Origin of the sequence: Streptomyces viridiviolaceus, from assembly GCF_014650995.1 — a bacterium.
Lineage (GTDB): Bacteria > Actinomycetota > Actinomycetes > Streptomycetales > Streptomycetaceae > Streptomyces > Streptomyces viridiviolaceus.
The window spans coordinates 230,198-345,540 of the sequence record NZ_BMWA01000001.1 but is presented as its reverse complement, the minus strand read 5'-3'; the positions used below and the strand labels follow the sequence as shown (position 1 = coordinate 345,540).

General features: G+C 72.6%; 104 protein-coding genes and 1 pseudogene (2 of these 105 running past the window's edge). 70 read left to right on the top strand and 35 right to left on the bottom strand.

Going from position 1 to position 115,343, the window contains the following annotated elements; translation table 11 throughout:
* The 12 genes from IE260_RS01380 to IE260_RS01325 all read left to right on the top strand — a co-directional run.
* Positions 1–551, top strand: partial view of an activator-dependent family glycosyltransferase gene (locus tag IE260_RS01380; protein WP_189868542.1) — the 3' end only. Its footprint begins 730 nt before the window's first position; the window shows 551 of its 1,281 coding nt (coding positions 731–1,281); its start codon lies beyond the left edge, outside the window; it ends in the stop codon at positions 549–551.
* Positions 552–648: 97 nt separating this feature from the next.
* Positions 649–1,638 (top strand): dTDP-glucose 4,6-dehydratase, encoded by a 990-nt coding sequence (gene rfbB / locus IE260_RS01375; protein ID WP_189868541.1) that lies wholly within the window; start codon positions 649–651, stop codon positions 1,636–1,638.
* A 68-nt stretch (positions 1,639–1,706) separates the two neighbouring features.
* Positions 1,707–2,696 (top strand): ATP-binding cassette domain-containing protein, encoded by a 990-nt coding sequence (locus tag IE260_RS01370; RefSeq protein WP_189868540.1) that lies wholly within the window; start codon positions 1,707–1,709, stop codon positions 2,694–2,696.
* Complete coding sequence (locus IE260_RS01365; protein WP_189868539.1) at positions 2,693–3,523, top strand: ABC transporter permease; 831 nt, start codon at positions 2,693–2,695, stop codon at positions 3,521–3,523. Before IE260_RS01370 ends, IE260_RS01365 begins: the two co-directional genes overlap by 4 nt.
* Before the next feature lie 174 nt (positions 3,524–3,697).
* Entirely contained in the window at positions 3,698–4,180 is a 483-nt protein-coding gene (locus IE260_RS01360; RefSeq protein WP_189868538.1) for a glutathione peroxidase, read from the top strand.
* A gap of 35 nt (positions 4,181–4,215) precedes the next feature.
* Positions 4,216–6,501 (top strand): ATP-binding cassette domain-containing protein, encoded by a 2,286-nt coding sequence (locus tag IE260_RS01355; protein ID WP_189868537.1) that lies wholly within the window; start codon positions 4,216–4,218, stop codon positions 6,499–6,501.
* A gap of 133 nt (positions 6,502–6,634) precedes the next feature.
* Positions 6,635–7,468 carry a M55 family metallopeptidase gene (locus tag IE260_RS01350; RefSeq protein ID WP_189868536.1) on the top strand — a complete coding sequence of 278 codons (834 nt, stop codon included), beginning with the start codon at positions 6,635–6,637 and terminating at the stop codon, positions 7,466–7,468.
* Positions 7,461–8,783: a M20/M25/M40 family metallo-hydrolase gene (locus IE260_RS01345; RefSeq protein WP_189868535.1), complete on the top strand. Its 1,323-nt coding sequence runs from the start codon at positions 7,461–7,463 to the stop codon at positions 8,781–8,783. Before IE260_RS01350 ends, IE260_RS01345 begins: the two co-directional genes overlap by 8 nt.
* A 4-nt stretch (positions 8,784–8,787) precedes the next feature.
* Complete coding sequence (locus IE260_RS01340; RefSeq protein WP_189868534.1) at positions 8,788–10,752, top strand: S9 family peptidase; 1,965 nt, start codon at positions 8,788–8,790, stop codon at positions 10,750–10,752.
* Positions 10,749–11,672, top strand: a complete 924-nt coding sequence (locus IE260_RS01335) for a S66 peptidase family protein (protein WP_189868533.1) — start codon at positions 10,749–10,751, stop codon at positions 11,670–11,672. Before IE260_RS01340 ends, IE260_RS01335 begins: the two co-directional genes overlap by 4 nt.
* A gap of 70 nt (positions 11,673–11,742) precedes the next feature.
* A complete protein-coding gene (locus IE260_RS01330; protein ID WP_189868532.1) occupies positions 11,743–13,605 on the top strand; it encodes a CocE/NonD family hydrolase in 1,863 nt (620 codons plus the stop codon).
* Between the two features lie 29 nt (positions 13,606–13,634).
* A complete protein-coding gene (locus tag IE260_RS01325) occupies positions 13,635–14,186 on the top strand; it encodes a GNAT family N-acetyltransferase (protein ID WP_189868531.1) in 552 nt (183 codons plus the stop codon).
* Here IE260_RS01325 and IE260_RS01320 read toward each other — a convergent pair.
* Positions 14,158–14,505 (bottom strand): DUF6204 family protein, encoded by a 348-nt coding sequence (locus IE260_RS01320; RefSeq protein WP_189868530.1) that lies wholly within the window; start codon positions 14,503–14,505, stop codon positions 14,158–14,160. The genes IE260_RS01325 and IE260_RS01320 overlap by 29 nt on opposite strands.
* Positions 14,506–14,670: 165 nt before the next feature.
* Here IE260_RS01320 and IE260_RS01315 point away from each other — a divergent pair, with 165 nt between their 5' ends.
* Positions 14,671–16,620 carry a DUF5107 domain-containing protein gene (locus tag IE260_RS01315; RefSeq protein WP_189868529.1) on the top strand — a complete coding sequence of 650 codons (1,950 nt, stop codon included), beginning with the start codon at positions 14,671–14,673 and terminating at the stop codon, positions 16,618–16,620.
* An 18-nt stretch (positions 16,621–16,638) separates the two neighbouring features.
* Here IE260_RS01315 and IE260_RS01310 read toward each other — a convergent pair whose 3' ends face one another.
* The gene (locus tag IE260_RS01310; RefSeq protein ID WP_189868528.1) at positions 16,639–16,986 is read right to left on the bottom strand and encodes a VOC family protein; all 348 of its coding nucleotides are present in this window, start codon (positions 16,984–16,986) and stop codon (positions 16,639–16,641) included.
* 69 nt (positions 16,987–17,055) lie between these two features.
* Between IE260_RS01310 and IE260_RS01305 the strand changes: the two genes are divergently transcribed.
* Entirely contained in the window at positions 17,056–17,598 is a 543-nt protein-coding gene (locus IE260_RS01305) for a phage holin family protein (protein WP_189868527.1), read from the top strand.
* 59 nt (positions 17,599–17,657) lie between these two features.
* On the opposite strand, the gene IE260_RS01300 is transcribed toward IE260_RS01305, so the two are convergent.
* Positions 17,658–18,620, bottom strand: coding sequence for an LLM class F420-dependent oxidoreductase (locus tag IE260_RS01300; protein ID WP_189868526.1), 963 nt, complete (start codon positions 18,618–18,620; stop codon positions 17,658–17,660).
* 177 nt (positions 18,621–18,797) lie between these two features.
* Between IE260_RS01300 and IE260_RS01295 the strand changes: the two genes are divergently transcribed.
* The 13 genes from IE260_RS01295 (at position 18,798) to IE260_RS01235 (ending at position 29,157) form a co-directional block, all read left to right on the top strand.
* Complete coding sequence (locus tag IE260_RS01295; protein WP_189868525.1) at positions 18,798–20,957, top strand: FAD-dependent oxidoreductase; 2,160 nt, start codon at positions 18,798–18,800, stop codon at positions 20,955–20,957.
* A complete protein-coding gene (locus tag IE260_RS01290) occupies positions 20,954–22,801 on the top strand; it encodes a transketolase (protein WP_189868524.1) in 1,848 nt (615 codons plus the stop codon). The genes IE260_RS01295 and IE260_RS01290 overlap by 4 nt, the downstream gene beginning before the upstream one ends.
* A complete protein-coding gene (ligD, locus tag IE260_RS01285; RefSeq protein WP_189868523.1) occupies positions 22,798–23,730 on the top strand; it encodes a non-homologous end-joining DNA ligase in 933 nt (310 codons plus the stop codon). Before IE260_RS01290 ends, ligD begins: the two co-directional genes overlap by 4 nt.
* Before the next feature lie 86 nt (positions 23,731–23,816).
* Positions 23,817–24,227: a gas vesicle protein GvpO gene (locus IE260_RS01280; RefSeq protein WP_189868522.1), complete on the top strand. Its 411-nt coding sequence runs from the start codon at positions 23,817–23,819 to the stop codon at positions 24,225–24,227.
* 46 nt (positions 24,228–24,273) lie between these two features.
* Positions 24,274–24,705: a gas vesicle structural protein GvpA gene (locus IE260_RS01275; protein ID WP_189868521.1), complete on the top strand. Its 432-nt coding sequence runs from the start codon at positions 24,274–24,276 to the stop codon at positions 24,703–24,705.
* Positions 24,702–25,475 carry a GvpL/GvpF family gas vesicle protein gene (locus tag IE260_RS01270; RefSeq protein ID WP_189868520.1) on the top strand — a complete coding sequence of 258 codons (774 nt, stop codon included), beginning with the start codon at positions 24,702–24,704 and terminating at the stop codon, positions 25,473–25,475. The genes IE260_RS01275 and IE260_RS01270 overlap by 4 nt, the downstream gene beginning before the upstream one ends.
* Positions 25,476–25,480: 5 nt before the next feature.
* Positions 25,481–25,744, top strand: a complete 264-nt coding sequence (locus IE260_RS01265; protein WP_189868519.1) for a gas vesicle protein GvpG — start codon at positions 25,481–25,483, stop codon at positions 25,742–25,744.
* A complete protein-coding gene (locus IE260_RS01260) occupies positions 25,741–26,469 on the top strand; it encodes a DNA primase (protein WP_189868518.1) in 729 nt (242 codons plus the stop codon). Before IE260_RS01265 ends, IE260_RS01260 begins: the two co-directional genes overlap by 4 nt.
* The gene (locus IE260_RS01255) at positions 26,466–27,578 is read left to right on the top strand and encodes an SRPBCC family protein (protein WP_189868517.1); all 1,113 of its coding nucleotides are present in this window, start codon (positions 26,466–26,468) and stop codon (positions 27,576–27,578) included. The genes IE260_RS01260 and IE260_RS01255 overlap by 4 nt, the downstream gene beginning before the upstream one ends.
* Positions 27,575–27,901: a gas vesicle protein gene (locus IE260_RS01250; RefSeq protein ID WP_189868516.1), complete on the top strand. Its 327-nt coding sequence runs from the start codon at positions 27,575–27,577 to the stop codon at positions 27,899–27,901. Before IE260_RS01255 ends, IE260_RS01250 begins: the two co-directional genes overlap by 4 nt.
* A complete protein-coding gene (locus IE260_RS01245; RefSeq protein ID WP_189868515.1) occupies positions 27,898–28,692 on the top strand; it encodes a GvpL/GvpF family gas vesicle protein in 795 nt (264 codons plus the stop codon). The genes IE260_RS01250 and IE260_RS01245 overlap by 4 nt, the downstream gene beginning before the upstream one ends.
* Positions 28,689–28,871: a gas vesicle protein gene (locus tag IE260_RS01240; protein WP_189868514.1), complete on the top strand. Its 183-nt coding sequence runs from the start codon at positions 28,689–28,691 to the stop codon at positions 28,869–28,871. Before IE260_RS01245 ends, IE260_RS01240 begins: the two co-directional genes overlap by 4 nt.
* Position 28,872: 1 nt before the next feature.
* The gene (locus IE260_RS01235; protein ID WP_189868513.1) at positions 28,873–29,157 is read left to right on the top strand and encodes a gas vesicle protein K; all 285 of its coding nucleotides are present in this window, start codon (positions 28,873–28,875) and stop codon (positions 29,155–29,157) included.
* Between the two features lie 19 nt (positions 29,158–29,176).
* On the opposite strand, the gene IE260_RS01230 is transcribed toward IE260_RS01235, so the two are convergent.
* The 3 genes from IE260_RS01230 to IE260_RS01220 all read right to left on the bottom strand — a co-directional run bounded on the left by IE260_RS01230 (position 29,177) and on the right by IE260_RS01220 (position 31,890).
* Positions 29,177–29,347, bottom strand: coding sequence for a hydrophobic protein (locus tag IE260_RS01230; protein WP_189868512.1), 171 nt, complete (start codon positions 29,345–29,347; stop codon positions 29,177–29,179).
* 53 nt (positions 29,348–29,400) lie between these two features.
* A complete protein-coding gene (locus IE260_RS01225; protein ID WP_189868511.1) occupies positions 29,401–30,228 on the bottom strand; it encodes a class I SAM-dependent methyltransferase in 828 nt (275 codons plus the stop codon).
* Positions 30,229–30,372: 144 nt separating this feature from the next.
* Positions 30,373–31,890, bottom strand: coding sequence for a bifunctional phosphatase PAP2/diacylglycerol kinase family protein (locus tag IE260_RS01220; RefSeq protein ID WP_189868510.1), 1,518 nt, complete (start codon positions 31,888–31,890; stop codon positions 30,373–30,375).
* 134 nt (positions 31,891–32,024) lie between these two features.
* Here IE260_RS01220 and IE260_RS01215 point away from each other — a divergent pair, with 134 nt between their 5' ends.
* Positions 32,025–33,644: an ATP-binding cassette domain-containing protein gene (locus IE260_RS01215; protein WP_189868509.1), complete on the top strand. Its 1,620-nt coding sequence runs from the start codon at positions 32,025–32,027 to the stop codon at positions 33,642–33,644.
* A 389-nt stretch (positions 33,645–34,033) separates the two neighbouring features.
* Here IE260_RS01215 and IE260_RS01210 read toward each other — a convergent pair whose 3' ends face one another.
* Entirely contained in the window at positions 34,034–35,155 is a 1,122-nt protein-coding gene (locus IE260_RS01210; protein ID WP_189868696.1) for a baeRF2 domain-containing protein, read from the bottom strand.
* Between the two features lie 60 nt (positions 35,156–35,215).
* Here IE260_RS01210 and IE260_RS01205 point away from each other — a divergent pair, with 60 nt between their 5' ends.
* Positions 35,216–35,494 carry a DUF6158 family protein gene (locus IE260_RS01205; protein ID WP_189868508.1) on the top strand — a complete coding sequence of 93 codons (279 nt, stop codon included), beginning with the start codon at positions 35,216–35,218 and terminating at the stop codon, positions 35,492–35,494.
* A gap of 82 nt (positions 35,495–35,576) precedes the next feature.
* Here IE260_RS01205 and IE260_RS01200 read toward each other — a convergent pair whose 3' ends face one another.
* The 3 genes from IE260_RS01200 to IE260_RS01190 all read right to left on the bottom strand — a co-directional run bounded on the left by IE260_RS01200 (position 35,577) and on the right by IE260_RS01190 (position 37,084).
* Entirely contained in the window at positions 35,577–36,119 is a 543-nt protein-coding gene (locus tag IE260_RS01200) for a type 1 glutamine amidotransferase domain-containing protein (protein ID WP_189868507.1), read from the bottom strand.
* A gap of 87 nt (positions 36,120–36,206) precedes the next feature.
* Positions 36,207–36,638 carry a CBS domain-containing protein gene (locus IE260_RS01195; protein ID WP_189868695.1) on the bottom strand — a complete coding sequence of 144 codons (432 nt, stop codon included), beginning with the start codon at positions 36,636–36,638 and terminating at the stop codon, positions 36,207–36,209.
* Positions 36,639–36,673: 35 nt separating this feature from the next.
* Positions 36,674–37,084, bottom strand: coding sequence for a DUF2795 domain-containing protein (locus IE260_RS01190; protein WP_189868506.1), 411 nt, complete (start codon positions 37,082–37,084; stop codon positions 36,674–36,676).
* Between the two features lie 377 nt (positions 37,085–37,461).
* Between IE260_RS01190 and IE260_RS01185 the strand changes: the two genes are divergently transcribed.
* From IE260_RS01185 to IE260_RS01175, 3 genes are all read left to right on the top strand, one after another.
* Complete coding sequence (locus IE260_RS01185; protein WP_189868505.1) at positions 37,462–39,861, top strand: ATP-binding cassette domain-containing protein; 2,400 nt, start codon at positions 37,462–37,464, stop codon at positions 39,859–39,861.
* A gap of 81 nt (positions 39,862–39,942) precedes the next feature.
* Entirely contained in the window at positions 39,943–40,359 is a 417-nt protein-coding gene (locus tag IE260_RS01180; protein WP_229880293.1) for a helix-turn-helix domain-containing protein, read from the top strand.
* Positions 40,360–40,369: 10 nt separating this feature from the next.
* Complete coding sequence (locus tag IE260_RS01175; protein WP_189868503.1) at positions 40,370–40,786, top strand: VOC family protein; 417 nt, start codon at positions 40,370–40,372, stop codon at positions 40,784–40,786.
* An 83-nt stretch (positions 40,787–40,869) separates the two neighbouring features.
* Here IE260_RS01175 and IE260_RS01170 read toward each other — a convergent pair whose 3' ends face one another.
* Complete coding sequence (locus IE260_RS01170) at positions 40,870–42,675, bottom strand: thiamine pyrophosphate-requiring protein (RefSeq protein ID WP_189868502.1); 1,806 nt, start codon at positions 42,673–42,675, stop codon at positions 40,870–40,872.
* 356 nt (positions 42,676–43,031) lie between these two features.
* Between IE260_RS01170 and IE260_RS01165 the strand changes: the two genes are divergently transcribed.
* The 4 genes from IE260_RS01165 to IE260_RS01150 all read left to right on the top strand — a co-directional run bounded on the left by IE260_RS01165 (position 43,032) and on the right by IE260_RS01150 (position 47,466).
* Positions 43,032–43,826: an RNA polymerase sigma factor SigF gene (locus tag IE260_RS01165; RefSeq protein ID WP_189868501.1), complete on the top strand. Its 795-nt coding sequence runs from the start codon at positions 43,032–43,034 to the stop codon at positions 43,824–43,826.
* Positions 43,827–43,986: 160 nt separating this feature from the next.
* Entirely contained in the window at positions 43,987–44,970 is a 984-nt protein-coding gene (locus tag IE260_RS01160; RefSeq protein WP_189868713.1) for a hypothetical protein, read from the top strand.
* A 193-nt stretch (positions 44,971–45,163) separates the two neighbouring features.
* Positions 45,164–46,408 (top strand): aminotransferase class I/II-fold pyridoxal phosphate-dependent enzyme, encoded by a 1,245-nt coding sequence (locus IE260_RS01155; RefSeq protein WP_189868500.1) that lies wholly within the window; start codon positions 45,164–45,166, stop codon positions 46,406–46,408.
* Positions 46,405–47,466 (top strand): MBL fold metallo-hydrolase, encoded by a 1,062-nt coding sequence (locus IE260_RS01150; protein ID WP_189868499.1) that lies wholly within the window; start codon positions 46,405–46,407, stop codon positions 47,464–47,466. Before IE260_RS01155 ends, IE260_RS01150 begins: the two co-directional genes overlap by 4 nt.
* A gap of 503 nt (positions 47,467–47,969) precedes the next feature.
* Here the strand turns inward: IE260_RS01150 and IE260_RS01145 are convergent.
* Both IE260_RS01145 and IE260_RS01140 read right to left on the bottom strand, forming a co-directional pair.
* Entirely contained in the window at positions 47,970–48,596 is a 627-nt protein-coding gene (locus IE260_RS01145; RefSeq protein ID WP_189868498.1) for a DedA family protein, read from the bottom strand.
* The gene (locus IE260_RS01140) at positions 48,593–49,366 is read right to left on the bottom strand and encodes an MBL fold metallo-hydrolase (protein WP_189868497.1); all 774 of its coding nucleotides are present in this window, start codon (positions 49,364–49,366) and stop codon (positions 48,593–48,595) included. Before IE260_RS01140 ends, IE260_RS01145 begins: the two co-directional genes overlap by 4 nt.
* An 83-nt stretch (positions 49,367–49,449) precedes the next feature.
* Here IE260_RS01140 and IE260_RS01135 point away from each other — a divergent pair, with 83 nt between their 5' ends.
* The 6 genes from IE260_RS01135 (at position 49,450) to dnaK (ending at position 56,697) form a co-directional block, all read left to right on the top strand.
* Positions 49,450–49,851, top strand: coding sequence for a hypothetical protein (locus IE260_RS01135; protein WP_189868496.1), 402 nt, complete (start codon positions 49,450–49,452; stop codon positions 49,849–49,851).
* A gap of 191 nt (positions 49,852–50,042) precedes the next feature.
* A complete protein-coding gene (locus IE260_RS01130; RefSeq protein ID WP_268254909.1) occupies positions 50,043–52,166 on the top strand; it encodes an alkaline phosphatase family protein in 2,124 nt (707 codons plus the stop codon).
* An 84-nt stretch (positions 52,167–52,250) separates the two neighbouring features.
* Positions 52,251–53,681, top strand: a complete 1,431-nt coding sequence (locus tag IE260_RS01125; RefSeq protein ID WP_189868494.1) for an amino acid permease — start codon at positions 52,251–52,253, stop codon at positions 53,679–53,681.
* Between the two features lie 73 nt (positions 53,682–53,754).
* Entirely contained in the window at positions 53,755–54,177 is a 423-nt protein-coding gene (locus tag IE260_RS01120; protein WP_308434629.1) for an AAA family ATPase, read from the top strand.
* A gap of 87 nt (positions 54,178–54,264) precedes the next feature.
* Positions 54,265–54,690 (top strand): OsmC family protein, encoded by a 426-nt coding sequence (locus tag IE260_RS01115; protein WP_189868493.1) that lies wholly within the window; start codon positions 54,265–54,267, stop codon positions 54,688–54,690.
* Between the two features lie 123 nt (positions 54,691–54,813).
* Positions 54,814–56,697, top strand: coding sequence for a molecular chaperone DnaK (gene dnaK / locus IE260_RS01110; protein WP_189868492.1), 1,884 nt, complete (start codon positions 54,814–54,816; stop codon positions 56,695–56,697).
* 7 nt (positions 56,698–56,704) lie between these two features.
* On the opposite strand, the pseudogene IE260_RS01105 reads toward dnaK, so the two are convergent.
* From IE260_RS01105 to IE260_RS01085, 5 genes and pseudogenes are all read right to left on the bottom strand, one after another.
* Positions 56,705–57,172 (bottom strand): annotated as a pseudogene (locus IE260_RS01105) (respiratory nitrate reductase subunit gamma).
* Complete coding sequence (gene narJ / locus IE260_RS01100) at positions 57,169–57,666, bottom strand: nitrate reductase molybdenum cofactor assembly chaperone (protein WP_189868491.1); 498 nt, start codon at positions 57,664–57,666, stop codon at positions 57,169–57,171. The pseudogene IE260_RS01105 and the gene narJ overlap by 4 nt, the downstream one beginning before the upstream one ends.
* A complete protein-coding gene (locus IE260_RS01095; protein ID WP_373303298.1) occupies positions 57,666–58,607 on the bottom strand; it encodes a nitrate reductase subunit beta in 942 nt (313 codons plus the stop codon). The genes narJ and IE260_RS01095 overlap by 1 nt, the downstream gene beginning before the upstream one ends.
* A gap of 233 nt (positions 58,608–58,840) precedes the next feature.
* Positions 58,841–59,656 (bottom strand): SAM-dependent methyltransferase, encoded by an 816-nt coding sequence (locus tag IE260_RS01090; RefSeq protein ID WP_189868490.1) that lies wholly within the window; start codon positions 59,654–59,656, stop codon positions 58,841–58,843.
* A 46-nt stretch (positions 59,657–59,702) separates the two neighbouring features.
* Complete coding sequence (locus IE260_RS01085; protein WP_189868489.1) at positions 59,703–60,566, bottom strand: Sco1979 family transcriptional regulator; 864 nt, start codon at positions 60,564–60,566, stop codon at positions 59,703–59,705.
* 216 nt (positions 60,567–60,782) lie between these two features.
* Here IE260_RS01085 and IE260_RS01080 point away from each other — a divergent pair, with 216 nt between their 5' ends.
* Entirely contained in the window at positions 60,783–61,208 is a 426-nt protein-coding gene (locus IE260_RS01080; protein WP_189868488.1) for a hypothetical protein, read from the top strand.
* Here IE260_RS01080 and IE260_RS01075 read toward each other — a convergent pair.
* The gene (locus IE260_RS01075; protein ID WP_189868487.1) at positions 61,190–62,005 is read right to left on the bottom strand and encodes a helix-turn-helix domain-containing protein; all 816 of its coding nucleotides are present in this window, start codon (positions 62,003–62,005) and stop codon (positions 61,190–61,192) included. The genes IE260_RS01080 and IE260_RS01075 overlap by 19 nt on opposite strands.
* 136 nt (positions 62,006–62,141) lie before the next feature.
* Between IE260_RS01075 and IE260_RS01070 the strand changes: the two genes are divergently transcribed.
* On the top strand, positions 62,142–62,447 hold the full coding sequence (locus IE260_RS01070) for a 4a-hydroxytetrahydrobiopterin dehydratase (protein WP_189868486.1): 306 nt from the start codon (positions 62,142–62,144) through the stop codon (positions 62,445–62,447).
* A gap of 5 nt (positions 62,448–62,452) precedes the next feature.
* A complete protein-coding gene (locus IE260_RS01065; RefSeq protein ID WP_189868485.1) occupies positions 62,453–63,193 on the top strand; it encodes a class I SAM-dependent methyltransferase in 741 nt (246 codons plus the stop codon).
* Between the two features lie 218 nt (positions 63,194–63,411).
* Here the strand turns inward: IE260_RS01065 and IE260_RS01060 are convergent, their stop codons facing one another.
* A complete protein-coding gene (locus IE260_RS01060; protein WP_189868484.1) occupies positions 63,412–63,657 on the bottom strand; it encodes a hypothetical protein in 246 nt (81 codons plus the stop codon).
* Between the two features lie 324 nt (positions 63,658–63,981).
* On the opposite strand from IE260_RS01060, the gene IE260_RS01055 reads away from it, so the two are divergent.
* On the top strand, positions 63,982–64,884 hold the full coding sequence (locus IE260_RS01055; protein ID WP_189868483.1) for a class I SAM-dependent methyltransferase: 903 nt from the start codon (positions 63,982–63,984) through the stop codon (positions 64,882–64,884).
* A gap of 85 nt (positions 64,885–64,969) precedes the next feature.
* Here IE260_RS01055 and IE260_RS01050 read toward each other — a convergent pair whose 3' ends face one another.
* From IE260_RS01050 to IE260_RS01040, 3 genes are all read right to left on the bottom strand, one after another.
* Positions 64,970–65,806, bottom strand: a complete 837-nt coding sequence (locus IE260_RS01050) for an aldo/keto reductase (RefSeq protein WP_308434628.1) — start codon at positions 65,804–65,806, stop codon at positions 64,970–64,972.
* An 83-nt stretch (positions 65,807–65,889) separates the two neighbouring features.
* Positions 65,890–67,716 (bottom strand): AMP-dependent synthetase/ligase, encoded by a 1,827-nt coding sequence (locus IE260_RS01045; RefSeq protein WP_189868482.1) that lies wholly within the window; start codon positions 67,714–67,716, stop codon positions 65,890–65,892.
* Positions 67,717–68,005: 289 nt separating this feature from the next.
* Positions 68,006–68,887 (bottom strand): LysR substrate-binding domain-containing protein, encoded by an 882-nt coding sequence (locus IE260_RS01040; RefSeq protein WP_189868481.1) that lies wholly within the window; start codon positions 68,885–68,887, stop codon positions 68,006–68,008.
* A 162-nt stretch (positions 68,888–69,049) separates the two neighbouring features.
* Here IE260_RS01040 and IE260_RS01035 point away from each other — a divergent pair, with 162 nt between their 5' ends.
* Positions 69,050–70,069: a bile acid:sodium symporter family protein gene (locus IE260_RS01035; RefSeq protein WP_189868693.1), complete on the top strand. Its 1,020-nt coding sequence runs from the start codon at positions 69,050–69,052 to the stop codon at positions 70,067–70,069.
* Here IE260_RS01035 and IE260_RS01030 read toward each other — a convergent pair.
* The 3 genes from IE260_RS01030 to IE260_RS01020 form a co-directional block, all read right to left on the bottom strand.
* Positions 69,999–71,231: a DUF5005 domain-containing protein gene (locus IE260_RS01030; protein WP_189868480.1), complete on the bottom strand. Its 1,233-nt coding sequence runs from the start codon at positions 71,229–71,231 to the stop codon at positions 69,999–70,001. The genes IE260_RS01035 and IE260_RS01030 overlap by 71 nt on opposite strands.
* A gap of 11 nt (positions 71,232–71,242) precedes the next feature.
* Positions 71,243–73,135 (bottom strand): sialidase family protein, encoded by a 1,893-nt coding sequence (locus IE260_RS01025; RefSeq protein ID WP_189868479.1) that lies wholly within the window; start codon positions 73,133–73,135, stop codon positions 71,243–71,245.
* 112 nt (positions 73,136–73,247) lie between these two features.
* Positions 73,248–74,162, bottom strand: coding sequence for a quinone oxidoreductase family protein (locus IE260_RS01020; RefSeq protein WP_189868478.1), 915 nt, complete (start codon positions 74,160–74,162; stop codon positions 73,248–73,250).
* 88 nt (positions 74,163–74,250) lie between these two features.
* On the opposite strand from IE260_RS01020, the gene IE260_RS01015 reads away from it, so the two are divergent.
* Complete coding sequence (locus IE260_RS01015; protein WP_189868477.1) at positions 74,251–74,688, top strand: MarR family winged helix-turn-helix transcriptional regulator; 438 nt, start codon at positions 74,251–74,253, stop codon at positions 74,686–74,688.
* Between the two features lie 94 nt (positions 74,689–74,782).
* Here IE260_RS01015 and fdhD read toward each other — a convergent pair whose 3' ends face one another.
* From fdhD to IE260_RS00990, 5 genes are read right to left on the bottom strand one after another with little or no spacing between them, the layout of a single operon-like run.
* On the bottom strand, positions 74,783–75,631 hold the full coding sequence (fdhD, locus tag IE260_RS01010; protein ID WP_189868476.1) for a formate dehydrogenase accessory sulfurtransferase FdhD: 849 nt from the start codon (positions 75,629–75,631) through the stop codon (positions 74,783–74,785).
* A gap of 20 nt (positions 75,632–75,651) precedes the next feature.
* Positions 75,652–76,512: a 2Fe-2S iron-sulfur cluster-binding protein gene (locus IE260_RS01005; RefSeq protein WP_189868475.1), complete on the bottom strand. Its 861-nt coding sequence runs from the start codon at positions 76,510–76,512 to the stop codon at positions 75,652–75,654.
* A complete protein-coding gene (locus IE260_RS01000) occupies positions 76,509–78,452 on the bottom strand; it encodes an NAD(P)H-dependent oxidoreductase subunit E (RefSeq protein WP_189868474.1) in 1,944 nt (647 codons plus the stop codon). Before IE260_RS01000 ends, IE260_RS01005 begins: the two co-directional genes overlap by 4 nt.
* A gap of 6 nt (positions 78,453–78,458) precedes the next feature.
* Positions 78,459–80,384: a molybdopterin oxidoreductase family protein gene (locus IE260_RS00995; RefSeq protein ID WP_189868473.1), complete on the bottom strand. Its 1,926-nt coding sequence runs from the start codon at positions 80,382–80,384 to the stop codon at positions 78,459–78,461.
* A complete protein-coding gene (locus IE260_RS00990) occupies positions 80,381–81,352 on the bottom strand; it encodes a 2-dehydropantoate 2-reductase (protein WP_189868472.1) in 972 nt (323 codons plus the stop codon). Before IE260_RS00990 ends, IE260_RS00995 begins: the two co-directional genes overlap by 4 nt.
* 176 nt (positions 81,353–81,528) lie before the next feature.
* Here IE260_RS00990 and IE260_RS00985 point away from each other — a divergent pair, with 176 nt between their 5' ends.
* From IE260_RS00985 to IE260_RS00895, 19 genes are all read left to right on the top strand, one after another.
* Entirely contained in the window at positions 81,529–82,866 is a 1,338-nt protein-coding gene (locus IE260_RS00985; protein WP_189868471.1) for an OFA family MFS transporter, read from the top strand.
* Positions 82,835–82,978, top strand: a complete 144-nt coding sequence (locus IE260_RS00980; protein ID WP_189868470.1) for an MFS transporter small subunit — start codon at positions 82,835–82,837, stop codon at positions 82,976–82,978. The genes IE260_RS00985 and IE260_RS00980 overlap by 32 nt, the downstream gene beginning before the upstream one ends.
* Positions 82,979–83,145: 167 nt before the next feature.
* A complete protein-coding gene (locus IE260_RS00975; RefSeq protein ID WP_189868469.1) occupies positions 83,146–84,093 on the top strand; it encodes a beta-ketoacyl-ACP synthase III in 948 nt (315 codons plus the stop codon).
* Between the two features lie 178 nt (positions 84,094–84,271).
* Entirely contained in the window at positions 84,272–84,949 is a 678-nt protein-coding gene (locus IE260_RS00970) for a GntR family transcriptional regulator (RefSeq protein WP_189868468.1), read from the top strand.
* Positions 84,950–85,387: 438 nt separating this feature from the next.
* Positions 85,388–86,569: an ROK family transcriptional regulator gene (locus IE260_RS00965; protein ID WP_189868467.1), complete on the top strand. Its 1,182-nt coding sequence runs from the start codon at positions 85,388–85,390 to the stop codon at positions 86,567–86,569.
* Between the two features lie 137 nt (positions 86,570–86,706).
* Entirely contained in the window at positions 86,707–88,224 is a 1,518-nt protein-coding gene (locus tag IE260_RS00960; RefSeq protein ID WP_189868466.1) for a sugar ABC transporter ATP-binding protein, read from the top strand.
* Complete coding sequence (locus tag IE260_RS00955) at positions 88,221–89,240, top strand: ABC transporter permease (RefSeq protein ID WP_189868465.1); 1,020 nt, start codon at positions 88,221–88,223, stop codon at positions 89,238–89,240. The genes IE260_RS00960 and IE260_RS00955 overlap by 4 nt, the downstream gene beginning before the upstream one ends.
* Positions 89,241–89,257: 17 nt before the next feature.
* On the top strand, positions 89,258–90,301 hold the full coding sequence (locus IE260_RS00950; RefSeq protein ID WP_189868464.1) for a substrate-binding domain-containing protein: 1,044 nt from the start codon (positions 89,258–89,260) through the stop codon (positions 90,299–90,301).
* An 82-nt stretch (positions 90,302–90,383) separates the two neighbouring features.
* Positions 90,384–91,643, top strand: a complete 1,260-nt coding sequence (locus tag IE260_RS00945) for a Gfo/Idh/MocA family protein (RefSeq protein WP_189868463.1) — start codon at positions 90,384–90,386, stop codon at positions 91,641–91,643.
* 16 nt (positions 91,644–91,659) lie between these two features.
* Positions 91,660–92,658, top strand: coding sequence for a sugar phosphate isomerase/epimerase family protein (locus tag IE260_RS00940; RefSeq protein WP_189868462.1), 999 nt, complete (start codon positions 91,660–91,662; stop codon positions 92,656–92,658).
* Positions 92,659–92,922: 264 nt separating this feature from the next.
* Positions 92,923–96,645, top strand: coding sequence for a ThuA domain-containing protein (locus IE260_RS00935; RefSeq protein WP_189868461.1), 3,723 nt, complete (start codon positions 92,923–92,925; stop codon positions 96,643–96,645).
* 112 nt (positions 96,646–96,757) lie between these two features.
* Positions 96,758–97,933: an inositol-3-phosphate synthase gene (locus IE260_RS00930; RefSeq protein ID WP_189868460.1), complete on the top strand. Its 1,176-nt coding sequence runs from the start codon at positions 96,758–96,760 to the stop codon at positions 97,931–97,933.
* A complete protein-coding gene (locus tag IE260_RS00925) occupies positions 97,930–99,003 on the top strand; it encodes an SCO3242 family prenyltransferase (RefSeq protein ID WP_189868459.1) in 1,074 nt (357 codons plus the stop codon). Before IE260_RS00930 ends, IE260_RS00925 begins: the two co-directional genes overlap by 4 nt.
* A gap of 245 nt (positions 99,004–99,248) precedes the next feature.
* Entirely contained in the window at positions 99,249–100,175 is a 927-nt protein-coding gene (locus IE260_RS00920) for a sugar phosphate isomerase/epimerase family protein (protein WP_189868692.1), read from the top strand.
* A 13-nt stretch (positions 100,176–100,188) separates the two neighbouring features.
* Complete coding sequence (locus tag IE260_RS00915; RefSeq protein WP_189868458.1) at positions 100,189–100,917, top strand: EboA domain-containing protein; 729 nt, start codon at positions 100,189–100,191, stop codon at positions 100,915–100,917.
* Complete coding sequence (locus tag IE260_RS00910; protein WP_189868457.1) at positions 100,917–101,765, top strand: TatD family hydrolase; 849 nt, start codon at positions 100,917–100,919, stop codon at positions 101,763–101,765. Before IE260_RS00915 ends, IE260_RS00910 begins: the two co-directional genes overlap by 1 nt.
* Before the next feature lie 3 nt (positions 101,766–101,768).
* Entirely contained in the window at positions 101,769–102,938 is a 1,170-nt protein-coding gene (eboE, locus tag IE260_RS00905) for a metabolite traffic protein EboE (protein WP_189868456.1), read from the top strand.
* A complete protein-coding gene (locus IE260_RS00900; protein ID WP_189868455.1) occupies positions 102,935–104,323 on the top strand; it encodes an alkaline phosphatase family protein in 1,389 nt (462 codons plus the stop codon). The genes eboE and IE260_RS00900 overlap by 4 nt, the downstream gene beginning before the upstream one ends.
* A gap of 115 nt (positions 104,324–104,438) precedes the next feature.
* The gene (locus tag IE260_RS00895) at positions 104,439–105,641 is read left to right on the top strand and encodes a sugar phosphate isomerase/epimerase family protein (RefSeq protein WP_189868454.1); all 1,203 of its coding nucleotides are present in this window, start codon (positions 104,439–104,441) and stop codon (positions 105,639–105,641) included.
* Between the two features lie 79 nt (positions 105,642–105,720).
* Here the strand turns inward: IE260_RS00895 and IE260_RS00890 are convergent, their stop codons facing one another.
* From IE260_RS00890 to IE260_RS00875, 4 genes are all read right to left on the bottom strand, one after another.
* Positions 105,721–107,100: an OFA family MFS transporter gene (locus IE260_RS00890; RefSeq protein ID WP_189868453.1), complete on the bottom strand. Its 1,380-nt coding sequence runs from the start codon at positions 107,098–107,100 to the stop codon at positions 105,721–105,723.
* Between the two features lie 123 nt (positions 107,101–107,223).
* Entirely contained in the window at positions 107,224–109,368 is a 2,145-nt protein-coding gene (locus tag IE260_RS00885; RefSeq protein WP_189868452.1) for an acetate--CoA ligase family protein, read from the bottom strand.
* A 4-nt stretch (positions 109,369–109,372) separates the two neighbouring features.
* Positions 109,373–110,614, bottom strand: a complete 1,242-nt coding sequence (gene frc, locus IE260_RS00880; protein ID WP_189868451.1) for a formyl-CoA transferase — start codon at positions 110,612–110,614, stop codon at positions 109,373–109,375.
* Positions 110,615–110,625: 11 nt separating this feature from the next.
* Positions 110,626–112,311, bottom strand: a complete 1,686-nt coding sequence (locus IE260_RS00875; protein ID WP_189868450.1) for a thiamine pyrophosphate-binding protein — start codon at positions 112,309–112,311, stop codon at positions 110,626–110,628.
* Positions 112,312–112,454: 143 nt separating this feature from the next.
* Here IE260_RS00875 and sucC point away from each other — a divergent pair, with 143 nt between their 5' ends.
* The 3 genes in view from sucC to IE260_RS00860 are tightly spaced (at most 50 nt apart) and all read left to right on the top strand, a layout consistent with a single transcriptional unit that may run on beyond the window.
* Entirely contained in the window at positions 112,455–113,582 is a 1,128-nt protein-coding gene (sucC, locus tag IE260_RS00870) for an ADP-forming succinate--CoA ligase subunit beta (protein WP_189868449.1), read from the top strand.
* 13 nt (positions 113,583–113,595) lie between these two features.
* Positions 113,596–114,480: a succinate--CoA ligase subunit alpha gene (gene sucD / locus IE260_RS00865; RefSeq protein WP_189868448.1), complete on the top strand. Its 885-nt coding sequence runs from the start codon at positions 113,596–113,598 to the stop codon at positions 114,478–114,480.
* A gap of 50 nt (positions 114,481–114,530) precedes the next feature.
* Positions 114,531–115,343 carry the 5' portion of an aldehyde dehydrogenase family protein gene (locus IE260_RS00860; RefSeq protein ID WP_189868447.1) on the top strand. 729 nt of this gene lie beyond the right edge of the window, so only the first 813 of its 1,542 coding nucleotides appear in the window; the start codon lies at positions 114,531–114,533; its stop codon lies beyond the right edge, outside the window.

The window sequence follows — 115,343 nt, the reverse complement described above, 5'->3', positions numbered from 1 at the left end:
GGCCCCCGCGGCGTCGCCGGGTCTGCCTCACCCTCGGCCTCACGATCAGGGACACCGAGTTCCCCAACGCGGTGGACGTCGACGAGGTGTTCGCGTCCCTGGCCGAGCTGGACGTCGAGGTGGTGGCGACCCTGAGCGAGAAGGAACTCGCGCAGGTGTCCCGAGTGCCCGACAACACCCGGGTGGTCGACCACGTGGCCCTGCTGGCCCTGCTGCCGAGCTGCTCGGCGATCGTGCACCACGGCGGGGCGGGCACGTTCGCGACCGCCACCGCGTACGGGGTGCCGCAGGTCGCGCTCGGCTGGATGTGGGACGCCATCTACCGGGCGCAGCGGATCGAGGAACTGGGCGCGGGTCTGCATCTGCACTCCGAGGGGCTGAGCGTGGAAGTCCTGCGCGACAAGCTCGTCCGGGTCCTCGACGAGCCCGGCTTCCGGGCCGGCGCGCAGCGGCTGCGCAGGGCCGTGCTCTCGACGCCGGCACCCAACGAAGTGGTCCCGGTGATCGAAAAACTGACGGCACGTCACCGATCGGGGACGGTCGCCCGCTGACCGGCCGGGGCCGGCTCGGGGGAGCGGGCGGCCGTGCCCGCTCCCGCCGCGGCCGGAGCGGACTTCCGATCGGACTCACGAGCAGAGGGGAAGAGGCGTGAACATCCTGGTGACCGGTGCCGCCGGGTTCATCGGCTCGCACTTCGTGCGCACGTTGCTGGACGGCGGTTATCCCGGGCACGAGGGCGACCGGGTGACCGTCCTGGACAAGCTCACCTACGCGGGGACGCTGGCCAACCTGCCCCCGCACCACGCCCGGCTGGACTTCGTGCAGGGCGACATCTGCGACGCGGAGCTGCTGGAGAAGGTCTTCCCGGGGCACGACGCGGTGGTGCACTTCGCCGCCGAGTCGCACGTGGACCGCTCGGTCGAGGGCGCCGAGGCGTTCGTGCGCACGAACGTCCTCGGCACCCAGGCACTGCTCGAGGCGGCGCTGCGCCATGACGTCGGGGTGTTCGTGCAGGTCTCCACGGACGAGACGTACGGGTCGATCGACGAGGGGCGCTGGAACGAGGACGAGCCGCTGCTGCCCAACTCCCCGTACGCGGCCTCCAAGGCGGCGGCCGACCTGATCGCCCGCTCCTACTGGCGCACCCACGGGCTGGACGTGCGCATCACCCGGTGCGCCAACAACTACGGCCCCGGCCAGCATCCGGAGAAGCTGATCCCGCTGTTCGTGACCCGGCTCCTGGACGGCGAGCCGGTCCCGCTGTACGGGGACGGCGCGAACCTCCGGGAGTGGCTGCACGTCGACGACCACTGTCACGCGGTGCGGCTGGTCCTGGACGGCGGCCGGGCGGGCGAGGTCTACAACGTCGGCGGGGGGACCCATCTGTCGAACAGGGAGATGACGGGGCGTCTGCTGGCGCTGTGCGGGCGGGACTGGGACCTCGTGCGGCACGTGGCCGACCGCAAGGGGCACGACTTCCGGTACGCGGTCGACGACGGCAAGATCCGCCGCGAACTGGGCTACGCGCCGCGCTGGTCGCTGGAGGACGGGCTGCGGGAGACCGTCGCCTGGTACGCCACCCACCGCGACCACTGGGAGCCGCGGGAGGACCGGGAGGCCGGGTCTACTAAAACTTGAATATCCTGAGCGCTCTGCCCTATGCTCGCCGGGTACCCAAATTTGAGCACCCGAAAGAAGGGGCGGGCATGGGCGGCGCCGATATGGCGATCCAGACCGAAGCTCTGAAGAAGAAATACGGCGACAAGGAGGCACTCTCCGGACTCGATCTCCAGGTACCGCGAGGCGTCGTCTACGGGCTCCTCGGCCCGAACGGCGCAGGGAAGACCACCGCGGTCCGCATCCTCTCCACCCTCCTGAAGCACCACGGGGGAACCGCCCGGGTGGCCGGCTACGACGTCGCCCGCCAGTCGGCCCAGGTCCGCTACAGCATCGGACTCCTCGGGCAGCACGCAGCCGTGGACGAGGACCTCAGCGGGCGCCAGAACCTGGTGATGTTCGGGCGCCTGTACCACATCGGCAAGCGCAACGCCCAGCGCCGGGCCGACGAACTCCTGGAGCGCTTCGGCCTCACCGAGGCCGCCGGGCAGCCGGCGAAGCAGTACTCGGGCGGCATGCGGCGGCGCCTCGACCTGGCCGCCAGCCTCATCCTGGCGCCCTCCGTGCTCTTCCTCGACGAGCCCACCACCGGACTCGACCCCCGGGGCCGCAACGACGTCTGGGAGTCCGTGCGCGGACTGGTCGGCGAGGGCCGCACCGTCCTGCTGACCACCCAGTACCTCGAGGAGGCCGACCAGCTCGCCGACACCATCTCCCTCATCGACGAGGGCAGGGTCGTCCAGACCGGTAGCCCCGACCAGCTCAAGAACAAGATCGGCGGCGACCGGATCGACGTCGTACTGCGCCGGCCGCAGGACCTCGGCCCCGCGACCCGCATGATCTCCACGCTCATCGGCGCCGAGCCGGAGACCGACGCCGACAACCGCCGGATCAGCGTCGTCGTCGAGGACCGGGTGGCCGCCCTCACCGCCGTCGCCCGCTCGCTCAGCGACGCCGGCCTGGAGGCCGAGGACATCGCCCTGCGGCGGCCCACCCTCGACGAGGTGTTCCTGAGCCTGACCGGAAACCGCACGGCCACGTCCGCCGAGCCGAGCGCGAAGGAGGTCGCCTCCTCATGAGCGCGATCATCGCCCCCGAAGTGCCCACCAACCCCCTCGCCAAGCTCGGCTGGATCCTCGCGGACTCCTGGACCCTCACCCTGCGCGGACTCTCCCACTGGGCCCGCAACCCCACCCAGATCCTGGCCGGCCTCGCCTTCCCGATCCTGATGGTGCTCCTCTTCGGTGGCATCTTCGGCAGCGGCATGCAGGTCGAGGGCGGCGGGGACTACATGGACTTCCTGATGCCCGGCATGTTCGTCATGTCGATGGCCTTCGGCATCGGCGAGACCATGGCCGGAGTCACCGCCGACGCCTCCAAGGGCGTCACCGACCGGTTCCGCTCCATGCCCATGTCCGCCGCCTCCGTCGTCATCGGGCAGAGCATCGTCAACATGCTCTACAGCACCGTCGTCCTGATGATCCTCATGGGATGCGGCGCCATCGCCGGCTGGGAGTGGACGGGCAGCTTCGGCGAGGCGGTCGGCGCCTTCGGGCTCCTGCTGCTGCTCCGCTTCGCGCTGCTGTGGGTCGGCATCTACCTCGGCCTGGTCATCAGCACCCCGGAGGCCGCCTCCGCGGTGTACACCCTGCTCTTCCCGCTCGGCATCGTCGCCAACACCTTCGCCTCCCCGGAGATGATGCCGGGCTGGCTCGCGGCCATCGCCGAGTGGAATCCGCTGTCGTCGACCGCCCACGCCATCCGTGAGCTGTTCGGCAACCCCGGGGTCGGCGGCACGTCGTGGATCGCGGAGCACGCGATGCTCATGTCCTTCGTGTGGCCGCTCGCGATCTTCCTTGTCTTCTTCCCGCTGGCCGTCCGCAAGTACCGGGCCCTGAGCCGGTAGCCGCACCGCCCCTCGGACCGGGGTGTGAGCCGGTTCCTCCCCCGCATCGGCTCACACCCCACTTCGTCGCGCCCGCACCGTCCGTGGCGCCCCGTCAATCCGTCGAGCCCCGCACGAGGACCCTCCTACGTGATCTCGAGTCCGTCCCTGCCGCGCGGACCTAGCGTGCACGCCATGACCGTCTTCGACATCGCCCTCGCGGAACTCGACGGCCGCCCCGGTGCCCTCGCCCGGCACCGCGGACGGACCCTTCTCATCGTCAACGTCGCCTCGCAGTGCGCCCTCGCCGGCCAGTACGAAGGGCTCGACCGGCTCGCCCGGCAGCACCGTGAGGACGGCCTCGTCGTCCTCGGCGTGCCCTGCAACCAGTTCGGCGAGCAGGAGCCGGGCACCCCCGAGGAGATCGCCGGGTTCTGCTCCGCGCGGCGGATCTCCTTCCCGCTCACGGAGAAGATCGCCGTCAACGGCGCGGACCGACACCCCCTCTACGCGGCACTGACCCCCTTCGCCGACGCCGACGGCCACACCGGCGACGTGCGCTGGAACTTCGAGAAGTTCCTCGTGTCGTCCGCAGGCGAACCCGTGGCGCGCTTCGGCCCCCAAGTCGATCCCGAGGACCCGGAACTGCTGCGCACCGTCCGCGCGCGGCTCGGGTGAGCCCAACGAGTCGAGCAATGCAGAGAGGATGATCTGTGAACCAGACGCCGGCCAGCGTCATCGACGACGGCATCCATGTCGTCGGCGCCCGAGAGAACAACCTCAAGGACGTCTCCCTCGTCATTCCCAAGAACCGGATCACGGTCTTCGTGGGCGTCTCCGGATCCGGGAAGTCCTCCCTGGTGTTCGACACCGTCGCCGTGGAGGCGCAGCGGCAGCTCAACGCCACCTTCCCCTGGAACATCCGGCACGACCTGCCCAAGTTCGAACGGCCGCACGTGGACGCCGTCACCCGGCTGACCACGCCGGTGGTCGTCGACCAGCGCCCCCTCGGCGGCAACGCCCGCTCCACCGTCGGCACGGTCACCGACGTCTACACCGTGATGCGCGTGCTCTTCGCCAACCACGGCAACGACGGACTCGGGCAGACCTGGCTCTACTCCTTCAACGACCCCAAGGGCATGTGCCCGGAGTGCGAGGGCCTCGGCCGGGCCCGGCGGCCCTGCCCCGAGCTGATGACCGACCCCGACAAGTCCATCGCCGAGGGAGCCATCCTCCTGCCCGGCTACACGGTGGGCAGCGCCAACTGGCAGTTCTACGCCAACTACGCACACCTCGACGCCGACAAGAGGCTCGCCGACTACACGCCCGAGGAGATGCACACCCTGCTGCACGGCAGCACGGGGACCGTGGAGGTGACCTACCCCAACGGGAACGTCCTGGCGCTGAAGTACGAGGGCCTGGTGGACAGCTTCGTGCGCCGCCACCTCAAGCGGGACTCGGCCGGCATGAGCAAGGCGGCCCGCGACAAGGCGGCCGAGTTCTTCACCGAGGGCGTCTGCCCCACCTGCGAGGGCGCCCGCCTCAACCAGAAGGCGCTCGCCACGAGGATCGACGGCCGCAACATCGCCGACTGGTGCCAGTTGCAGGTCAGCGACCTCATCTCGGTCGTCACAGCGCTCCAGGAACGGCTCGACACCCCGCTCGTCACCACCATCCGCGAGACCCTGGAGCAGATCGAGGCCATCGGACTCGGCTACCTCACACTCGACCGGTCGACCTCCTCCCTCTCCGGCGGCGAGGGCCAGCGGCTCAAGCTCGTCAACCACCTCGGCAGCGAACTGACCGGCCTGACCTACATCTTCGACGAGCCCAGCGTCGGCCTGCACCCCCGGGACGTCAGCCGGCTCAACGACCTCCTGCGCGCGCTGCGCGACAAGGGCAACACCGTCCTCGTCGTCGAGCACGACCCCGACGTCATGGCCGTCGCCGACCACGTCGTCGAGATCGGCCCGCGGGCCGGTGTGCACGGCGGCACGATCGTCTTCGAGGGCGGCTACGACGAACTCCGCGCGGCCGACACCCTCACCGGGCAAGGTCTGCGGCGCACCGGCGGGATCAAGGAGAACCCACGCCCGTTCGAGCGGACGCTGCCGATCCGGAACGCGACGGTGCACAACCTGAAGGACGTCTCCACCGAGATCCCGGTCGGCGTCCTGACCGCCGTCACCGGCGTCGCCGGCGCCGGCAAGAGCTCCCTGATCGCCCACGCCCTGCGCAGCCGGCACCCCGGTGCCGTCTTCGTCGACCAGTCGCCCATCCCGCGCTCCTCGCGCTCCACCCCCGCCAGCTACCTGAAGCTGATGGACCCGATCCGCAAGCTCTTCGCCAAGGCGAGCGGCGAGGACCCCAGCCTGTTCAGCTTCAACTCCAAGGGCGCCTGCGACGAGTGCGAGGGCCGCGGCCTGCTCATCACCGAGGTCGCCTACATGGACCCGGTCACCACGCACTGCGAGGTCTGCGAGGGCCGCCGCTTCAAGGAAACGGTGCTCCAGCACCGGGTGGGCGGCAAGAACATCGCGGACGTGCTGGAGATGTCCGCCGAGGAGGCCGCGGGCTACTTCCCCTACGGACCGCTGCGCACCAAGGCCGGGGCGCTCATCGAGACCGGCATCGGCTACCTCGGCCTCGGCCAGTCGCTCGCCACCCTCTCCGGCGGCGAACGGCAGCGGCTCAAGCTCGCCGACCGGCTCGCCGGCTCGGGCACCGTCTACATCCTCGACGAGCCCACCACGGGCCTGCACCTGTCCGACATCGACAACCTCGTCGGCCTGCTGAACCGGATCGTCGACCGGGGCAACACCGTGGTGGTCATCGAGCACGACCTGGCCGTGATCTCCCAGGCGGACTGGGTCGTCGACCTCGGGCCCGAGGGCGGCAACCACGGCGGCGAGATCGTGTTCACCGGTACCCCGGCCGACCTCGCGCGGGCACGGAACTCCCACACCGGCGAGCACCTGCGCATCATGCTCGGCCGATAGCGTCCCGCCGGCCGGTCCGCCCTCCTGCGGCGGGCCGGCCCACGGGCCGTTCCCCGGTCCCGTCCTCCGGGCGCGCGACCGGCTGCGTCCTCGTCCTGGCCGCGTACCGCGCCGACGCGTAACGTGACGCCCTATGAAGATCCTCATCAGCGCCGACATGGAAGGCGCCACCGGTGTCACCTGGCCGGCCGACGTGTTGCCGGGGACGCCGCAGTGGGAGCGCTGCCGGTCGATGTTCACCTCGGACGTCAACGCCGCGGTGCTGGGCTTCTTCGACGGCGGCGCCGACGAGGTGCTCGTCAACGAGGCCCATTGGACCATGCGGAACCTGCTGCTGGAGCGGCTCGACGAGCGGGCGCAGATGCTCACCGGACGGCACAAGGCGCTGTCCATGGTGGAGGGCGTGCAGCACGGGGACGTCGACGGCATCGCCTTCATCGGCTACCACGCGGGGGCCGGCATGGAGGGCGTCCTCGCGCACACCTACCTCGCCAACCAGATCACGGGTGTCTGGCTGAACGACGTACGGGCCAGCGAGGGGCTGCTCAACGCGCACGTCGTCGCCGAGTACGGGGTGCCGGTCGTGCTGGTCACCGGCGACGACGTGGCCTGCGAGGACGCGCTCGGCTACGCGCCCGAGGCGCTGAAGGTCGCGGTCAAGGACCATGTCTCGCGGTACGCCGCGGTGTGCCGGACACCGGCGAGGACCGCCTCCGACATCCGGGCGGCGGCCAAGGAGGCCGCGGCACTCGCGGTGCGTCAGGAGCCGGTGAGCGGCGGACCGTTCACCGTCGCGGTGGAGTTCGACGCCGAGCACCTGGCGGCGGCCTCCACCGTCGTGCCGGGTGTCGCCCGCATCGGCGAGCGGAAAGTGGCGTACACCCACGAGACCATGTTCGAGGCGATCCGTACCTTCAAGGCGGTCACCACGATCGCCTCGGCCGCGGTGGAGGAGCAGTATGGCTGAGCAGCCCGGGAGCACGGACGCGCAGGCGCTGGAGGAGGTCGTCCGGTTCACCTCCGACCTCATCCGCATCGACACCACGAACCGCGGCGGCGGTGACTGCCGGGAACGCCCGGCCGCCGAGTACGCCGCCGCGCTGCTCGCGGAGGCCGGATGCGAGCCCACGCTGCTGGAGCGCACCGAGGGCCGGACCAACGTCGTCGCCCGCATCGCGGGCACCGACCCGTCCGCCGACGCGCTGCTGGTGCACGGTCACCTCGACGTGGTGCCCGCCGAGGCCGCCGACTGGAGCGTGCACCCGTTCTCCGGGGAGGTCCGCGACGGCGTCGTCTGGGGCCGCGGCGCGGTCGACATGAAGAACATGGACGCGATGATCCTCGCGGTCGTGCGCGCCTGGGCCCGAGGGGGCGTACGGCCCCGCCGGGACGTGGTGATCGCGTTCACCGCGGACGAGGAGGCCAGCGCCGAGGACGGCTCCGGCTTCCTCGCCGACCGGCACGCCGCGCTGTTCGAGGGCTGCACCGAGGGCGTCAGCGAGTCGGGGGCGTTCACCTTCCACGACGGCGGCGGCCGGCAGATCTACCCGATCGCCGCCGGCGAGCGCGGCACCGGCTGGCTCAGGCTCACCGCGCGCGGGCGGGCCGGGCACGGCTCCAAGGTGAACCGGGAGAACGCGGTCACGCGGCTCGCCGCCGCCATCACCCGGATCGGCGACCACCAGTGGCCGCTGCGGCTGACCCCGACCGTGCGGGCGGCCCTCACCGAACTCGCCGCCGTGTACGGCATCGACACCGACCTGCGCGACGTCGACGCGCTGCTCGACAAGCTCGGCCCCGCCGCGAAGCTCGTCGAGGCCACCGTCCGCAACAGCGCCAACCCGACGATGCTGGACGCCGGCTACAAGATCAACGTCATTCCGGGCGAGGCCGTCGCCCACGTGGACGGGCGCTTCCTGCCGGGCACCGAGGAGGAGTTCCGCGGCACCCTCGACCGGCTCACCGGGCCGGACGTGCACTGGGAGTTCGAGCACCGCGAGGTCGCCCTCCAGGCGCCGGTGGACTCGCCGACGTACGCCCGGATGCGTGCCGCCGTCGAGGAGTTCGCCCCGGAGGGGCACGTGGTGCCGTACTGCATGTCCGGCGGCACGGACGCCAAGCAGTTCTCGCGGCTCGGCATCACCGGCTACGGCTTCGCGCCGCTGAAGCTGCCGGAGGGCTTCGACTACCAGGCCCTCTTCCACGGCGTCGACGAACGCGTCCCCGTCGAGGCGCTGCACTTCGGGGTGCGCGTCCTCGACCGGTTCCTGCGCACGGCCTAGAGGAGTGGGGGAGACAGTGCGGACCCTGGCGTACGGATCGTGGCCCTCGCCCGTCGACGCGGCGCTCGCCGCCGCGCACGACGGCCGCCCCGAGGACGTGGGCTTCGTCGGCGACGAGGTGTGGTGGACCGCGCCCCGGCCCACCGAGGGCGGGCGGCGCACCCTGGTGCGGCGGCACCCCGACGGCAGGGAGGAGCCGGTGCTGCCCCCGCCGTGGAACGTGCGCAGCCGCGTCATCGAGTACGGCGGCCGGCCCTGGGCCGTGCTCATGACCGGCACCGGCCCGCTGGTGCTCTTCGTGAACTTCGCCGACCAGCGGCTCTACGCGTACCGGCCGGGCGGCGAACCGCAACCGCTGACCCCCGTCTCCCCGGTGGGCGGCGGGCTGCGCTGGGCGGAGCCGCAGCCGCGCCCCGAACGCGGCGAGGTGTGGTGCGTCCTGGAGGAGTTCACCGGCGACGGCCCCACCGACGTGCGCCGGGTCCTTGCGGCGGTGCCGCTGGACGGCTCGGCCGCCGACGACCGGGACGCGGTGCGCGAACTCACCGACGACCGGCACCGGTTCGTCACCGGCCCCCGCGTCTCACCGGACGGGCGGCACGCGGCCTGGCTCGCCTGGGACCACCCGCGCATGCCCTGGGACGGCACCGAGCTGCTCGTCGCCGGGATCGGCCCCGACGGCGCCTTCCAGGAGGCACGGACCGTCGCGGGCGGGCCGCAGGAGTCGATCGCCCAGGTCGACTGGGCCCCGGACGGTGCCCTGCTGTACGCCTCCGACCGCACGGGCTGGTGGAACCTCTACCGCGACGGCAGTGCGCTGTGCCCCCGTCAGGAGGAGTTCGGCGGGCCGTTGTGGAAGCTCGGCCTGCGCTGGTTCGCGCCGCTGGACAGCGGCCTGATCGCCGTCCTGCACGGCCGCGGCGCCGCCGGTCTCGGGATACTGGACCCCGAGACCGGCGAGGTCGTCGACGCGGCCGGCCCCTGGACCGAGTTCGCGCCCACCCTGGCGGCGCACGGCGAGCGGGTGGTGGCCGTCGGGGCCGGCCCGCGCAGCGCCTACGAGGTGGTGGAGCTGGACGCCGCCACCGGCCGCGCACGGGTGATCGGCGCCCCGCACGAGGACGCCGTCGACCCCGCCTACTACCCCCGCCCGCGGATCCGCACCTTCACCGGCCCCGACGGCCGTGAGATCCACGCCCACGTCTACCCGCCGCACCACCCGGACTGCACCGCCCCCGGTGACGAACTGCCGCCGTACGTCGTCTGGGCGCACGGCGGACCCACCAGCCGGTCGCCCCTGGTGCTGGACCTGGAGATCGCCTACTTCACCTCGCGCGGCATCGGCGTCGCGGAGGTCAACTACGGCGGCTCCACCGGGCACGGCCGGGAGTACCGCAACCGGCTGCGCGAACAGTGGGGGGTGGTCGACGTCGAGGACTGCGCGGCCGTCGCCCTCGCCCTCGCGGACGAAGGCACCGCCGACCGGGGCAGGCTCGCCGTACGGGGCGGCAGCGCGGGCGGCTGGACCGCGGCCGCGTCGCTGGCCACGACCGACGTCTACGCCTGCGGCACGGTCATCTACCCGATCCTCGACCTGACCGGCTGGGGCACGGGGGAGACCCACGACTTCGAGTCGCGGTACCTGGAGACCCTGATCGGGCCGTACGCCGACGTGCCCGGCCGGTACGCGGAGCGGTCGCCCACCGAGCACGCCGACCGGGTGACCGTGCCCTTCCTGCTGCTCCAGGGCCTGGACGACGTCATCTGCCCGCCCGTGCAGTGCGAGCGGTTCCTCGCCCGCATGGCGGGCAGGGGCGTGCCGCACGCGTACATCGCCTTCGAGGGCGAGGGTCACGGGTTCCGACGTGCCGAGACCATGGTGCGTGCCCTGGAGGCCGAACTGTCCCTCTACGCACAGGTGTTCGGGCTGAACGTGCCCGGCGTCCCGAACCTGGAGCTGACGAAGTGAAGTCCCTGCTGCGGCCGCACCGACTGGCTCCCGGCGCCCGCGTGGCCGTCGTCGCGCCCAGCGGGCCGGTGCCCGAGGAGCGGCTGCAGGCCGGGCTGGACGTGCTGCGCGGCTGGGACCTCGACCCGGTCGTGGCCCCCCACGTGCTGGACCGGCACAGCACGTTCGACTACCTCGCGGGCGCGGACGCCGACCGGGCCGCCGATCTCCAGGGTGCCTGGTGCGACCCGTCCGTGGACGCCGTGCTGTGCGCCCGCGGCGGGTACGGCGCCCAGCGCATGGCCGACCTGCTCGACTGGGAGGCGATGCGCGCGGCCGGCCCGAAGGTGTTCGTCGGCTTCAGCGACGTCACGGCGCTGCACGAGGCGTTCGCGACGAGGCTGGGCCTGGTGACCCTGCACGGGCCGATGGCGGCCGGGGCCGACTTCATCAAGAACGCCCGGGCGCAGGACCACCTCAAGGCCACGCTGTTCGTCCCGGAGACCGTCCGCACGATCGTCTCCGGCGGCACGCCCCTGGTCCCGGGCCGGGCGCGGGGCGTCACGCTCGGCGGCTGCCTGACCCTGCTCGCCGCCGAGCTGGGCACTCCGCGCGCCCGCCACTGCGCGCGCGGCGGGCTGCTGTGCCTGGAGGACGTGGGGGAGGAGACCTACCGGCTGGACCGCTCCGTGACCCAACTGCTTCGGGCCGGCTGGCTGGACGGGGTCCGCGGGGTGCTGCTCGGGTCCTGGGAGGAGTGCGAGCCGTACGAGCGCGTGCGCCCGCTGCTCGTCGACCGGCTGGGCGGCCTCGGTGTGCCGGTCGTCGAGGACTTCGGCTTCGGGCATTGCGAGGGCGCGCTGACCATACCCTTCGGGGTCACGGCGGAACTGGACGCCGGCGCGGGCACGCTGACGCTGGACCAACCGGCGCTGCGCTGACGCCCTTTTCGCTGACCGTCCGTCAAACACCCGTCACGGTGATTGACCCACGCCTGACACGTGTCACACGATGACATCCGGCCAGTACCTACTGGCCGGTAAGTCGGGTTGTCCTCAGGTAGTCCTCAGTGTGGAGGTCTCTGTGCCCCGTCGTGCCCACCGCCGTCTCCGCAGATCCCGCGCCGCCTGTGCGCTCACCCTCGGCGCCGCCCTCACCGTCCCCCTCGGCCTCACCACCCCCGCCGCCGCGGCCGGCCAGTACACCGTCACGCCGCTGAAGCTCACGGTCCGCGCGGGCGAGCGCACCTGCACGATCGACGCCGACCTGTACCGGCCGGCGGGCGTGGACGCAAGCCGCCCGGCCCCCGCCGTGCTCACCACCAACGGCTTCGGCGGCAGCAAGTCCGACGGCCGGACCGACGCCATCGGCAGGGCCTTCGCCCAGCGCGGCTACGTCTCGCTGGCCTACTCGGGGCTCGGGTTCGGCAGGTCCGGCTGCCTGATCTCCCTCGACGACCCCGGCGTCGACGGAGCCGCCGCCTCCCAGCTGATCGACTTCCTCGGCGGCAAACGGGCCGCCGACGACGGCACCACCGCCGACTTCGTCACCCTCGACCGGGCGGGCGACCCGCGCGTCGGCATGATCGGAGGGTCCTACGGGGGCGCCGTCCAGCTGGCCACGGCCGCCGTCGACCACCGCGTCGACGCGCTCGTGCCCATGATCACCTGGAACGACCTGGCCTACTCCCTCGCCCCGAACAACACCGTCGGCGCCGCCGACGTCCCCGGTGCCTTCAAATGGCAGTGGACCAACGGCTTCTACCTCATCGGCGAGGGCCAGCCGCTGCTCGCGCCGAGCCTCGACCCGTCCCGCATCAACACCATCGACTGCCTGCACTTCGTCAGCCGGGCGTGCCAGACCGTCCGCACGCTCAACTCCGGCCGCTACCCGGCGGACCGGACCGCCGACCTGCTCGACTACGCGCGCGGCGTCTCCCCGGTGTCGTACCTGAACCGCGTCGAGGCGCCGACCCTGCTGGTGCAGGGCCAGGCCGACACCCTCTTCAACCTCAACGAGGCGACCGCGACGTACAAGGCGCTCCGGGCCCGGGGCACCCCCACCAAGATGATCTGGCAGTCCTGGGGCCACAGCGGCGGCCTCACCGACCCGGCGTCCGGCGAACTGAACCTCGCCCAGGGCAACCTGGAGAGCGCCTACGTCGGCAGGCGCATCCTCGCCTGGTTCGACCGCCACCTCCACAAGAAGGACGTCGACACCGGCCCGGCCTTCGCCTACCACCGCGACTGGATCACCGACCCGCAAGCCACCTACGCCACCGCCGACCGCCTCCCCGCGGCCGGCCACGACCTGTACCTGTCCGGCGACGGCGAACTCGTCGACGACCGCGCCGAGGTGGCCCGCGGCAGCCGCACCTACACCAACTGGCCGGTCCCCACCAGCCACTCCGAGAGCTCCCTCGCCGGCATCCTCGGACTGCCGGACCCGGCGCCGTACGACACCAAGGGCACCTACCTGGCCTGGACCAGTGACCCGCTGGAGAGCGACCTCGACGTGGTCGGCGCGCCCCGGGCCACGCTGAAGGTCGTCTCACCGGCGGCCGAGCGGACCCAGGACTCCGGCGACGCCGCCGACAAGCTGGTGCTCTTCGCCAAGCTGTACGACGTCGCCCCCGACGGCAGGCAGACGCTGGTGCACCGGCTCGTCGCGCCGGTCCGTGTCCCCGACGTCACGAAACCGTTCACCGTCACCCTGCCCGGGATCGTGCACCGCTACGAGGAGGGGCACCGGCTGCGGTTCGTGATCGCGGCGAGCGACGGGGCGTACCTCGGCAACCGCGGGATCAAACCGGTGACCGTGGTCAGCGCCCCCGGGGACACCGGGGTGCTCCGGTTGCCGGTGACCGGAGGATGAGCCACCTGGGCCCGTCGTAGGCTGGCGGGATGCCGCACACCGCGTCCCGCCACCTCGCCGAAGGCCCCCGCGTGGGCATACGGCACTTCACGTACGCCGACGGTGACGAGTTCACCGCCCGCGCCCGGGAGAGCAAAAACCTGCACCACCCGTGGCTCTTCCCACCGGACAGCACCGCCGCCTACACCGCGTACGCCGGCCGGCTGATCGAGGACCCGACCAAGGCCGGGTTCCTGGTGTGCGAGCTGGACGGCGGAGGCATCGCCGGATTCATCAACATCAACAACATCGTCCAGGGCGGCTTCCTCAGCGGCGCCCTCGGATACGGCGCCTTCGCCCACGCGGCGGGCCGCGGGCTGATGCGCGAGGGGCTGGACCTCGTCGTGCGGTACGCGTTCGGCCCGATGCGGCTGCACCGGCTGGAGATCAACGTGCAGCCCGGCAACGCGGCCTCCATCGCGCTGGCCCGCGCCTGCGGCTTCCACCTGGAGGGCTTCTCGCCGAGGATGCTCTACATCGACGGCGCCTGGCGCGACCACCAGCGCTGGGCCATCACCGCCGAGACCGTGACTTCCGGTTGATCTTCATGGTGTCCAGGTCCGTGACGGTCGACCTGAGATCCCGGAACCCGTAGCCGAGCGCCCGCAACGCCGTCTCGGCCCGGTCCTCGGCGAGCGCCCCCGCCATCTCCTCGCCGTCCGCCGCGTCCGACACCACGACGTACCGCATCGAGAAGTGCTTGAGCGGCGACGCCTCGTACGACAGCGAGCCCTCCTCGGTGAACCGCATGCTCGCCATCCCGTGGTCGGCGGCCTCGGCGAGCAGCCGGGCGCGGGCCTCTTCCGTCAGGCCCTCCCAGGTGCCCCGGACGATCACCCGATAGGTGTGCTGCTCGCTCACGTACGCTCCACTCCTTCGTCTCCGGGCCGCCGCCGCAGCCGAAGGCCCGACTGTACGTCGCCGAGGCCGGACCGCGCCCGGAATATCGCCGCCCGGCCGACCGCGGCGATCCCGGCCGGTCCCGCCCCTGTTCAGCTCGCCGGCGAGCGGCTTCCATGGGGAAGCGTGACGACGATCCGACACGAGGTACTGACCCTGCCCGCCGCCGCGCCGGGCCCCGACAACCCGCTGCCGCCGCTGCGCCCCCTGGACGAGGCCCACCGCATCGACGACCGGGACCGGGCCGCCCTGCCGCGGGACATGGCCCGGCAGGTCGACTACGAGCCGCTGCGCAGCCTGCTGCCGGTGCGGGTCCGGGACGGGTACGACCGGTCGCGGACACCGCGCGAGGTCGACGCCCTCGTCATCGAGAACGACCGGCTGAAGGCCACCGTCCTGCCCGGCCTCGGCGGCCGGATCGCCTCCCTGCACCACAAGCCGACCGGACGTGAACTCCTCTACGTCAACCCGGTGTTCCAGCCCGCCAACTTCGCCCTCAACGGCGCCTGGTACTCCGGCGGCATCGAATGGAACATCGGCGCCACCGGCCACACGACCCTGTCCTGCTCACCCCTGCACGCGGCCCGCGTCCCGGCCCCCGACGGCGGGGAGATGCTGCGCCTGTGGGAGTGGGAGAGGCTGCGCGACCTGCCCTTCCAGGTCGACCTGTGGCTGCCGGACGGCTCGGACTTCCTCCACGTCGGCGTCCGGATCCGCAACCCGCACGAGCGCCCTGTGCCCACCTACTGGTGGTCCAACATCGCCGTGCCCGAGGAGCGCCGCGTCCTCGCCCCCGCCGACGAGGCCTGGCACTTCGGCTACGAGCGCCGGCTGCGCCGGGTGCCCGTGCCGCGACACGCGGGCGCCGACCGGACGTACCCGCTGAACAGCACGTACGCCGCCGACTACTTCTACGAGCTGCCCGAAGGCCGCCGCCGCTGGATCGCCGCACTCGACGAGCACGGGCACGGACTGGTGCAGACGTCGACCGACGCGCTGCGCGGCCGGAAGCTGTTCGTCTGGGGCACGGGACCCGGCGGGCGGCGCTGGCAGGAGTGGCTCACCGAGCCCGGCACCGGCGGCTACTGCGAGATCCAGGCCGGACTCGTCCGCACCCAGCTGGAGCACGTCCGGCTGGAGGCGGAGAGCGAGGTGTCCTGGCTGGAGGCGTACGGACCGCTGGAGGCGAGCCCCGAGGGCGAGTGGCACACCGTGCTGCGCGAGGCGGAGGCCCGGCTGGAGACCGCCCTGCCCAGGGCTGCCGTCGACGCGGCCCACGACGCCTGGAAGCCGTACGCCGACACCGAACCCGTCGGGATCCTCGCCGCCGGCTCGGGGTGGGGCGCCCTCGAAGTGCTGCGCACCGGCTGGAAACTGCCCGGCACACCCTTCGGCGAGGACACCGTCGGTGACGCCCAGGCACCCTGGCTCCATCTGCTGCGCGCCGGATCCTTCCCGGACGCCCGGAGGGCGGAGCCGTACGACGAGACGCTGGTCGCCCCGCCATGGCGGGACATGCTGGAGACCGCGCCCGCCACACCCGTCACCGAGTACCACCTCGGCATCGCCCAGTGGCACGCCGGCGACCGGGCACAGGCGGTGCGCAGCTGGGAACGGGGCCTGCGGTCCGCCCCGGCCGGCTGGCCGTTGCTGCGCTGCCTCGCCGTGGCCGACCAGGAGGACGGTCACCACGAGCGGGCCGCCGACCGGTACGCCGAGGCCTTCGACGACCTGTGCGAGCGGCGCGGGGACGACGAGCGGTGGACGGAGCTCTCGGCCGCGCTCGGCCGCGAGGCCGTCCAGGCGCTGCTGGCTGCGGGACGCCCGGCCGACGCCCGTTCCGTGTGGGAGCGGTTGACTCCCGGGACCCGCGCCCGGGGCAGGTTCCGGCTGCTCGAGATCGGTCTGCTGCTCGCCGAGGGACGCGGCGAGCAGGCGCGGGCGGTGTTCGACGACGGCTTCGAGGTCGCCGACCTCAGGGAGGGGGAGGAGGCCATCGGGCGGCTGTGGGCCCGCCTCGGCCCCGAACCGCTGCCCGCCCGGCTCGACTTCAGGATGCGGCCGGACGGGAGCTGACCCCGCCCGGCCGGAAGGTCACGCGCGCCGGTCCACGTACTCGTACACCACGCCGTCCGGGTGCCGGGCGATCAGGTTGCGTCCCGCGGGCGTCGGTACGGGGCCCGCGATGATGTCGGCACCCAGTTCACCGAGGACGCGGTGGGCCTCGTCGACGTCCGCGACGGCGATCGTCGCGGCGACCTTGCGCAGCAGTTCCAACTGGGACTCCGGTCCGCTCATCAGCAAGAAGCAGCCGACGGCGGCGACTTGGACACCACCGCGTTCGAAGCGGAGGGCCCGGCCGCCGGCGACGCCCTCGTAGAAGGGGATCGCCTTGTCCAGATCGTCGACGTAGACGCGCAGTGTCGCTCCCAGAATGTCCATGCGCAGGAGCCTAGTTGGCGCCGCGGGGGCCCGGCTCATGGAAGGCCCGCTCGCGGGTACCCGGGAGGCATGGACCGCTTGGATCATCTGGAACATCTGGACAAGCATCTGGTCGACGAACTGGCCCAGGTGGCACGCGAGACCGTCCGCGACGAACTGCGCGAACAGACCCGCAAGCAGCGCCGTACGGCCGTGCTGTACGCCGCGTCCGGCGCCGCCGCCCTCTACGCGGGCGCGGCCGTCGCACTCGCCGTGGGCCTGGCCCTCGCCATCGGCCTGCCGGACTGGGCCGCCGCGCTGATCACCGCCGCCGTCCTGGCGGTCGTGGCCCACCTGCTGCGCGGTGCCGCCCGGCCCTCCGGGACCCGGACGGGGTCCGCGCACGACCCGGCGCTCGCCGCCGGTCACGGGCACCCCGTCGGCGGCACGGCGCCGGGCGCGCCGCCGAGCGGGCTCGGCATGCCCTACCCGCCCATGCCGCCCGTGGCACCCGGTGGCGCCGGCGGGGCGACCGGCGCCCCGGGTGCGGGCACGCCGGCGCCGGGCGGCACCGGACCGGCGGCGCCGCGCCAGGACGACATCGACCCCGAGGCCCCGCACGGCCGCGCCTGAGCGGCCGGAGGCGGCGGTGGGCCCCCGGACGCCCGTCCGGGGGCCCACCGCCGCGCGGGTCAGGTGCCCTGCTGGAGCTGCGGCAGCACCTTCGTACGGTAGAAGTCGAAGAAGCCGCGGAGGTCGGGGCCGATCTGGTTGACGTAGATCCGGTCGAACCCGGCGTCGGCGAACTGCTTCAGCTCGGCGACGTGTTCGTCGGCGTCGTCGCCGCACACCCGGTTCTGCCGCACCATGTCCTCGGTGACCAGCGTCTGCACCTGCTCGAAGTGCTTGGGCGAGGGCAGCACCTGGCCCAGCTCGCCGGGCAGCAGCTCGTTCGGCCACAGCCGGTGCACCGTCCGCACGGCCTCGTCCCGGTCGGTGTCGAAGCAGACCTTGGTGCCGCCGCTGACCGGTTTGGCGCCGCCTCCGCCCTTGCGGTACTGCTCCACCATCGACGTGTCCGGCGTCATCGTGATGTAGCCGTCGCCCACCCGGGCCGCCAGCTTGGTCGCCGCCGGTCCGAAGCCGGAGACGTCGATCGGGACGGGCTCGTCCGGGACGGTGTACAGGCGGGCGTTCTCCACCGTGTAGTGCGTGCCGTGGTGGTTGACCTCCTCGCCGGTGAACAGCCGGCGCATCACGAGGATGGCCTCCTCCAGCATCTCCAGTCGCACGTGCGCGGGCGGCCAGGCGTCTCCGAGGATGTGTTCGTTGAGCGCTTCACCGGTGCCGACGCCGAGCCGGAAGCGGCCCCCGGTCATCACCGCGCTGGTCGCCGCCGCCTGCGCCACCACCGCCGGGTGGACGCGCACCGTCGGGCAGGTCACCGCCGTCTCGACGGGCAGGGACACGGCCTCGGACAGCGCGCCGATCACCGACCACACGAACGGGCTCTGGCCCTGCTCGTCGTTCCAGGGGTGGAAGTGGTCCGAGATCCACAGCGCCTGGAACCCGGCCTGCTCGGCCATCCGCGCCTGCTCGATGAGCTCGGCGGGACCGTACTGCTCGCAGGAGAGGAAATAGCCGTACTCGGGCATGGGCGTGCCTCCGGGACGTGGGGGGTGGTCCCGGGCCGAGTACCCGGGCGCCCGGCGGGAAACCGGCGGCGCGGGGGGGCGCGGCGGACGTCCGGGTGCCCCCGGCCGGACGTTTGGGCGCCCCGGCCAAGGGGACGCGGAAGGCTCACGAGGTACGCGACAGCCCGGAGGCGAACCGTGAGCCGACCCCGCATCGTGATCGTCGGTGCCGGCTTCGCCGGGTACCGGACGGCCCGCACCCTGTCCCGGCTCACCCGGCACCAGGCCGACATCACCCTGCTCAACCCGACCGACTACTTCCTGTACCTGCCCCTGCTGCCCCAGGTCGCCGCCGGAGTGCTGGAGCCGCGCCGGGTCACCGTCTCCCTGTCGGGCACCCTGCCGCGGGTGCGGCTGGTGCTGGGCGAGGCCGACGGCATCGACCTCGACCGGCACACCGTGCACTACACCGGCCCCGAGGGCGGTGAGGGCACCCTGTCCTACGACCGGCTGGTGCTCGCCGCGGGCAGCGTCAACAAGCTGCTGCCGATACCCGGCGTCGCCGAGCACGCCCACGGCTTCCGCGGGCTGCCCGAGGCCCTGTACCTGCGGGACCACGTCACCCGCCAGGTGGAGCTGGCGGCCGCGACCCGGGACCGCGACGAGTGCGCCGCCCGGTGCACCTTCGTCGTGGTCGGCGCCGGATACACCGGTACGGAGGTCGCCGCGCACGGCCAGATGTACACCGACTCGCAGGTGCGCAGGCATCCGCTCAGGGCCGGGATGCGGCCGCGCTGGATGCTGCTGGACGTCGCGCCCCGGGTGCTGCCCGAGCTGGACGAACGGCTCTCCCGCACCGCCGAGCGGGTGCTGCGGCAGCGGGGCGTCGACGTGCGGATGGGGACCTCCGTGAAGGAGGCCACGCACGACGGGGTACTGCTCACCGACGGTACGACCGTGGACACGCGCACGCTGGTGTGGTGCGTCGGCGTGCGGCCCGACCCGCTCGTGGAGTCCCTCGGGCTGCCCCTGGAACGCGGCCGGCTGCTGGTCGACCCCCACCTCCAGGTGCCGGGGCGCCCGGAGCTGTACGCCTGCGGTGACCTGGCGGCCGTGCCCGACCTCAACAACCCCGGCTCGTTCACGCCGATGACCGCGCAGCACGCCTGGCGGCACGGCAAGGTCTGCGCCCGGAACGTCGCCGCGTCGCTCGGCATCGGTGAGCGGCGCGTCTACCGCCACCGGGACATGGGCTTCGTCGTCGACCTGGGCGGCGCCCAGGCAGCCGCCGATCCGCTCGGCGTCCCGATGTCCGGCCCGGTGGCGGGCGCCGTGACCCGCGGCTACCACCTGGCGGCGATGCCCGGCAACCGCGTCCGGGTCGCCGCGGACTGGCTGCTCGACAGCGTACTGCCGCGCCAGGCGGTGCAGTTGGGGCTCGTACGCTCCTGGTCGGTGCCCCTGGAGTCGGCGTCGCCTGAGCTGGCGCGGGTGCCGGGCGGAGCGGAGGGCCGCAAGGACGCGGAGCCGTCCCGCGACGGCCGCCGTGCCGACGACGCCCCCGCCGGGAGCCCGTCCGGTACCGCGGCCGCACGGAGCCCCTCCGGTGGAGCGTCGGCCGGGTCCGGGAGGGTCCGGCCCGGTGGCGAACCGGCGCGGAACGAGCCGGGTGGCGGGTCCGTGCCGAGCCCCTCGGGTGGTGCGTCGGCCCGGTCCGGGCCGGTGGCCGGGGCCGGGCCCGACAAGGAGCGTTCCGGACGCGAACAGTCCCGGCCCGGCGGCGACACTGCCACAGACCGGTCCGGCGGTGAGCCCGCCGAGGGCCGGCCCGGTGGCGGACCGGCCAAGTACCGGCCTGGGGGTGAGCCCGCCAGGAATCGGAGCGGTGGCGAACCGGCCAGGAATCAGCCCGGTGGCGAGCCGGCCAGGAATCGGAGCGGTGGTGAACCGGCCAGGAATCAGCCCGGTGGCGAGCCGGCCAGGAATCGGAGCGGTGGCGAACCGGCCAGGAATCAGCCCGGTGGCGAGCCGGCCAGGAATCGGAGCGGTGGCGAGCCGGCCAAGAATCAGCCCGGTGGTGAACCGGCCAAGAACCAGCCCGGTCGCGAGCCCGTCAGGAAGCAGCCCGGTGGCGAGGCCGTCAGGAAGCAGCCCGGTCGCGAGCCCGTCAGGAAGCAGCCCGGTGGTGAACCGGGCAGGAAGCCGCCCCGACCGGAGCCCGTGCGGAGCCGTTCCGCACGCGGGCCCGTCGAGCCCGCCCCCGACGTGGAACCCCCGCCCGGCCAGCCGCCCCCCGGGCCCGACATCGCACCCGGTCCCGTCAGGCGTGCCGACGGCCCCCCGGAAGGAGACTCATGAACACCGGTGAACTCGTCGAACTGGGACAGCAGTTGCGCGTGGACAGCGTACGGGCGTCCGCCGCCGCGGGCTCCGGGCATCCGACGTCGTCGATGTCCGCCGCGGACCTGATGGCCGTACTGCTCGCCAACCACCTCCGCTACGACTTCGAGCGCCCCGCCCACCCCGGCAACGACCGCTTCGTCCTCTCCAAGGGACACGCCTCGCCCCTGCTGTACTCCGCCTACAAGGCGGCCGGCGCCATCGACGACGACGAGCTGCTCACCTTCCGCAAGCTGGGCAGCCGCCTGGAGGGTCACCCCACGCCGCAGCGGCTGCCGTGGGTCGAGACGGCCACCGGTTCGCTCGGCCAGGGCCTGCCCGTCGGCGTCGGCATCGCCCTGTCCGGCAAACGGCTGGACCATGCCGACTACCGGGTGTGGGTGCTGTGCGGCGACAGCGAGATGGCCGAGGGCTCGGTGTGGGAGGCCGCCGAGCACGCCGGGCACGAGCGCCTCGACAACCTCACCGCGATCGTGGACGTCAACCGGCTCGGCCAGCGCGGCCCGACCCGGCACGGCCACGACCTCGACGCCTACGCCCGCCGCTTCCGCGCCTTCGACTGGCACACGGTGGAGATCGACGGCCACGACGTCGACGCCATCGACCGTGCCTACGGCGAGGCCCTGTCCACCAGGGGCCAGCCCACCGCCATCATCGCCCGCACCCTGAAGGGCAAGGGTGTGCAGGCCGTGGAGGACCGTGAGGGCCAGCACGGCAAGCCGGTGCCGGACGCCGACGAGGCGGTCGCCGAACTCGGGGGCCCGCGCGACCTCCGCGTCCAGGTGCACGAGCCGCCCTCCGCGCGGGCGCTGCACTCGGTCGGCTCCGGGCAGACGGAACTGCCCCGCTTCGAGACGGGCGACGAGGTCGCCACCCGCAACGCCTTCGGCCAGGCGCTGGCCGCGCTCGGCACGGCCCGAGGCGACGTCGTCGCCCTCGACGGCGAGGTCGGCGACTCCACCCGCGCCGAGTACTTCGCCAAGGAACACCCCGAACGCTACTTCGAGTGCTACATCGCCGAGCAGCAGATGGTCGCCGCCGCGGTGGGCATGGCGGCGCGCGGCTGGATGCCGTACGCCACCACCTTCGCCGCGTTCCTCACCCGCGCCCACGACTTCGTGCGGATGGCCTCGGTCAGCGGCTCCGGCATCAACCTCGTCGGCTCCCACGCGGGCGTCGCCATCGGCCAGGACGGGCCCAGCCAGATGGGTCTGGAGGACCTGGCGATGATGCGGGCGATCCACGGATCGACGGTGCTGTACCCGTGCGACGCCAACCAGACCGCGCACCTCGTCGCCGAGATGGCCGGCCTGGAGGGCATCCGCTACCTGCGCACCTCGCGCGGCGAGAGCAAGGTGATCTACGGCCCCGACGAGGAGTTCCCCGTCGGCGGCAGCAAGGTCCTGCGCTCCTCCGACCGGGACCGGCTCACGGTCGTCGCGGCGGGCGTCACGCTGCACGAGGCGCTGGCCGCCGCTGACGCGCTCGACGAGGGGGGCATCCCGGTCCGGGTGATCGACCTGTACTCGGTCAAGCCCGTCGACCGCGCCACCCTGCGGCAGGCCGCCGAGGAGACCGGCTGCCTGCTGACCGTGGAGGACCACCGCGAGGAGGGTGGCCTCGGGGACGCGGTCGCCGAGGCCTTCGGCGACGGGCGGCCCGTGCCGCGCCTGATCCGGCTCGCCGTCCGCACGATGCCGGGCTCGGCGTCCCCGGACGAGCAGCTGCACGCCGCGGGCATCGACGCCGAGTCCATCACGGCCGCCGCCAGGCTGCTGGTGGAGGAGGCGGTCGTGGCGTGAGCGGCGAGGCCGTACGGACCGTCCGGGCGGGACGCCACACGGTCGGGGTCCACCGGCCGGACAAGGTGCTCTTCCCCGGCGGTGACGGGGGCGGCGGCGAGGAGTACACGAAGAGCGACCTCGTCGACTACTACCGGGCCGTCGCCCCCTTCATGCTGCCGCACCTGCGTGGCCGCCCGCTGATGCTGGAGCGGCACCCGGACGGGGTGGACGGCCCGAGGTTCATGCAGAAGAACACGCCGGACACCTACCCGGAGTGGATCACCCGCGTCGAGGTGGCCAAGGAGGGCGGAACCGTCTGTCACACCGTCTGTGACGACAGCGCCACCCTCCTGTACCTCGCCGACCAGGCCGCCCTCACACTGCACCGCTGGCTGTCGCGGGCCGATGACCTCGGCCGGCCCGACCGGATGGTCTTCGACCTCGACCCGGCGGGCGACGACTTCGCCTCGGTACGGGAGGCGGCCCGGCTGCTGGGCGAGCTGCTCGACGCGCTGAAGCTGCCCTCGGGGCTGATGACCACCGGCTCCCGGGGACTGCACGTGGTGGTGCCGCTGAACGGGCATCAGGACTTCGACGAGGTGCGGGAGTTCGCGCGGGAGGTCGCCGACACCCTGGCCACCGCGCACCCCGACCGGCTCACCACCGCCGCCCGCAAGAAGGACCGCGGCGACCGGCTCTACCTGGACGTCCAGCGCAACGCGTACGCGCAGACCGCCGTCGCGCCCTTCACCGTCCGCGCCCTCCCCGGTGCGCCCGTGGCCACCCCCCTCTCCTGGGACGAACTGGAGGACCCCGCGCTGCACGCCCGCCGCTGGACCGTCGCGGACGCCGTCGAGCAGGCACGTACCCGCCCCTGGGCCGGGATCATGAGCCGCGCGCGGTCCCTGGGGCCGGCGCGGCGGCGGCTGAACGCCCTGCGCGGTTAGCGGGGCCGTCCGGGACGGGCGGCAGATGCCCGCGGTCGTGGAGGTTTGGCGAACACACTTGCGGCCACACGGAGGGGGAGGTGGCCATGTCGAACACGAAGAACACGTCCGAATCGCAGGGTTCGCAACAAAGTTCACAAAAGTCACAGAGCCCTCAAGAGCCCACTGAAGCCAGAAGCAACAGCAGTAACACCAGTAACGCACACAACAGCACGGCGGACCACAGGCTGAGCCCGATGGAGGTGCTGCGCCAGGCGCGCGCCCAGCTCGCGGAGCTCACCGGCATGACCGCCGAGTCCGTGTCGTCCTTCGAGCAGACGGAGGAGGGCTGGTCCCTGGAGGTCGAGGTCCTCGAACTCGAGCGGGTTCCCGACACGATGAGCCTGATGGCGAGCTACGAGGTGGAGCTGGACTCCCAGGGGGAGCTCACCGGCTACCGGCGCGTCCGGCGCTACGAGCGCGGGCGGGCCGAGGCGCGCAGGCCCGGCGGCCGCTAGGCCGCCCGACCGGACCCACACCCACAGACAAGGAGGAACAACCGGCATGACTGTCGTACCGGCACAACAGACCGGCGGCGGAGGCGGCAGCAGCGGCCTCTACGACGTACTTGAGCTTGTTCTGGACAGGGGGCTCGTCATCGACGCATTCGTGCGCGTCTCCCTGGTCGGCATCGAGATCCTGAAGATCGACGTACGCGTCGTCGTCGCCAGCGTCGACACCTATCTGCGCTTCGCCGAGGCGTGCAACCGGCTCGACCTCGAAGCCGGGCCGCGCAAGGCCCCGGGCCTGCCCGACCTGGTCGGCGAGATCACCGAGTCCGGCGCGCGCGGCAAGTCCAAGGGGGCACTGTCCGGCGCCGCCGAGACCATATCCGACGCCTTCAAGCAGGCCCGCGAAGAGGGCTCCGAGCGTGAGACCTCGCGTCCGCGGGCCCGCAGGACCACGGCCCCGCGCAGGAAGGAGGAGCAGGAGTGAGCACGTACGTCTACGGCATCACCGCCGATTCGCATCCCGCGCTCCCCGAGGGCATGGGAGGCGTCGGCGACCCGCCGCTCCCGGTGCGCATCCTCAAGGCCGGCGAGCTGGCGGCCGTCGTCAGCGACGCGCCCGAGGGGCTGCGGCCCAAGCGCAGGGAGCTGCTCGCCCACCAGAACGTGCTCAGCGAGGTGGGCGCCGCCGGCTGTGTGCTGCCCATGCGGTTCGGCAGCATCGCCCCCGACGACCAGGCGGTCACCGCGGTGCTCGCCGAGCGGGCCGAGCACTACCGGGAGCGTCTGCGGGCGCTGGACGGCTGCGTCGAGTACAACGTCAAGGCCAACCACGTCGAGGAAGCCGTTCTGCACCACGTGATGGCCGAGAACCCGGAGATCCGTGCCCTCGCGGAGTCTAACCGGAAGTCCGGCGGCGGCAGTTACGAGAGCAAGATCCAGCTGGGCGAGATGGTCGCCTCGGCGGTCAAGGCCAAGGAGTCCGAGGACGCCGGCGCGCTGGAGCGGCTGCTGGAGCCGGCCGCCGACGCGGTCAGCGTGGGCCCCGAGTCCACGGGCTGGCTCGCCAACGTGTCGTTCCTGGTGAACCGGTCCTCGGCCGAGGAATTCCTGGCCGCCGTGGAGCGGGCACGCAGTGAGCTGCCGCACCTGGAGGTGCGCGTGAACGGTCCGCTGCCGCCGTACAGCTTCGTCGAACCCGGCCCCGCCCAGCCCGCGGGCACCGCGGCAGGCGGCGCGGACACCGGAGCGGGGTGAGCGACGTGGGACTGATCTCCGAGGTCCTGCTGCTGCCGTTCGCTCCGGTGCGCGGCAGCGGGTGGGCCATCAGACAGCTGCTCCGGGAGGCCGAGCGGATCTACTACGACCCCGCCACGATCCGGGCCGAACTCGCCCGGCTCGAAGAGCAGTTGGAGGCCAGAGAGATCACCGAGGAGGAGTTCGACCGGCAGGAGGACGAGCTCCTGGACCGGCTGGAGATCGCTACGCGCGGCAGCGCGGGAACAGGCAACGGGACGGCACCATGAATCGTGTGGGAATCGGCCTCGCGGTAGGGGCCGGATATCTGCTGGGACGCACCAGGAAACTGAAGCTCGCGGTCGCCGTGGGCAGCATGGTGGCCGGCAAGAAGATGAACCTGACCCCGCGCGGGGTCGCGGACCTGGTCTCCCAGCAGCTGCAGAACAATCCGCAGTTCAAGGAGATCGGGGACCAGCTGCGGCAAGACCTGCGCGGCGTGGGCAAGGCGGCCTCGGGCGCCATGGTCGAGCGGCAGATCGACGCGCTCGCCGACCGCCTCCACGGGCGCACCGCCCAGGTGCGCGACCAGCTCTCGGGCGTGGCGTCCAAGGTGCCGGGTGTCGGTGCCGAGGCGGAATCCGGCGCCGAGGACGAGGAGGAGTACGAGGAGGAGCCGCGGGGCGCCGAGGGCGAGGAGGAGCCGCGGGGCGCCGAGGACGAGGAGGACGACGAGCCCGAGGGCGAGTCCGGCAGGCGGGGCGACCGGGAAGGCCGGCCCGCGAAGAAGGCTCCGCCTCAGGCACGCAAGGCCGCCAAGAAGGCGCCTGCCAAGAAGGCGCCTGCCAAGAAGGCGGCCGCGAAGAAGGCGGCCGCGAAGGCACCCGCAGGGAAGACGGCGGCCAAGAAGGCACAGCCCGCCGGTAAGGCGGCCTGGAAGAAGACAGCCGGTACCAGGAGCGCCGCCCGCGGTGCCCGGAGCGCCGGACTGCCGAAGGGCGGCGGTGAACGATGACGGAGACCCTCGGATCCGCGGCATCCGCGGCAGGCGGAGCGGCGAAGAAGAACCCCCTCGGCGACCTGGCCCACAGTGAGGCGGCCGACCGCCTCAAGGCCGAGGTGCAGGAGTACCTCGCCGCCCAGGCCCAGCGCCTGCTGGTCGGCGCCGGACGCAAGCTGGGCGAGACCACCGTCAAGCTCAACGACATCGCGGAGGGCAAGAGCCCCGGCTTCGCCAAGCTCGCCCTCGACGGCGGACGCAAGCTCGCCGAGGGCAAGGGCCCGATGCGGACGGCGCTGGAGCTCGGCGGCTCCAAGGTGAAGGACAGCGTAGTCGGGGCCTTCAAGAACCTCGGCGGCGGCGGCAAGAGCAAGCGCAAGCGCCGCGGCGGCCAGAAGCCGACCGTCATCATCGAGTACGTCGACGTCGGCGTACCGCTGCGCACCGCCTACGACCAGTGGACCCAGTACCAGGACTTCAGCACCTTCGCCAAGGGCGTCAAGAGCGCCAACCGCGCCGACGACACGACGTCCGACTGGCAGGCGAAGATCTGGTGGTCCAACCGCAGCTGGAAGGCGACGACCATCGAGCAGGTGCCCGACGACCGGATCCACTGGAGCTCCGAGGGCGCCAAGGGCACGACGAAGGGCGTCGTCTCCTTCCACCGGCTCGCGGACAGCCTCACCCGGGTCCTGCTGGTCATCGAGTACTACCCCTCCGGCCTGTTCGAGAAGACCGGCAACATCTGGCGTGCCCAGGGGCGCCGGGCCCGGCTCGACCTCAAGAACTTCGTCCGCTTCATCACGTTCAAGGGCGAGGCGGAGGACAGCTGGCGCGGCGAGATCCGCGACGGCGAGGTCGTCCGCAGCCACGAGGACGCGGTCGCCGAGGAGGAGCAGGAGCAGGAGGGCAAGGAGCAGGAAGGGGCCCCCGAGGACGAGGAGGAGTCCCGTTACGAGGAGGAAGAGCCGGAGGAAGAGCCGGAGGAGGAGTCCGAGGAGGAGCCCGAGGACGAGGAGGAGTACGAGGAGGAGTACCCCGAGGGCGAGTTCGAGGAGGACTACGACAGAGACGGTGAGGACGAGGACGAGCACGAGTATGCCGCCCGCGGGAGCCGTCGATGACGACACCCGGCCGGCTGCCCGAGCCCTACGGCCAGGGCCAGAGTGCCAACCTCGCCGACATCCTGGAGCGGGTGCTCGACAAGGGAATCGTCATCGCGGGCGACATCCGGATCAACCTGCTCGACATCGAGCTGCTCACCATCAAGCTGCGGCTCATCGTCGCCTCCGTCGACAAGGCCAAGGAAATGGGCATCGACTGGTGGGAGAGCGACCCGGCGCTCTCCTCGCGCGCCCGGCGCGACGAACTGACCCGGGAGAACGCCGCGCTGCGCGAGCGGCTGCGGGAGCTGGAATCGGGCCACGTACCCAGGGAGGCACCATGAGCGGACTGCGGTACGTCTACGCCGTCTGCCACCCCTTCGGCGCGGCCCTCCAGGCCCAGCTGACGGGCGTGGCCGGTGACCCGCCGAGACTGCTGAACCACCACGGCCTGATCGCCGTCGTCAGTCATGTGCCCGAGGCGGACTTCTCCGAGGAGGCGCTGCGGGCCCACCTGGAGGACCTGGACTGGCTGGCGGCGACCGCCCGCGCCCACCAGCAGGTCATCGACGCGCTCACCGCCGTGACCACGCCGCTGCCGCTGCGGATGGCCACCGTCTTCCGGGACGACAGCGGGGTGCGCGTGATGATGGAGGAGCGGGAGGACGACTTCCGCCGCACGCTCGACCGGCTGGAAGGCCGGGTGGAATGGGGCGTCAAGGTGTACGTCGAGACGGAGCCCGAGCCGTCCGCGCGGCCCGCGCCGCCCGGGCGGAAGGCCACCTCGGGCCGGGACTACCTGCGGCAGCGCCGCATGCAGACGCGGGCGCACGAGGACCAGTGGGCCAAGGCCGAGGAACTGGCGACGCGCCTGCACGAAACGCTGTCCTCCCGGGCCGACGACGCCACTCTGCACGCACCGCAGAATCCCACGCTCTCCGGTGCCGCCGGGCGGAACGTTCTCAATGCCGCCTATTTGGTGCGACGGGACGTTTCCGAGGAGTTCGTGGAAATGGTGGACCGGACGAAGGACGACGTCCCCGGAATTCGCGTGGAACTCACCGGACCCTGGGCCGCCTATTCCTTCGCCGGAGAGGAAACCACCCGCGAGGAAAACGCGGGGGAGGGGACGTGACCGTCGTAGAACGCCGTGAGATCGCCCTGGTGGACCTGCTCGACCGGCTGCTGGCCGGCGGAGTGGTGATCACCGGGGACATCACGCTGCGCATCGCGGACGTCGACCTGGTCCGCATCGACCTGAACGCGCTGATCAGCTCGGTCAACGCCAACGTCCCGTCACCGTGGGGGGACTGACATGACCGAACGCCGCAAACGGCTGGACCTGGAGCCCGACACGGTCGAGCGCGACCTCGTCAAGCTCGTGCTGACCGTCGTGGAACTGCTGCGCCAGCTCATGGAGCGCCAGGCGCTGCGCCGCTTCGACGAGGGCGACCTGAGTGAGGAGCAGGAGGAGCGCATCGGGCTCACCCTGATGCTGCTCGACGACCGCATGACCGAACTGCGGGAGCGCTACGGACTGCGGCCCGAGGACCTGAACCTGGACCTCGGGCCGCTCGGACCGCTGCTGCCCCGGGAGTGAGCCTCCCGGGGCAGCCGCCTCACCACCTGTACCAGCGGCCCCGTCCGCCACCTGCGGTCGTTCCGCGGACCAGGAAGCCCAGCAGCCACAGGACCAGGACCACCAGAGCGATCCACCACAGTGCCTTCACGGCGAAGCCGACACCGAACAGAACGATCGCGAGAAGCAATACGAGCAGAAGCGGAATCATAATGTGAACCTCCTGCCGTACTGGTTTCCCGAAATTCACAGATCAGGCTTCTTTCAGGCTTCCTTTCGGCACAGAATTTCTCCGTGCAGCACGCTGAACCAGCCGTCCTCCCGATTTCCCCACTCCCGCCAGGCCGCCGACACGGCCCGCAGCCGTTCCGGGGTCGCGTGTCCGCCCCCCACGGCGCGCTCGGCGTACGAGGACGCCACGGTGCGGTCCGCCCACAGGCCGCTCCACCACTCCCGCTCCTCGGGCGTGGCGAAGGTCCACGTGCCGGAGGTCGCCGTGATGTCCGTGAGCCCCGCCCGCAGCGCCCACGACCTCAGCCGCCGGCCGGCGTCCGGCTCGCCGCCGTTGGCCCGGGCCACCCGCCGGTACAGGTCCAGCCAGTCGTCCATCCCCGGTGACGCCGGGTACCAGGTCATGGCGCCGTAGTCCGAGTCGCGCACGGCGATGAACCCGTTCGGCCTGGCGACGCGCTTCATCTCGCGCAGCGCCTGCACCGGGTCGCCGACGTGCTGGAGCACCTGGTGGGCGTGGACCACGCAGAAGGTGTCGTCCGGGTAGTCCAGGGCGTGCACGTCGGCGACCGCGAAGTCGACGTTGCCCAGGCCGCGCCCGGCCGCCGTGGCGCGCGCCCGGTCCAGGATCTCCGGCGCCCGGTCCACGCCGGTGACGTGCCCGTCGGGGACCAGGGCCGCGAGGTCCGCGGTGATGGTGCCCGGACCGCAGCCGATGTCGAGGATCCTCATGTGGGGCTTGAGCGAGCCGAGCAGGTACGCCGCGGAGTTCTCGGCGGTGCGCCAGGTGTGCGAGCGCAGTACGGACTCGTGGTGCCCGTGCGTGTACACGGCGGTCTCGCGCGGCTTCGGCTCCGGCATGGCTGATCCCCTCTCCCGGCATCGTGACACGCCGGTGCGCGGGGCACGGTGGCCCGCCCGGCGGCTGGATCACCGTACGCCCGCGCCCCGCATAGTGAGACACGTATTTTGCAATATGGACTGACGATCCGTCAGATAAGGTGGTCAGGAAGCGCCGTCGGGATTCGCTCGGCCGACGGGCAGGGGCCGGTAGACCGTGAGCGCCTCGGGCAGCTTCTCCAGGGTCAGATCGCCCCGTGTCTCGGTGAGCTCGCCGTCGTACGCCAGGAGGGTGCCGGGGGCCACACCGGTCAGGTGCAGGCGGCCCACCTGCACCGCCGCGTGGGCGGGTGAGCGGGTCAGCGGCCCGGCGAGGGCCGCGGACAGCAGGCGCAGGGCCGGCCGCCGGCCGCCGTGCACCACCCGGACGTCCAACTGCCCGTCCGCCAGGTCGAGCCGCCGGCCCGAGGCGATGCCCTTGCGGTGATACGTGCCGTTGCCCGCGAACAGCAGCCACAGCGGGCGCCTGCGCCCCTGGACCTCGGCCTCCAGCGGATGCCGGTCGGCACGCAGCACCCGGACGGCCGCCAGCACACCGGCCGGCCAGGATCCGATCCGGGGCGACCACCGCTCCCGCTCGCGCACCAGCTCCGGGTACACACCGAGGCTGAAGGTGTTCAGGAAGATGCCCCGCCGCCCGCCGGAGGTGAACCGGCCGACGTCCACGCGGACGCCCTCGCCCTGCTCCAGCGCCCGGCACAGATCCCGCACGTCCTCCACGCCCAGGTCGTAGGCGAAGTGGTTGAGCGTGCCGCCGGGAAGCACCGCGAGGGGCAGCCCCCGGCGCAGGGCGATCTCGGCGGCGGCGTTCACAGTGCCGTCGCCGCCGCACACGCCGAGCACCCGGGCGTGCTCCGCCGCCCTCTCCAACTCGGCCTCGACGTCCTGCGGCTCGCACTCCACGACCTCGGCCTTCGGCAGCGCCTCGCACAGCGCACGCACCCGGTCCGCCGAGCCGGAGCCGACGTTGGCCACCATGACCAGGCCGTCGCCCTCGGGCAGCGCGGGCACGTCGGCGCGCGGCCGGGCCGGCGGCAGGAGCTGGGCGCGCGTGGGGACCATGCCCCGCACGGCGAACGCAGCCCCCGCCCCCAGTGCGGCACCGGCCAGGACGTCGCTCGGGAAGTGGACGCCGGTGTAGACCCGGGACAGGGCGACCGCCGCGGCCACCGGGGCGACCGCCGCCCCCCAGGCCGGGGACTCCAGCGCCACGCCGGTGGCGAACGCGGCGGCCGACGCGGCGTGCCCGGAGGGGAAGGACGTGGTGATCGGCTGCCGCTTCAGCTGCCGCACCAACGGCACGGGGTCCAGCACGGGGCGGGGACGGCGGACCGTCCGCTTGCCCAGCGTGTTGATGGTCAGCGAGGCCAGACTCAGGGACGCGAGCCCGCGCACGGCGGCGCGGCGGGCCCGCGGCGTGCGCGAGGCGGCCAGCGCGGCGGCGGCCGCGAACCACAGCACACCGTGGTTGGCGCTGTGGCTCAGCCGGGGCAGCAGGGGATCGGCACCGGGCCAGTGCCGGGTGGCCACGGCCTCGAACACACGCTGGTCCAGCCGCAGGAAACCGTTGCGGAAGGGGTGCGGGCCGGGCGTCGGAGCGGTCAGGTCTACGTCGGGGCTCATGCGTTCCGCCTACCCGGCGGGCGGCGATTCCTGCCGGGCGGTCACGCGGGTGGAGCCCACGCCCCGCCGCCGACGGCCCGGCACCGGTGAAAAGAGGTTGCCGGGGGCCGGGCCGGGCCACACAATCGCTGCTCATGGGTCATCTCGAAGCCGCGCACCTGGAGTACTACCTCCCCGACGGGAGGGCGCTGCTCGGCGATGTGTCCTTCCGGGTGGGGGAGGGGGCCGTCGTGGCCCTCGTCGGCCCCAACGGCGCGGGCAAGACCACCTTGCTGCGCCTGCTCGCCGGGGAGCTGAAACCGCACGGCGGGACCGTCACCGTCGGCGGCGGGCTCGGGGTGATGCGGCAGTTCGTGGGCTCCGTACGGGACGAGACGACCGTACGGGACCTGCTGGTGTCCGTCGCGCCGCCGCGGATCCGCGAGGCGGCGCGCGCCGTCGACGCCGCCGAGCACGCCATCATGACCGTCGACGACGAAGCGGCCCAGCTCAACTACGCACAGGCCCTCGCCGACTGGGCCGAGGCGCGCGGGTACGAGGCCGAGACCCTGTGGGACATGTGCACGACGGCCGCGCTCGGCGTGCCGTACGACAAGGCCCAGTGGCGCCAGGTGCGCACGCTGTCCGGCGGCGAGCAGAAGCGGCTGGTGCTGGAGGCGCTGCTGCGCGGCACCGACGAGGTGCTGCTGCTCGACGAGCCGGACAACTACCTCGACGTGCCCGGCAAGCGCTGGCTGGAGGAGCGGCTCGCCGAGACCCGCAAGACCGTGCTGTTCGTCTCGCACGACCGGGAACTCCTCTCCCACGCCGCCCAGAAGATCGTCTCCCTGGAACCGGGCCCCGCCGGCGCCGACGCCTGGGTGCACGGCGGCGGCTTCGCCACCTTCCACGACGCCCGGCGCGAGCGCTTCGCCCGCTTCGAGGAACTGCGCCGCCGCTGGGACGAGAAACACGCACAGCTGAAGAAACTGGTGCTGACGCTGCGGCAGGCCGCGTCCATCAGTCACGAGATGGCCTCCCGCTACGCGGCCGCCCAGACCCGCCTGCGCAAGTTCGAGGAGGCCGGGCCGCCGCCCGAGCCGCCGCGTGAACAGGACATCAGAATGCGGCTGAAGGGCGGTCGTACCGGCGTGCGGGCCGTCACCTGCGAGGGGCTGGAACTGACCGGCCTGATGAAGCCCTTCGACCTGGAGGTCTTCTACGGCGAACGCGTCGCCGTCCTCGGCTCCAACGGTTCCGGCAAGTCGCACTTCCTGCGGCTGCTCGCCGGCGACGACGTGGCGCACACCGGGAACTGGAAGCTGGGCGCGCGCGTGGTGCCCGGCCACTTCGCCCAGACCCACGCGCACCCGGAGCTGGAGGGCCGCACGCTCCTGGACATCCTGTGGACCGAACACTCCCAGGACCGGGGCGCCGCCATGTCCCGGCTGCGCCGCTACGAGCTGACCCAGCAGGCCGAGCAGACCTTCGACCGGCTCTCCGGCGGCCAGCAGGCCCGCTTCCAGATCCTGCTGCTGGAACTCCAGGGCGTCACCGCCCTGCTGCTCGACGAACCGACCGACAACCTCGACCTGGAATCCGCCGAGGCCCTCCAGGAGGGCCTGGAGGGCTTCGAGGGAACGGTCCTCGCGGTCACCCACGACCGCTGGTTCGCCCGCTCCTTCGACCGCTACCTCGTCTTCGGCAGCGACGGCCGCGTGCGCGAGACGCCGGAGCCGGTGTGGGACGAACGGCGGGTGGAGCGGGCGCGGTAGGGACACGCCGGACCCGGGCGCCCGGCGGGGCCACGGACGGCCCGGCGATCGGTGACGCCACATGCGACGGCCGCCCGGCGGTCCGGTGCCGGGTGCGCCGGCACGCGGGCGGTCCTGGCAGGGCGTGGTGGGCGGTCGCCGGGCCGGACACGCGGGCGGCGCTCGTCACGCACGGACCCGGGCCCGGCCCCGCCGGGCATCCGGGGCAGCCATGTGCCCGGCGGAGCCGCCACGGGCCTGGGGCGAGCGGCCTGCGGTCCGGCACGCGGGCGGTCCTGGCAGGGCGTGGTGGGCGGTCGCCGGGCCGGACACGCGGGCGGTGTTCGCCGCGCACGGCCGGACCCGGGCCCGGCCCCGTCGGGCATCCGGGGCGGGTGGCCGGCGCGCGGTCACCTCCAGCGCAGCAGCGCTCCCAGGCCGCCCACCGGGGCGTCGCCCTCCACCTCCCGCGGCAGGGCCGCAGTCACGGAGATCGCCGGGGCGCCGGTCATCACGGCCGAGCGCAGCAGGGCATCGTCCGCGCGGGCCGACCAGGAGTTCTGCTCGCCGAGCGTCTTCAGTTCCGTACGGCGCACCGCCACCTGGTCGGCGTCCTCGCCGATCCACACCTCGCGGTGGGTGTCGGGACCGTCCGGGATGATCAGCAACTCGTCGATGCGGTGCTCCCGGGCGGCCTCGATCAGCGCCGGCACGCCCTCGACCGCGGCGGCCCGTCCCTCGTCGTCGGGTGCGCGGGCGGCCAGGAACCTGTCCAGCTCCTCGCGTGCCCGTGCCCGCACGTGCTCGTCGCGCAGCCGCTCCACGTCGTCGTCGAGGAGCCTGCTGCCGGCTCCGTGCGGCGCCTCCACCACACGGTCCTGCAGCCTCCGCGGCAACCGTTCGTGCACGGACCGCCGTTCCCGGTCGTCGCCCACCAGGATCAGCAGGTCGGCGCGGGTCTCCTCCTGGCACACGGCGAGCGCGTCCGCGATCTCCGCCGCGTTGTGCTCCCAGGTGTTCTCCACCCGCAACTGGAAGTGCCGCTCCGACCAGTCGACGCTGCTGGTGCGGTGCACCGGCCACTGCCGGCCGCTCACCCCGCCCGCGTCCTCGCTGCCCAGCGCGCTGCGCAACTCGAAGTCCGCGCCCTTGCGGTCGATGTACGCCACCACGCACACCGGGTCCTCGCCCGCCAGCTCCAGCAGCGGCGCGACATGCGGCAGCGGCGCCCAGTGGGCGGAGGTGCCACCCCGCGGGGGGCGTGCCAGCGGCGGGTCCAGGACCACCCTCCCGGCGCACGCGAACAGGGCCCGTCCGTGCTGGTCGGTGGAGTGGCGCAGCTCGTCCACCGCCTGCCGCACGGCCCGGCACGTCGCGTCGTCCGCGCCCTGCGACGCCAGCTCCCGGGCCACCGCGTCGGCCGTCAGTTCCCGTTCGTGCGGGGTGTCCTCCGCATGCCGTGAGAGGTCGACGTACACGGAGGCCCACGGCCCCGGATGTTCGTAGAGTGGATGCAGAAACGCGAGATCCATGGCTCCCTCCCGGGTGCCCTCGGGGGTGGTAGTGCTCACCGGGGCGGGTACCCGGACCGCATGAACGAACACGACACGCGGGACGACACCATGACCGGAGTGGACCCGGGTCGCCTGGACGACCAGCAGCTCATGAAGGAGCTGGAGACCATCCACCGCACGCGCCACGACACACTGCTGTACGGCTCGAACGACGCGCTGCGGGCCCACAACGAGCGCATGGCACAGCTGGAGGGAGAGTGGCTGCGCCGCAACCCCCGGCGCCCGGTCGCCGCGGGCCGTACCCGGGAAGGGGCCCGGGGTCGCGCGTGCGGGGAGTCGGCGACCCCCGGCACCTGACCGTCCGGAGAACGCCGCCGGAACGGACAACACCCACCGGGCCCGCGGACCCGGTGGGTGAAGCGCCGTCGTCGTCGGCCGCTCAGCCGCCCGCCCCGGCGAACTCCGCGAGGAAGGTCTCGCAGAACGCCTTCAGGTCGTCCGGCTTCCGGCTGGTGATCAGTTTGTTGGGGCCGTGGTCGCAGACCTTCACCTGTTCGTCCACCCAGGTGCCGCCCGCGTTGCGGATGTCGGTTCGCAGGCTCGGCCAGGACGTCAGCACCCGGCCGCGTACGACGTCCGCCTCGACGAGCGTCCACGGGGCATGACAGATCGCGGCCACCGGGCGGCCCTGCTCGAAGAAGTCCTTCACGAAGGCCACGGCCTCGTCGTCCATCCGCAGGAAGTCCGGGTTGGCCACACCCCCCGGCAGCACCAGCCCGCCGAACGCATCCGCCGACGTCTCGCCCACCACCTCGTCGACGGGGAAGGTGTCCGCCTTGTCGAGGTGGTCGAAGGCCTGGATCTCGCCCGGCCGCGTCGACACGAGCACGGGCTCGTGGCCGGCGTCCTTCGCCGCCTGCCACGGGTCGGTCAGCTCGACCTGTTCGACGCCCTCGGGCGCGGTCAGAAATGCGATGCGCATCGTTGTCTCACGTCCTTTCGTGCCGCACCGGCGACTTCCGCCGCCGGTGCGTGTCGGTCGTTCCCGGCTGCCGGGACGCGCCCGGCCTCACGTCCCTCCCCGGGCGTCCGGCTCCGCACGGCTGATGTCGGCCAGCGCCGATCCGGGTTCCTCGGCCTCGGCCAGGTCGCCGAGGGTGACGATCCCGACCGGCAGCCCGTGCTCCACGACCGGCAGCCGGCGCACGGCGTTCTCACGCATCAGGAGCACCGCGGCCGACACCGGATCGTCCGGGGCGACCACCAGCGGGTCGTGGGTGCAGACCGCGTCGACGCTCACCGCCAGCGGGTCGGTGCCGTCCGCGACGGCCCGCACCGTGATGTCACGGTCGGTGAGTACGCCCACGACGTCCTGCCCGTCCGCGACGACCACGTCGCCGATGTTCTGGTTGCGCATCAGCTGCGCCGCCTCGACCAGCGAGGCGTCGGGGCGGACGGCCACCACACCCGCGGTCATCACGTCCCTCACGTACTGGGCCATCATCGTGCCTCCTGACGGTCCCGGGTCCCGCGCGCCTAGGCGCGCTCCGGCCGGCCGCCGGGTCCGGACTGCCCGGACCCGGTCAGGGCCTGCGCCAGTTCCTGGACGTTGCCGAAGCGTGCCGAGGCCGGCAGTCGCTCCAGCCGTTCGACGAGGGCGTCGGGCGCGTTGCGGCGGCGCAGCGCCCGGGCCAGCTCCCGCGGGCTCGCGGGAAAGGTGCCACGGGTCAGGTTCCGGGCCAGTTCCAGGCGGAGCGTCTCCAGGACGGTCGGCCCGCGGCTCGGTGTCACCGGGCCGTACATGACCTCCGGGTCGTCCTCGGCGGTCGGCTCCGGGTCGTTCCACTCCTCGGTGCGGGTGGGGTGCCCGGACCTGAGCAGACCCTGCAGTTCGTGCTTCATCTCGTCGTCTCGGTGGACACTCAGCCGGTCACTGCCTCGCTGCATGTCTCCCTCCAGATCCTCGGGGGTGGCCACCGCGTACCCGAAGACCGCGGACCGACACGGATTCACCCGGACGGGTCGGGTCCGATTCCGCCGGGCGGCGCCGCCGGGCCCCCGGCGGACACGCTGCGTAGGCGTGCCCGCACGGCGGGAAGCGGCTCGGGCCCGGCGCGCCCGACCGGGAAGGCACCGCCGTGCCGGACCGGTCACGAATCGAGAAGCGGCCGTCCCCTCCGCGCGCATAGCGTGACTCCCACCAGCCCCACGACGGAGTTGCCCGATCGGCGGTGTCCCGGCGCGCCGTGCTGATTGGATCGGGCCAGGCGATGCCGACGACCGACCGACCGCGAAGGCGGTCCCGCGTTACAGATGGAGACACGATGAGCCCGGCCAGAAGGACGGACACGGACACACCGGCGTCCGAGCCGCACGCTGCCGACAGCCACGACCTGATCCGCGTGCACGGCGCGCGCGAGAACAACCTCAAGGACGTCAGCGTCGAGCTGCCCAAGCGCCGCCTGACGGTGTTCACCGGAGTCTCCGGCTCGGGCAAGAGCTCGCTGGTGTTCGACACGATCGCCGCCGAGTCGCAGCGGCTGATCAACGAGACGTACAGCGCCTTCGTGCAGGGATTCATGCCCACACTCGCGCGCCCCGAGGTCGACGTCCTGGACGGCCTGACGACCGCGATCATCGTGGACCAGCAGCGGATGGGCTCCGACCCCCGCTCCACGGTCGGCACCGCCACCGACACCAACGCGATGCTGCGCATCCTCTTCAGCCGCCTCGGCGAACCGCACATCGGCCCGCCCGGCGCGTACTCCTTCAACGTCGCCACGGTCTCGGCGAGCGGCGGGTTCACGGTCGACCGCGGTGCCGACAGGACGAAGACGGAGAAGGTGGACTTCAGCCGCACCGGCGGCATGTGCACGCACTGCGAGGGCCGGGGCACGGTCACCGACATCGACCTCACCCAGCTCTACGACGACTCCAAGTCGCTCTCCGAGGATCCCTTCACCATCCCCACCTACACCGGGGGCGGCTGGGTGGTGCGGGTCATCACCGAGTCCGGCTTCTTCGACCCGGACAAGCCGATCGGCAAGTACACGAAGAAGGAGCGGCACGACTTCCTGTACCGCGAGCCGACCAAGGTGAAGATCAACGGTGTCAACCTCACCTACGAGGGGCTGATCCCCAAGCTCCAGAAGTCGATGCTGTCCAAGGACCGGGAGGCGATGCAGCCGCACATCCGGGCGTTCGTCGACCGGGCCGTCACCTTCGCGACCTGCCCCGAGTGCGACGGCACCCGGCTCAGCGAGCTGGCCCGGTCGTCGCGGATCGGCAAGGTCAACATCGCCGACGCCTGCGCGATGGAGATCCGCGACCTGGCCGAATGGGTGCGCGGGATCGAGGAGCCGTCGGTCGCGCCGCTGCTCGCCGCGCTGCGGCACTCCCTCGACTCGTTCGTCGAGATCGGCCTCGGCTACCTCTCGTTGGACCGTGCCTCGGGCACGCTGTCGGGCGGCGAGGCGCAGCGGGTGAAGATGATCCGCCACCTCGGCTCCTCGCTCACCGACGTCACGTACGTCTTCGACGAGCCCACCATCGGGCTGCACCCGCACGACATCCAGCGGATGAACGAGCTGCTGCTGCGACTGCGGGACAAGGGCAACACGGTGCTCGTCGTGGAGCACAAGCCGGAGGCGATCGCGATCGCCGACCATGTCGTGGACCTCGGGCCGGGCGCCGGCACGGCGGGCGGCACGGTCTGCTTCGAGGGCACCGTCGAGGGCCTGCGGGCGAGCGGCACCGTCACCGGCCGGCACCTCGACGACCGGGCCGCGCTGAAGGAGACCGTGCGCAAGCCCACCGGCACGCTGGAGATCCGCGGCGCGACGGCGAACAACCTGCGCGACGTCGACGTCGACGTCCCCCTCGGCGTGCTCACCGTCGTCACCGGCGTGGCCGGCTCCGGGAAGAGCTCGCTCATCCACGGGTCGATCCCGGCCGCCGAGGGTGTGGTGTCGATCGACCAGACCGCGATCCGCGGCTCGCGCCGCTCGAACCCGGCGACGTACACCGGGCTGCTCGACCCGATCCGCAAGGCGTTCGCCAAGGCCAACGGCGTGAAGCCGGCGCTGTTCAGCGCCAACTCCGAGGGCGCCTGCCCGACCTGCAGCGGTTCGGGCGTCATCTACACCGACCTCGCGATGATGGCCGGCGTCGCGACCACCTGCGAGGACTGCGAGGGCAGACGGTTCCAGGCGTCGGTCCTGGAGTACCGCCTGGGCGGCCGCGACATCAGCGAGGTGCTGGCGATGTCCGTGACGGAGGCGGAGGAGTTCTTCGGCGCGGGCGAGGCCCACACACCGGCCGCGCACAAGATCCTCGAACGGCTCTCCGACGTCGGCCTCGGCTACCTGAGCCTCGGTCAGCCCCTGACGACGCTGTCCGGCGGCGAGCGCCAGCGGCTCAAGCTGGCGACGCACATGGCCGACAAGGGCGGCGTCTACGTCCTGGACGAGCCGACCACGGGCCTCCACCTCGCCGACGTCGAGCACCTGCTCGGCCTGCTCGACCGGCTCGTCGACGCCGGCAAGACGGTCATCGTCATCGAGCACCACCAGGCGGTCATGGCGCACGCCGACTGGATCATCGACCTCGGCCCCGGCGCCGGTCACGACGGCGGCAGGATCGTCTTCGAGGGCACGCCCGCCGACCTCGTCGCCGCCCGCTCCACCCTCACCGGCGAGCATCTCGCGGCCTACGTCGGCGCCTGACCGAGGCCGCGCGGCCGGCGGGCCGTCCCGCACGGCGCCGGGCCCCCACGGGGCCCGGCGCTGTGGGATGGTGGGCGGGTGATGCTGGAGGACCTCGTCCGGCTGCGCCGGGCCCGTGACCTGATGGACCGCGCGTACGCCGAGCCGCTCGACGTTCCGGCGCTGGCGCGCGTCGCGCTGATGTCGCCGGGCCATTTCTCCCGCAGCTTCCGTGCCGCCTTCGGCGAGACGCCGTACAGCTACCTGATGACCCGCCGGATCGAGCGGGCCAAGGCGCTGCTGCGGCGCGGCGACCTGTCGGTGACGGAGGTCTGCTTCGAGGTTGGCTGTACCTCGCTGGGCTCGTTCAGCTCACGGTTCACGGAGCTGGTCGGCGAGAGCCCGAGCGCGTACCGGGCCCGCGACCATGACGAGGGCGCCGCCGTCCCGGCCTGCATCGCCAAGATCCACACGCGACCGGTCAGGAACGGAGAAGCCGGATCCGCGCCGCGCCCGTAGCGTGCAGCGCATGGACATCACGCTCTCGCAGTGCTTCGTCGCCGTCGACGACCATGACAAGGCCCTCGCCTTCTACCGGGACGTTCTGGGGCTGGAGGTGCGCAACGACGTCGGATTCGAAGGGATGCGCTGGGTGACCGTCGGCGCGCCGTCCCAGCCCGGCGTCAGCATCGTCCTCGAACCGCCCCTGGCGGACCCGAACGCCTCGCCCGCCGACAAGCAGGCCATGGCGGAACTGCTGGCCAAGGGCCTGCTGCGCGGCGTCATCTTCGAGACCGACGACTGCGACGCCACCTTCGAACGCATCCGCGCCGCGGGCGGCGAGGTGCTGCAGGAGCCGGTCGACCAGCCGTACGGAGTCCGCGACTGCGCCTTCCGCGACCCTGCCGGCAACATGCTTCGCTTCACCCAGTCCCGCAATCAGTGATCCGCGGGCTGTGACCCCGGGCGCTGCGCGCGTCGGCGAACGGCAGCGCCCGGGACCGGCCGGCGGGGCGGCGCCCGCCCCGCCTACCTCTTGCCCCGGCTCTTCTCCCGGCCCGGCAGGAACTCCTGCACCTTCGCCTTGAAGCCCTGCTTGACCACCGAGCCGCGGTCCTCGTCGCCCTTCAGGATCGAGGCGGCCGTCGCCTCCATCTGCTCCCAGGTGGCGTGCGGCGGGATCGGCGGCACCGCCGGGTCGGTGAGGAACTCGATCACCGCGGGCCCGTCCGCCTCCAGACCGGCCCGCCAGCCCGCCTCGACGTCCTCCGGCTTCTCCACCCGGACGCCGGTCAGCCCCAGCGTGCGGGCGAAGTCCGCGTAGCGCACGTCCGGGATCGACTGCGAGGGCACGAAGGACGGGGCACCCTCCATGGCCCGCATCTCCCAGGTGACCTGGTTGAGGTCCTGGTTGTTCCAGACGGCCACCACCAGGCGCGGGTCCTCCCACAGGTCGCGGTACTTCGCGGCGGTGATCATCTCCGCCAGCCCGTTCATCTGCATCGCGCCGTCCCCGACCAGGGCGATCACCGGCCGGTCCGGGTGGGCGAACTTCGCGCCGATCGCGTACGGCACCCCGCAGCCCATCGTGGCCAGCGTGCCGGACAGCGAGCCGCGCATGCCGGGCCGCATGGTCAGGTGGCGGGCGTACCAGTTCGCCGTCGACCCGGAGTCCGAGGTGACGATCGCGTCGGCGGGCAGCATCGGGTCCAGCGCGGCGGCCACGTACTCGGGGTTGATCGGGTCGGCGTCGAGGCCCGCGCGCCGCTCCATCACCCCGCGCCAGCGCGTCACGTTGTCGCACACCGTGTCGTACCACTCGCGCCCGCGGCCGTCCTCGATCAGCGGGATCAGCCGCTGCAGCGTCGCCTTCGCGTCGCCGACGAGATTCACCTCGTACGGGTAGCGCATCCCGACCATGTGCGGGTCGATGTCGATCTGCACGCCCCGCGCCTTGCCGAAGTCCGGCAGGAACTGCGAGTACGGGAACGACGACCCGATCGTCAGCAGCGTGTCGCAGTCCCGCATCAGCTCGTACGACGGCCGGGTGCCGAGCAGCCCGATCGAGCCGGTGACGTAGGGGAGTTCGTCACTGAGCACGTCCTTGCCGAGCAGCGCCTTGGCCACGCCGGCGCCGAGCAGCTCGGCGAGCTGCTCCACCTCCTCGCGTGCACCGGCCGCGCCCTGGCCGACCAGGATCGCCACCTTGTCACCGGCGTTGAGGACCTCGGCGGCCCGCCGCACCGACTCCTCGGAGGGCACCGCCGTCCACGCGCTGCGGTCCAGACTGGAGGGCACCATCTTGAAGTCGTGCGTCGGCGGCGAGTAGTCCAGCTCCTGCACGTCGCCGGGGATGATGACCGCGGTGGGGCAGCGACGGGCGTACGCGGTGCGGATCGCCCGGTCCAGCACGTTCGGCAGCTGCTCGGGGACGGTCACCGTCTCCACGAACTCCGAGGCGACGTCCTTGTACAGCGTGTGCAGGTCCACCTCCTGCTGGTAGGAGCCGCCCATCGCGGTCCGGTGGGTCTGCCCGACGATCGCCAGCACCGGGACGTGGTCGAGCTTGGCGTCGTACAGCCCGTTGAGCAGGTGGATCGCGCCGGGCCCCGAGGTGGCCGCGCACACGCCGAGACGGCCGCTGAACTTGGCGTATCCGACCGCCTGGAACGCGGACATCTCCTCATGGCGGGACTGCACGAAACGCGGCTGGTCGTCGGCGCGCCCCCAGGCGGCGAGCAGGCCGTTGATGCCGTCGCCCGGGTAGCCGAAGACCTGCTCCACACCCCATTCGCGCAGCCGCTGCAGGACGTGGTCGGAGACCTTGGTGCTCATGTGACGGACCTCCCGGACGGGGTGGGGTGTAGTCGACAGCAGCCGTACGAGTCACCCCGGGCGTCGTCGGAAAACCTGCCGGGTGTTTGCGGCACGGGGTCGGGGGCAGGCGACATTGCAGTGCTTCGGACAGGAGGCACGTCCGTGGAAGCGGCCACGCCGCCACGGTGCCTCCGTCCGGATCCCGGAGGCGCCTCCACGGTGACCGCCCGAATCAAGGACCGTGTCGTCGCACCGGCGCCACCCCGCCGCTCAGGCGCTCCGAGCCCCGGGCGCCGCCCGTCCCGGCCGCGCCGACCGGGCCACAGCCCGGCGCGACGACAGGATCCCGCACTCCGAGGGAGTTGCGACGCACCATGACGACGCACGTCAGCACGAAGCACCCGCACGACGACGCCCCCGACACCGCCGACGCCTTCCGCCGGCTCGCCACGCTCCCCGACGGCCCGGAGCGCGAAGCGATCCGCGGCCGGATCGTCGAGGCCTGGCTGCCGATGGCCGAACGGCTCGCGGGACGGTTCCGCAGCCGCGGCGAGAGCTACGAGGACCTGCGCCAGGTCGCCGCCCTCGGCCTGGTCAAGGCCGTCGACCGGTACGACCCCGAACGCGGCAACGCCTTCGAGAGCTATGCCGTGCCGACCATCACCGGCGAGATCAAGCGCCACTTCCGCGACCACATGTGGACGCTGCACGTCCCGCGCCGGGTCCAGGACCTGCGCAACCGCGTCCGCTTCGCCGCGCAGGACCTGTCGCAGACCATCTCCGGCCGCCGGCCCACGGTCGCCGAGATCGCCGAGCACGCCGAGCTGAGCGAGGAGGACGTCCGGGTGGGCCTGGAGGCCCTGGAGAGCTTCACCGCCCTGTCCCTGGACGCCGAGCTCCCCGGCAGCGAGGACGGCTACTCGCTCAGCGACGCCCTCGGCGCCCCCGATCCGGCCCTCGACACCGTCGTCGACCGCGAGGCCGTCAAGGAGCGCCTGGCCGCCCTGCCCGAGCGTGAACGCGCCATCCTCTACATGCGGTTCTTCGACGACATGACCCAGAGCCGCATCGCCGAGCAGCTCGGCATCTCCCAGATGCACGTCTCCCGGCTGATCAGCCGGTGCTGCACCCGGGTGCGGGAACAGGTGCTGCGGGACGCGGCGGCCTGAACCGGCCCGCGGGGGCTGCAAACCCGTACGTCACCCTCCCGGGCGCCCCGCTCCCGCGAACGGAGCACGGTGACGCGCGTCCCCGTGCCGGGCGGGCTGTGATGGCCGGAGGGGGCGCGAGTGCCGTGCCCCGCAGCCGTCGCTCGAAGGAGCCCGCCGCATGCGCCGCACCGTCCGCGCCCTGTCCGTCGCCGTCCTGGCCAGTGCCGCCCTGGGTGCAGGCGCAGGGGTCGCGCCCGCCGTCCCGCCGACGCCGGCCGGAGGTGAGGCGGTCGCGGAGGCCGGCCCGGGCCGCGTCGCGCCGGACGGCACCGTCGCCGTCCCGGAGGACTGCGACACGGCCGGCGGCACCCCGCCCGAGATCCCGGACACCGAGTCGCAGGACTTCGGTGAGGGCGCCGTCGAGCCGCGTGAGGTCCCGGGTGTGGGTGAGGGCGCCGTCGAGCCGCGTGAGGTCCCGGGTGTGGGTGAGGGCGCCGTCGAGCCGCGTGAGGTCCCGGGTGTGGGTGAGGGCGCCGTCGAGCCGCGTGAGGTCCCCGGTGTCGGTGAGGGCACCGGCGAAGCCGAGGGCGAGGGCGCCGGCGAGGCCGGGGCGTCCGCGGCCGCCCACCGGGGCACGGCACGCATAGCCGCGGCCGACACCTCCGAGGCGCCCTCGGACGCGGTGGGCCCCGACCCGGCGCGGACCGCCGAGGGCTCCTGCCCCGAGGCGTCCGGCGACGAGGGCGAGCCGTGGAGCGCTCCGCTCACCGCGCCGCAGGAGGACGGCGAGGCCGAACCGTGCGCCGAGCGGGCCCCGGCGGCCGGTCCCCTGCCCGCACCGCACGGCGAGTCCTGCGGTACCGAGCCGGCGTGCCGGGGGTCCGTGAAGCCGGGTGAGTCCTGCGGCGACGAGCCCACGTGTTCCGAGTCCGGCGGCCACAAGGGAGAGTCCTGCGGTACCGAGCCCGAGTGCGCGGAGCGCGGCGGGCACGGCGCCGAGTCCTGCCGGGACGCGGTGGTGCCCGGCGGCGTGCATGCCGGAGCGGGCGGTGCCTTCACCGACTCCGTGCCCGCCCTGGTCGCCGGCGGCCTTCTGATCGCGGGTGCGTTCGGCGCGGCCGTGCACCGGCTGCGGGGGCGCGGAGGCGCCGAGGACCGCTGAGCACCGTCCGCCGGGCGCGCCGGCTGTGATCCGCGCGACCCGGCCCGCAGCCATGTCCGGGCCGGACGGTGGGTACTCAGAGCACGACCGGTAAATCGGAGCACGGACGAGGAAGAATTCCGCGCACGACCGAAGAAGCGGAAACGGACCGGCGGCGACAGGACACCACACCACGGACTGCGCGGAGGTACGCATGCGGCGGACGGCTCCCGAAGGGCACGGCCCCGTCCGCTACGGCCCGCCGCTCCCCGAGGACGGCCTGCCGGTGCTGCCCGAGCTGTCGGGCGTGCTCGCCGCCGCCGCGGGCCGCGCCCGGGACGAACCCGTCGGCGGCGCCCCCGCCCTCCTGGACGCCGCCCGCGGCTACTGGGTCCGGCGCGGACTGCCCGCCGAGCCCGGGCGGCTGACCGCCGCTCCCGGCGCCAACCCCCTGCTGCTGGCCCTGACCGCCGCGCTCGGCGGCGACGTCCTGGTGCCCCGGCCGTGCGCCGCCTGGTGGGGGCCGTACGCCCGGCTGCTGGGCCGACCCGCCTTCCACGTCGCCACCCCGGCCGAATGCGGGGGCGTCCCCGACCCGTACGCCCTCCTGGAGACCGTGCGCCGGGTCCGCGCCGAGGGCGGTGACCCACGCCTGCTCGTGCTGTCCGTCGCCGACGACCCCACCGGCACCGTCGCCCCGCCCGAACTGCTGCACGAGACCCTCGAGGCCGCCGCCGCCGAGGACCTGCACCTGGTCAGCGACGAGACCTGGCGCGACACCCTGCACGACCCGCACGACACGGTGCTGCTCAGCCCCGCCGAGATGCTGCCCGAGCGGGTCACCGTCGTCACCGACCTGGCCGGCGCGCTGCTGCCGCCGGGCTGGCCGGCCGCGATCGCCCGCTTCCCCGCCACCGCCGCCGGGGACGGCCTCCACGCGCGCGTGCTCGACGTGCTCACCGCGCTGGGCGCCCGTGTCGCCGCCCCGGTCGCCGCCGCGGCCGGGTACGCCCTGGCCGAACCCGAGCCGGTCACCGCCCGCAGGTCCGCCGCCGTACGGCTGCACGCGCGCGTGGCCGCCGCCGTGCACGCCGCCGTCGTCGCCGCGGGCGCGACCGCCCGGCCCCCGCAGGCCGGGCGCCACCTGTACGCCGACCTCGGTCCGCTGCGCGACGCGCTCGCGGCGCACGGCGTCGGCGACGCCCAGGAACTGGAGGACTTCCTCACCGCCCGGCTCGGCATGCCCGCGCCGGGCGGCCACCGCTTCGGCGACGACCTCGCGGCACTGCGCGTCCGGCTGTCCACCGGCCCCCTGCTCGGCGGCACCGACGAGCAGCGCGCGGAATGCCTCTCCTGCCCCGACCCGTTGGAACTGCCACACGTGCAACGCGCGTTGATCGATCTGAAGACGGTCTTCGACGATCTCCGCGCCGCTCAGCGATGGGAGCCTCCTCGATGACGCAGCAGCCCCGGTCGACCACGAGCACGAGTACGCCCCCGCTGGACGACGACGCTCCGGCGGCCACGTCACCCCTGGCGTCCCCCTCCCCGCCCCTCGCCGCACCCCGGCCGCTGGCCGAGCGCCGGGTGTGGCCACGGACCTTCCACGACCGGCTGACCGCCCCGCTGCCCGGCCTGCGGGCCTTCGCCAGGTTCGCCCGCGAGGGCGCCCTGAGACCCGGCCCGGAGGGCCTCGCCGACATCCCCCGGCTGCCGTTCGCCCCCGGCCCGCTGCCCCGCGTGGACACCCGTACCGTCGCCGTCACCTGGGCCGGGCACGCCAGCTGGGTCGTGCAGATCGGCGGCCTCACCGTCCTCACCGACCCGGTCTGGTCCCGCCGCATCCTCGGCACGCCGGCCCGCGTCACCCCCGTCGGCGTGGCCTGGAGCGCCCTGCCGCGCGTCGACGCCGTCGTCATCAGCCACAACCACTACGACCACCTGGACGCCCCCACCCTGCGCAGGCTCCCGCGCGACACCCCCATATTCGCGCCGGCCGGGCTCGGCCGCTGGTTCCACCGCCGCCGGTTCACCCGCGTCACCGAGCTGGACTGGTGGGAGGCGGCCGAACTCGACGGCGTCCGCATCGACTTCGTACCGGCCCACCACTGGTCCAAGCGCACCCTCACCGACACCTGCCGCACCCTGTGGGGCGGCTGGGTCCTGACCGACCCCGAGGGCCGCCGGGTGTACTTCGCCGGCGACACCGGATACGGCCACTGGTTCTCCCGCATCGGCAGCCGCTACCCGGGCATCGACCTCGCCCTGCTGCCCATCGGCGCCTACGACCCGCGCTGGTGGCTCAGCGACGTCCACTGCGACCCGGAGGAGGCGGTCCGGGCCGCGCGGGACCTGGGAGCCCGCCGGATGGCGCCCATGCACTGGGGCACGTTCGTACTGTCGGCGGAGCCGGTCCTGGAACCCCTCACCCGCGTGCGCACGGCCTGGGAGAAGGAGGGCCGCCCCCGGGAGGACCTGTGGGACCTGCCGGTGGGCGGTTCACGAATCCTGGAGTGACCACGGACTGCCGAGGCCGGAGGCGGGCCGGGGCCCGGCATACCGGGCGGCGTACCGCGGGGCGGCCGAGCGGACAGGGGACGGGCGGCGGACCGCGGGGCGGGGCCGTGGCGGGTGGCCCGGCCGGAAGGCCGGAGCGCGGAGTGCGGGCCGCCCGGGAGGCAGGATGCCGGGCGGAGGAGCGGGGCCGGGCCGCGGTGGACGGCCGGGCCGGTGCCGACGTGTGGTGGGTGGTGACGGACCGTGGTGGGTGACCGGTCGCGAGAGGAGGTTGGAGTGCGGAGTGCGGGCCGTACGGGAGGCAGTGTGGCGGGCGGAGGCGTGGGGTAGGGCCGCGGTGGACGGTGGGCCGTGGGAGGGAGTGCCGACTGGGGTGGCCCGGTCGCGAGAGGCGGCCAGAGCGGCGGAGTGCGGGCCGCCCGGGGAAGCAGGGTGCCGGGACGCGGAGTGGAGCAGGGTCTCGGGGCGAGGCAGGACGCGGGAGTGTGGGCCGGGCGGCGCGGCTACTGCGCGGCCGAGCCGCGGACCCGCCGCCACACGCTCGGCGCCGCGCTGACCAGCACGGTCAGGGCGACCGCCGCGGCCACGCCCTCCCACGGCTCCTTGAACAGCGCGCCGCCCAGGATCCCGATCAGCTGGTATGTCACCGCCCAGGCCAGGCAGGCCGGCAGATTGCCCCGCGCGAAACGGCGCATCGGCCACTTCGCGAGCAGACAGGCCAGCATCACCGGGATGCGGCCCGCCGGCAGCAGCCGGGACAGCACGAGCACCGCCACCCCGTGCTCGGCGAGCTTCTCCTGCGCCTGCTCGAGCCGGTCCTCCGGCGCCCGGGACCGGATCGCCTCCAGCCAGCGCGAGCCGTTCTTCGAACCCATGCCGCGCCGCCCCAGCCAGTACAGCGTCATGTCACCGAGGAACGCGGCCAGCGACGCCGTCACGAACACCAGCGCCAGCGAGAACGGCGCCGTCTGGTGGACGGCCACCACGGCCGCCGAGCTCACCAGCGCGCCCGTGGGCACCACCGGGACCAGCGCTCCGATCAGCACCAGCAGGAACAGCGACGGGTACCCGAGCGCCTGCTGGGTCGGCTCGGGCGGAATGCTCGTCGAGGCGGCGCCCAGCCACGTCACCGCGCGACCTCCACCCGCACGCTCTCCCCGTGCCCGAGCCGGTGCACCGCCACACCCGGCGCACGCAGCGCCGCCAGGCGCACGAACTCGTCGCCCGGCGCGTGGAACTCGTGGGGGCGCACGCCGTCCATCCCGATCGGCCAGTACGTGCCGTAGTGCACCGGCACCGCGCTGCGCGGCGCCAACCGGGTCAGCGCCTCGGCCGCCCGCCCCGCGTCCAGGTGACCGTCGCCGAGATACGGCCCCCAGCCGCCCACCGGCAGCAGCGCGGCGTCGACCGGCCCGACCTCCTTGGCCATCTCGTCGAACAGGCCGGTGTCCCCGGCGAAGTACGTGCGGGCCTCGCCCTCGATGACGTAGCCGAGCGCGGGCGAGCGGTGCGGTCCGAGCGGCAGCCGCCGCCCGTCGTGCCGCGCGGGCACCACCTTGACCCGAAGGTCCCCGACCGCGATCTCGTCACCGGGCGCCACCTCGGTCACCCTCAGGTGCGGGAGCCGGCGCAGCCCCGGCACCGCCCGTGGCGCCCCCCGGGGCACGAGCAGGCGGGTGCCCGGGTCCAGCCGCGCCAGCGACGGCACGTGCAGATGGTCGGCGTGGAGATGGGACACCACCGCCAGGTCCGCGTGCCAGGCGTCCGGAGGCGGCAGGGCGCCCCGGCGGCGCCGCAGATGCGCCAGCCGACGGGCGAACAGGGGATCGGTCAGCACGCGTATGTCCGAGTCCTCGACCGTGCAGGTGGCGTGCCCCCACCAGGTGACCTCCGCCGGCACCTCTTCGCCTCCTTCGCGCGACTCCCCGAAGCCTACGTCCAGGAGTAGGGTCGGCGGCGAAAACGGGAGGTCGGGGGGACACCATGGGGCCGGTACGGGTGACGGCGATCGCGAGCCTGACGCCACTGGAGCAGTTGGACGACGATCCCTTCCTGGTGGACTCCCGCAGCCAGCACGCCATGTGCGCCCGCTGGGCCGCCGAGCGGGGATACGTCGTGACCAGGGAACTGCTGGTACGCGGCCTGCGGCCGGACCACGAGGCCCTGTGGGAGGGCGTCCGCCCGGGACGCGACCTGTTCGTGGCGCCCAGCCGCCGCGTCCTGGAGAGCGCGCTCGCCTCGGTCGAGGAGTTCACCGCCGAGTGCGCCCGGCGCGGGGTGCGCGTGGAGACGGTGGGGCTCGCCGAACCGTCGTACGACGCCGCGATGAAGGCGCGCGTGCACCGGCGGCTGTCGATGCCGACGGCCGGCTACGACGGCCGCTGAACGCTGCCGCGAGCCGCCCCCGCGGACGGGCGGCCCGAGCGCCACGGCGCCCGGAACCCGGGCACGGGGGTCATCCTCGCCGTCACGGTGCGAAACCGGATCCGGGGGACAAACGGGCGTCCCGGGACGTTGTGACAGGCTGGGGAGGGGCCCGCGCCGAGGACGGGCCCGGGACGTGAGGTGTGCGGGGCGTGAGCGGAGGGCATTGGCGCCGGGTCGCCAGTCAGGTCGGACGGAGCGTCGCGGTGTGGGCCGTCTCCACGGTCACCATGCTCGTGCTCGCCGGGATCCTGCCGGACTTCCAGCTCAAGTCCGCCGACGGGGACAGCGCCACCGACATAGCCGTGACGGCCGCGGCCGGCGCCGGGGCCTTCGGTCTGCTGTCCGCCCTGGTCTGGCCGCTGCTGGTCCGCCTGCTGCTGCTCGTGCCGGCCCTGGTCCTCGGACTGCTCGTGTTCTTCCTCAACGGCGGGCTGCTGCTCCTCGCCCTCGACGTCAACCCGGCCGCGCGGGGCGCGGTCGCCCCGGAGACCGCCGTCGTCGTGGCCGCCGTGATGTCCGCCGTGGCCTCCGCCACCGGCGCCGCCCTCGCCGTGCGCGACGACGACGCCTACCGGCGCAGGCTCTACCGGCTCGCCGACCGGCGCCGCAGATCCCACCCGCCCTGTCCGGCCGGCCCCGGCACGGTCTTCCTGCAACTGGACGGGGTCGGTCACGACGTCCTGGCCGACGCCGTCGCGCAGGGCACGATGCCCACCCTCGCCCGCTGGCTGGGCGACGGCGAGCGGCCCGCCACCCACCGGCTCACCCCCTGGCGCACCGACTGGTCCAGCCAGACCGGCGCCAGCCAGCTCGGCATCCTGCACGGCAGCAACCACGACGTCCCGGCCTTCCGCTGGTACGAGAAGGACAGCGGCGAGGTGATGGTCTGCAACCGCCCGACCAGCGCCGCCGAACTCCAGCGCCGGGCCGTGGCGCACACCGGCGACGGCGGGCTGCTCAGCCTCGACGGGGCCAGCCGCGGCAACCTGTTCGGCGGCGGCGCCGACGAACAGGCCCTCGTGCTGTCCATCGCCACCCGCCGCCGCAGCAGGGAGACCCGGTCCCGGGCCGGCTACTTCGCCTATTTCTCCGACCCGGCCAACGCGGTCCGCACCGCCCTGTCCTTCGTCGCCGAGGTGGGCCGGGAGATCGGCCAGTCCGCCCGCGCCCGCCTCCACCAGGTCCGCCCGCGCGTCTCCCGGGGCGGCCTCTACCCCTTCGTCCGGGCCTTCGCGACCGTCGTCGAGCGGGACGTCGTCGTCGCCGCGGTCATGGGCGACATGCTCGCCGGACGCACCGCCGTCTACGCCGACCTGGTGGCGTACGACGAGGTGGCGCACCACTCGGGACCGCGCAGCCGGGACGCGGCGAAGGTCCTGCAGCGTCTGGACCGGGCCGTCGCGCTGATCGAGAAGGTCGCCGAGCACGCCCCGCGCCAGTACCGGATCGTCGTCCTGTCCGACCACGGCCAGAGCCCCGGCGAGACCTTCCGCTCCCGTTACGGGCTCACCCTCGGCGACCTGGTCCGGGCCGGCTGCGGGCTGCCCGTGCCGCGCCGGGCGCAGCGCACCCGCAGCGGCGCCGAGGCGCGCAACGCCGTGCGGGCCGCCCTGCGCCGGCCGGTCGAGGAGGGCGGCGAGGAGCACCGCCCCGCCCGCCGCCGCCGGGAACCGGTCGTGCTGGCCTCCGGCAACCTGGGCCTGGTGTCCTTCCCGGACGTGCCGCACCGGATGAGCAAGGAGGAGATCGACGCCCGGCACCCCGCACTGCTGACGACCCTCGCCAACCACCCCGGCGTCGGCTTCCTGCTGGTGCGCAGCGAGGAGCACGGCGGAGTCGTGCTCGGCGCGCGCGGCGCCGAGATACCCCTGGACCGGCTCGACGAGGACCACGGCCCGCTCGCGTCCTTCGGACCCGGCGCCGCCGAGGCCGTGCGGCGCACGCACTCCTTCCCGCACACCGCCGACATCATGGTCAACTCCTTCCACGACCCGGCCGACGGAGAGGTCCTCGCCTTCGAGGAGCAGATCGGCTCCCACGGCGGACTGGGCGGCGACCAGTCGAAGGCCCTTCTGCTGTCGCCGGTCGTCCTGTCCGCGCCGGTGGACGACGGGGCGGAGATCGTCGGTGCCGAGCACGTCCACCGGGTCCTGCGCCGCTGGCTGCGCGAGTCGAACGGCCCCCAGGTACCCCTGGAGGATTCCCGGCCGGCAACCCGCGACAGCGCACCTTTTGCGGTGCCGGACGGGTTCGTACAGGACAAAAGCGCCTGATTTGGAGCCGCCCCGGGCCATGCCGGACCATGGGCGCCGTCCCGGCGATCCCGGGCAGCAGTTCGAAGAGAGGCGCACCACCCCATGCACGTCACCGGAACCGTCCCTCCGTCGGCTCCGGCCCCGCAGGAGACCCCCGCGGCCACCGCCCCCCTCGCCGAGGACGCCGCCGGCACCACCGGTGACAGCGGCCGGCACGCCCGCCGCTTCGGTCTGCCCGTCGCCACCGCCCTGGTCATGGGCAACATCATCGGCGGCGGCATCTTCCTGCTTCCGGCCTCCGTCGCCCCGTACGGCACGATCAGCCTGCTCGCCTTCGGCGTGCTGACCGTCGGCGCCATCGCGCTCGCCCTGGTCTTCGGCCGGCTCGCCGAACGGGACCCGCGCACCGGCGGTCCGTACGTCTACGCCCGCGAGGCCTTCGGCGACTTCGCCGGCTTCCTCGCCGCCTGGGCGTACTGGATCACCACCTGGGTGTCCAACGCGGCACTCGCCGTCGCCGCCGTCGGCTACCTCGACGTGCTGATCCCGGTGAACGACCACCGCTGGACCGCCTGCCTCGCCGCCCTCGCCCTGCAGTGGCTGCCCGCGCTCGCCAACTTCGCCGGCACCCGCTACGTCGGCGCCGTGCAGCTGGTGTCCACCGTGCTGAAGTTCGCGCCGCTGCTGCTCGTCGCCGTCGGCGGGCTGTTCTTCTTCGACGCGGACAACCTCGGCCCCTTCCACGCCGGCGACGGCAGCGCGATCGGCGCGGTCTCCGCCTCGGCCGCGATCCTGCTCTTCTCCTACCTCGGCGTCGAGTCCGCGGCCGTCAGCGCGGGCGAGGTCAAGAACCCCCGGCGGACCGTGGGACGCGCCACCGTCATCGGCACCGCGGGCGCGGCCCTCGTCTACCTGCTGGGCACGCTCTCCGTCTTCGGCACGGTCGCCCACGACCGTCTGGTCGACTCCACCGCCCCCTTCTCGGACGCCGTGAACGCCATGTTCGGCGGCGCCTGGGGCGGCTGGGCCGTGGCGCTCGCCGCGCTCGTGTCGATGACCGGCTGCCTCAACGGCTGGACGCTGCTCAGCGCCCAGACCCCGTACGCGGCGGCGAAGGACGGGCTGTTCCCGGCCGCGTTCGCGCGCAGGCGCCGCGGGGTGCCGACGGTCGGCGTCGGCGTCACCGTCGTCCTCGCCTCGCTGCTGACCGTCTACAACTACACCTCCGGTTCGGCGAAGGTGTTCGAGGTCCTGGTCCTCGTCACCACGTTCACCGCGACCGTGCCGTACCTGCTGGCCACCGCCGCGCAGCTCTTCCACCTCGTCTCCGGGCGGCGCGACCGGGTCCACCGCGGGCGGCTGGTGCGCGACGCCGTGATCGCGTCGGTCGCGGCCGGGTTCTCGCTGTGGCTCGTCGCGGGCGCCGGATACGCGGCCGTCTACCAGGGCGTGCTGTTCCTGTTCGCGGGTGTGCTGGTCTACGCGGTGATGGCGGCCCGCGGGCAGCGGGCGCAGGAGCCGGCCGGGCGGTGATTCGGCTGCGGACGGCACCCGGGCCGCCCACACCGGTGCGGGTCCGCTTCGAGACCCGACCGAGGAGCCCTGCGTGCAGGCTGCCGTCACCGTCGCTCCCGCCCGCCTTCCGGAACTGCTGCCCGGCCTCGCCACCGTGCGGCCGGTCTTCCTCCGGGGCGCACCCGGCATCGGCAAGTCGTCCCCGGTGAGGGACTTCGCCGACTCGCTGGGCCTGGAGTGCGTGAGCCTGCTCGGCACACAGCTCGCCCCGGAGGACCTGATCGGCGTCCCGCGGATACGGAACGGGCGCTCGGTGTTCTGCCCGCCCGAGGCGATCGCCCGCGACGAGCCGTACTGCCTGTTCCTGGACGACTTCCCGTCCGCGGCGCCGGTCCTCGTCGTCACCGACGGCCGGTGCGACGTGCTGCGGGTGCGGCGCGAGCACGCCTACCTGATTCCGCAGGGCGCACGGCTGCCGTTCACCGCCCGGGGACCGGTGTTCCGGGTGAGCTGAGCCGGAGTGTGATCGGATGGGGGGCGGGGACCCGGGCAACGGGTTCCCATCGACCGGCTACAGCAAGAGAATTCGAAAGGATGCGTCGTGGCAACCACGCGTTCCGCACACACCGTCTGGGAAGGCAACCTGCTCGAGGGCAACGGTGTCGTCACCTTCGACTCGTCCGGCATCGGCGAGCAGCCGGTGTCGTGGCCTTCGCGCGCCGAGCGGGCGAACGGGAAGACCAGCCCCGAGGAGCTGATCGCCGCCGCCCACTCCAGCTGCTTCTCCATGGCGCTGTCGCACGGCCTGGCCGGCGCCGGCACCCCGCCCACCAAGCTGGTCACCTCGGCCGACGTCACCTTCCAGCCGGGTGAGGGCATCACCGGCATCCACCTCACCGTCGAGGGAACCGTCCCCGGCATCGACAACGACGCGTTCGTCGCCGCCGCCGAGGACGCCAAGAAGAACTGCCCGGTCAGCCAGGCCCTCACCGGCACGACGATCACCCTGTCGGCCAAGCTCGCCTGACCCCGGCCGTCCCTTTCCGCCCCCCTTCCGCCAGTGCCCTCATGCGCCCTTGACAACAGCACACTCAAGTTTTGTGCTGGAGAGCATAGGTGCCCGTAGGTGCCCTGGCGGAAGGGGACGGCGATGGGACGTGCGGTCGGTATCGATCTCGGGACCACGAACTCCGTGGTGGCGGTTCTGGAGGGCGGTGAACCCACGGTCGTCGCCAACGCGGAGGGGGCACGGACCACCCCCTCGGTGGTGGCCTTCGCGAAGAACGGCGAGGTGCTGGTCGGCGAGGTCGCCAAACGGCAGGCCGTGACCAACGTCGAGCGCACCGCGCGCTCCGTGAAGCGGTACATGGGCGACGCGCACTGGCGCTTCCCGGACCAGGGCACGGTCGACGGCACCCGCTACCGGGCGCAGGAGCTGTCCGCGCGGGTGCTGCAGAAGCTCAAGCGGGACGCGGAGGCGTATCTGGGCGAGGACGTCACCGACGCCGTGATCACCGTCCCCGCCTACTTCGACGACACCCAGCGGCAGGCGACCAAGGAGGCCGGGGAGATCGCCGGCCTGAAGGTGCTGCGGATCATCAACGAGCCGACGGCGGCGGCCCTGGCGTACGGACTGGACAAGGAGAACGACCAGACCGTGCTCGTCTTCGACCTCGGCGGCGGCACCTTCGACGTGTCGCTGCTGGAGATGGGCGAGGGCGTCATCGAGGTGAAGGCCACCAACGGCGACACCCACCTCGGCGGCGACGACTGGGACCAGCGGATCGTCGAGTACCTCGTCAAGCGGTTCAAGGGGCAGTACGGCATCGACCTCGGCGGCGACAAGATGGCGCTGCAGCGGCTGCGGGAGGGCGCCGAGAAGGCCAAGATCGAACTGTCCTCCTCGACCGAGACGACGATCAACCTGCCGTACATCACGGCCTCGGCCGAGGGCCCGCTGCACCTGGAAGAGAAGCTCACCCGCGCCCAGTTCCAGGAACTCACCGCCGACCTGCTCGACCGCTGCCGGACCCCCTTCCACCAGGCGGTCAAGGACGCGGGCGTGAAGCTCTCCGCCGTCGACCACGTGATCCTCGTCGGCGGCTCCACCCGGATGCCGGCCGTCACCGACCTGGTCAAGGAACTCACCGGCAAGGACCCGCACAAGGGCGTCAACCCCGACGAGGTGGTGGCCGTCGGCGCGGCCCTGCAGGCGGGCGTCCTGCGCGGTGACGTCAAGGACGTCCTGCTCCTCGACGTCACCCCGCTGTCCCTCGGCATCGAGACCAAGGGCGGCATCATGACCAGGCTGATCGAGCGCAACACGACCATCCCGACCCGGCGTTCGGAGATCTTCACCACGGCGACCGACAACCAGCCCTCGGTCGGCATCCAGGTCTACCAGGGCGAACGCGAGATCGCCGCCTACAACAAGAAGCTGGGCGTCTTCGACCTCACGGGGCTGCCGCCCGCCCCGCGCGGCGTCCCGCAGATCGAGGTGGCCTTCGACATCGACGCCAACGGCATCATGCACGTCTCCGCCAAGGACCTGGCGACCGGCCGTGAGCAGAAGATGACCGTCACCGGCGGCTCGGCACTGCCCAAGGAGGACATCGACCGCATGATGCGGGACGCCGAGCAGTACGCCGAGGAGGACCGCAAACGCCGGGAGGCGGCCGAGACCCGCAACCAGGCCGAACAGCTCGTCTACCAGACCGAGAAGTTCATCCGGGACAACGGTGACAGGATTCCCGCCGACACCCGCGCGGAGGTCGAGTCGGCCGTCGCCGACCTCAAGGACCGGCTGGAGCGCAACGCCGACACGGCAGAGCTGCGGGACGGCGTCGAGAAACTCGCCTCCGTCAGCCAGCGCATGGGGCAGGCGATGTACGCCCAGGCCCAGCAGCAGCCGTCGGGGGAGGGGAGCGAACAGCACGCCTCGGCACAGGACGAGGACTCCGTGGTGGACGCCGAGATCGTCGACGACGACAAGGACACGAAGGGCAGCAAGGACACCAAGGGCCCCGCGGCTTGAGCGCCGCTCAGGACCCCGCCCGCTCCCAGCCCCGCCGGTCCGGGCGCGGCCCCGGCCGCCTGGGGACGCGTGACCGGTACACCACGTACGGCCGGACCAGGTGCTGCACCGGTGCGCTGAACATGTGGACCAGCCGCGTGTACGGCACCAGGGCGATCGGCACCATCCCGATCCCGGCGACCGTCAGCACCCCGGCCGCGGTTCCGCCGTAGAGCGGGAACAAGTGGTAGGCGTGCTCGTCGACCGAGCGCGTCGGTCCACGACGCCGGCACGAACAGCCCGATCAGATGGCCCACCAGCACGAAGAGGATGCCGTAGTGGAACACCGGGAGGCGATGTTCAGCAGCTTCGACTCGTAGACCTGTGAGGACGGGGTCGTCCAGCCGAACCGGTCGTAGCGGTGCCGCCGGATCAGTCCGGCGACGAGCAGGGCGAACGCGGCGTAGGGCAGCATGCCCCACAGGAACACGGTCATGGGCGGGCTCCGGAGGACGCGGACGGCAGGGTGGCGCACACGGCGTCCAGGACACAGGCGTACGGCGTGCCGAACGCGGTGAGCCGGGAGCGCAGCTGCTCCAGGGCGTCGCGGTGCTCCACGAGCAGCTCCGTCTCACCGGTGCGGGCGACGAACTCCAGCACCGCCGGCAGGAAGTCGGGCAGCTCCTCGCCGGTGAACTCGAGGCCGTGGGCGCGGTAGAGATCCTTGAAGCGGACCAGCGACATCCCGCGCCGCCGGGTGTCGCCGTCGCGCCACCGGCTCAGGTACAGGCTGTGGCGGTTCCTGAAGTCGAAGACCTCCACGTAGTGCGCCTGCAGTTCGCCCTGCGGCGTCACCGCCGCGTGGTCGGTGAACTCCCGCAACTGCGGCGCGGCCTCGCGCAGCAACGGCAGCCGGGCGCGGAAGTCGTCGTCGGGGTAGGTCAGACAGAGCGCCGCCGCCTGGTACAGCATCTCGAAGCTGCCGGGCATCAGACCTCCCTCTCGTCGTCCGCGGTCTGCCGCCTGCGCAGGATGTGGAAGTTCTCCACCGGCACCAGCGGAAGCCGCCGGCGGCCCGAGTCCTGGCCGAACGGGCCGTCGCCGCCCATGCCGGGGCCGCCCTCGTGGTCCGGGCTGCACGCGTCCGGCAGCGCCGACTCCTCCGGCCGGCGCGCGTCCCCGACGGCCGCCGTCGGGATCACGTACCGCTCCTCGTGCTTGGCGATCGCCGGCAGCCGGTACATGTCCTCGACCTCCTCCGGCGCCATGCCGACGGCGGCCGCGACGGCCGGGTCGGGCTCCTCGCCGAGGTTGACCGACCGCGTGTGGGAACGCATCGCCGCCGGCTTCTCCAGAAACGCCCGCACCGGGCCGACGGCACCCGCCGAGAACAGCTCGGCCAGGTACTCCAGCGGGATGCGCAGCGTGTCGATCGCGCCGAACAGGTTGTCCGCGTCCTCGCCGTCGTGTCCGGTCTCCGTCAGCGCGTCCACGACCGGCGACAGCGGCGGGATGTACCAGACCATCGGCATCGTCCGGTACTCGGGGCTCAGGGAGAGCGCCACCTTGTACCTGCCGACCAGCGCGTGCACGGGGGAGCGGCGGGCCGCCTCCAGCCAGTCGTGCGGGATGCCCGCCTCCTGGGCCGCCCGGACCACCTCGGGGTCCTCGGGGTCGAGGAAGACGTCCGGCTGCGCCCGGTACAGGTCCCGCTCGTCCGGCGTGGACGCGGCCGCGGTCACCTTGTCGGCGTCGTTCAGGACGACCCCCGGGTACCGCAGCCGTCCCACGCACGTCTCCGAGCAGACCGTCGGCAGGCCGACCAGGCCGATGCTGTGCAGGTCGGGTGCGGCCGTGCCGGACCGGAAGAACCGCCCCGCGCGCAGCAGCGCGGCTCCCGGCTCGGTGGGCGGTGTCCGCGTGTCCGTCACGTGCGCTCCCTTGCTCGCCCTGGTCCCGAACCTAGGGGCGGGCGCGGGAGCGTACCCGTTCGCGGCGGCCGTACGGGTCAGGCGTGCGGCCGGGGCTGCGCCCAAGGGGTGTCCGTGGTGCGCGCGCCGGCCCCGCGACGCCCGGCGCGCCCCCCACGCCCGCGCGGGCGGACGAGGCGCCTTCGCGGCCACCCACCCATCAGCCGCGTGAACAACGCTTCAGGTCAGTACACCTAGGGCTTGCGCGCCACTCCCGCGTACACCGGCACGATGCCCTCCGCCTGGGCCGCCACGTCCTCCGGATCCGGCCGCCACCCGGTCACCGGGATGATGCCGGGGCCCAGCAGCTCAAGTCCGTCGAAGAAGCGCGCGAACTCGGTCAGGGACCGCGGGAAGAACGGGGTGCCGTTGCGCGCGAACAGACCGGCGGCCTTCCCCACCGCCTCGGGGTTCAGGTCCGGCGTGACCTGCGACAGGATCAGGAAACTGCCCGGCGCGAGGACGCCGACGTACCGCTTCAGCAGACCGTGCGCGTCGTCCCCGTCGACGGCGTCACCGAGGTAGTGCGTCAGGGCCACCAGCGACAGCGCGACGGGCCGCCCGAAGTCCAGGGACTCGCCCGCCTGCCGCAGGACCGTGTCCGGGTCCCGTACGTCCGCGTGGACGTAGTCGGTGGAACCCTCCGCCGAGCCGCGCAGCAGTGCCTCGGCGTGCCGGAGCACGATCGGGTCGTTGTCGGCGTACACCACCCGAGCCTCGGGGGCCACTGCCTGGGCCACCTGGTGCAGGTTCGGCTCGGTGGGGATGCCCGTGCCGATGTCCAGGAACTGGCGGATCCCGGCCTCGGCGACCGTGCGGACCGCCCGGTGCATGAAACGGCGGTTGGCGCGTGCCCCGCGGACCGCCGTGTCGTCCGCCGCGAGGATCCTGCGGGCCAGTTCCTCGTCCACCGGGTAGTTGTCCTTGCCGCCCAGCCACCAGTCGTAGACGCGGGCCGGATGCGGCCGGCTGGTGTCGACGGGGACGGACGCGGCGTCGGGTCCGGTCATACGGTGTGTTCTCCTCGGGACTCGGCCGCGATGTGCGGCGGTGCTCTCAGAAGTTCTCGCGGTACTCCCGCAGGATCTTCTCGGTGCGCTGCGTCGACGCGGCCCGCGTCGTCATGTGGTCCAGGACCTCCAGGTGCGCGGAGACCTCGGCTCGCGAGTCCAGGTACAGGGCACCGGTCAGATATTCGGTGAAGACCATGTCGGGTAGTTCCGGCTCGGCGAAGCGGAACAGCGTGAACGGCGCGTACGTGCCCGGGTGCGGCCCGTCCGCGAACTCGGCGACCTGCAGCGTCACCCGGTCGCGGTCAGCGAACTCCAGCAGTTTCTCCAGCTGTTCGCGCATGACCCGGCCGTCGATGCTCACCGGCCGCCGCAGCACCGTCTCGTCCATCACCACCCACAGGTGGGGTGCGGCCCCGCGCTCCAGCAGCCGCTGCCGCTCCATGCGCAGGGACACGTGCCGTTCGACCGCGTCCGGACCCGCGCTGCCGATCGTCCCGGCCTCCAGCACCGCCCGCGCGTAGTCCTCGGTCTGCAGCAGACCCGGCACGAAGTGCGGCTCGTAGGACCGGATCATCCGGGCGGCGCCCTCCAGGCTCACGTACAGGCTGAACCAGTCCGGCAGCACGTCGTGGTACCGCTGCCACCAGCCCGGCTGGTTGGCCTCCTCGGCCAGCGCCACGAAGGCGGTCACTTCGTGCTCGGGCACGCCGTACGCCGTCAGCAGGATCTGTACGTACGGTATTTTCAGCGCGACCTCGGCCGTCTCCATCCGCCGCACGGTCGCCGGGGCCACCCGGAGCACCTTGGCGGCCTCCTCGCGCCTGAGGCCCGCCGTCTCACGCAGTTCCTGCAGCCGCTTCCCGAGCACCACCTGGCCCACGGTGGGTGCGGCACGCCGCTCACTCACGCCACGCCTCCCCAACGCGCCGAAGATGCCAGCAGTGTGTCATGTCCCCCTGTCACTCTCACAGGGACTCCGTGGCACCGGGGCATTACCTGACGGGTAATCGACCGGGCGCGCGACGGACGGGATCGTGGAGGCACCGGGTACCGGGCCGGCGCACTCCGGTCCGGCACCCGGGTCCCTGCAGCTCTGCCCGACCCCGACGGAGGGTGACTCGCCATGTCCACCAACCAGCTCGCCGCGCTTGCCCGCACCTCGGAACCGCAGGTCATGCTGCGCCGCTTCCTGGCGCTCGACGCGGTCGTGACCGGCGGCAACGCGGTCGCCTACCTCGCCCTGTCCGGACCGCTCGGCCACTTCCTCGGCGAGGACTCCGGGCTGCTGCTCGCCCTCGGCGCGTTCCTCGCCGGGTACGCCGCCGCCGTGGGCCTGCTGGCCGCGCGCCGCCATCCGCCGGCCCTCGCCGTCCGGGCCGTCGTGGAGGTCAACCTCGCCTGGGCGGCGCTGAGTTTCGTCGCCCTCGCGGTGTGGCTGACGCCCACCACGGCCGGAGCCGTGTGGACGGTGCTCCAGGCACTGACCGTCGCCGGCTTCGCCCTGATGCAGTACGCGGCGCTGAGGAGCCGTCAGGGCATGAGCGTGTGAAGGTACTTGACCGTCGCCGGGTCGGCCGGGAGCAGTGTCTCGATGGCCAGCTCGGCGACGGTCACGTCCATCGGCGTGTTGAAGGTGGAGATGGAGGAGATGAACGACAGCGTCCGGCCCTCGTGCTCCACCTGCATCGGCAACGCGAAGTACGGCACCGGCTCGTCGGGTTCCGCGCCGCCCGCCGTGTCCGGCACCGGGTACGCCGCCACCTCCTCGTACAGCGCCCGCAGCGGCTCCGAACGGTGCAGGGCGATCTGCCGTTCCATCTGCGCCAGCAGGTGCCCGCGCCACTCGCGGAGGTTGCGGATGCGCGGTGCCAGACCCTCCGGGTGCAGCGTCAGCCGCATCGCGTTCAGCGGGGGCTGAAGGAGATGCTCCGGCACGCCGTCCATCAGCATCATGATGCCCCGGTTGGCGGCCAGCACGTGGTACGTCGCGTCGACCACCAGCGCCGGGTACGGCTCGTATCCCCGGATCAGCCGCTCCATGCCCTCGCGCAGGGCGTCCAGCGCCGGGTCGTCCAGCGGGGTCTCCGGGTAGTGAGGGGCGTAACCGGCCGCCAGCAGCAGGGCGTTGCGCTCCCGCACGGGCACGTCCAGGTGCTCGGCCAGCCGCAGCACCATCTCCTCGCTCGGCCGGGAGCGGCCGGTCTCGATGAAGCTGATGTGCCGGGCGGAGGAGTCGGCGCGCAGCGCCAGCTCCAGCTGGCTGACCCGACGCCGCTCCCGCCAGGCCCGCAGCAACGGGCCCACGCCCTGGGCAGTGGATGCGGTACCGGACAGAAGAGCGGTCATGCTCCGAACCGTAGTCGACGCGGAGGCCCGGCGGCACCGCCGCACCCGGTGTGACCAGCGCCCCGGCGGCCGCGCTGTGGCAGGCTGAGAGGGAACCCGGCACCATTCGCCCGGCCCCAGGGAAGGAGCGCAGCCCATGCCCGTCGAACCGCTGTCGCAGAAGGAGATCGAGGAGCGGCTGGCCGAGCTTCCCGGCTGGTCCCTCGACGCGGGCCGCCTCACCCGCTCCTACCGGCTCGGCTCGCACTTCGCGGCGACGGCCATGGTCGTCCACATCGCGCAGGTGCAGGAGGAGCTCGACCACCACTCCGACCTGACCCTCGGGTACAACACGGTCAACCTGGCCGTCAACACCCACAGCGCGGGCGGTGCCGTCACCGAGAAGGACGTCGAGCTCGCCCGCAGGGTGGAGGACCTGGCGGCGGGCCACGGGGCACACTGACAGGCGTGCTGGACTACGACAAGGAAGCGGAACGGTACGACGCCTCCCGCGGCGGCGAGCCCCGCGCCGCGGCCGCCGCCGAGGCCGTGCTGAGCCTCGTGCCCCCGCGGGCGCGCAGCCTGCTGGACGTCGCCTGCGGCACCGGCATCGTCACCCGGCGGCTCGCGGCCGGACGGGAGTCCCTGCGCGTGACCGGCGTGGACCTCGCCCCCGCCATGGCCCGCCAGGCCGCCGTCCGGCTGCCCGGCGCGGTCGTGCTGGCCGACAGTCGCCGGCTGCCGTTCCGGGACGGGGAGTTCGACGCCGTCAGCAGCGTGTGGCTGCTGCACCTCGCGAGCGGAGCCGAAGCCGTGCGGACCATCGTCGGTGAGTGCGCCCGCGTGCTGCGCCCCGGCGGGGTGTACGTCACCACGGTGGACAAGGGCGCCTCGCACAACGTGGGCAGCGACATCGACGCCGTGCTCGCCTCCCGTCCGCCCAGCAGGGCCCGGGACGCCGCGGAACTCGTCGAGGCCCACGCCCTCGCGCACGGGCTGGTCCCGGACGGCCGGGCCCGCTTCACCGGCCACGGGCAGGGGCGCAGCCCCAGCCGCACGATCGCCGACCTCAGGCGCGGCTGGTTCGTCACGCTGCCGCCCGGCGAACCGCTCGCCGAGGTGTTCGCCACCCGGCTCGCGGCCCTGCCCGACCAGGACCGGCCCCGACCCGACCCGGTCTTCACGCTGCGGGCCTTCAGAAAGCCGTAGCGCCCGAAGGCGGCCACTCCCACGCCTCCTGCGACGGGGTTCCCCCCTTCCTCGCAGGCGGCCCCCGTCAAGCGCCCGCGCGGGCACCGCAGGCGCCGCGTCCTCCGTTCCGGCCCTCACCCGCCGCACCGGCGCTGCCCGACGCCGGCCGGACCACGCCGGTCCCCGGCACGCCGGCCCGCGGTGAAGGCGGCGTCCGTGACGGTCGCCCCGTCGCCCTACGCGGCCTCGTCCACCACCGGGGGCCCGCCTCGGGTCACCACCTGCCGGACCCATCCCTGCGTGAGCCGTGTCCGGGAGGCCAGCACCTCCACCGGTACACCCCGCCGGTGCGCGGAGCGCAGGGCGGCGTTGCGCCACTGCAGCAGTCTTCTCGTCGCGGCCTCGCTCGTCGCCGTCCGGTGCAGGAACACCGCCGTTGCGAGCAACAGCCGTCCCGCCAGGCCCTCCCACGTACGCGTCACGCAGCGCCCCCTGTCGTCGCCACCACTCCCACTCACACAACGGTCGAATGAGTACAGCGCGGCCACAAGGGCGTGAAACGGGCGCACTGGTCACGGAGGAGAGAGGGCGCGTGCCGGCACGCGCCCTCCGGAACGCCACAAGCTCCACGTACGAGCCCACGGCGAGGGCGATGTCCGCCCGGGCCCGGAACCGGTGGTGCGTGAAGGCGGGCGCGGCACCACCCGCGGGACGCGACGGCCGTTTTGCGAAAGCGGCAACAGAAGTTGTCGCGTCCGCGTGCGGGGGCGCACCCTGGCGGCGACGGGAACGGGAGGCCGGCCACCATGGCGCACGATCACCACCACGACCACCACGAGCGGGACCACGCACACCACCACGACCACACCGACAGCGACTGGGCCGGGATGGCTCCGCTGCTGGAGGCGCAGGCGGAACTGTTCACGCCGTTGTACACGCAGGCGATCGAATGGCTGGGGGCTCAGGTGCCCGAGCCGGAGCTGGTCGTCGACGCGGGCAGCGGACCCGGTGTCGTCTCGTGTCTGTTCGCCGACGCCTTCCCCGGCGCCCGGGTCGTCGCCGTCGACGGCGCGGCGCCGCTGCTGGAGCGGGCCCGCGCGCGGGCCGCCCGGCTGGGCGTCGCCGACCGCTTCGGCACCCTCGCCGGTGACCTGCCGGGTGTGCTGGACGAGTTGGACCACCCCGCCGACCTGCTGTGGGCCAGCAAGAGCCTGCACCATCTCGGCGACCAGCGCTCGGCCCTCGCCGCGTTCGCGGGACATCTCGCGCCCGGCGGCACGCTGGCGATCCTGGAGGGCGGACTGCTCGCCCGCTTCCTGCCCCGGGACATCGGGATCGGGCGGCCGGGGCTGCAGGCCAGGCTGCACGCGGTCGAGGAGGACTTCTTCACCGGGATGCGCGAGAGCCTGCCCGGTTCCGTCGCCGAGACGGAGGACTGGCCGGCGCTGCTGACCGCGGCGGGCCTGAAGCACACCGGCACCCGCAGTTTCCTGCTGGACCTGCCCGCCCCGCTCCCGGCCGAGGCCCGCGACTACGTCGTCGCCACCCTGTCCCGCCTGCGCGAGAAGGCCGCCGACTCCCTCGACCCCGTCGACCGCGCCACCCTCGACCGGCTCCTCGACCCCGGTGACGAGGCGAGCGTCCACCGCCGCCCGGACGTGTTCGTGCTGCTGGCGCACACGGTCCACACCGCGGTCCGGCCGGCCTGACGGGGCACGCCGCCGAGACACGCGGAAGGGCCCGGACGGACCGGGCCCTTCCGGGTGTGCGGGCTCATCGTGCGTGCGGACGTGCTCAGCCCATGTCGAACGTCGCCGGGTCCGGGCCCAGGCGCCGGTCCTCGTTCAGCGCGCTGATCGCCGCGAGGTCCTCGGTGTCCAGGGTGAAGCCGAAGACGTCGATGTTCTCCTCGATCCGGGACGGTGTCACGGACTTCGGGATCACGACGTTGCCGAGCTGCAGGTGCCAGCGCAGTACGACCTGGGCCGGGGTGCGGCCGTGCTTCTGGGCGATGGCCACGATCGCCGGGACCTCCAGCAGGCCCTTGCCCTGGCCGAGCGGCGACCACGCCTCGGTGGCGATGCCCTGCTCGGCGTGGTACTCACGGGCGGCGCGCTGCTGCAGGTGCGGGTGCAGTTCGATCTGGTTGACGGCCGGGACGACCGACGTCTCGCCGATCAGGCGCTCCAGGTGTTCCGGCAGGAAGTTCGACACGCCGATGGCCCGGGCCCGGCCTTCGGAGTACAGCTTCTCGAACGCCTTGTACGTGTCGACGTAGGCGCCCTTCGACGGCAGCGGCCAGTGGATCAGGTACAGGTCCACGTACTCCAGGCCGAGCTTGGCGAGCGAGGTGTCGAAGGCGCGCAGCGTGGAGTCGTACCCCTGGTCGCTGTTCCACAGCTTCGTGGTGACGAAGAGGTCCTCGCGCGGGACGCCGGAGGCGGCGATGGCCTTGCCGGTGCCCTCTTCGTTGCCGTAGATCGCCGCTGTGTCGATGCTGCGGTACCCGGCCTCCAGCGCCGTCGCGACGGCCGTCTCGGCCTCGTCGTCCGGCACCTGCCAGACGCCGAAGCCCAGCTGGGGCATCTCGACGCCGTTGTTCAGGATGATCGGGGGGACCTTGCTGCTCACGAGCTCTTGATCCTTCGGTTGTGGTCAGGTGTTGCTCCCATGGTCAACGATCACGGGGCGGGATGCATTCCTGACCGGAGAAATCACGCCCGGTACAGCGCCTCGACCTCGGCGCCGTAGGCCCTCTCGATGGCCTTGCGCTTCAGCTTCAGCGACGGCGTCAGCAGCCCGTGCTCCTCGGTGAACGGCTGGGCCAGGATGCGGAACGTGCGGATGGACTCGGCCTGCGAGACCAGGGTGTTGGCCGCGACGACCGCCCGCCGCACCTCCGTCTCCAGGTCGGCGTCGTGCACCAGCTCGGCCGGCGACAGCCGGGGCTTGTTGCGCATCGTCAGCCAGTGCTCGACGGCCTCCTGGTCGAGGGTGACGAGGGCGGCGACGTACGGCCGGTCGTTGCCCACGACGATGCACTGGTTGACCAGCGGATGGTCGCGCACGCGCTCCTCCAGCGCACCGGGCGAGACGCTCTTGCCGCCGGAGGTCACCAGGATCTCCTTCTTGCGGCCGGTGATGGTGAGGTAGCCGTCCTCGTCCAGCGAACCCAGGTCGCCGGTGGCCAGCCAGCCCTCGTGCAGGGCCTCGTCGGTCGCCTTGGGGTTGTTCAGGTAGCCCTGGAAGACGTTGTCACCGTGCAGCCAGATCTCGCCGTCGTCCGCGATGTGCACGGTGACGCCCGGGACGGGGCGGCCGACGGTGCCGTACCGGGTGCGCTCCGGCGGGTTGGCGGTGGCCGCCGCCGTGGACTCGGTCAGGCCGTAGCCCTCGTAGATCTGCACGCCCGCGCCGGCGAAGAACAGGCCCAGCCGCCGGTCCATCGCCGAGCCGCCCGACATGGCGTTGCGGATGCGTCCGCCCATCGCGGCCCGCACCTTGCCGTAGACGAGTTTGTCGAAGAGCTGGTGCTGCATGCGCAGGCCCGCCGACGGGCCGGGGCCGATGCCCCAGGCCTTCGCCTCCACCGCCTCCGCGTACTTCACCGCCACGTCGACGGCCTTCTCGAAGGGGCCGGCCTTCCCCTCCTTCTCGGCCTTGCGCCGGGCCGCGTTGAACACCTTCTCGAAGATGTACGGCACGGCCAGGATGAACGTCGGCTTGAAGGCGGCCAGGTCGGGCAGCAGCGCGGCGGCGTTGAGCTGCGGCTGGTGGCCGAAGCGCACCCGGCCGCGGATCGCCGCGACCTCCACCATGCGCCCGAAGACATGGGCGAGCGGCAGGAACAGCAGGGTCGCCGCCTCGTCGCCCTTCTTGGAGTGGAACACCGGCTCCCAGCGCTCGATGACGGTGTCCGCCTCGTACATGAAGTTGCCGTGCGAGATGACACAGCCCTTGGGGCGGCCCGTGGTGCCCGAGGTGTAGATGACGGTGGCGACCGAGTCCGGTGTGACCGCCTGCCGGTGCCGGTGCACCACCTCGTCGTCGAGGTGGGCGCCCGCGTCGTACAGCTCCTGGACCGCGCCGGCGTCCAGCTGCCACAGCCGGCGCAGGTGCGGCAGCCGGTCGATGACGGTGGCGATCGTCATCGCGTGGTCCTCGTGCTCCACGATCGCGGCCGTGACCTCGGCGTCGTACAGCATCCAGAAGCACTGGTCGGCGGAGGACGTGGGGTAGACGGGCACCACCTGGGCGCCGACGGTCCACAGGGCGAAGTCGAAGAGGGTCCACTCGTAGCGGGTCCGGGACATGATGGCGACCCGGTCGCCGAAGCGTACGCCCTGGGCGAGCAGGCCCTTGGCGAGGGCGAGGACCTCGTCGCGGAACGCGCCCGCCGTCACGTCCCGCCACCGCCCGGCCTCGTCCTTGCGGCCCAGCGCCACGTGCTGCGGGTCCTCCTCGGCATGCCGGAAGACGACGTCGGCCAGGCCGCCCACCGGTGGTGCCAACGCCAACGGAGGACTGGTGAACTCGCGCAAACCCCGCTCCCCGCTCCTCGTGACCCCCGCACAGCGCGGTGAAAGCTACCCCACCCCGTGCGGGGGCGGGAGGGGTGGCGAAATCGAACAGGGCTCATGTCCGCGCTGGTCAACGCCGGAAAATGCGCTTACATGGGGAAGGGTCGGACAGATTCCTGACGGTTGAGTAAGTTTCGGTGCCGTAATCTCCACCGAATCTGTACGGCCCACCTACCGCCGGTACGGGTCCGTCGAGGCCGCCGTCTCCTCCTTCAGCGCTGGGGCCGCCGATTCCGTCACACCGGCGCCGTCACGCGAGTCCGCTGCGCCGAGGCCGGTGCAACCGGTCACCGCCCGCCAGGATCGCCGCCGCGAGCGCGTCCGCCGCGCCCTGGGCCGAGGGGCGGCGGCGGCCGTGCACCAGGACGAAGTCGACGCCGCCCAGCTCCGGCAGGCCGGCCCGCTCCGGCACCCGCACCAGGCCGGGCGGGACGAGTCCCCGTGAGTGGGCCATGACGCCGAGGCCCGCGCGGGCGGCGGCGATCAGGCCGTTGAGGCTGCCGCTGGTGCACGCGATGCGCCACTCGCGGCCCTGGCGCTGCAGCGCCTCCAGTGCGAGCGCCCGGGTGATGCCCGGCGGCGGATAGACGATCAGCGGTACCGGACGGTCCGGATCCAGGCGCAACCGCTCCGCGCCGATCCACACCAGCCGGTCGCGCCAGACCGGCCGGCCCCGCGGGTCCTCGGGCCGGCGCTTGGCCAGCACCAGGTCGAGCTCCCCGGCGGCCAGCTGCTCGTGCAGCGTGCCCGACAGCTCCACCGTCAGCTCCAGGTCGACCTCGGGATGGTCGTGCCGGAAGCCCTCCAGGATCTCCGGCAACCGGGTCAGCACGAAGTCCTCGGACGCCCCGAAGCGCAGCCTTCCGCGCAGCCGGGTGCCGGTGAAGAAGGCCGTGGCCTGCTCGTGCACCTCCAGGATCCGGCGCGCGAAGCCCAGCATCGCCTCACCGTCCTCGGTCAGCTCCACCGAGTGAGTGTCCCGGGTGAACAGCTGCCGTCCGGTGGCGTCCTCCAGGCGCCGGACGTGCTGGCTCACCGTCGACTGGCGCAGCCCGAGCCGGCGGGCGGCCTGCGTGAAGCTCAGCGTCTGGGCCACGGACAGGAAGGTGCGCAGGTGGGAAGGGTCGTACACGGCTTCCAGGCTATCGCGGAACGTGATGACAGTGAGAGCGGTATACCGGATTCCCGATCGCCGGGTCAGGGAGCACCATGGAGCGGGGACCCGTGACCCCGCGCAACGAACCAGTGAACGAGCAAGTGGAGCACCGTGAAACGCCTGCGATGGCCGCGCTGGATGCCGGTCGACCCGTACATCCTGCTGCTGCTCGGGACGGTGGGCCTCGCGGCGCTGCTGCCGGCGCGGGGCACCGGCGCGGACGTCGTCTCCGGTGCCTCCACGGCCGCGATCGCGTTCCTCTTCTTCCTCTACGGCGCCCGGCTCTCCACCCGCGAGGCGATGGACGGGCTGAGGCACTGGCGCCTCCACGTCACCGTGCTGGCCTGCACCTTCGTCGTCTTCCCGCTGCTGGGCCTCGCGGCCCGGGGGCTCGTGCCGGTCTTCCTGACCGACCCCCTCTACCAGGGCCTGCTCTTCCTCACCCTGGTGCCGTCGACCATCCAGTCGTCGATCGCCTTCACCTCCATCGCCCGCGGCAACGTGCCCGCCGCGATCTGCGCGGGCTCCTTCTCCTCGCTGGTGGGCATCGTCGTCACGCCGCTGCTGGCCGCCGCCCTGCTCGGTGGCAGCGGCGGGGGATTCTCCGCCGACTCGCTGCTGAAGATCGTGCTGCAGCTGCTGGTGCCGTTCGTCGCCGGGCAGGTGCTGCGCCGGTGGGTCGGAGGCTTCGTCGCCCGGCACAAGAAGGTCCTCGGGCTCGTCGACCGCGGCTCGATCCTCCTCGTCGTCTACACCGCGTTCAGCGAGGGCATGGTCCAGGGCATCTGGCACCAGGTGAGCCCCGTCCGGCTGGCCGGGCTGCTGGCCGTGGAGGCCGTGCTGCTCGCCGTGATGCTCGTGCTGACCTGGTACGGCGCCAAGGCGCTGCGCTTCGGGCGGGCGGACCGGATCGCGATCCAGTTCGCGGGCTCGAAGAAGTCCCTCGCCGCCGGACTGCCCATGGCGAGCGTCCTGTTCGGCGCCCACGCCTCGCTGGCCGTGCTGCCGCTGATGCTCTTCCACCAGATGCAGCTGATGGTGTGCGCGGTCATCGCCAAGCGCCGCTCCCACGACGCCCCCGAGGACGTCAGTCCGCCGGAGCCGGCCGGAGCATCAGCGTCACGAACCGCGGTCGGTACAGGGTCACGTTCCGGCTGAGCTGCAAGGCGGCCCCGGCCGGGTCCAGCCAGTTGACGTCGTAGCTGAGCACCAGCCGTCCGCCGTCGCCCAGCGCCGGGTGTGCCTGGGGGTTGTAGGCGGCGACCGAGCCCTCGGGCAGCGGCGGGCGGAACTGCCGTGCCGGTCCGTGCCACGGGCCGGTCGGGGAGCAGGCCCAGTAGGACGCCACCGTCGTCAGTCCCTCGGCGCCCGCGGCCATCGTGAACAGCAGGTACGTACCACCGGCCCGGACGACGGAGAAGGCACTGCCGACGCCGGTGCGCCGCCCGTCCCCCAGCACCGGCCGCGACGGCTCCCCGGGCACCCACGCGGACCCGTCCCAGTACCGCCAGGCGCCCGGCTCCGCGAGCCTGCCCTCCGGCACCCGTGCGACATGGGCGTGGGAGACCGGGTGGGAGACGGCGCGGCGGTCGTCGCCGCCGAAGACGTACGTCCAGCCGCCCTCGCTCACCAGCGAAGTGCCGAACAGTACCCGCCGGGCCGGATCGGCGACCGGCCGCTGGTCGGACACCGTGACGACCGACTCGAGGCGCAGGCCGGGCAGGCTCAGCGTGGCGACCTCGGTGGCGGTCGGCACCCCGTAGATCCAGGGCGGCCCGCCCGCCGTGCGCACCCACAGCAGCACCCGCAGGACCCGCTCGGCGGAGCCGGGGGAGCGGGCCTCGACACGGGCGGCGACCGGCCAGCGCCACTGGTCCGGGGCCGGGTCGGGGAAGAGCGGGGCGGGCAGGGTGCGCTCGGGACGTCCGTCCCGCATCAGCACGGCCGAGTTGCGCACCAGGGGCGCCGTCCCCTCCCGCCAGGCGGTGGGCTCGCCGGCCGGGTTGGGCGGGCCGTGCACCCGGCCGAGGTAGGTGTCGGAGAACAGCCACAGCACCCGGCCGTCGGGCAGCCGTACCGAGTGGGTGCCGTCGCCGCCGGTCCAGTCGTCGGTGCGGGCGGGGTCGTCCCCGTAGCGGGCGAAGGCGCCGGTGAGCCGCTCGTCCGCCGACCAGGTGCCGACGGTCCGGGGCGGGCAGCCGGCCGCCGCGCGGTCGTCGTCCTGCGGCAGGACCGTGAGCAGCACGGCCGCGAGGACCAAGGCCAGCAGCAGGCCGAGCCCCGTCGCCGTCCGCTGCCGCGCTCGGGTGTCGTCGGGCACGCTCCGGGACGTTAGTGGCTCGCCTCCACCCGGTCCATGGGCAGCCACAGAACGCTGCTCCGGGCGGCCGGGCCCGGACCGCCGGCGGCGATCTCCTCGTCGGTCAGCGCCCGGTCCCAGACCCGCACCTCGTCGATCGCGCCGGTGAAGCGGGCCCGGCCGTCCACCCGCTCGCCGATGTGCACGCCGAACGGCGAGTTCCGGCTCACCGAGCCGGGTACGTCCGCCGCGCTCACCGTCGTCCCGTCCACGGACAGCGTGAGCCGCCCGCCGCCGCGGCGCAGCGCCAGCCGGTGCCAGCGGCCGTCGTTGTACGCACCGTCGGCGCGCACGTACGCCGACCGCGGGGCCGCCGCGCCGTCGCGTGCGGTGATCAGGCCCTGGACGCGTCCGTTGCCGGGCTCGGCCCGTAGCCACACCTGGGGCTGCCCGGTGCCGGTGCCGCCCATCCACAGCAGCGGCTGCTCCCCGCGGGCGGCCGTGTGGCGGAACCACAGCAGGGCCGTGAAGTCCCCGCCGCCCAGGGGGAGCCGCGCGCTGTACGGCAGGCGTACGGCGTCGTCGGCACCGTCGAGGAGGAGCGCACCGCCCAGCGCGCCGTCCGGGGACGTGGCGGCGCCGCCGAGGACGGCCGCGGGCGCGGCGCCCGCGGCGAGGTCGGGGGTCGTGGGGTCGGGGCCCCGGCGCCGCCGGAGCCAGTCCTCGGTGAAGCGGGCGAAGCGGATCTCGTCGCGGGCGTCCACCGTGCCGCCCTCGTACAGCAGGCCCACGGTCGTGCCGTCGATCGCCGTCATGTCGGAGTAGCCGGACCAGTCCCGGGTGACGAGCGTGCCGCGGTCCACGCTGTCCCAGGTCGCACCGCCGTCGTAGGAGGACCGGACCGTCATCGTGCGGCGGCGGTCGGGGTCGGCCGGGGCGGACAGCAGCAGCCGGTCGCCGAGGCGCAGCGTGGCGCCCTGCACCTGCGGGGCGTACAGGTCCGGCAGCGCCCGGAAGGGTGCGGCGAAGCTGTCGCCGGCGTCGTGGCTGACGGCCTGGGTGCGGTGGCCGAGGTCGGTGCCCTCCTCTTCCCGGCCGCTGACCAGGAGGGCGCCGTCGGCCCGCTCGGTGAGGGTCAGTTCGGACGGCTTCTGCCGGAAGGTGCCGTCGGCGGCGACCGGCCAGGTGTCGGTGGCCCCGACCCTCCAGTGGTCGCCGCCGTCGTCGCTGACGACGAGCGCCGCGTGGTTGCCGGTGACCCGGTCGCCGTCCCAGGTCTCGGCGTTGACGCCGAGCACGAGCCGTCCGGGCCGCGCCCCGCCGGTGAGCTGGACGCCGTGCACGGGGCCGGTGGCGTACCAGGAGTTCCAGCCGGACGGCCGGACCTCGGCGCTCAGGTCGCGCGGTGCGGACCAGGTGAGCCCGTCGTCGTCGCTGTACTGCAGGTGCGGGATGCGCTCGCAGGGCACCGCGCAGTGCGCGGCGTCCGTCCGGCCCTCGTTGTAGGTCTCGGCCAGCAGGACACGGCCGGTGGCGCGGTCGACGACCGGGGCGGGGTTGCCGTGGGTGTCGCCACCGCCGTCGTTGACGACCTGGAGCGGGCCCCAGGTGCGTCCGCCGTCGGTGGAGCGCTTGAGGACGATGTCGATGTCGGCAGCGTCCCCGCAGTTGAGGACGCGTCCCTCGGCGAAGGCCAGCAGGGTGTCGTTCGTCGTCCGCACGATCGCCGGGATGCGGAAACAGGCGTAGCCCGGGTCACGGTCCGCCCGGAAGAGGACCTGCTGCTCGAACTCCGGCGCGCGGCTGGTGCTTCGGGCGTGCGCGGGGAGCGGGGAGGCGGCTGTCGCGGCTGCCGTGGCCAGGGCCAGCAGGGCGGTGAGAGCGCTCAGGGGGGATCCCGGACGGATGCGGCGAGGTGACGGCATGAACGGTCTGCCCTTCAGGCGGCTGATCCAGAGCCGGCATCAGGACATCACGCCGTGACCGTCTTTCCCGCCCGAAACGCTCACAAGATCGTCCGCGTGTCGCGTGGGAGGCCTAGGGAACGAGAACGACCTTCCCCAGGTTGCGGCGCGAGGCGATGACCTCGTGCGCCGCGGCCGCCTCCGACAGTCCGAACCGCCCGTGCACGACGGGCCGGAGAGACCCCTCGGAGAACCGGTCCCACAGCTCGCGGCGCCACTTCTCGTACAGCTCCGGCTCCTCGCGGGCGACCCGCGCCAACTGAAAGCCCGTCACCGTCCGGGCCCCCGCCATCAGGTCGTACGCGCGCACGGTCCCGCCGCCCGAGCTGTACGCCACCAGCCGCCCGCCCGCCGCGAGGGCGTCGACGGCCGGGGTGAGCAACTCGCCGCCGACCGCGTCGAGGACGTAGTCGACCGGATTCCCCCAGTCGTCGTCGTAGACCACGGCGTCGTCGACGCCCAGGGAGCGCACGAAGTCCGCCTTGGCGCGGTCGGAGACGGCGCCCACGACCCGGGCCGCGCCGCGCGTCCGCGCGAGCTGCACGGCCAGGTGCCCGACTCCGCTCGCCGCCGCCGTGACGAGGGCCGTCTCGCCGGGCAGGGGCCGAGCCGCCGTCAGTGCGCCAAGGGCGACCAGGCCGCTGCGGACCAGCGCGACCGCGTCCACGGCCGCCGCCCCGTCGGGAATCGGCGAGGCCATGGAGTGGTGCAGCAGCGCGAAGTCGGCGTAGCCGTGTCCGAAGCACAGGCCCGTCACCCGGTCGCCGGGCCGGAAGCCGCTCACCCCGCCGCCGGTGGCCACGACATCCCCGGCGACCTCGCCGCCGAGCGGCACCGGTTCGACGGCCTCGGTGACCTTCCGCACGACGGGCAGCGTGACGCCGACCGCCGCGCACCGCACGAGCAGTTCGCCGGGGCCCGGTACGGGGACGGGAGCGTCCTCCAGGAAGAGGGGACCGCCGCGGGACGTGTAACGGACACGGCGCATCGGCCGCACCTCCAGAGTTCGTTGGGATGACCAACGATAGGAGGGTGGTCGTGGGGAGGTCCAACGACTATTCGCTAGGGTGGGCCCCATGGCCGAAGCCCCGCTCCCCGCGATCCGCTCCCTCCCCAGCTGGCTGCTGGGCCGGGCCGCCGCCCGCGGCCGGGCCCTGGTCGCCGAGGCGCTGGCCGTGGAGGGCCTGCGCATGTGGCACCACGTGGTGCTCTCCGCCGTCCGCGACCTCGCCCCCGTCGCCCAGGCCGACCTCGGCCGCGGCATCGGCCTCGATCCGAAGGACCTGGTCGGCATCCTCAACGACCTGCAGTCCGCCGGCCTCGTGGTGCGAGCACCGGACCCGGACGACCGCCGCAAGAACGCGGTCTCCCTCACCGAGGAGGGCGGCCGGCTCCTGGAGCGCTGCGAGAAGGCGGCCCGCGAGGCCAACGACGCGCTGCTCGCCCCGCTCACGGCGGCCGAGCGCGAGCAGTTCCTGACCCTGGTGCGGCGGATCTCCGGCACGCAGGACTGAACCCCCCCGCGTGCCGTGGTGAGACGGGGCCCCTGCGGCGCAGGGGGCGCTCCCCGCCGGTCGGGGCCCCGTCGCCGTGCCGCGGGGAACCGCGTCAGCCCTGGGTGGCCGCGGCCTGCAGGGCGATGCGGTTCTCGCCCGCGTACACGTTCATGGAACCGCCCCGCAGGAAGCCCACCAGCGTCAGGCCGGTCTCGGCGGCCAGGTCCACCGCGAGCGACGAGGGCGCCGACACCGCCGCCAGCACCGGGATGCCGGCCATCACGGCCTTCTGCGCCAGCTCGAACGAGGCTCGGCCCGACACCAGCAGGATCGAGCGGGACAGCGGCAGGTCGCCGTTCTGCAGGGCGCGGCCGACCAGCTTGTCGACCGCGTTGTGCCGGCCGACGTCCTCACGGACGTCCACCAGTTCCCCGTCCTCGGTGAACAGGGCCGCCGCGTGCAGACCGCCCGTCCGGTCGAAGACCCGCTGGGCCGCCCGCAGCCGGTCGGGCAGGCCCGCCAGCAGCTCCGGCTCGACGCGGACCGGGGGCGTGTCCGCGATGGGCCACCGGGCCGTCGTCCGGACCGCGTCCAGACTCGCCTTGCCGCACAGGCCGCAGGACGAGGTCGTGTAGACGTTCCGCTCCAGGGTGATGTCGGGGATCAGCACACCCGGGGCGGTCTTCACGTCCACCACGTTGTAGGTGTTGGAGCCGTCGGCGGTGGCGCCCGCGCAGTAGACGATGTTCTGCAGGTCGCCCCGCTCGGCGAGCACGCCCTCGCTCACCAGGAACCCGGCGGCCAGCGCGAAGTCGTCGCCCGGGGTGCGCATCGTGATCGCGAGCGGTCTGCCGTTCAGCCGGATCTCCAGCGGTTCCTCGGCGACGAGCGTGTCCGGGCGGGTGGAGACCGCCCCGTCCCGGATGCGGATCACCTTGCGTCGTTCCGTGACTCGTCCCATGTCCGTGCCCCTCGTACCGGTCAGTCCCGGTTCTGTACGTGCTGGTAGCCGAAGCGGCCCTTGATGCACAGGTTGCCGTGGGTCACCGGGTTGTCGTGCGGAGAGGTGACCTTCACGATCTCATTGTCCTGCACGTGGAGGGTGAGGTTGCAGCCCACGCCGCAGTAGGCGCACACCGTTGTCGTCCCGGTCTGCCGGGACTCGTCCCAGGTGCCCGCCGCCCGCATGTCGAACTCCGACTTGAACGACAGGGCGCCGGTGGGGCACACCTCGATGCAGTTGCCGCAGTAGACGCAGGCCGAGTCGGTCAGCGGGGCGTCGTGCTCGACGGCGATCCGGGCGTCGAAGCCCCGGCCGGAGACGGAGATGGCGAAGGTGTTCTGCCACTGGTCGCCGCAGGCGTCCACGCACTTGTAGCAGAGGATGCACTTGCCGTAGTCGCGGACGTAGAGGTCGTTGTCGACGCGGGGCTCCTCCTCGACCCGGGCCGCGTCCGGGCCGAAGCGGTCGGGTTTCGCCTCGTACTCCTTGATCCAGCCGGCGGCCTCCGGGGTCGTGGAGAGGTCGACGGAGGAGGCGAGCAGTTCCAGGACGACCTTGCGGCTGTGCCGGGCGCGCTCGGTGTCCGTGCGGACCTCCATGCCCGGCTCCGCCTTCCGGGAACAGGCCGGGACGAGGGTGCGGGAGCCCTCGACCTCCACCACGCACACCCGGCAGGCGTTCTTCGGGGTGAGCGTGTCGCCCTGGCACAGCGTCGGCACCTCCTTCCCGGCGGCACGGCAGGCGTCGAGGATCGTCGACCCCTCGGGCACGCGGGCCTCCTGCCCGTCGAGCGTGAACTCCACCAGCCGGCGCGGCACTCCGAGCGGTATCGCGGTCATTCGTATGCCCCCAGTCGGTCGATGGCGGATTCCACGGCGTTCCACGCGGTCTGGCCCAGACCGCAGATCGAGGCGTCCCGCATCGCGCGGCCGACCTCCCTGAGCAGCGCGACGTCGTCGGCCGCGGCGGCACCCGTGCGCTCCACGATCCGGTGCAGCGCCTCCTCCTGCCGCACGGTCCCGACCCGGCACGGCACGCACTGGCCGCACGACTCGTCGCGGAAGAACTCCGCGATGCGCAGCAGCAGCCGGGGGAGCGGGACGGTGTCGTCGAAGGCCATCACCACACCCGAACCGAGGGTCGTGCCCGCCTCCCGCGTCCCTTCGAAGGTGAGCGGGATGTCCGTCTCGTCGGGGCGCACGAAGCCGCCCGCCGCCCCGCCGAGCAGGACCGCGCGCAGCCCGTCCCGCACCCCGGCCAGGTCCAGCAGCTCGCCCAGGGTCGCTCCGAACGGCAGTTCGTAGATGCCGGGGCGGGCGACGCCGCCCGACACGCAGAACAGCTTCGGCCCGGTGGACCGGCCCGTGCCGATCGCCGCGTACGCGGGGGCGCCCATGGTCAGGATCGGCAGCACGTTGACCAGCGTCTCGACGTTGTTCTCCACCGTGGGCTTGCCGAACAGGCCCTTCTCCACGGGGAACGGCGGCTTGGAGCGCGGCTCGCCCCGGTACCCCTCGATGGAGTTGAACAGGGCCGTCTCCTCACCGCAGATGTACGCGCCCGCGCCCCGCCGGATCTCGATGTCGAAGGCGTAGCCCTGGCCGAGGACGTCGTCGCCGAGCAGACCCCTGGCGCGGGCCTGCTCGATCGCGTGGCGCATGCGGTGCGTCGCCCGCGGATACTCGCCGCGCAGGTACAGGTAGCCCCGGTGCGCGCCGGTCGCGTACGCCGCGATCGTCATCGCCTCGACCAGCGCGTACGGGTCGCCCTCCATCAGCACCCGGTCCTTGAAGGTGCCCGGCTCGGACTCGTCGGCGTTGCACACGAGGTAGTGCGGGTGGTCGGGCTGGGCCGCCGTGGCCTGCCACTTGCGGCCCGTCGGGAACGCGGCGCCGCCGCGGCCGAGCAGGCCCGAGTCGGTGACCTCGCGGATCACCCCGGCGGGGCCCAGCTCGAAGGCCCGGCGCAGGGCCGTGTAGCCGCCGTGGGCGCGGTAGTCGTCGAGGGAGGCGGGGTCGACGGTGCCGATGCGTTTCAGGAGGGTCAGGGTGGGGTCGCCCGCCTGGGGGACCGCCGTCGCGGGTGGGGGTTCGGCGGGGGCGGATTCGGGTGCGGTGGCCGCGCTGACGGTGGTGTCGACGGTCGCGGGGGCGCAGACGGCTGTGGCCCGCATGGTTGCTCGCCCCCGCCGCCCCTTCCCTTTCCCGACCCCGGGGGCTGTGCCCCCGGACCCCCCATCGGCCTGAACGGCCTCGTCCTCAAGCGCCGGACGGGCTGAGATCTCCTCCCCCGCTCGTATCACCAGTGCCGCCGGTGCCCGCTCGCACAGACCCAGGCACGGACTGCGCTCGACCCGCACTCCGCTCTCCGGTCCCAGTCGTGCCTCGACGCCCGCGCACAGCTCCGGCGCCCCGGCCGCCGTGCACGCGAGGTCGGTGCACACGTGGAGCACGGTCGCCGGCCGGGGACGGACGGAGAACATCGCGTAGAAGGTCGCGACCCCGTACGCCTCCGCCGGCGGCACCGTCAGCCGCCGGCACAGGTAGTCCAGGGCGCCCTCGCTGATCCACCCGACCCGGTCGTTGAGCGCGTGCAGCCCCGGCAGCAGCAGGTCCCGGCGGTCCCGGGCCTCGCGCCCGCCGCGGGCCCACCGCAGATCCGCCGCCCGCATCTCGTCACGGGCGGCGCCCTCCCAGGAGGACTCGGGGGGCCCGAGCAGGGCGTCCACGGCCGCCCGTTCCTCGTCCGTCGGCTTGCTGTCGCCGAAGTGCAGGTCCACCTGTGCTCACCTCACGTGTGTCGCAGCCGGCAGCTTCTCGATGCGGATCGCCGACGCCTTGAACTCCGCCGTCCCCGCGATCGGGCAGTTGGCCTCGATCGTCAGCCGGTTGGTGTCCACCTCGTCGGGAAAGTGGAAGGTCATGAAGGCGAGCCCGGGCCGCAGCGCGGTGTCGACCCAGACGGGCGCGACCACCGACCCGCGGCGGGAGGCGACCCGCACCTGTTCACCGACCACCACGCCGTAGCGCTCGGCGTCCTCCGGGCACAGCTCGACGGCCTCGCCGCGCCGCAGCGGGGAGGCGTAACCGCCGCTCTGCACCCCGGTGTTGTAGGAGTCCAGCCGCCGGCCCGTGGTCAGCCGGATCGGGTACTCCTCGTCGGTGAGGTCCACGGGCGGGTCGTGCAGCACGATCCCGAAGGGCGCGCGCATGCCCCGCCGGGCCGGGTCCGGGTCCCACAGCCGGCCGTGCAGATAGGTCGGCTCCAGTGCCTCGGTGCTCGGGCACGGCCACTGGATGCCCTGGTGCTCCGCCAGACGCTCGTACGTCATCCCGTAGTGGTCCGGGGAGAGGGACCTCAGCTCGTTCCAGACGGCCTCGGCGTCGGCGTACTTCCAGTCGTGGCCGAGGCGGGCCGCCAGGTCGCAGAGGATGTCGATGTCCTCGCGGGCCTCGCCGGGCGGGGTGACGGCCCTGCGGACGCGCTGGACGCGCCGCTCGCTGTTGGTGGTGGTGCCGTCGGTCTCCGCCCAGCCGGCCGTGGCCGGGAGGACGACGTCGGCCAGTTCGGCGGTCTGCGTCAGGAAGATGTCCTGCACCACGAGGAAGTCCAGCGCCTTCAGCCGCCGTACGGCCTGCTCGCTGTCCGCCTCGGACTGCGCCGGGTTCTCGCCGATGCAGTACACGGCCCGCAGTGAGCCGTCCTCCATCGCCTCGAACATCTCCGTCAGGTTCAGTCCGTAGTGCGGCCGGATGACCGTGTCCCAGGCCGACTCGAACTTCAGCCGCGTGTCCGGGTCGAGGATGTCCTGGAAGCCCGGCAGCCGGTTGGGGATCGCGCCCATGTCGCCGCCGCCCTGCACGTTGTTCTGGCCGCGCAGCGGCTGCAGGCCCGAGCCGTAGCGGCCGACGTGGCCGGTGAGCAGCGACAGGTTGATCAGCGCGCGGACGTTGTCGGTGCCGTTGTGGTGCTCGGTGATGCCGAGGGTCCAGCACAGCTGGGCGCGCTCGGCGCGGGCGTAGGCGTGCGCCAGCTCCCGGATGGCGGCGGCCGGTACGCCCGTCACCTTCTCGGCGAGGGACAGCGTCCACGGCTCGACGAGCGCCTTGTACTCCTCGAAGCCCGTGGTCGCCCGCTCGACGAACGCCTCGTTGACCAGACCCGCGTGGATGATCTCGCGTCCGATCGCGTGCGCCATCGGGATGTCCGTGCCGACGTTCAGACCGAGCCAGCTCTCCGCCCACTCGGCGGTGGAGGTGCGGCGCGGATCGACGGCGTACATGCGGGCGCCGTTCCTGATCCCCTTCAGCACGTGCTGGAAGAAGATCGGGTGCGCGAAGCGGGCGTTGGAGCCCCACATCACGATGACGTCGGTGTGCTCGATCTCCTCGTACGAGGACGTGCCCCCGCCCGAGCCGAAGGCCGCCGACAGTCCCGCGACGCTCGGTGCGTGGCAGGTGCGGTTGCAGGAGTCGACGTTGTTGGTGCCCATGACGACCCGGGCGAACTTCTGCGCCACGTAGTTCATCTCGTTCGTCGCGCGGGCGCAGGAGAACATCCCGAACGCCCCGCGCGCCGCCCGGAGTCCGCGGGCGGTGCGGTCCAGGGCCTCGTCCCAGGTCGCCCGGCGGAAGGGCGCGTCCCGTGAGTCCCGTACGAGCGGGTGGGTGAGCCGGGTGTAGGTCTTCGGGCTTCGGTCGCGTTTCCTCATGCGGCGCTCCTCAGCGCGAGCAGGTCCGACAGGGCGTGCACGGTGCGCAGGATGGGCACCGGCACCCCGGTGATCTCCGCCAGCTCGACCACGGCGGCCAGCAGGACGTCGAGTTCCAGCGGCTTGCCGCGCTCCAGGTCCTGGAGCGTGGAGGTGCGGTGGTCGCCGACCTTCTCGGCGCCCGCGAGGCGGCGCTCGATGGAGACGCCGACCTCGCAGCCGAGGGCCGCGGCGACCGCGAGCGTCTCGGCCATCATCGTCTCGATGACCTGGCGGGTGCCGCCGTGCCGGCACATCTGCCGCATGGTGGCGCGGACCAGGGCGCTGATGGGGTTGAAGGAGATGTTGCCCAGCAGCTTCAGCCAGATGTCGTTGCGCAGGTCCGGCTCGACCGGGCACTTCAGGCCGCCGGCCCGCATCGCCTCGGCGAACGCGAGGCAGCGCGGCGAGACGCTGCGGTCGGGCTCGCCGATCGAGAACCGGGTGCCCTCCACGTGCCGTACGACGCCGGGCTCCTCGAGTTCGGTGGCCGCGTAGACGACGCAGCCGACGGCCCTCTCGGGCGCGAGCACCGCACTGACCGCGCCGTCCGGGTCCACGCTCTGCAGCCGGTGGCCGTCGTGCGGGCCGCCGTGCCGGTGGAAGTACCACCAGGGGATGCCGTTCTGGGCGGCCACGACCGCCGTGGTGCCGTGGAGCAGCGGCTCGATCAGCGGCCCGCACGCCGCGTACGAGTTGGCCTTCAGCCCCAGGAAGACGAAGTCGACCGGGCCCACTTCGGCCGGGTCGTCGGTGGCGCGTGGGCGCGCGGTGAAGTCGCCGCGTGGGCTGCGCACCCGTACTCCGTGCTGCCTCATGGCCGCCAGATGCGGTCCACGGGCGATGAGATGGACGTCCGCGCCCGCGCGATGGAGCGCGGCGCCGACGTAGGCGCCGATCGCTCCGGCGCCGAGTACTGCGACTTTCATACGAGGGAGCTCCGTTCGGTCGAGGGTACCGAGGAACTGCCGACTCTGTCGACGAAATATTGTCTACAGTATGGAGGTTGGGTCGGCAAGGTTTTGTGCAAGCACCGGTGGCTGCTGGTGGTTGTCTGCTCAACTGTCTTCTCAACCGGTCGCCGCCTGCCTACGGTTGGGGACTCATGAGTCCCCCCGTCGCCCCACCGGGCTGGAGCCGCTGGCTCGTTCCCCCCGCCGCCCTCTCCGTCCACCTCTCCATCGGGCAGGCCTACGCCTGGTCCGTGTTCAAACCGCCCCTGGAATCCGCGCTCGGTCTCAGCGGCACACAGAGCGCGCTGCCCTTCCAGCTCGGCATCGTCATGCTCGGCCTGTCGGCCGCGTTCGGCGGCACGCTCGTGGAACGCAAGGGGCCGCGCTGGGCGATGACCGTCGCCCTCGTCTGCTTCTCCTCCGGCTTCCTGCTCTCCGCGCTCGGCGCGGCGGCGGAGCAGTACTGGCTGATCGTCCTCGGCTACGGCTTCGTCGGCGGGATCGGCCTCGGCATCGGCTACATCTCGCCCGTCTCGACACTGATCAAGTGGTTCCCGGACCGGCCCGGCATGGCCACCGGCATCGCCATCATGGGCTTCGGCGGCGGCGCGCTGATCGCCTCCCCCTGGTCGGCGCGCATGCTGGAGTCCTTCGGCAACGACAGCTCCGGGATCGCGCTCGCCTTCCTGGTGCACGGACTGTCGTACGCCGTCTTCATGCTGCTCGGCGTTCTGCTCGTCCGGGTGCCGCGCACGCCGAAGGGGGCGGACGGCGCACCGGCACCGCTCGACGGCGTCCAGGTCTCGGCGCGCAGCGCCGTGCGCACCCCGCAGTTCTGGCTGCTGTGGGTGGTGCTGTGCATGAACGTCACCGCCGGCATCGGGATCCTGGAGAAGGCCGCCCCGATGATCACGGACTTCTTCGCCGACACCTCCACACCGGTGTCCGTGACGGCCGCCGCGGGCTTCGTGGCCCTGCTGTCGGCGGCCAACATGGCGGGCCGCATCGGCTGGTCCTCGACGTCCGACCTGATCGGCCGGAAGAACATCTACCGCGTCTACCTCGGCGTCGGTGCGCTGATGTACGCGCTGATCGCCCTGTTCGGCGACTCCTCCAAGCCGCTGTTCGTCCTGTGCGCCCTCGTCATCCTCTCCTTCTACGGCGGCGGCTTCGCCACCGTCCCCGCCTACCTCAAGGACCTCTTCGGCACCTACCAGGTCGGCGCGATCCACGGGCGGCTGCTCACCGCCTGGTCCACGGCCGGCGTCCTCGGGCCGCTGATCGTGAACTGGATCGCCGACCGGCAGGAGGAGGCCGGCCGGCACGGCTCGTCCCTGTACGGCCTGTCGTTCGTCATCATGATCGGGCTGCTGGTCGTCGGCTTCGTCGCCAACGAGCTCGTCCGGCCGGTCCACGCCCGGCACCACGTTTCCGCCCCGGCACAGAGGGAGGCCGCCGATGTCCGGCGACAGCAGCCAGAGTCCGCCTGACCTGCCCGGCCGGCGGCCGCTGATCGCCTTCGCCTGGCTCTGGGTGGGCGTGCCGCTCGCCTACGGGCTGTACGAGCTCGTCCGGAAGGCGACGCAGCTGTTCACCGGGTGAGGCGCCCCGGCGCCTCGGACAGCTGACCGAAGCCGCCAGGCCTCGGACAGCTGACCGAAGCCGACAAGGAGGGCGCCCGATTCCTGTCGCTTCACCTGCCGTCGTACCCGTCGGTCACTGATCAGACTGGTGGATCCCGCTACCCGAGGACCAGGGGGACTCCACCCATGCACGGCTCGCGCATCACCGCCGTCGGCCACTACCAGCCCGCCGGGATTCTCACCAACGAGGACCTGGCGGGCATGGTCGACACCAGCGACGAGTGGATCCGGAGCCGGGTGGGCATCCGGACCCGCCATATCGCCGGACCCGACGAGCCGGTGGACGAGCTGGCCGGCCACGCCGCCGCGAAGGCGCTCGCGGCGGCCGGGCTGACGCCCGCGGACGTGGACCTGGTGCTGGTCGCCACTTCCACCGCCGTCGACCGCTCCCCGAACATGGCGGCCCGCGTCGCGGCCCGCCTCGGCATCCCCGGGCCCGCCGCGATGGACGTCAACGTGGTGTGCGCCGGTTTCACGCACGCCCTGGCCACCGCCGACCACGCCGTCCGCGCGGGCTCGGCGAGCAGGGCCCTCGTCATCGGCGCCGACAAGATGTCCGAAGTGACCGACTGGACCGATCGCACCACCTGCGTGCTGGTCGGCGACGGGGCGGGGGCCGCCGTGGTGGAGGCGGGCGCCCCGGGCCAGGAGCCGGGGATCGGACCCGTGCTGTGGGGGTCCGTGCCCGAGATGGGGAACGCGGTACGCATCGAGGGCACGCCGCCGCGCTTCGCGCAGGAGGGGCAGAGCGTCTACCGCTGGGCGACCACGCGGCTGCCCGCCATCGCGCGCCAGGCGTGCGAGCGGTCGGGGCTGGAGCCGGCCGACCTCGCCGCCGTCGTCCTGCACCAGGCCAACCTGCGCATCATCGAGCCCCTCGCCGGGAAGATCGGCGCCGTCAACGCCGTCGTCGCCCGCGATGTCGTCGAGTCCGGCAACACCTCGGCGGCGAGCATCCCCCTCGCCTTCTCCAAGCTGGTGGAACGCGGGGAGATCGGTACGGGGGACCCGGTCCTCCTCTTCGGCTTCGGCGGCAACCTCTCGTACGCCGGCCAGGTCGTCCGCTGCCCCTGAACGGCGGCGCCCCGGGATGTGACGCGGGCGACGCTCCGCGACCCTGGCCAATTGTGCGCCGTAGACTGTAGACGATAGACAACCGATACTGGTCGCCACGCGGTCATCGGCGTCCGTCCCGGGCGGCTCTTGCGCCCGCCGGCCGTGGCCGCGAGGCGTCGACCACGAGGGGGGACCGATGTTGTCCGCAGGACTGCCGCAGGGCGCGGTGCCCAAGCTCGAACGGCCCGGGCCCTTGCGGGACCGTGTCTACGAGGCGCTGCTCGAACTCATCACCACCCGCGCCCTCCAGCCGGGCCAGCACCTCGTCGAGAGCGAACTCGCCGGTCACCTCGGCGTGTCGCGACAGCCCGTACGGGAGGCCCTGCAACGCCTGAACACCGAGGGATGGGTCGACCTGCGCCCCGCCCAGGGCGCGTTCGTGCACGAGCCGACGGAGGAGGAGGCCGACCAGCTCCTGACGGTCCGCACGCTGCTGGAGGCCGAGGCCGCCCGGCTGGCCGCCGCGAACGCGGGCAGCGCGGGCGTGGCCGCCCTGGAGGAGCTGTGCGAGCAGGGCGAACGGGCCGTGGCCGCCGACGACGTGGATGGCGCGGTCGCCCTGAACGCCCGTTTCCACGCCAAGATCATGGAGCTGGCCAGCAACGCGGTCCTCGCCGAGCTGGCGGCGCAGGTCGACCGCCGGGTGCGCTGGTACTACACGCCGATCGCCCGGCAGCGCGGCCGGCAGTCCTGGATCGAGCACCGCCGGCTGATCGCCGCGATCAGCGACCGGGACGAGCAGCGCGCGACACGGCTCATGCGCGAGCACACGGAGCACACGCGGCAGTCGTACCACGCGCGGTCCAAGTCCTAGCGGACGCCCGCGAGGCCGCGGCGGACGCCCGGGAGGGCGGACCCCGCGGCGTCCTGTGCGGGCGTTGGGGGGTCCCCGGCCGGAGGCTGGGGGAGTGCCCGGCGGACGCCCGTGTACTGGTCGTGCCGGGGGCGCTCGCCCGGTGCTGCGGTGGGCGTCCGCCCGCGCGGCTGCCAGGCGCGACTGCGCGGAAACCTCCTGGAAACCGCAGGGCCTTCGAGGCCGCTCGGCGCACCCGCCGGGCGGCTTTCGCCGTCTCCGGGAGCGGGACACCGGACCTTCTTTGTCCTCTCAGTGGAAAAAGTCGGCAGGAATTCGTGCGAGACTTCTTCCCAGTCCCGGCGCCCACTGCTACGTTCCCTCCGAAAGCAAGCCAGGGAAGCGGCCGGAAACCGGCGCGCACAAGCCGATTGAGGCGGGGAGGGGTTCGTGAGACGGATGACGGCACGACCCGCTAACGCTCATCAGGCCCGGCTGCTCCAGCTGTTGCGTGACGGCGGCCCCAACTCCCGGGCCCAGCTGGGCGACCAGGTCGACCTGTCCCGGTCCAAACTGGCCGTGGAGGTCGACCGTCTGCTGGAGACCGGGCTGGTCGTGGCCGACGGACTCGCCGCATCCCGAGGCGGGCGCCGTTCCCACAACATCCGCCTCAACCCCGGCCTGCGCTTCCTCGGCGTCGACATCGGCGCCACGTCGATCGACGTCGCCGTCACCAACGCCGAGCTGGAGATCCTCGGGCACATCAACCAGCCCATGGACGTACGCGAGGGACCCGTCGCGGTCTTCGAGCAAGTGCTGTCCATGGCCGCGAAGCTCAGGGCCTCCGGGCTCGCGGAGGGCTTCGACGGCGCCGGCATCGGTGTCCCGGGGCCGGTCCGCTTCCCCGAGGGCGTGCCGGTGGCTCCGCCGATCATGCCGGGCTGGGACGGCTTCCCCGTGCGGGAGGCGCTCAGCCAGGAACTCGGCTGCCCGGTGATGGTCGACAACGACGTGAACCTGATGGCGCTGGGGGAACAGCACGCGGGTGTCGCCCGCACCGTGCACGACTTCCTCGTCGTCAAGATCGGTACCGGCATCGGGTGCGGCATCGTCGTCGGCGGTGACGTCTACCGCGGCACGACGGGCAGCGCGGGCGACATCGGGCACATCCAGGCCGTGCCCGACGGACGTCCGTGCGCCTGCGGCAACCGGGGTTGCCTGGAGGCCCACTTCAGCGGCGCGGCACTCGCCCGCGACGCCACGGAGGCCGCCCAGCAGGGCCGGTCGGCCGAACTCGCCGGCCGGCTGGAGGCGAACGGCGGTCTCAGCGCCGCCGACGTCGCCGCCGCGGCCGCCGCGGGCGACGCCACCGCACTCGAACTGATCCGGGAGGGCGGCCGGAGCACCGGCCAGGTCATCGCCGGCCTGGTCAGCTTCTTCAACCCGGGTCTCGTGGTGATCGGCGGTGGGGTGACCGGCCTCGGCCACAACCTGCTCGCCGCGATCCGCACCCAGGTCTACCGTCAGTCGCTGCCGCTCGCGACCGGCAACCTGCCCATCGTACTGGGGGAGCTGGGCCCCACCGCCGGAGTCATCGGCGCGGCCCGGCTGATCAGCGACCACCTGTTCTCACCCGCGTAACCGGCTCCGCCGTACCAGCACACCAGCACCAGTACGTGAACACCCGCACAGTCCCACTGCTCTGCCCTGCCTGAAAGCGCTTGCCCGCAAGCGGTCAGCCCTGACACCGGCCCGAACGCCCGCCGAGGGGACCACACATGGCACCAGAACCACCGCTGCTCAGCATGTCCGGCATCACCAAGTCGTTCCCCGGAGTCCGGGCCCTGGACGGCGTCGACCTCGAGGTCCAGGCAGGCGAGGTGCACTGCCTGCTCGGCCAGAACGGCGCCGGGAAGTCCACCCTGATCAAGGTGCTGGCCGGTGCCCACCAGCCCGACACCGGCACCATCCGCTGGCGCGGCGAGGACGTCACACTGCGCTCGCCCATCGCCGCCATGCGCCTCGGCATCGCCACCATCTACCAGGAACTCGACCTGGTGGAGCACCTGTCGGTCGCCGAGAACGTCCACCTCGGACACGAGCCGACGACGGCCGGGTTCGTCGTACGGGGGAGGGCGGCCAAGGCGTCGACGGCCCAGCTGCTCAGGCGACTCGGGCACTCGGAGATCGATCCCGGCCGGCTGGTCGGGGAGCTCTCGGCGGCACAGCAGCAGATCGTGTCCATGGCGCGGGCGCTCTCCCACGACGTACGGCTGATCGTGATGGACGAGCCGTCCGCCGCCCTGGACCCGGACGAGGTCGACAACCTCTTCCGCATCGTCGCCGACCTCACCGCGGACGGCGTCGCCGTCGTCTACATCTCGCACCGCCTGGAGGAGATCCGCCGCATCGGCGACCGGGTCACCGTCCTGAAGGACGGCCGGGCCGTCGCGGGTGGGCTGCCCGCGAAGGAGACGCCGACCCGCGAGGTGGTCGCGCTGATGACCGGACGCAACGTCGAGTACGTCTTCCCGGACCGGCCCGCCGCGGCACCGCAGGGCGAACCGGTCCTGAGCGTGCGCGGACTGTCCCGGCAGGGCGAGTTCGCCGCCCTGGACCTGGAGGTCCGCCCGGGGGAGATCGTCGGCCTCGCCGGACTCGTCGGCTCCGGCCGTTCGGAGATCCTGGAGACGGTCTACGGCGCCCGCAGGCCGACCTCCGGACAGGTCCTCGTGGACGGCCGGCCGCTGCGGCCGGGCAGCGTACGCGCCGCCGTCCGCGCCGGGCTCGGTCTCGCCCCCGAGGAGCGCAAGGCCCAGGCGCTGCTGATGCTGGAGTCCGTCACCCGCAACGTGTCGGTCTCCTCCATGTCCCGCTTCGCACGCGGCGGCTGGATCGACCGGGGCGCCGAGCTGGGGGCGGCCCGCGCGGCGACGCGCGAGCTGTCACTCAGGCCCGACAACCCGTCCGTGCCCGTGCGCACCCTGTCCGGCGGCAACCAGCAGAAGGCCGTCCTGGCCCGCTGGCTGCTGCGCGGCTGCCGCGTCCTGCTGCTCGACGAACCCACCCGGGGCGTCGACGTCGGCGCCCGCGCCGAGCTGTACGCGGTGATCCGCCGCCTCGCCGACGAGGGCCTCGCCGTCCTGCTGGTCTCCAGCGAAGTGCCCGAGGTGCTGGGCCTCGCCGACCGCGTCCTGGTGCTCCGCGAGGGCCGCGTCGTGCACGAGGCACCCGCCCGCGAACTCGACGAACACCGCGTACTCGACCTCGTGATGGAAGGAAGCCCGGCGTCATGACGCAGCACGTGTCCCCGCCCCGGGACGGCACCGGCAAGGCGGCACCGGTGGACGGGCCGCCCGCCTGGCGGGGCGTGATCGCCCGCGCCGACGTCCGCACCCTCTCCCTGCTCGGCGTGCTCGCCGCCCTGGTCCTGATCGGCGGCATCACCAAGCCCGACGAGTTCCTCGACACCCGCAACCTGCAACTCGTCCTCACCCAGGCGTCCGTCATCGGCGTCGTCACCGTCGGCATGACCTTCGTGATCATCTCCGGGGGCATCGACCTGTCCGTCGGCGCGATCGTCGCCCTGGCCTCGGTGTGGGCGACGACGGTGGCCACCCAGGAGTACGGCTTCTTCGGGATCCTGTTCACCGCGATCGTGGTCGGTGTCGGCTGCGGACTGGTCAACGGGGTGCTCATCGCCTACGGTGCGATGGTCCCGTTCATCGCCACCCTCGCCATGCTCGCCTCGGCCCGTGGCCTCGCCCTGCAGATCACCGACGGGCGAACCCAGATCGTCACGGTGGACGGCATCCTGGACCTCGGCGAGCGGGACTCCTACGTCCTCGGCATCCCGCCCCTGGTCCTGGTGTTCGCGGCCGTCACCGTCATCGGCTGGCTGGTGCTGAACCGCACCACCTTCGGACGCCGCACGGTCGCCGTCGGCGGCAACGCGGAGGCCGCCCGGCTGGCCGGCATCGACGTCCGCCGCCAGCGGCTCTACCTCTACCTGCTGTCCGGGCTGTGCTGCGGCATCGCCGCCTTCCTGCTGATCGTCCTGTCCGGATCCGGCCAGAACACCAACGGCAACCTGTACGAACTCGACGCCATCGCCGCCGCGATCATCGGCGGCACCCTGCTCAGCGGCGGGCGCGGCACCATCGTCGGCTCCGTGCTCGGCGTCCTGATCTTCACCACGATCACCAACATCTTCGCCCTGAACAACCTGCAGAGCGACGTCCAGCAGATCGCCAAGGGCGCGATCATCGTCGCCGCCGTGCTGGTCCAGCGACGTACCGCAAGCACGCATTGAGGAAAGGGTTCACCGTCATGACAGAGCTCACGAGCCGCAGAGGACTGCTCTTCGGAGCCGCCGCCGTGTCCGCCGGTGCCTTCCTCACCGGGTGCACGAGCAACGAGTCGTCCGACGACGACAAGCCGGCCGCGAACGACCAGCCGGCCGCCGACGACAAGCCCGGCAAGCAGGTCACCATCGGCTACGCCGGCCCGCTGGCCGACCACGGCTGGCTCAACGCCATCAACGACAACGCCAAGAAGCGCGCCGAGAAGTACTCGGACGTCACGCTGGAGGTCACCGAGGGCTCCAACGACACCGCCCAGCAGATCGGCCAAATCGAGACCCTCATCAACAAGAAGGTCGACGTCCTGGTGGTGCTGCCCGCCGACGGCAAGGCGCTCACCCAGGTCGGTCTGAAGGCCATGCGCGCCGGCATCCCGGTGGTCAACCTCGACCGGATCTTCAACACCCCGCAGGCATACCGCTGCTGGATCGGCGGCGACAACTACGGCATGGGCCTCAACGCCGGGCACTACATCGGCGAGAAGCTCAAGGACAAGGCCGACGCCCGCGTCATCGAGCTGGCCGGCCTGGACAACCTGGAGCTGACCAAGCAGCGCACCCAGGGCTTCGACGACGCCCTGAAGAACTACCCCAACATCAAGAAGGTGGCCCGCCAGGCCGCCGACTTCACCGTCGAGTCCGGCCAGGCCAAGATGGCCCAGCTGCTCCAGGCCCAGTCGAAGTTCGACGCCCTGTGGAACCACGACGACGACCAGGGCGTGGGCGCCCTGCGCGCCATCGAGCAGGCCGGGCGCGACGACTTCCTGATGGTCGGCGGCGCGGGCGCGCTCTCCGCCTTCCAGGCCATCAAGCAGGACAACGGCGTGCTGAAGGCGACCGTCCTGTACCCGCCGACCATGGCCGCCTCCGCGATCGACCTGGCCCGTGCCCTCGGCCAGAGCAAGGGGATCGGGGGCCTCGCGGAGTACGAGATCCCCTCGTCGATCACGCTCTACTCGGCCGTCGTCGACAAGGACAACGTCGACCAGTACATGTCCACCGGCTTCAAGTGAGGTCCTCCGCCCCGCGGGCCTGACCAGCCCGGCGGGGCGGGGCCCACCCCCACCGCGCCACGACGACGAGGAGGACATCCGCATGGGACAGCCGCAGCAGCCCGAGGGGGCCGAGGCGCAGGCATCAGCCACCGGGACCGGGACCGCGGCCACGGGGGCATCCGCGACCAGACCGCCGCTGCGCGTCGGCATGGTCGGCTACGCCTTCATGGGCGCCGCCCACTCCCAGGGCTGGCGCACCGCCGGCCGGGTCTTCGACCTGCCGCTGAACCCGCAGCTCACCGCGATCTGCGGCCGGGACGCCGACGCCGTCCGCGTGGCCGCCGACCGGCACGGCTGGGCGAGCACCGAGACCGACTGGCGTGCCCTGGTGGAACGCGACGACATCGACCTCGTCGACATCTGCACCCCCGGCGACAGCCACGCCGAGATCGCGCTCGCGGCGCTGGCCGCCGGGAAGCACGTGCTGTGCGAGAAGCCGCTGGCCAACACCGTCGCCGAGGCCGAGGCCATGGTGCGCGCCGCCGAAGAGGCCGGAGCCCGCGGGCAGCTGGCGATGGTCGGCTTCAACTACCGCCGGGTGCCCGCCACCGCGCTGGCCCGGCGGATGGTCGCCGAGGGCAGGATCGGCAGACTGCGGCACGTGCGGGTGACGTACCTCCAGGACTGGCTGGTCGACCCCGAGGCCCCCCTGACCTGGCGGCTGCGCAAGGAACTGGCCGGATCGGGCGCGCTCGGCGACCTCGGCGCGCACATCGTCGACCTGGCGCAGTACCTGACGGGGGAGCGGCTCGCGGGTGTCTCCGCCCTCACCGAGACCTTCGTGCGCAGGCGCCCGCTGCCCGGCGGGGCCGCGCTCGGCCTGTCAGCGGTGGCGGCGGAGGGCACCACCGGCGAGGTCACCGTGGACGACGCCGCCGTGTTCACGGGCCGTTTCCCCTCCGGCGCCCTGGCCTCCTTCGAGGCGACGCGCTACGCCACCGGCCGCAAGAACGCCCTGCGCATCGAACTCAACGGCGAGCGCGGCTCGCTCGCCTTCGACCTGGAGCGGCTCAACGAGCTGTCGTACCACGACGGCACGGAGCCCGGGGCGCACGCCGGGTTCCGCCGCATCCTCGTCACCGAACCCGACCACCCCTACCTGGACGCCTGGTGGCCGCCGGGCCACGGCCTCGGCTACGAGCACACCTTCGTGCACCAGGCCCGCGACCTGGTCCACGCCGTCGCCGAGGGCCGCCGGCCCGAACCCTCCTTCGCCGACGGGCTGCAGGTGCAGCGCGTGCTGGCCGCCGTGGAGGAGAGCGCCGAGAAGAACTCCGTATACACCCCGATCGCCCTCTGAGGAGGCTGGCAGCGACATGCCGCGGAACTTCACTCTCTTCACCGGCCAGTGGGCCGACCTGCCCCTGGAGGAGGTCTGCCGCCTCGCCCGCGACTTCGGCTACGACGGACTCGAACTCGCCTGCTGGGGCGACCACTTCGAAGTGGACAAGGCCCTCGCGGACCCCCGTTACGTGGACTCCCGCCACCAGCTGCTCGAGAAGTACGGCCTGAAGTGCTGGGCGATCTCCAACCACCTGGTCGGCCAGGCGGTCTGCGACGCCATCATCGACGAACGCCACCAGGCCATCCTGCCCGCCCGCATCTGGGGCGACGGCGACGCCGAGGGCGTACGGCAGCGCGCCGCCGCCGAACTGAAGGACACCGCCCGGGCCGCGGCACGCTTCGGCGTCGACACCGTCATCGGTTTCACGGGGTCCGCCATCTGGCACCTGGTCGCCATGTTCCCGCCCGCGCCCGAGTCGATGATCGAGCGCGGGTACCAGGACTTCGCGGACCGCTGGAACCCGATCCTGGACGTCTTCGACGCCGAGGGCGTGCGGTTCGCGCACGAGGTCCACCCCAGCGAGATCGCCTACGACTACTGGACGACGCAGCGCGCCCTGGAGGCGGTCGACCACCGGCCCGCCTTCGGCCTCAACTTCGACCCGAGCCACTTCGTCTGGCAGGGCCTGGATCCGGTGGGCTTCCTGTGGGACTTCCGGGACCGGATCTACCACGTCGACTGCAAGGAGGCCCGCAAGCGCCTCGACGGCCGCAACGGCCGCCTCGGCTCCCACCTGCCGTGGGGCGACCCCCGGCGCGGCTGGGACTTCGTCTCGGCCGGCCACGGCGACGTCCCCTGGGAGGACGTCTTCCGGATGCTGCGCTCCATCGACTACCAGGGCCCGGTCTCCGTCGAGTGGGAGGACGCCGGCATGGACCGGCTCCAGGGCGCCCCCGAGGCCCTGGCCCGCCTCAAGGCCTTCGACTTCGAACCGCCCACCGCGTCCTTCGACGCCGCGTTCAACAGCTGATCCGCGCGCCCGACGGCAGGTCGGGGACGGGGGCCGGAGCGTCCGCCGGTCCCCGGTCCGACCTGCCCGGACCCCGCTTTGTCCTGCGATGGGAAAAAGTTCGACCAGCCCTGGTTCAAGGGGTGTTGGCCCCGGACGAACCTCGCTACCGTCCCTGAAGTGTTCAGGACACACACGCCTCCGGGGTGACGGCGCACCCCGGCGCCCGCACCGCACGTCTCAGCACCCATCCCGTACGGCCCATCCCGTTCCCGGAGGGACTTCGTGCACAGAAGCAGACTCAGAAGCACCAGAACCACGAGGCGTCCCAGAGCTCGCACCACCCTCGCCCTGTTCACCGGCCTGATGCTGGCGGTGGGTGCGCCGGCGACCGTCGCCGGCGCCCACCCCGGCCACCCGGAGCACGACGAAGCGGCCGCCGCCGAGGGGCAGTTCCAGCAGGTACCGCTCGCCAAGGGCGAACCCGAGATGGGCGAGCCGATGTCGCTCGCCGTGCTCCCGGACCGCAGCGTCCTGCACACCTCACGCGACGGCACCCTCCGCCTCACCGACCAGGGCGGCGTCACCAAGGTCGCCGGCAAGCTCGACGTCTACAGCCATGACGAGGAGGGCCTGCAGGGCGTCGGCATCGACCCGGACTTCAAGAACAACCGGGCGATCTACCTCTACTACGCCCCGCCGCTCGACACCCCTGCGGGCGACGCGCCGGAGACCGGCACCGCCGAGGACTTCAAGAAGTTCGACGGCGTCAACCGCCTCTCCCGCTTCGTCCTCAACCCCAACGGCACGCTGGACATGGCCAGCGAGAAGAAGGTCCTGGACGTCGCGGCCTCCCGCGGTACCTGCTGCCACGTCGGCGGCGACATCGACTTCGACGCCGAGGGCAACCTCTACCTGTCCACCGGCGACGACACCAACCCCTTCGCCTCCGACGGCTACACGCCGATCGACGACCGGCCGAACCGCAACCCGGCCTTCGACGCCCGCCGCAGCTCCGGCAACACCAACGACCTGCGCGGCAAGATCCTTCGCATCAAGGTCGCCGAGGACGGCTCGTACACCATCCCCGAGGGCAACCTCTTCGCCCCGGGCACCGAGAAGACCCGCCCCGAGATCTACGCGATGGGCTTCCGCAACCCGTTCCGGATGAGCGTCGACGACAAGACCGGCACCGTCTACGTCGGTGACTACGGCCCCGACGCCGGCGCCGCCGACCCGAAGCGGGGCCCGGCGGGACAGGTCGAGTTCGCCAAGGTCACCAAGGCGGCCAACTTCGGATGGCCGTTCTGCACCGGCGACAACGACCCGTACGTCGACTACGACTTCGCCACCAAGACCTCCGGCGAGACGTTCGACTGCGCGGCCCCGAAGAACACCTCGCCCCACAACACGGGCCTCGTCGACCTGCCGCCCGCGCAGGCCGCCTGGATCCCGTACGACGGCGGCAGCGTGCCCGAGTTCGGCAGCGGCTCCGAGTCCCCGATGGCCGGCCCGGTCTACCGCTACGACCCCGAGCTCGACTCCGGCGTGAAGTTCCCCGAGGCGTACGACGGCGACTTCTTCGCGGGTGAGTTCGGCCGCCGCTGGATCAAGCGGATCGAGCAGAACGCCGACGGATCCGTCGCGAAGATCAACGACTTCCCGTGGACCGGCACCCAGATCATGGACATGGAGTTCGGCCCCGACGGCGCGCTCTACGTCCTCGACTACGGCGTGTCCTGGTTCCAGGGCGACGAGAACTCCGCGCTGTACCGGATCGAGAACGCCGAGGACGGCTTCTCGCCGATCGCCGAGGTGAGCGCCGACAAGACGTCCGGCGCGGCGGGCCTGAACGTCGCCTTCACCGCCTCCGCCAAGGACGCCGACTCCCCGGACCTCACCTACAGCTGGGACTTCGGCGACGGCACCAAGGGCGAGGGCCTCAACCCCACCCACAGGTACAAGAAGGTCGGCACCTACACCGCGACCTTCACCGCGAAGGACCCCGAGGGCAACACCGGCAACGCCAGCGTCCGGATCGTGGTCGGCAACACCGAGCCCAAGGTGAAGATCGAGATCCCGGGCAACGGCAGCCTGGCCGCCTTCGGCGAGCCCGTTCCGTTCAAGGTGACCGTCACCGACCCCGAGGAGACCGTCGACTGCTCCAAGGTCAAGGTCGCCTACAGCCTCGGCCACGACTCCCACGCCCACGAGCTGACCAGCGAGACGGGCTGCGAGGGCACCCTGAAGCCGCCCGCCGGTGACGGCGGCCACGACCCCAACGCCAACATCTACGGCGTCGTCGGCGCCGGCTACACCGACGGCGGGGCGAACGGCCAGGAGGCCCTGACCGGTACCGCCCGCACCGTGCTGCAGCCGCTGCACCGCCAGGCCGAGCACTTCACCACCCAGTCGGGTGTCAAGACGTACGACAAGGCCGCCGCCAACGGCGGCAAGACCGTCGGCGACATCAACGACGGCGACTGGATCTCCTTCAGCCCCTACCGCTTCGACGGACAGAAGAAGATGACCGTGCGGGCCTCCTCCGGCGGCGCGGGCGGCTTCATCGAGCTGCGCACCGGCTCGCCCGACGGTCCGCTGCACGGCTCCGCCTACATCCCGCCGACCGGCAGCTGGGAGACCTTCCAGAACGTCGACGTGCCGCTGCGGTCGCTGCCGGGGCGCACCACGGAGATCTACCTGGTCTTCAGGGGCGGCGACGGCGCGCTGTACGACGTGGACGACTTCGAGTTCTCCAAGGAGCCGTTCAAGGGCGGCAAGAAGGTCCTGGTCTTCTCCAAGACCGCCGGCTTCCGCCACGACTCCATCCCGGCGGGCGTCGCCGCCCTGAAGGAGCTGGGCGCACCGGCCGGCATCACGGTCGACGCGACCGAGGAGGCCAAGCAGTTCACCACGACCAACCTCGCCAAGTACGACGCGGTCGCCTTCCTGTCCACCACCGGTGACGTCCTGAACGCCGACCAGCAGAAGGCGTTCGAGGACTACGTCGCGAACGGCGGCGGCTACATGGGCATCCACGCCGCCGCCGACACCGAGTACGAGTGGGAGTTCTACGGCGGCCTCGTCGGCGCCTACTTCGCCGGGCACCCGGCCATCCAGAAGGCCACCGTGCGCGTCGAGGACCACGACCACCCGTCCACCGCGCACCTGGACGACGCCTGGGAGCGCACCGACGAGTGGTACAACTACCGCACCAACCCGCGTGAGCAGGCCAAGGTCCTCGCCACCCTCGACGAGACGACCTACCAGGGCGGCACCATGAAGGGCGACCACCCGATCGCCTGGTGCCAGAGCTACGGCGGCGGCCGCTCCTGGTACACCGGGATGGGGCACACCAAGGAGTCCTACGCCGACGCGGCCTTCCGCGCCCACCTGCTCGGCGGTATGCAGTACGCCACCGGCCAGGTCAAGGCCGACTGCAAGCCGAACAAGGGCTACCGGGACATCTTCAACGGCCAGACCCTGGACGGCTGGAAGCAGGCCGGCCCCGGCAGGTTCAACGTCAAGGACGGCACCCTGGAGTCCGAGGGCGGCATGGGCCTGCTCTGGTACCAGGCCAAGGAGCTGAAGTCGTACTCCCTCAAGCTCGACTGGAAGATGCAGGGCGACGACAACTCCGGGATCTTCGTGGGCTTCCCCGCCTCCGACGACCCCTGGTCCGCGGTGAACAAGGGCTACGAGATCCAGATCGACGCCACGGACGCGCCCGACCGCACCACGGGCTCCGTCTACTCGTTCAAGTCCGCGAACATCAAGGCCCGTGACCAGGTCCTGCGGCCGCCCGGCCAGTGGAACTCCTACGAGATCAAGGTCCAGGGCGAACGCCTCCAGGTGTTCCTCAACGGAGTCAAGATCAACGACTTCACCAACAAGGACCCCCAGCGGAGCCTGACCGACGGCTACATCGGCCTCCAGAACCACGGCGCCGAAGACCAGGTCTCCTTCCGCAACATCCAGCTCAAGGAACTGCCCACCACGGGCGACTAGAACGACGGCGGGCGGAGGACGCCGGACCTCCGCCCGCCGTCCCACCGGGCCCCCGCCCGGCATCCCGCTTCCGGCGCTCGCACCCGGTTCGCGTACGACAAGGAGGCTGCCCATGTCCGCCGAACCGTCCCTCCCCACCCCCTCCTCGGCCCCGCGCCTCGGCGTCTGGCTCATCGGGGCGCGCGGATCCGTGGCCACGACCGCCATCGCGGGCTGCGCCGCCGTCGCCGCCGGGCTCCATCCGCCGGCCGGCATGGTCACCGAGACCCCCGGCTTCACCTCGTGCGGTCTGCCGGCGCTGTCGTCCCTCGTCTTCGGCGGCCACGACACCGTCGACTGCCCGCTGCCCAAACGCGCCGAACACCTCGCCGCCGGCGGCGTCCTGCCGCACGGCCTGCCGTCCGCCGTGCACGCCGAACTCGCCGCCGCGGACCGGGAGATCAGGCCCGGCGGCCCGCTGCCCGGCGACACGGACGGCGGCTCCGGCCGCACCCAGGACGAATGGATCGACGTGTTCGCGGCCGACATCCGCGACTTCGTGCGCCGCCAGGGCCTTTCGGGCGCCGTCGTGGTGAACGTCGCCTCCACCGAGCCCGCGCCCACCGACGGCACGCTGCCGCCCAGCTCCCTCTACGCGGCGGCCGCCCTGCGCGCCGGCTGCCCCTACGTCAACTTCACCCCCTCCACGGGCCTGCACCACCCGGCGCTGGCACCGCTCGCCGAGTCCTCGGGCCTGCCGTACGCGGGACGCGACGGCAAGACCGGGCAGACCCTGCTGCGCTCCGTGCTCGGCCCGATGTTCGCGCAGCGCGCCCTCGCCGTGCGCGCCTGGTCCGGCACCAACCTCCTGGGCGGCGGCGACGGTGCCGCCCTCGCCGACCCCGCGGCCGCCGCCGCCAAGAACGCCGGCAAGGAACGCGTCCTCGCCGACACCCTCGGCGCCGCACCCCAGGGCGAGGTCCACATCGACGACGTGCCCGCGCTCGGCGACTGGAAGACGGCCTGGGACCACATCGCCTTCGACGGCTTCCTCGGCTCCCGCATGATCCTGCAGACCATCTGGCAGGGCTGCGACTCGGCGCTCGCCGCCCCGCTCGTCCTCGACCTGGCCCGTCTGGTCGCCCGCGCCCACGAGAAGGGTCTGTCCGGCCCGCTGCGCGAACTGGGCTTCTACTTCAAGGACCCGGTCGGGGACGGCCCGGCGTCACTCGCCGAGCAGTACGCGGAGCTGAGGCGCTTCGCCGAGCGGCTGCGGGACGGCGAAGGCGAACGCGAGGAGCAGCGATGAGCCGCACGGCCGCCACGGCACGGGACACGCCCGCACCGGCCGGGCCCGCCGCGGCACGCCGGGCCCCCAGCGGCGCCGCCTCGCCCGGCGGCGCCGCGCCCCGCACGGCCCACCCGCCCCGTGTCGGCCGCGCGGGTGCCTGGGCCGAACTGCTGCGCCTGCCCGCGCTGTTCACCGTCCCAGGCGACGCCCTGGCCGGCGCGGCGGCGGCCGGCGCACGCCCCGGTCCCCGCACTCTGCTCGCCATCGGATCCTCTCTGTGCCTGTACGAGGCCGGCATGGCCCTGAACGACTGGGCGGACCGCGCCGAGGACGCCGTCGAGCGCCCGCACCGCCCGCTCCCGTCCGGCCGCATCCGTCCGGCCGCCGCCCTCACCGCCGCCTGTGGCCTCACCGGCGCCGGTCTGGTGCTCGCCGCCCGCGCCGGCCGACCCGCCCTCGCGGTGGCCGCGCCGCTGGCGGCGACCGTCTGGGCCTACGACCTGGCGCTGAAGCACACGCCAGCCGGTCCCACGGCCATGGCCGCCGCCCGCGCGCTGGACCTGCTCCTGGGTGCGGCCGCCACCGGCGGCGCCACCCGGGCCGCACTGCCCTCCGCCGCGCTGCTCGGCAGCCACACCCTCGCGGTCACGGCCGTCTCCCGCCGGGAGACCACCGGCGGCTCGGCCCTGGCCCCGCTGGCGGCCCTCGCGACGACGGCGACGCTGACCCGGCTGGTCACCGACCGCCGCACCCGACTCCCGGCAGGCCGGCGGGCAGCAGCCGCCCCCGGCCTGTCGGGCTCCAGCCCCGCCGCGCGCCCGGCCCGCGCCCCCGGCGCCCTCGCGGCCGCCCTGGGCGCCGCCTACGCCGCCACGGCCGCCCGCCCCTACTTCCACGCCGCGCTCAACCCCTCGCCCCCGCTCACCCAGCGCGCCGTCGGCGGCGGCATCCGCGCCACGATCCCGCTCCAGGCCGCGCTCGCCGCCCGCTCCGGCGCGACCGCCACGTCCCTCCTGGTCGCCGCCCTGGCCCCCGCCGGCCGGATGTTCGCGAGGAGGGCCGGCATGAGGAAGGTGAGCATCACGTGAGCCGCAACCCGCACCAGAGCACGAGCCGGGACGCGACCGGCGCGAGCCGTGTCGCGACCCGGGACACGACCGCCGCCCCGAGCCGAGGCCCGAGCACGGAACCGACCCCGGACGTGAGCAGGCACCCGAGCGGCTCCCCGGCCCGGGAGGCGAGCCGGGAGGTGGGTGGTGGCCCGGCCAGGGTCGTGGACGCGGGCCCGGCCCGGGGCGCGAGCCGGGAGGTGGGTGGTGGCCCGGCCAGGGTCGTGGACGCGGGCCCGGCCCGGGACGCGGGCCGGTACGCCGACACCCCCCTCCGCTTCGGCTACGGCACCAACGGCCTCGCCGACCTCCGCCTCGACGACGCCCTCGCCCTTCTCGCCGACCTCGGCTACGACGGCGTCGGCCTGACCCTCGACCACATGCACCTCGACCCGCTCGCCGACGACCTGGCCGCCCGCACCCGCAGGGTCGCGCACCGGCTGGACGCGCTCGGTCTGGGCGTCACGGTGGAGACCGGCGCCCGCTACGTGCTCGACCCGCGCCGCAAACACGGTCCCTCCCTCCTCGACCCGGACCCCGGCGACCGGGCGCGCCGCGCCGACCTGCTGCTGAGGGCCGTCCGCGTCGCGGCCGACCTGGGCGCCCACGCCGTCCACTGCTTCAGCGGCGTCACCCCGCCGGGGACGGACGAGGAAACGGCCTGGAAGCGCCTGGCGGAAGCCCTCGCCCCGGTCCTGGACGCCGCCGGCGACGCCGGCGTGCCGCTCGCGGTGGAGCCCGAACCCGGGCACCTCCTGGCCACCCTCGACGACTTCCACCGGCTGCGGCGCACCCTCGGCGACTCCGACGCCCTCGGCCTCACCCTCGACATCGGCCACTGCCAGTGCCTGGAACCCCTCCCTCCCGCCGACTGCGTGCGCGCCGCCGGCCCCTGGCTGCGGCACGTCCAGATCGAGGACATGCGGCGCGGCGTCCACGAACACCTCCCCTTCGGCGACGGCGAGATCGACTTCCCGCCCGTCCTCGCGGCCCTGGCCGACACCGGATACCAGGGCCTGACCGTGGTGGAACTGCCCCGCCACTCCCACGCGGGCCCGCACTTCGCCGAACGCTCCCTCCCGTTCCTCCGCCGGGCGGCGGCAGCGTCCGCCCCCTCGAACCGCTCGGGTGAGCCCTCCGCCACCCACTGAAGGGAGCCACACCATGACGCAGCCACACGCCGGCCACGTCACCCACGACGCGGCAGGTGCCGCCGCCGGACAGGACAGCACGGGCACCACCCCGGCCCACATCCCGCCGGCCGATCTGCGCTCCGCCCTCTCCGCGCACCTCGGCGGGGCCGCCCGCGCCTGGCTCGACCAGGCCCTGGACGAGGCGGCGGCCCATCCCGGCGCCCACGGCCCCATCTCGGTGTGGGAGCTGCGCCTCGCCGAGGCCGGCCGCCGCTGCGGCCCCGCCCACGCCGACGCCGCCCGCGTCCTCATCCTGCACGCGGCCCGCGCCGACGCCGGCGCCCTGACCCGGGTCTACTTCCAGGGCACCGCCGACGAACGCCGCGCCGTCCTGCACGCGCTGCCCCACCTCGTGCCCGGCCCCGACGCCCTCCCGCTGGTCGAGGACGCCCTGCGCACCAACGACACCCGCCTGGTCGCCGCCGCCCTCGGCCCGTACGCCGCCCGCCACCTCGACGCCCACCAGTGGCGGCACGCCGTACTGAAGTGCCTGTTCACCGGCGTCCGCGTCGACGACGTGGCGGACCTGGACCGACGGGCCCACGCGGACGGCGAACTCGCCCGGATGCTCGCCGACTACGCCGCCGAACGCACCGCCGCGGGCCGCCCCGTCCCCGAAGACCTCCACCGCGTCCTGGCCCTGACCGAACCCGGGCCCTCGTCGCCCGGCACGGTCCACCCCCACGGCAAGGAGTCCTGATGCGCATCTTCGACCCCCATATCCACATGACGTCCCGGACCACCGACGACTACGAGGCCATGCACGCCGCAGGCGTCCGCGCCGTCGTCGAACCCTCCTTCTGGCTCGGACAGCCCCGCACCTCCCCGGCCTCCTTCCGCGACTACTTCGACTCCCTGCTCGGCTGGGAACCCTTCCGCGCCGCCCAGTACGGCATCGCCCACCACTGCACGATCGCCCTCAACCCCAAAGAGGCCAACGACCCCCGCTGCGCCGCCGTCCTGGACGAGCTGCCCCGGTACCTCGTCAAGGACCGCGTCGTGGCCGTCGGCGAGATCGGCTACGACTCGATGACCCCCGCCGAGGACACCGCCCTGGCCGCTCAGCTCCAGCTCGCCGCCGACCACGCGCTGCCCGCCCTCGTGCACACCCCGCACCGCGACAAACTCGCCGGCCTGCGCCGCACCCTGGACGCCGTCAAGGAGTCCCCGCTGCCCATGGACCACGTCCTGGTCGACCACCTCAACGAGACCACCGTCAAGGAGGCCAAGGACAGCGGCGCCTGGCTGGGCTTCTCCGTCTATCCGGACACCAAGATGGACGAGGCCCGCATGGTCGCGATCCTGCGGGAGTACGGCCCGGAACAGGTGCTGGTGAACTCCGCCGCCGACTGGGGCAGGAGCGACCCGCTCAAGACCCGCAAGGTCGGCGACCTCATGCTCGCCGAGGGGTTCACCGAGGACGACGTGGACCGGGTCCTGTGGCGCAACCCGGTCGCCTTCTACGGTCTCAGCGGGCGCCTGGACCTCGACGTGACCTCGCCGGACGTCACACACGAGGGCAACTCCATCCTGCGCGGCGGGGAGTGAGCGATGCGTTTCCGGCACCCCGACGGCTCCACCGTCCACCTCGCCTACTGCACCAACGTCCACCCCGCCGAGACCCTCGACGGCGTCCTCGCCCAGCTCCGCGACCACTGCGAGCCCGTCCGCCGCCGGCTCGGCCGCGACCGCCTCGGCATCGGCCTGTGGCTCGCCCACGACGCCGCCCACGCCCTGGTCACCGACCCCTCCGCACTGCGCGGCCTGCGCACCGAACTCGACCGGCGCGGTCTGGAGGTCGTCACCCTCAACGGCTTCCCGTACGAGGGCTTCGGTGCCGAGGAGGTCAAGTACCGCGTCTACAAGCCGGACTGGGCCGACCCCGAGCGACTGGAGCACACCACCGCGCTGGCCCGGGTCCTCGCCGGACTCCTGCCCGAAGACGTCACCGACGGCAGCATCTCCACGCTGCCGCTGGCCTGGCGCACCGCCTACGACGACGCGCGCGCCGACAAGGCCCGCACCGCCCTGGTCACCCTCGCCGAACGCCTGGACGCCCTGCAGGAACTGACCGGCCGCTCCATCCGCGTCGGACTGGAGCCCGAACCGGGCTGCGTCGTCGAGACGACACACGACGCCATCGCCCCGCTGACCGCGATCGGCCACGACCGCATCGGGATCTGCGTCGACACCTGCCACCTCGCCACCTCCTTCGAAGACCCGCACACCGCCCTGGACGCCCTCACCGAGGCCCGCGTCCCCGTCGTCAAGTCCCAGCTCTCCGCCGCCCTGCACGCCGAACACCCCCGTCTCCCCGAAGTCCGCGCATCCCTCGCCGCCTTCGCCGAGCCACGCTTCCTGCACCAGACCCGCGCCGCGACCGCCACCGGCCTCCACGGCACCGACGACCTCGACGAGGCCCTGGTGGGCGACGCCCTGCCCGACACGACGCCCTGGCGCGCCCACTTCCACGTCCCGCTGCACGCGGCCCCCGCCGCGCCCCTCACCTCCACGCTCCCCGTCCTGAAGGCCGCACTCACCCGGCTCGTCGGCGGCCCGCACCCGCTCACCCGCCACCTGGAGGTCGAGACCTACACCTGGCAGGCCCTACCACCCGAGCTGCGGCCCCGCGCCCGCGCCCAGCTCACCGACGGCATCGCCGCCGAGCTCGCCCTCGCCCGCGACCTGCTGACCGACCTCGGCCTGAAGGAACTGCCATGACCCCACCCGACGGACCGACCCCCCTGCTCGTCCTCGACGTCGTCGGCCTCACCCCCCGTCTCCTCGACCACATGCCCCACCTCAAGGCGCTCGGCCAGTCCGGCTCCCGCGCGCCGCTGGGCACCGTCCTGCCCGCCGTCACCTGCGCCGCCCAGTCGACCTTCCTCACCGGCACGATGCCCTCCGAGCACGGCGTCGTCGGCAACGGTTGGTACTTCCGTGAACTCGGCGACGTCCTGCTGTGGCGCCAGCACAACGGACTCGTCGCCGGCGACAAGCTGTGGGACGCCGCCCGCCGCGCCCACCCCGGCTACACCGTCGCCAACATCTGCTGGTGGTACGCCATGGGCGCCGACACCGACATCACCGTCACCCCCCGTCCCGTCTACTACGCCGACGGCCGCAAGGAACCCGACTGCTACACCCGGCCCCCGGCCCTGCACGACGAACTCACCGAGAAGCTCGGCACGTTCCCGCTCTTCCACTTCTGGGGACCCGGCGCGGACCTGGTCTCCAGCCAATGGATCATCGGCGCCACCCGGCACATCATGCGCACCCGGCACCCCGACCTGACCCTGTGCTACCTCCCTCACCTCGACTACGACCTGCAGCGCTTCGGCCCCGACGACCCGCGCTCCCTGCAGGCCGCGGCCGACCTGGACGCGGCGCTGGCCCCGCTCCTCGACGACGCCCGCGCCGAAGGCCGCACCGTCGTCGCGCTGTCCGAGTACGGCATCACCCGCGTGAACCGGCCCGTGGACATCAACCGCGCCCTGCGCCGCGCCGGACTGCTGGAGGTGCACACCCAGGACGGCATGGAATACCTCGACCCGATGGCCTCCCGCGCCTTCGCGGTCGCCGACCACCAGATCGCCCACGTGTACGTCCGCCGGCCCGAGGACCTCGATGCGGCCAGGGCCGCCCTCGACGGCCTGCCCGGCATCGGGCAACTCCTCGACGACGAGGGCAAGAAGGCCCACCACCTCGACCATCCGCGCGCCGGTGAACTCGTCGCCGTCGCGGAGCCGGACGCCTGGTTCACGTACTACTACTGGCTCGACGACGACCGCGCGCCCGACTTCGCGCAGCTCGTCGAGATCCACCGCAAACCCGGCTACGACCCGGTCGAGCTCTTCATGGACCCGCTCGACCCCTACGTCAAGGTCAAGGCGGCCACCGCCCTGGCCCGCAAGAAGCTCGGCATGCGCTACCGCATGGCGGTCGTGCCCCTCGACGCCTCACCTATTCGCGGCAGCCACGGCCGCCTCCCCGCGAGCGACGACGACGGTCCGCTCCTCATCTGCTCCACCCCCCGCGCTGTCGGCGACCGCGTAGCGGCCACCGACGTCAAGCAACTCCTGCTCCGGCTCGCCGGACTCGGCTGACGCACCAGCAGGTACGGCACCCGAGACCCGACTACCGAGAGTGAAACACACGGCACTGACAACGGCCGGTCCCGGCGGGACCGGAACCGGCCACGACCGAGAAGGCAGGCCACTCGTGACCCTGTACTCCGACCCCTCCCGCACCGAGGCGAGCGCCTCCGCCGCCGACGCTCCCGACGAGGGACTGCGCCGCACCCTCGGTGTGGGCCGGCGCAGTTTCCTCAGCACCTGCACCGCCGTGGCGGCCGGTGCCGTCGCGGCCCCCGTCTTCGGCGCCGGCCCCGCCCTGGCCCAGGACGCCGACAGAGGCAACCCGCACGAGCCCGGGCAGGGCGGGCAGATCCTCGTCCCGGCGCACAAGCGCGGCATCATCCTCTACACCGTCCGTGACGCCACCGCCCGCGACCCGCTCGCCACGGACCTGCCCTCCGGCTTCCGCGAGGTGTTCAAGCAGCTGGCCCGCCACGGCTACCGCCAGGTGGAGTTCGCCGGCTACCGCCAGCACGCGAACGCCCCCGGCGGCGCCAACCTGGAAACCGTCGAGGGCGCCAGGCTGCTGCGCTCCTGGCTCGACGAGTACGGTCTGCGCGCCCAGGGCAACCACGGCTTCATACCGCCGTCCTGGCCGCTGACCACCGCGGACCTGGACACCTTCAAGAAGCACCTCGAGATCGCCAACATCATCGGCATGGACCACATGGGCACCGGCGGCGACCCCACCGGCAGTTCCTACCGCGCCGACTGGGACGTGGCCGCCGACAAGTGGAACGCCCTCGGTGAGATCGCCCGCCGCGAGGGCATCAAGCTCTACACCCACAACCACGACAGCGCCTACGGCTTCCTGCTCGACGGCGGCCCGCTGGACGACCAGGGCCGGCCGACCCGCAGCTCCGGCATCCGGAAGCTGGAGTACTTCCTCAAGATCACCGACCCCAGGGTGGTCTGGCTGGAGATGGACATCTTCTGGGCGCACGTCGCCCAGTACAAGTTCCACACGTACACCGCACACGACGGCTCCACCCGGAAGAACGTCTTCGACCCGGCCGGCCTGGTCGTCCGCAACAACAAGCGCTACCCGCTGTTCCACGCCAAGGACGGCGTCGTCAGCACGACCAACGGCATGGGCTACGACATGGTGCCCTTCGGGACCGGCGTCATCGACTACACGACGTTCTTCTCGCGGGTCGGGCAGCGGAACTACCACAACCCGATGGTCGAGGACGACAACTCCCCGAGCGCCACCGACCCCGCGCAGTCGCTGCGGGAAGCCAAGATCAGCTACGACAACATGGCGGCCCTGCGCAAGCGCCGCCGCTGACCCGGAACACGGACCGGGCGGCCCCTCCCGCGTGCTGGAGGAGGGGCCGCCCGGTCCGTGCGACGGAAGCCTCGTCAGGTCATCCCTCGCCGAGTGGCCGGGGGTTGGGCGTGACGCGCTTGCCCTTCGAGCGCCCCGGTGGCTGCAGGAACAGCGCCACGAATCCGGCGAAGAGCGAGATGCAGCCCGCCAGGGTGAAGGCGCCGTTGTAGCCCCAGGCGCCGACGACCACGGCCCCCATGCCGGCGCCCAGTCCGGAGACGAGCTTGGAGCTGTAGACCATCCCGTAGTTGGTGGCGTTGTTGTTCTCGCCGAAGTAGTCAGCCGTCAGCGCCGCGAACATCGGGAAGATGGCTCCGCCGCCGAAGCCGGAGATGGCGGAGAAGATCAGGAACAGCGGCAGGTTCTTGATCTCGGCCGACCAGATGATGCCGAACTGGGCGAGGCCCAGGATCGCGCACACGTAGAGCAGGCACTGCTTGCGGCCGTAGAGGTCGGAGAGCCAGCCGATGACGCCGCGCCCGGTGCCGTTGACGATCGCCTTCAGCGACATCGCGGTGGCCACGATGCCGGCCGCGAAGCCCGCGTCCTCACCGATGTCGACCTGGAAGGCGATGCCGAAGATGTTCACGCCGGAGGTGCAGGCCAGACAGAACCACATCAGCGCCACCCGCCCGGTCTTCCAGGCCTCCAGCGGGGAGTACTGCTTGACGGCCGGGGGGTTCTTCTCCAGCGAACGCCGGGCCCGCGGGTCGTCCGGCGGGTTCAGCGGGTCGACGGAGGCCGGCCACCAGTTCTTGGGCGGGTCCCGGAAGTAGAAGCCGGCGATGGCCACCACCGCGGCGAGGAAGACACCCGCCGAGACCAGCACCCAGCGGAAGTTGGAGCCGTCCATGTAGCCGTGGAAGATGAAGACGAACGGCACCGAGCCGTAGGCGAAACCGCCGTTGACGAAGCCGGTCTTGCCGCCCCTGCGCTCCGGGTACCACTTGCCGACCATGTTGACGCAGGTCGCGTACACCATGCCCGCGCCCATGCCGCTGAACACGCCGAACCCGATGAAGGCGAGCGCGACGTGCGGCGCGAAGGCCAGCGACAGGTAGCCGAGCAGCGTGCCGGCCGAGCCCAGCATCATCGCCCAGCGCGCGGGCAGTTTGCCGTTCTCACGCAGCCGCCCCGCCGGAAAGGCGACCGCGGCCTGGCAGAACACCCAGGCGGTCATCATCCAGTAGATGCTGCCGCTGGACCAGTGGTGGGCCTCGTGGAGCGTGTCCTCGGCGGACGCGAACGCGTACTCGGCGGAGGAGATGCCCATCATGCCGATCCAGGGCAGGATCACCATCCACTTGCGCTTGCGCCCCATGATGTCGATGTCGGACTCGCCCACGCGATAGACGCGTCCGTTCCTGTCGGTCACCTCCCGGTAGGTGGCGACCCGTGTGACATCGGTGGTTGTCATGTCGTTTGCACCCCTTGCGTCGAAAGTTCTGGCCAGCGCCCCCTGTCCAATGCCTTTCGTGCGCGCGCGGGTCCCCGGGGCCGGCCGACGCGCACCCGTCGGCCGGCCCCTCGCTGCCTCACGTCATGAGCCGCCCCCCAACGACCCCGCGGCCCGCGCCCACCGGTACTTGGCGCCCAGCACGGCCACCGGCTTCTCGGTGGTGTACGGGTACGCCACGACACCGCGTTCGAAGAGGTACTGGCAGGCCTCCTCCACCTCCACGTCGCCCGCGAGGGACGCCACCACCGGCTTCTCGATCCCGCGCTCACGGAACTCGGCCACCACGCGCGCGGTGAGTTCGGCGAACACCATGGGAGGAGTGACGATCGTGTGCCAGTAACCGAGCACCAGCGCGTGGATGCGCGGGTCCGTGAGGCCCAGCCGGATCGTCGCCTCGTACGTCGACGGCGGCTCGCCCCCGGTGATGTCCACCGGGTTGCCCGCGGCCCCGAACGGCGGGATGAACTCCCGGAACGCCGCGTCCAGGTCGGCCGGGATCTCCATCAGCGACAGCCCGTTGTCCGTCACCGCGTCCGACAGCAGCACCCCGCTGCCGCCGGCCCCGGTGATGATCACCACGTTGTCGCCCCGCGGAGTGGGCAGCACCGGCAACGCGCGCGCGTACTCCAGCATGTCGTTCAGGCCCGGCGCCCGGATGACGCCCGCCTGCCGCAGGATGTCGTCGTACACCGCGTCGTCGCCCGCCAGGGCGCCGGTGTGCGAGCCCGCCGCCTTCGCGCCCGCCGCCGTACGCCCGGCCTTCAGCACCACGACCGGCTTCTTCGGCACGGTCTGCCGCGCGGCCTCGACGAACGCGCGCCCGTCCTTGAGGTCCTCCAGGTGCATCGCGATGCACTCGGTGTGCGGGTCCTCGCCGAACCAGGTCAGCAGGTCGTCCTCGTCCAGGTCCGACTTGTTGCCCAGGCCGACGATCGCCGACACCCCCGTCTTGGTGGTGCGCGCGAAACCCAGGATGGCCATCCCGATGCCGCCCGACTGGCTGGTCAGCGCGACCCCGCCCTTGACGTCGTACGGCGTGCAGAACGTGGCGCACAGGTCCTGCCAGGTCGAGTAGTAGCCGTAGATGTTGGGCCCGAGCAGCCGGACGCCGTGCCGCTCGGCGATCGCCACGATCTCCTCCTGGAGTTCGTGCTCACCGGTCTCCGCGAACCCGGAGGGGATCAGTACGGCGTTCGGGATCCGCTTGCGCCCCACCTCTTCCAGTGCCGAGGCCACGAACCGGGCGGGTATCGCGAAGACCGCCACATCCACCTCACCGGGAACGTCGGTGACACTCTTGTACGCCTTGCGGCCCAGAATGTCATCGGCCTTGGGATTCACCGGATGGATCTCCCCGGCGAAACCGCCGTCGACGAGGTTGCGCATCACAGAGTTGCCGATCTTGCCCTGCTCGTTGGACGCACCGATCACCGCCACCGAACGCGGCTGCATCAGCCGGCGCATGGAGGTCAGGATCTCCTCGCGCGAGTAGCGGCGCCGCTCCTTCGGCGTCGTGGTGGAGAGGATCACCCGGATGTCGGCGGCGACTGCCCCGCCGGCGGTGGCGATCACCGGGTTGAGGTCCACCTCGGCGATCTCCGGGAAGTCCGCCACGAGTTGCGACACCCGGCGGATCTGCTCGGCGACCGCCCACCGGTCCACGCCCTCCTGGCCCCGCACCCCGCGCAGGATCTCCGCCGACCGGATCGAGTCCAGCATCGACAGCGCCTCGTCGGCGTCCACCGGCGCCAGCCGGAACGTGACGTCCTTGAGCACCTCGACGAGCACCCCGCCCAGCCCGAACGCCACCACCTTCCCGAACGTCGGATCGGTGACCGCGCCGACGATGACCTCCTGCCCCTTCGGCAGCAGCTCCTGCACCTGCACGCCGTCGATCCGCGCATCCGGGGCGTACGCCCGCGCGTTCTCGACGATCCGGCAGAACGCCGCCCGTACGTCCGCCGCCCCCTCCACCCCGACGATCACACCGCCGGCGTCGGTCTTGTGCAGGATGTCCGGCGACACGATCTTCATCACCACGGGCCCGCCGAACCGCGCCGCGCACGCCACGGCCTCGTCGACGTCGGTCGCCAGCTCCTCACCGGGTACGGCGATCCCGTAGGCGTCGGCGATCACCTTGCCCTCGGGCGCGGTGAGCGAGGTGCGCCCATCGGCGCGCACCGAGTCCAGCAGCGCCCGGACCTTCAGCGTCCGGTCCTCGGCCATCACGTCAGATCACCCCGTTCGACTTGAGCAGGCGCAGCTCCTCGTCCCCGAGGCCGAGTTCACCGACGTAGACCTCTTCGTTGTGCTCGCCGAGCAGCGGGGAGGCCACCACGTCGACGGGGGAGTCGGAGAGCTTCAGCGGGCTGCCGACGGTGACGAACTCGCCGCGCTCGGGGTGCGGGACGGTGACGACCATCTCGTTGGCGACCAGCGAGGGGTCCTCGATGATCTCCCTGGTGGACAGGATCGGCCCGCACGGGATGTTGTGAGCGTTCAGCCGCTCCAGCACGTCCCACTTGGGCAGCGTCGAGGACCATTCCTCGATCAGCTGGAACATCTTGTTCAGCTTCGGCAGCCGGGCCTCCGGCGTCGCCCACTCGGGGTCGTCGGCCAGCTCCGGCCGGCCGATGAGCTCACTGAGCGGCTTCCAGCCGACCGGCTGCACGATGACGTACACGTAGTCGTTGGGGCCGCCCGGCGCGCACTTCACCGCCCAGCCCGGCTGGCCCCCGCCGGACGCGTTCCCGGACCGGGGAACCTCGTCGCCGAAGTCCTCGTTGGGATATTCGGCGAGTGGACCATGGCTCAGGCGCTGCTGGTCGCGCAGCTTCACCCGGCAGAGGTTGAGCACCGCGTGCTGCATGGCCACGTTCACCCGCTGCCCGCGCCCGGTGCGCTCGCGCTGGTACAGCGCCGCGAGGATGCCCGCCACGGCGTGCACGCCCGTGCCCGAGTCGCCGATCTGGGCCCCCGTCGCCAGCGGCGGCCCGTCCTCGAAACCGGTGGTGGACATCGATCCGCCCATGGCCTGCGCGACGACTTCGTACGCCTTGAAGTTGGTGTACGGACCGTCGCCGAAACCCTTGATGGAGGCATAGACGATCCGAGGATTGATCTCCTTGATGCGGTCCCAGGTGAAGCCCATCCGGTCCACCGCGCCCGGCCCGAAGTTCTCGACCATGACGTCGGAGCGCCGGATCAGCTCGGTGAGGATCTCCTTGCCGCGCTCGGTCTTGGTGTTGAGGGTGATGCTCCGCTTGTTGCAGTTGAGCATCGTGAAGTAGAGGGAGTCGACGTCCGGCAGGTCGCGCAACTGCTTGCGCGTGATGTCACCGGTCGGCGCCTCCAGCTTGACGACGTCCGCGCCGAGCCAGGCGAGCAGCTGGGTCGCCGAGGGACCGGACTGCACGTGCGTCATGTCCAGGACGCGGATGCCCTCGAGAGCCTTGGCCGGCGTTCCAGTCATGGGTTCCCACCTCACTTGTACATCGTCTGGTTCATGGTTCCGGGGGCGTACGCGTCCGGGTCGACCCAGACGTTGATCAGCGACGGCTTGCCGGACTCGCGGGCCCGGCGCAGCGCGGGGCCGATGTCGGCGGGGTCGCGGACCTCCTCGCCATGACCGCCCAGCATCTGCGCGAACTTGTCGTAGGCGACGTCGCCGAGGGTGTTGCCGACCCGCTCGCGGTCCTTGCCGTACTTGGCGGCCTGGCCGTAGCGGATCTGGTTCATGGAGGAGTTGTTGCCGACGATGCCGACGAACGGGAGGTCGTATCGGACGAGGGTCTCGAAGTCCCAGCCGGTGAGCGAGAAGGCGCCGTCGCCGAAGAGGGCGACGACCTCCTTGTCCGGCCGTGCCTGCTTGGCGGCCAGGACGAAGGGGACGCCGACGCCGAGCGTGCCCAGCGGACCCGGGTCCATCCAGTGGCCCGGCGACTTGGGCTGCACGACCTGCCCGGAGAAGGTGACGATGTCGCCGCCGTCGCCGATGTAGATCGAGTCCTCGGTGAGGAAGTCGTTGATCTCGCTGACCAGGCGGTAGGGGTGGATGGGGGAGGCGTCCGACCTCAGCTGCGGCAGCCGCTTGTCGAGGGCGGTCTGCTCGGCCGCCCGCAACTCGTCCAGCCACTCCTTGCGCCGGGACGCACCGCCGTTGACCCGCCCGGAGGCGGCTTCCGTCACCGACTTCAGCACCAGGCCCGCGTCGCCGACGATGCCGAGGTCGATGTCGCGGTTCTTGCCGACGGTGCGGTAGTCGAGGTCGATCTGCACGACGGTCGCGTCCGGCGACAGCCGCTTGCCGTAGCCCATGCGGAAGTCGAAGGGCGTGCCGACGATCACGATGACGTCGGCGTTGGAGAAGGCGTACCGGCGGGAGAGCTGGAAGTGGTGCGGGTCGCCCGGCGGCAGGGTGCCGCGGCCGGCGCCGTTCATGTACGCGGGGATGTTGAGGGTGCGGACGAGTTCGACGGCGGCCTCGGTGCCCCGGGTCGTCCACACCTGGCTGCCGAGCAGGACGGCCGGCTTCTCGGCGTGCACGAGGAGGTCGGCGAGCTTCTCGATCGCCTCCGGATCGCCGGCGGAGCGGGTCGAGGCTCGGTAGGCGCCGGCCTTCGGCACCCGCGCCTTGTCCACCGGCACCTTGGCGTCCAGTACGTCGCGCGGGATCTCCAGGAAGGAGGGGCCGGGCGCCCCGTGGTAGCACTCACGGAACGCCATGGACACCATGTCCGCGGCCCGGGCCGTGTCGGGCACGGCCGCCGCGAACTTGGTGATCGGCGTCATCATGTCGACGTGCGGCAGGTCCTGCAGCGACCCCATCTTGTGCTGGGTCAGCGCTCCCTGACCGCCGATCAGCAGCATCGGCGACTCCGCGCGGAAGGCGTTGGCGACACCGGTGACGGCGTCGGTGGTGCCGGGCCCCGCGGTGACCACCGCGCAGCCGGGCTTGCCGGTGATGCGCGCGTAGCCGTCGGCGGCGTGGGCGGCGACCTGCTCGTGGCGTACGTCGACGACCTCGATGCCCTCGTCGACGCAGCCGTCGTAGATATCGATGATGTGGCCGCCGCACAGTGTGTAGATGCGGTCGACGCCCTCGGCCTTCAGTGCCTTGGCAACGAGGTGACCGCCGGAGATCACGTCCTGGGTGGTGTCGTCGGGCATGGCGAAGTCCTGTCCCTTCCATGAGGGGTTGGGGCGCTCTCCAGTAGATTGCATACAGTCGACGAATACTGTATGAAGCTTGTTATCCCGCATCCGGTGGGTGGTGTCCAGGGGGCGTGCGGCACTTTCAGTCAGGAGCCGAAATGGACCTGTACGAACACCAGGCAAGGGAACTCTTCGAAGAACACGGCATCGTCGTACCGAGGGCCGAGGTCACCGACTCGCCCCGGGGCGCCCGCGAGATCGCCCGCCGACTCGGCGGCACCGTGATCGTGAAGGCCCAGGTCAAGACGGGCGGCAGGGGCAAGGCGGGCGGTGTGCGGCTCGCCGCCGACCCGGCCGCCGCCGAGTTGACGGCACGTCGGATCCTCGGCATGGACATCAAGGGGCACAAGGTCGGCAAGGTGATGCTGGCCCAACCGGTCGACATCGACCGCGAGTTCTACGTCTCCTACGTCCTCGACCGCGCGGCCGGCCGCTTCCTCGCGATCGCCTCCGCGGAGGGCGGCATGGAGATCGAGGAGGTCGCCGCCACCCGGCCCGAGGCCGTGGCGCGCGTCCCCGTCGACCCGGCCGAGGGCGTCACCTCGGCGAAGGCGGCCGAGATCGCCGAGGCGGCCGGCCTGCCCCCGCAGACCGTCGACGTCCTCGTCCGCCTGTGGCAGGTGCTGGTCCGCGAGGACGCCCTCCTGGTCGAGGTCAATCCGCTCGTCCGCACCGCACAGGGCCGGATCGTGGCCCTCGACGGCAAGGTCACACTCGACGACAACGCCGGTTTCCGCCAGTCGCGCTGGGGCGCCGAAGCGGCGGAGCAGGACGACCCGCTGGAGGCCCGGGCCGCGGCGCTCGGCCTGAACTACGTCAAGCTGGACGGCGAGGTCGGCATCATCGGCAACGGCGCCGGCCTGGTCATGTCGACCCTCGACGTGGTCGCCGGCTGCGGCGCCCGCCCCGCCAACTTCCTGGACATCGGCGGCGGCGCGTCCGCGCAGATCATGGCCGACGGACTGTCCGTCATCCTCTCCGACCCGGCCGTGAAGTCCGTCTTCGTCAACGTCTTCGGGGGGATCACCGCCTGCGACGCGGTCGCCGACGGCATCGTACGGGCCCTGGAGGAGGTCCGGTTGACCAAGCCGCTCGTCGTACGCCTCGACGGCAACAACGCCGCCCGCGGTCGGGCCGTCCTGGACGCCCGCGCCCATCCGCTCGTCGAGCAGGCCACCACCATGGACGGCGCCGCCCGCCGTGCCGCCCAACTCGCCACCACCTGAGGAGACGGACACCATGGCCATCCACCTCACCAAGGAGAGCAAGATCCTCGTCCAGGGCATGACCGGCGGCGAGGGCATGAAGCACACCCGGCGCATGCTGGCGTCCGGCACGAACGTCGTCGGCGGAGTGAACCCGCGCAAGGCGGGCCGCGCCGTGGACTTCGACGACCGCTCGGTGCCCGTCTTCGGATCCGTCCACGAGGGCATCGACGCCACCGGCGCGGACGTCACCGTCGTCTTCGTGCCGCCCGCCTTCGCCAAGGCGGCGGTCCTCGAAGCCTCCGACGCCGGCATCGGCCTCGCCGTGGTCATCACCGAGGGCATCCCCGTCCACGACGCCGTCGCCTTCACCGCGCACGCCAGGACCCGGGGCACCCGGATCATCGGCCCCAACTGCCCCGGCCTGATCAGCCCCGGTCAGTCCAACGCGGGCATCATCCCGGCCGACATCGCCAAACCCGGCCGCATCGGACTGGTCTCCAAGTCCGGCACCCTCACCTACCAGCTCATGTACGAACTGCGCGACATCGGGTTCTCCACCTGCGTCGGCATCGGCGGCGACCCGGTCGTCGGCACCACCCACATCGACTGCCTCGCCGCCTTCCAGGACGACCCCGACACCGATCTCATCGTCCTCATCGGCGAGATCGGCGGCGACGCGGAGGAACGCGCGGCGGCCTACATACGGGACCACGTCACCAAGCCGGTCGTCGGCTACATCGCCGGCTTCACCGCCCCCGAGGGCAGGACCATGGGCCACGCGGGCGCCATCGTCTCCGGTTCGTCCGGCACGGCCCGGGCGAAGAAGGAGGCCCTGGAAGCGGCCGGCGTCAAGGTGGGCAGCACGCCGACCGAGACCGCACAGCAGGTACTCGCCGTACTGGCCGGCGGTGCGTGACCGCACGCACGAGAAGCCCCGTCCCGCACCTCGCCGAGAGCGGAGCACCCATGGCACCCACCCTCACCCTCAAATCCGGCACCTCCTGGGCCGACGCCTGGCGGCGCTGCCTCGCCGCCGCCCCCGAGGCCTTCCGCGACGACCGCGTCCTCAACCTCTGGAACGCCGCCTGGCAGGCCGACGGCCGCGTCCTGCCGGCCCTCAGCCCCGTCGACGGCACCCCCGTCGCCGGCCCGCCGCGCCTGGACCGGGCAACGGCCCACCGAGCCGTACGCGCCTGTCTCGACCAGCACCGGGCCTGGCGCCACGTCCCACTGCCCGAACGCCGTGCCCGCGTCGCCGCCACCCTCGACGCCCTCACCGAACACCGCGAACTGCTGGCCCTCCTCCTCGTCTGGGAGATCGGCAAGCCCTGGCGGCTCGCCCAGGCCGACGTCGACCGGGCCGTCGACGGCGTGCGCTGGTACGTCGACGGCATCGACGAGATGCTCGCCGGCCGGGCCCCGCTGGACGGCCCGGTGTCCAACATCGCCAGCTGGAACTACCCGATGAGCGTGCTCGTTCACGCCATGCTGGTCCAGGCACTGGCCGGCAACGCGGTCATCGCCAAGACCCCGACCGACGGCGGCGTCGCCTGCCTGACCCTGGCCTGCGCGCTCGCCGCCCGCGAGGGCATCCCCGTCACCCTCGTCAGCGGCAGCGGAGGAGAGCTGTCGGAGGCGCTGGTGCGGGCCCCCGAGATCGGCTGCGTCTCCTTCGTCGGCGGCCGCGACACCGGCGCCGCCGTCGCCACGGCCGTCGCCGACCTCGGCAAACGGCACATCCTCGAACAGGAGGGGCTCAACACCTGGGGCATCTGGAAC

Bases quoted from the DNA above. Each gene is read 5' to 3' on its own strand.
- IE260_RS01370 (WP_189868540.1), top strand. From the start codon at position 1,707: ATGGGCGGCGCCGATATGGCGATCCAGACCGAAGCTCTGAAGAAGAAA.
- IE260_RS01365 (WP_189868539.1), top strand. From the start codon at position 2,693: ATGAGCGCGATCATCGCCCCCGAAGTGCCCACCAACCCCCTCGCCAAG.
- IE260_RS01360 (WP_189868538.1), top strand. From the start codon at position 3,698: ATGACCGTCTTCGACATCGCCCTCGCGGAACTCGACGGCCGCCCCGGT.
- IE260_RS01350 (WP_189868536.1), top strand. From the start codon at position 6,635: ATGAAGATCCTCATCAGCGCCGACATGGAAGGCGCCACCGGTGTCACC.
- IE260_RS01345 (WP_189868535.1), top strand. From the start codon at position 7,461: ATGGCTGAGCAGCCCGGGAGCACGGACGCGCAGGCGCTGGAGGAGGTC.
- IE260_RS01330 (WP_189868532.1), top strand. From the start codon at position 11,743: ATGACATCCGGCCAGTACCTACTGGCCGGTAAGTCGGGTTGTCCTCAG.
- IE260_RS01325 (WP_189868531.1), top strand. From the start codon at position 13,635: ATGCCGCACACCGCGTCCCGCCACCTCGCCGAAGGCCCCCGCGTGGGC.
- IE260_RS01310 (WP_189868528.1), bottom strand. From the start codon at position 16,986: ATGGACATTCTGGGAGCGACACTGCGCGTCTACGTCGACGATCTGGAC.
- IE260_RS01305 (WP_189868527.1), top strand. From the start codon at position 17,056: ATGGACCGCTTGGATCATCTGGAACATCTGGACAAGCATCTGGTCGAC.
- IE260_RS01300 (WP_189868526.1), bottom strand. From the start codon at position 18,620: ATGCCCGAGTACGGCTATTTCCTCTCCTGCGAGCAGTACGGTCCCGCC.
- IE260_RS01290 (WP_189868524.1), top strand. From the start codon at position 20,954: ATGAACACCGGTGAACTCGTCGAACTGGGACAGCAGTTGCGCGTGGAC.
- IE260_RS01280 (WP_189868522.1), top strand. From the start codon at position 23,817: ATGTCGAACACGAAGAACACGTCCGAATCGCAGGGTTCGCAACAAAGT.
- IE260_RS01275 (WP_189868521.1), top strand. From the start codon at position 24,274: ATGACTGTCGTACCGGCACAACAGACCGGCGGCGGAGGCGGCAGCAGC.
- IE260_RS01260 (WP_189868518.1), top strand. From the start codon at position 25,741: ATGAATCGTGTGGGAATCGGCCTCGCGGTAGGGGCCGGATATCTGCTG.
- IE260_RS01255 (WP_189868517.1), top strand. From the start codon at position 26,466: ATGACGGAGACCCTCGGATCCGCGGCATCCGCGGCAGGCGGAGCGGCG.
- IE260_RS01250 (WP_189868516.1), top strand. From the start codon at position 27,575: ATGACGACACCCGGCCGGCTGCCCGAGCCCTACGGCCAGGGCCAGAGT.
- IE260_RS01245 (WP_189868515.1), top strand. From the start codon at position 27,898: ATGAGCGGACTGCGGTACGTCTACGCCGTCTGCCACCCCTTCGGCGCG.
- IE260_RS01235 (WP_189868513.1), top strand. From the start codon at position 28,873: ATGACCGAACGCCGCAAACGGCTGGACCTGGAGCCCGACACGGTCGAG.
- IE260_RS01230 (WP_189868512.1), bottom strand. From the start codon at position 29,347: ATGATTCCGCTTCTGCTCGTATTGCTTCTCGCGATCGTTCTGTTCGGT.
- IE260_RS01225 (WP_189868511.1), bottom strand. From the start codon at position 30,228: ATGCCGGAGCCGAAGCCGCGCGAGACCGCCGTGTACACGCACGGGCAC.
- IE260_RS01220 (WP_189868510.1), bottom strand. From the start codon at position 31,890: ATGAGCCCCGACGTAGACCTGACCGCTCCGACGCCCGGCCCGCACCCC.
- IE260_RS01215 (WP_189868509.1), top strand. From the start codon at position 32,025: ATGGGTCATCTCGAAGCCGCGCACCTGGAGTACTACCTCCCCGACGGG.
- IE260_RS01210 (WP_189868696.1), bottom strand. From the start codon at position 35,155: ATGGATCTCGCGTTTCTGCATCCACTCTACGAACATCCGGGGCCGTGG.
- IE260_RS01205 (WP_189868508.1), top strand. From the start codon at position 35,216: ATGAACGAACACGACACGCGGGACGACACCATGACCGGAGTGGACCCG.
- IE260_RS01200 (WP_189868507.1), bottom strand. From the start codon at position 36,119: ATGCGCATCGCATTTCTGACCGCGCCCGAGGGCGTCGAACAGGTCGAG.
- IE260_RS01195 (WP_189868695.1), bottom strand. From the start codon at position 36,638: ATGGCCCAGTACGTGAGGGACGTGATGACCGCGGGTGTGGTGGCCGTC.
- IE260_RS01190 (WP_189868506.1), bottom strand. From the start codon at position 37,084: ATGCAGCGAGGCAGTGACCGGCTGAGTGTCCACCGAGACGACGAGATG.
- IE260_RS01185 (WP_189868505.1), top strand. From the start codon at position 37,462: ATGAGCCCGGCCAGAAGGACGGACACGGACACACCGGCGTCCGAGCCG.
- IE260_RS01180 (WP_229880293.1), top strand. From the start codon at position 39,943: ATGCTGGAGGACCTCGTCCGGCTGCGCCGGGCCCGTGACCTGATGGAC.
- IE260_RS01175 (WP_189868503.1), top strand. From the start codon at position 40,370: ATGGACATCACGCTCTCGCAGTGCTTCGTCGCCGTCGACGACCATGAC.
- IE260_RS01170 (WP_189868502.1), bottom strand. From the start codon at position 42,675: ATGAGCACCAAGGTCTCCGACCACGTCCTGCAGCGGCTGCGCGAATGG.
- IE260_RS01165 (WP_189868501.1), top strand. From the start codon at position 43,032: ATGACGACGCACGTCAGCACGAAGCACCCGCACGACGACGCCCCCGAC.
- IE260_RS01160 (WP_189868713.1), top strand. From the start codon at position 43,987: ATGCGCCGCACCGTCCGCGCCCTGTCCGTCGCCGTCCTGGCCAGTGCC.
- IE260_RS01155 (WP_189868500.1), top strand. From the start codon at position 45,164: ATGCGGCGGACGGCTCCCGAAGGGCACGGCCCCGTCCGCTACGGCCCG.
- IE260_RS01150 (WP_189868499.1), top strand. From the start codon at position 46,405: ATGACGCAGCAGCCCCGGTCGACCACGAGCACGAGTACGCCCCCGCTG.
- IE260_RS01135 (WP_189868496.1), top strand. From the start codon at position 49,450: ATGGGGCCGGTACGGGTGACGGCGATCGCGAGCCTGACGCCACTGGAG.
- IE260_RS01125 (WP_189868494.1), top strand. From the start codon at position 52,251: ATGCACGTCACCGGAACCGTCCCTCCGTCGGCTCCGGCCCCGCAGGAG.
- dnaK (WP_189868492.1), top strand. From the start codon at position 54,814: ATGGGACGTGCGGTCGGTATCGATCTCGGGACCACGAACTCCGTGGTG.
- narJ (WP_189868491.1), bottom strand. From the start codon at position 57,666: ATGCCCGGCAGCTTCGAGATGCTGTACCAGGCGGCGGCGCTCTGTCTG.
- IE260_RS01090 (WP_189868490.1), bottom strand. From the start codon at position 59,656: ATGACCGGACCCGACGCCGCGTCCGTCCCCGTCGACACCAGCCGGCCG.
- IE260_RS01080 (WP_189868488.1), top strand. From the start codon at position 60,783: ATGTCCACCAACCAGCTCGCCGCGCTTGCCCGCACCTCGGAACCGCAG.
- IE260_RS01075 (WP_189868487.1), bottom strand. From the start codon at position 62,005: ATGACCGCTCTTCTGTCCGGTACCGCATCCACTGCCCAGGGCGTGGGC.
- IE260_RS01070 (WP_189868486.1), top strand. From the start codon at position 62,142: ATGCCCGTCGAACCGCTGTCGCAGAAGGAGATCGAGGAGCGGCTGGCC.
- IE260_RS01055 (WP_189868483.1), top strand. From the start codon at position 63,982: ATGGCGCACGATCACCACCACGACCACCACGAGCGGGACCACGCACAC.
- IE260_RS01035 (WP_189868693.1), top strand. From the start codon at position 69,050: ATGCCGGTCGACCCGTACATCCTGCTGCTGCTCGGGACGGTGGGCCTC.
- IE260_RS01025 (WP_189868479.1), bottom strand. From the start codon at position 73,135: ATGCCGTCACCTCGCCGCATCCGTCCGGGATCCCCCCTGAGCGCTCTC.
- IE260_RS01020 (WP_189868478.1), bottom strand. From the start codon at position 74,162: ATGCGCCGTGTCCGTTACACGTCCCGCGGCGGTCCCCTCTTCCTGGAG.
- IE260_RS01015 (WP_189868477.1), top strand. From the start codon at position 74,251: ATGGCCGAAGCCCCGCTCCCCGCGATCCGCTCCCTCCCCAGCTGGCTG.
- fdhD (WP_189868476.1), bottom strand. From the start codon at position 75,631: ATGGGACGAGTCACGGAACGACGCAAGGTGATCCGCATCCGGGACGGG.
- IE260_RS01005 (WP_189868475.1), bottom strand. From the start codon at position 76,512: ATGACCGCGATACCGCTCGGAGTGCCGCGCCGGCTGGTGGAGTTCACG.
- IE260_RS00995 (WP_189868473.1), bottom strand. From the start codon at position 80,384: ATGAGGAAACGCGACCGAAGCCCGAAGACCTACACCCGGCTCACCCAC.
- IE260_RS00990 (WP_189868472.1), bottom strand. From the start codon at position 81,352: ATGAAAGTCGCAGTACTCGGCGCCGGAGCGATCGGCGCCTACGTCGGC.
- IE260_RS00985 (WP_189868471.1), top strand. From the start codon at position 81,529: ATGAGTCCCCCCGTCGCCCCACCGGGCTGGAGCCGCTGGCTCGTTCCC.
- IE260_RS00980 (WP_189868470.1), top strand. From the start codon at position 82,835: ATGTCCGGCGACAGCAGCCAGAGTCCGCCTGACCTGCCCGGCCGGCGG.
- IE260_RS00975 (WP_189868469.1), top strand. From the start codon at position 83,146: ATGCACGGCTCGCGCATCACCGCCGTCGGCCACTACCAGCCCGCCGGG.
- IE260_RS00970 (WP_189868468.1), top strand. From the start codon at position 84,272: ATGTTGTCCGCAGGACTGCCGCAGGGCGCGGTGCCCAAGCTCGAACGG.
- IE260_RS00965 (WP_189868467.1), top strand. From the start codon at position 85,388: ATGACGGCACGACCCGCTAACGCTCATCAGGCCCGGCTGCTCCAGCTG.
- IE260_RS00960 (WP_189868466.1), top strand. From the start codon at position 86,707: ATGGCACCAGAACCACCGCTGCTCAGCATGTCCGGCATCACCAAGTCG.
- IE260_RS00955 (WP_189868465.1), top strand. From the start codon at position 88,221: ATGACGCAGCACGTGTCCCCGCCCCGGGACGGCACCGGCAAGGCGGCA.
- IE260_RS00950 (WP_189868464.1), top strand. From the start codon at position 89,258: ATGACAGAGCTCACGAGCCGCAGAGGACTGCTCTTCGGAGCCGCCGCC.
- IE260_RS00945 (WP_189868463.1), top strand. From the start codon at position 90,384: ATGGGACAGCCGCAGCAGCCCGAGGGGGCCGAGGCGCAGGCATCAGCC.
- IE260_RS00940 (WP_189868462.1), top strand. From the start codon at position 91,660: ATGCCGCGGAACTTCACTCTCTTCACCGGCCAGTGGGCCGACCTGCCC.
- IE260_RS00930 (WP_189868460.1), top strand. From the start codon at position 96,758: ATGTCCGCCGAACCGTCCCTCCCCACCCCCTCCTCGGCCCCGCGCCTC.
- IE260_RS00925 (WP_189868459.1), top strand. From the start codon at position 97,930: ATGAGCCGCACGGCCGCCACGGCACGGGACACGCCCGCACCGGCCGGG.
- IE260_RS00915 (WP_189868458.1), top strand. From the start codon at position 100,189: ATGACGCAGCCACACGCCGGCCACGTCACCCACGACGCGGCAGGTGCC.
- IE260_RS00910 (WP_189868457.1), top strand. From the start codon at position 100,917: ATGCGCATCTTCGACCCCCATATCCACATGACGTCCCGGACCACCGAC.
- eboE (WP_189868456.1), top strand. From the start codon at position 101,769: ATGCGTTTCCGGCACCCCGACGGCTCCACCGTCCACCTCGCCTACTGC.
- IE260_RS00900 (WP_189868455.1), top strand. From the start codon at position 102,935: ATGACCCCACCCGACGGACCGACCCCCCTGCTCGTCCTCGACGTCGTC.
- IE260_RS00890 (WP_189868453.1), bottom strand. From the start codon at position 107,100: ATGACAACCACCGATGTCACACGGGTCGCCACCTACCGGGAGGTGACC.
- IE260_RS00885 (WP_189868452.1), bottom strand. From the start codon at position 109,368: ATGGCCGAGGACCGGACGCTGAAGGTCCGGGCGCTGCTGGACTCGGTG.
- frc (WP_189868451.1), bottom strand. From the start codon at position 110,614: ATGACTGGAACGCCGGCCAAGGCTCTCGAGGGCATCCGCGTCCTGGAC.
- IE260_RS00875 (WP_189868450.1), bottom strand. From the start codon at position 112,311: ATGCCCGACGACACCACCCAGGACGTGATCTCCGGCGGTCACCTCGTT.
- sucC (WP_189868449.1), top strand. From the start codon at position 112,455: ATGGACCTGTACGAACACCAGGCAAGGGAACTCTTCGAAGAACACGGC.
- sucD (WP_189868448.1), top strand. From the start codon at position 113,596: ATGGCCATCCACCTCACCAAGGAGAGCAAGATCCTCGTCCAGGGCATG.